74 protein-coding genes and 4 tRNA genes are annotated in these 84,651 nt (G+C 63.0%); 40 read left to right on the top strand and 38 right to left on the bottom strand.

Annotated elements, in window-relative coordinates; genetic code table 11:
• Positions 1 to 6: 6 nt before the first annotated feature.
• The 4 genes from AB5Y53_RS06395 to AB5Y53_RS06380 all read left to right on the top strand — a co-directional run bounded on the left by AB5Y53_RS06395 (position 7) and on the right by AB5Y53_RS06380 (position 369).
• Positions 7 to 82, top strand: a tRNA-Lys gene (locus tag AB5Y53_RS06395).
• Positions 83 to 101: 19 nt separating this feature from the next.
• Positions 102 to 177: transfer RNA gene (locus AB5Y53_RS06390), tRNA-Val, on the top strand.
• 21 nt (positions 178 to 198) lie between these two features.
• Positions 199 to 274: transfer RNA gene (locus tag AB5Y53_RS06385), tRNA-Lys, on the top strand.
• A gap of 19 nt (positions 275 to 293) precedes the next feature.
• Positions 294 to 369, top strand: a tRNA-Val gene (locus AB5Y53_RS06380).
• Between the two features lie 47 nt (positions 370 to 416).
• On the opposite strand, the gene AB5Y53_RS06375 is transcribed toward AB5Y53_RS06380, so the two are convergent.
• Positions 417 to 2,522, bottom strand: coding sequence for a methyl-accepting chemotaxis protein (locus tag AB5Y53_RS06375; protein WP_368181369.1), 2,106 nt, complete (start codon positions 2,520 to 2,522; stop codon positions 417 to 419).
• 142 nt (positions 2,523 to 2,664) lie between these two features.
• Between AB5Y53_RS06375 and nadA the strand changes: the two genes are divergently transcribed.
• Complete coding sequence (nadA, locus tag AB5Y53_RS06370) at positions 2,665 to 3,738, top strand: quinolinate synthase NadA (protein ID WP_010672880.1); 1,074 nt, start codon at positions 2,665 to 2,667, stop codon at positions 3,736 to 3,738.
• Between the two features lie 70 nt (positions 3,739 to 3,808).
• On the opposite strand, the gene AB5Y53_RS06365 is transcribed toward nadA, so the two are convergent.
• A complete protein-coding gene (locus AB5Y53_RS06365) occupies positions 3,809 to 4,669 on the bottom strand; it encodes a D-hexose-6-phosphate mutarotase (protein WP_161469972.1) in 861 nt (286 codons plus the stop codon).
• A gap of 105 nt (positions 4,670 to 4,774) precedes the next feature.
• Positions 4,775 to 5,770, bottom strand: a complete 996-nt coding sequence (gene gap / locus AB5Y53_RS06360; protein ID WP_010672882.1) for a type I glyceraldehyde-3-phosphate dehydrogenase — start codon at positions 5,768 to 5,770, stop codon at positions 4,775 to 4,777.
• Positions 5,771 to 6,116: 346 nt separating this feature from the next.
• Here gap and malQ point away from each other — a divergent pair, with 346 nt between their 5' ends.
• The 4 genes from malQ (at position 6,117) to msrB (ending at position 13,147) form a co-directional block, all read left to right on the top strand.
• A complete protein-coding gene (malQ, locus tag AB5Y53_RS06355; protein ID WP_268453733.1) occupies positions 6,117 to 8,306 on the top strand; it encodes a 4-alpha-glucanotransferase in 2,190 nt (729 codons plus the stop codon).
• Positions 8,307 to 8,388: 82 nt separating this feature from the next.
• Positions 8,389 to 10,566 (top strand): 1,4-alpha-glucan branching protein GlgB, encoded by a 2,178-nt coding sequence (gene glgB / locus AB5Y53_RS06350; protein WP_069652455.1) that lies wholly within the window; start codon positions 8,389 to 8,391, stop codon positions 10,564 to 10,566.
• The gene (gene glgX / locus AB5Y53_RS06345; protein ID WP_368181368.1) at positions 10,566 to 12,704 is read left to right on the top strand and encodes a glycogen debranching protein GlgX; all 2,139 of its coding nucleotides are present in this window, start codon (positions 10,566 to 10,568) and stop codon (positions 12,702 to 12,704) included. The genes glgB and glgX overlap by 1 nt, the downstream gene beginning before the upstream one ends.
• Positions 12,705 to 12,760: 56 nt before the next feature.
• A complete protein-coding gene (gene msrB, locus AB5Y53_RS06340; RefSeq protein ID WP_041211021.1) occupies positions 12,761 to 13,147 on the top strand; it encodes a peptide-methionine (R)-S-oxide reductase MsrB in 387 nt (128 codons plus the stop codon).
• A 74-nt stretch (positions 13,148 to 13,221) separates the two neighbouring features.
• Here the strand turns inward: msrB and AB5Y53_RS06335 are convergent, their stop codons facing one another.
• The 4 genes from AB5Y53_RS06335 to AB5Y53_RS06320 form a co-directional block, all read right to left on the bottom strand.
• Positions 13,222 to 14,091, bottom strand: a complete 870-nt coding sequence (locus AB5Y53_RS06335) for a GyrI-like domain-containing protein (RefSeq protein WP_368181367.1) — start codon at positions 14,089 to 14,091, stop codon at positions 13,222 to 13,224.
• A 137-nt stretch (positions 14,092 to 14,228) separates the two neighbouring features.
• Positions 14,229 to 15,371: a chromate efflux transporter gene (gene chrA, locus AB5Y53_RS06330; protein WP_368181366.1), complete on the bottom strand. Its 1,143-nt coding sequence runs from the start codon at positions 15,369 to 15,371 to the stop codon at positions 14,229 to 14,231.
• A 173-nt stretch (positions 15,372 to 15,544) separates the two neighbouring features.
• Positions 15,545 to 15,985 (bottom strand): NUDIX hydrolase, encoded by a 441-nt coding sequence (locus AB5Y53_RS06325; RefSeq protein ID WP_368181365.1) that lies wholly within the window; start codon positions 15,983 to 15,985, stop codon positions 15,545 to 15,547.
• Positions 15,986 to 16,163: 178 nt separating this feature from the next.
• A complete protein-coding gene (locus AB5Y53_RS06320) occupies positions 16,164 to 17,168 on the bottom strand; it encodes an NADP-dependent oxidoreductase (protein ID WP_368181364.1) in 1,005 nt (334 codons plus the stop codon).
• Between the two features lie 176 nt (positions 17,169 to 17,344).
• Here AB5Y53_RS06320 and AB5Y53_RS06315 point away from each other — a divergent pair, with 176 nt between their 5' ends.
• The 3 genes from AB5Y53_RS06315 to AB5Y53_RS06305 all read left to right on the top strand — a co-directional run bounded on the left by AB5Y53_RS06315 (position 17,345) and on the right by AB5Y53_RS06305 (position 18,502).
• Positions 17,345 to 17,770 (top strand): MarR family transcriptional regulator, encoded by a 426-nt coding sequence (locus AB5Y53_RS06315; protein WP_323955576.1) that lies wholly within the window; start codon positions 17,345 to 17,347, stop codon positions 17,768 to 17,770.
• 35 nt (positions 17,771 to 17,805) lie between these two features.
• Positions 17,806 to 18,036, top strand: coding sequence for a hypothetical protein (locus AB5Y53_RS06310; RefSeq protein ID WP_029313696.1), 231 nt, complete (start codon positions 17,806 to 17,808; stop codon positions 18,034 to 18,036).
• A 148-nt stretch (positions 18,037 to 18,184) separates the two neighbouring features.
• Positions 18,185 to 18,502 (top strand): hypothetical protein, encoded by a 318-nt coding sequence (locus AB5Y53_RS06305; protein WP_010672893.1) that lies wholly within the window; start codon positions 18,185 to 18,187, stop codon positions 18,500 to 18,502.
• A gap of 131 nt (positions 18,503 to 18,633) precedes the next feature.
• On the opposite strand, the gene AB5Y53_RS06300 is transcribed toward AB5Y53_RS06305, so the two are convergent.
• Positions 18,634 to 19,110 carry an Lrp/AsnC family transcriptional regulator gene (locus tag AB5Y53_RS06300; protein ID WP_010672894.1) on the bottom strand — a complete coding sequence of 159 codons (477 nt, stop codon included), beginning with the start codon at positions 19,108 to 19,110 and terminating at the stop codon, positions 18,634 to 18,636.
• Positions 19,111 to 19,419: 309 nt separating this feature from the next.
• Positions 19,420 to 20,043, bottom strand: a complete 624-nt coding sequence (locus AB5Y53_RS06295) for a metalloregulator ArsR/SmtB family transcription factor (protein WP_010672895.1) — start codon at positions 20,041 to 20,043, stop codon at positions 19,420 to 19,422.
• A gap of 148 nt (positions 20,044 to 20,191) precedes the next feature.
• Here AB5Y53_RS06295 and AB5Y53_RS06290 point away from each other — a divergent pair, with 148 nt between their 5' ends.
• On the top strand, positions 20,192 to 21,430 hold the full coding sequence (locus AB5Y53_RS06290) for an MFS transporter (protein ID WP_139736427.1): 1,239 nt from the start codon (positions 20,192 to 20,194) through the stop codon (positions 21,428 to 21,430).
• Positions 21,431 to 21,658: 228 nt separating this feature from the next.
• Complete coding sequence (locus AB5Y53_RS06285; protein WP_368181362.1) at positions 21,659 to 22,480, top strand: Cof-type HAD-IIB family hydrolase; 822 nt, start codon at positions 21,659 to 21,661, stop codon at positions 22,478 to 22,480.
• A gap of 54 nt (positions 22,481 to 22,534) precedes the next feature.
• On the opposite strand, the gene AB5Y53_RS06280 is transcribed toward AB5Y53_RS06285, so the two are convergent.
• Entirely contained in the window at positions 22,535 to 23,098 is a 564-nt protein-coding gene (locus AB5Y53_RS06280; RefSeq protein ID WP_010672898.1) for a DUF2799 domain-containing protein, read from the bottom strand.
• A gap of 200 nt (positions 23,099 to 23,298) precedes the next feature.
• On the opposite strand from AB5Y53_RS06280, the gene AB5Y53_RS06275 reads away from it, so the two are divergent.
• From AB5Y53_RS06275 to AB5Y53_RS06265, 3 genes are all read left to right on the top strand, one after another.
• Positions 23,299 to 24,138, top strand: a complete 840-nt coding sequence (locus tag AB5Y53_RS06275) for an isopenicillin N synthase family oxygenase (RefSeq protein WP_010672899.1) — start codon at positions 23,299 to 23,301, stop codon at positions 24,136 to 24,138.
• Positions 24,139 to 24,347: 209 nt separating this feature from the next.
• Complete coding sequence (locus AB5Y53_RS06270; RefSeq protein ID WP_151028213.1) at positions 24,348 to 25,661, top strand: sodium-dependent transporter; 1,314 nt, start codon at positions 24,348 to 24,350, stop codon at positions 25,659 to 25,661.
• Between the two features lie 412 nt (positions 25,662 to 26,073).
• A complete protein-coding gene (locus AB5Y53_RS06265) occupies positions 26,074 to 27,387 on the top strand; it encodes a sodium-dependent transporter (protein WP_041211033.1) in 1,314 nt (437 codons plus the stop codon).
• A 36-nt stretch (positions 27,388 to 27,423) separates the two neighbouring features.
• Here the strand turns inward: AB5Y53_RS06265 and AB5Y53_RS06260 are convergent, their stop codons facing one another.
• The 3 genes from AB5Y53_RS06260 to AB5Y53_RS06250 form a co-directional block, all read right to left on the bottom strand.
• Positions 27,424 to 29,061: a hypothetical protein gene (locus AB5Y53_RS06260; protein ID WP_368181360.1), complete on the bottom strand. Its 1,638-nt coding sequence runs from the start codon at positions 29,059 to 29,061 to the stop codon at positions 27,424 to 27,426.
• Positions 29,062 to 29,203: 142 nt separating this feature from the next.
• The gene (locus tag AB5Y53_RS06255; protein ID WP_113069655.1) at positions 29,204 to 29,668 is read right to left on the bottom strand and encodes a hypothetical protein; all 465 of its coding nucleotides are present in this window, start codon (positions 29,666 to 29,668) and stop codon (positions 29,204 to 29,206) included.
• Between the two features lie 29 nt (positions 29,669 to 29,697).
• A complete protein-coding gene (locus tag AB5Y53_RS06250) occupies positions 29,698 to 31,071 on the bottom strand; it encodes a PLP-dependent aminotransferase family protein (protein ID WP_368181359.1) in 1,374 nt (457 codons plus the stop codon).
• Between the two features lie 116 nt (positions 31,072 to 31,187).
• On the opposite strand from AB5Y53_RS06250, the gene AB5Y53_RS06245 reads away from it, so the two are divergent.
• The 5 genes from AB5Y53_RS06245 (at position 31,188) to AB5Y53_RS06225 (ending at position 36,265) form a co-directional block, all read left to right on the top strand.
• The gene (locus AB5Y53_RS06245; RefSeq protein ID WP_039039402.1) at positions 31,188 to 31,784 is read left to right on the top strand and encodes a LysE family translocator; all 597 of its coding nucleotides are present in this window, start codon (positions 31,188 to 31,190) and stop codon (positions 31,782 to 31,784) included.
• Between the two features lie 102 nt (positions 31,785 to 31,886).
• Positions 31,887 to 32,477, top strand: a complete 591-nt coding sequence (locus AB5Y53_RS06240) for a LysE family translocator (RefSeq protein WP_010672906.1) — start codon at positions 31,887 to 31,889, stop codon at positions 32,475 to 32,477.
• A 135-nt stretch (positions 32,478 to 32,612) separates the two neighbouring features.
• Positions 32,613 to 33,305, top strand: coding sequence for an aspartate/glutamate racemase family protein (locus tag AB5Y53_RS06235; protein ID WP_039039403.1), 693 nt, complete (start codon positions 32,613 to 32,615; stop codon positions 33,303 to 33,305).
• A gap of 227 nt (positions 33,306 to 33,532) precedes the next feature.
• Entirely contained in the window at positions 33,533 to 34,747 is a 1,215-nt protein-coding gene (locus AB5Y53_RS06230) for an aldose 1-epimerase family protein (protein WP_010672908.1), read from the top strand.
• A 642-nt stretch (positions 34,748 to 35,389) separates the two neighbouring features.
• Positions 35,390 to 36,265, top strand: coding sequence for a hypothetical protein (locus AB5Y53_RS06225; RefSeq protein WP_368181358.1), 876 nt, complete (start codon positions 35,390 to 35,392; stop codon positions 36,263 to 36,265).
• A 59-nt stretch (positions 36,266 to 36,324) separates the two neighbouring features.
• On the opposite strand, the gene AB5Y53_RS06220 is transcribed toward AB5Y53_RS06225, so the two are convergent.
• Positions 36,325 to 38,115 (bottom strand): long-chain fatty acid--CoA ligase, encoded by a 1,791-nt coding sequence (locus tag AB5Y53_RS06220; RefSeq protein WP_368181357.1) that lies wholly within the window; start codon positions 38,113 to 38,115, stop codon positions 36,325 to 36,327.
• 181 nt (positions 38,116 to 38,296) lie between these two features.
• Here AB5Y53_RS06220 and AB5Y53_RS06215 point away from each other — a divergent pair, with 181 nt between their 5' ends.
• Positions 38,297 to 38,839: a hypothetical protein gene (locus AB5Y53_RS06215; protein WP_010672910.1), complete on the top strand. Its 543-nt coding sequence runs from the start codon at positions 38,297 to 38,299 to the stop codon at positions 38,837 to 38,839.
• A gap of 72 nt (positions 38,840 to 38,911) precedes the next feature.
• Here the strand turns inward: AB5Y53_RS06215 and rimI are convergent, their stop codons facing one another.
• Positions 38,912 to 39,361 (bottom strand): ribosomal protein S18-alanine N-acetyltransferase, encoded by a 450-nt coding sequence (gene rimI, locus AB5Y53_RS06210; RefSeq protein ID WP_103255305.1) that lies wholly within the window; start codon positions 39,359 to 39,361, stop codon positions 38,912 to 38,914.
• 74 nt (positions 39,362 to 39,435) lie between these two features.
• Positions 39,436 to 39,873 carry a hypothetical protein gene (locus tag AB5Y53_RS06205; RefSeq protein ID WP_368181356.1) on the bottom strand — a complete coding sequence of 146 codons (438 nt, stop codon included), beginning with the start codon at positions 39,871 to 39,873 and terminating at the stop codon, positions 39,436 to 39,438.
• A 216-nt stretch (positions 39,874 to 40,089) separates the two neighbouring features.
• Between AB5Y53_RS06205 and AB5Y53_RS06200 the strand changes: the two genes are divergently transcribed.
• Both AB5Y53_RS06200 and viaA read left to right on the top strand, forming a co-directional pair.
• On the top strand, positions 40,090 to 41,703 hold the full coding sequence (locus AB5Y53_RS06200; RefSeq protein WP_319899835.1) for an ATPase RavA domain-containing protein: 1,614 nt from the start codon (positions 40,090 to 40,092) through the stop codon (positions 41,701 to 41,703).
• Positions 41,704 to 41,798: 95 nt separating this feature from the next.
• Positions 41,799 to 43,253 carry an ATPase RavA stimulator ViaA gene (gene viaA / locus AB5Y53_RS06195; RefSeq protein ID WP_041214545.1) on the top strand — a complete coding sequence of 485 codons (1,455 nt, stop codon included), beginning with the start codon at positions 41,799 to 41,801 and terminating at the stop codon, positions 43,251 to 43,253.
• Between the two features lie 12 nt (positions 43,254 to 43,265).
• Here the strand turns inward: viaA and AB5Y53_RS06190 are convergent, their stop codons facing one another.
• Entirely contained in the window at positions 43,266 to 44,270 is a 1,005-nt protein-coding gene (locus tag AB5Y53_RS06190; protein ID WP_368181355.1) for a diguanylate cyclase, read from the bottom strand.
• 195 nt (positions 44,271 to 44,465) lie between these two features.
• Between AB5Y53_RS06190 and AB5Y53_RS06185 the strand changes: the two genes are divergently transcribed.
• The 4 genes from AB5Y53_RS06185 to AB5Y53_RS06170 all read left to right on the top strand — a co-directional run bounded on the left by AB5Y53_RS06185 (position 44,466) and on the right by AB5Y53_RS06170 (position 49,718).
• Positions 44,466 to 46,328: a diguanylate cyclase gene (locus tag AB5Y53_RS06185; RefSeq protein ID WP_368181353.1), complete on the top strand. Its 1,863-nt coding sequence runs from the start codon at positions 44,466 to 44,468 to the stop codon at positions 46,326 to 46,328.
• A 245-nt stretch (positions 46,329 to 46,573) separates the two neighbouring features.
• Positions 46,574 to 48,163 carry a peptide chain release factor 3 gene (gene prfC / locus AB5Y53_RS06180; protein ID WP_103255304.1) on the top strand — a complete coding sequence of 530 codons (1,590 nt, stop codon included), beginning with the start codon at positions 46,574 to 46,576 and terminating at the stop codon, positions 48,161 to 48,163.
• A 168-nt stretch (positions 48,164 to 48,331) separates the two neighbouring features.
• Positions 48,332 to 48,670, top strand: coding sequence for a nuclear transport factor 2 family protein (locus AB5Y53_RS06175; protein WP_316274449.1), 339 nt, complete (start codon positions 48,332 to 48,334; stop codon positions 48,668 to 48,670).
• A gap of 103 nt (positions 48,671 to 48,773) precedes the next feature.
• Entirely contained in the window at positions 48,774 to 49,718 is a 945-nt protein-coding gene (locus AB5Y53_RS06170) for a bile acid:sodium symporter family protein (protein WP_041214550.1), read from the top strand.
• A gap of 56 nt (positions 49,719 to 49,774) precedes the next feature.
• Here AB5Y53_RS06170 and AB5Y53_RS06165 read toward each other — a convergent pair whose 3' ends face one another.
• Positions 49,775 to 50,686 (bottom strand): GNAT family N-acetyltransferase, encoded by a 912-nt coding sequence (locus AB5Y53_RS06165; RefSeq protein WP_368181352.1) that lies wholly within the window; start codon positions 50,684 to 50,686, stop codon positions 49,775 to 49,777.
• Between the two features lie 192 nt (positions 50,687 to 50,878).
• Entirely contained in the window at positions 50,879 to 51,916 is a 1,038-nt protein-coding gene (locus tag AB5Y53_RS06160) for an alkene reductase (protein ID WP_171865565.1), read from the bottom strand.
• 167 nt (positions 51,917 to 52,083) lie between these two features.
• On the opposite strand from AB5Y53_RS06160, the gene AB5Y53_RS06155 reads away from it, so the two are divergent.
• On the top strand, positions 52,084 to 52,650 hold the full coding sequence (locus tag AB5Y53_RS06155) for a TetR/AcrR family transcriptional regulator (RefSeq protein WP_368181351.1): 567 nt from the start codon (positions 52,084 to 52,086) through the stop codon (positions 52,648 to 52,650).
• Positions 52,651 to 52,794: 144 nt separating this feature from the next.
• On the opposite strand, the gene AB5Y53_RS06150 is transcribed toward AB5Y53_RS06155, so the two are convergent.
• Positions 52,795 to 53,130, bottom strand: a complete 336-nt coding sequence (locus AB5Y53_RS06150; RefSeq protein ID WP_368181350.1) for an endonuclease domain-containing protein — start codon at positions 53,128 to 53,130, stop codon at positions 52,795 to 52,797.
• 481 nt (positions 53,131 to 53,611) lie between these two features.
• Positions 53,612 to 54,523: a LysR family transcriptional regulator gene (locus tag AB5Y53_RS06145; RefSeq protein ID WP_128345618.1), complete on the bottom strand. Its 912-nt coding sequence runs from the start codon at positions 54,521 to 54,523 to the stop codon at positions 53,612 to 53,614.
• 145 nt (positions 54,524 to 54,668) lie between these two features.
• Here AB5Y53_RS06145 and aguA point away from each other — a divergent pair, with 145 nt between their 5' ends.
• Both aguA and AB5Y53_RS06135 read left to right on the top strand, forming a co-directional pair.
• Entirely contained in the window at positions 54,669 to 55,766 is a 1,098-nt protein-coding gene (gene aguA, locus AB5Y53_RS06140) for an agmatine deiminase (RefSeq protein WP_368181348.1), read from the top strand.
• A gap of 270 nt (positions 55,767 to 56,036) precedes the next feature.
• On the top strand, positions 56,037 to 57,740 hold the full coding sequence (locus AB5Y53_RS06135) for an amidase (protein WP_368181347.1): 1,704 nt from the start codon (positions 56,037 to 56,039) through the stop codon (positions 57,738 to 57,740).
• A 136-nt stretch (positions 57,741 to 57,876) separates the two neighbouring features.
• Here AB5Y53_RS06135 and AB5Y53_RS06130 read toward each other — a convergent pair whose 3' ends face one another.
• Positions 57,877 to 59,430 (bottom strand): SIR2 family protein, encoded by a 1,554-nt coding sequence (locus AB5Y53_RS06130; RefSeq protein ID WP_368181346.1) that lies wholly within the window; start codon positions 59,428 to 59,430, stop codon positions 57,877 to 57,879.
• A gap of 611 nt (positions 59,431 to 60,041) precedes the next feature.
• Between AB5Y53_RS06130 and AB5Y53_RS06125 the strand changes: the two genes are divergently transcribed.
• Entirely contained in the window at positions 60,042 to 60,221 is a 180-nt protein-coding gene (locus AB5Y53_RS06125; RefSeq protein ID WP_275873071.1) for a hypothetical protein, read from the top strand.
• A 109-nt stretch (positions 60,222 to 60,330) separates the two neighbouring features.
• Here the strand turns inward: AB5Y53_RS06125 and AB5Y53_RS06120 are convergent, their stop codons facing one another.
• The 10 genes from AB5Y53_RS06120 to AB5Y53_RS06075 all read right to left on the bottom strand — a co-directional run bounded on the left by AB5Y53_RS06120 (position 60,331) and on the right by AB5Y53_RS06075 (position 69,924).
• On the bottom strand, positions 60,331 to 60,726 hold the full coding sequence (locus AB5Y53_RS06120; protein ID WP_368181345.1) for a hypothetical protein: 396 nt from the start codon (positions 60,724 to 60,726) through the stop codon (positions 60,331 to 60,333).
• A gap of 314 nt (positions 60,727 to 61,040) precedes the next feature.
• Positions 61,041 to 61,646, bottom strand: a complete 606-nt coding sequence (locus tag AB5Y53_RS06115; RefSeq protein ID WP_323956514.1) for a LysE family transporter — start codon at positions 61,644 to 61,646, stop codon at positions 61,041 to 61,043.
• A gap of 17 nt (positions 61,647 to 61,663) precedes the next feature.
• Complete coding sequence (locus AB5Y53_RS06110) at positions 61,664 to 62,491, bottom strand: helix-turn-helix domain-containing protein (RefSeq protein ID WP_368181344.1); 828 nt, start codon at positions 62,489 to 62,491, stop codon at positions 61,664 to 61,666.
• A 144-nt stretch (positions 62,492 to 62,635) separates the two neighbouring features.
• Positions 62,636 to 63,961, bottom strand: a complete 1,326-nt coding sequence (locus tag AB5Y53_RS06105) for a ferric reductase-like transmembrane domain-containing protein (protein WP_368181342.1) — start codon at positions 63,959 to 63,961, stop codon at positions 62,636 to 62,638.
• Between the two features lie 221 nt (positions 63,962 to 64,182).
• The gene (locus tag AB5Y53_RS06100; protein ID WP_368181341.1) at positions 64,183 to 65,436 is read right to left on the bottom strand and encodes a DEAD/DEAH box helicase; all 1,254 of its coding nucleotides are present in this window, start codon (positions 65,434 to 65,436) and stop codon (positions 64,183 to 64,185) included.
• A 102-nt stretch (positions 65,437 to 65,538) separates the two neighbouring features.
• Entirely contained in the window at positions 65,539 to 67,014 is a 1,476-nt protein-coding gene (locus tag AB5Y53_RS06095) for a GGDEF domain-containing protein (RefSeq protein WP_368181340.1), read from the bottom strand.
• Between the two features lie 219 nt (positions 67,015 to 67,233).
• Positions 67,234 to 67,887, bottom strand: a complete 654-nt coding sequence (locus AB5Y53_RS06090; RefSeq protein WP_128297302.1) for a DUF799 domain-containing protein — start codon at positions 67,885 to 67,887, stop codon at positions 67,234 to 67,236.
• Positions 67,884 to 68,243 carry a DUF4810 domain-containing protein gene (locus AB5Y53_RS06085; RefSeq protein ID WP_151028381.1) on the bottom strand — a complete coding sequence of 120 codons (360 nt, stop codon included), beginning with the start codon at positions 68,241 to 68,243 and terminating at the stop codon, positions 67,884 to 67,886. Before AB5Y53_RS06085 ends, AB5Y53_RS06090 begins: the two co-directional genes overlap by 4 nt.
• Before the next feature lie 11 nt (positions 68,244 to 68,254).
• Positions 68,255 to 68,926, bottom strand: a complete 672-nt coding sequence (locus AB5Y53_RS06080) for a CsgG/HfaB family protein (RefSeq protein ID WP_368181338.1) — start codon at positions 68,924 to 68,926, stop codon at positions 68,255 to 68,257.
• Positions 68,927 to 69,015: 89 nt separating this feature from the next.
• The gene (locus tag AB5Y53_RS06075) at positions 69,016 to 69,924 is read right to left on the bottom strand and encodes a LysR family transcriptional regulator (protein WP_368181337.1); all 909 of its coding nucleotides are present in this window, start codon (positions 69,922 to 69,924) and stop codon (positions 69,016 to 69,018) included.
• A 246-nt stretch (positions 69,925 to 70,170) separates the two neighbouring features.
• Here AB5Y53_RS06075 and AB5Y53_RS06070 point away from each other — a divergent pair, with 246 nt between their 5' ends.
• Positions 70,171 to 71,397 carry a sugar MFS transporter gene (locus AB5Y53_RS06070; RefSeq protein ID WP_368181336.1) on the top strand — a complete coding sequence of 409 codons (1,227 nt, stop codon included), beginning with the start codon at positions 70,171 to 70,173 and terminating at the stop codon, positions 71,395 to 71,397.
• Positions 71,398 to 71,404: 7 nt separating this feature from the next.
• On the opposite strand, the gene AB5Y53_RS06065 is transcribed toward AB5Y53_RS06070, so the two are convergent.
• Complete coding sequence (locus tag AB5Y53_RS06065) at positions 71,405 to 71,866, bottom strand: hypothetical protein (RefSeq protein ID WP_202044837.1); 462 nt, start codon at positions 71,864 to 71,866, stop codon at positions 71,405 to 71,407.
• A gap of 150 nt (positions 71,867 to 72,016) precedes the next feature.
• On the opposite strand from AB5Y53_RS06065, the gene AB5Y53_RS06060 reads away from it, so the two are divergent.
• Positions 72,017 to 72,925, top strand: a complete 909-nt coding sequence (locus tag AB5Y53_RS06060; RefSeq protein WP_042015034.1) for an S-adenosyl-l-methionine hydroxide adenosyltransferase family protein — start codon at positions 72,017 to 72,019, stop codon at positions 72,923 to 72,925.
• A 324-nt stretch (positions 72,926 to 73,249) separates the two neighbouring features.
• Positions 73,250 to 75,145 (top strand): PhoX family phosphatase, encoded by a 1,896-nt coding sequence (locus AB5Y53_RS06055; protein WP_368181335.1) that lies wholly within the window; start codon positions 73,250 to 73,252, stop codon positions 75,143 to 75,145.
• A gap of 223 nt (positions 75,146 to 75,368) precedes the next feature.
• On the opposite strand, the gene AB5Y53_RS06050 is transcribed toward AB5Y53_RS06055, so the two are convergent.
• Positions 75,369 to 77,318 carry a MacB family efflux pump subunit gene (locus AB5Y53_RS06050; RefSeq protein WP_368181334.1) on the bottom strand — a complete coding sequence of 650 codons (1,950 nt, stop codon included), beginning with the start codon at positions 77,316 to 77,318 and terminating at the stop codon, positions 75,369 to 75,371.
• A 2-nt stretch (positions 77,319 to 77,320) separates the two neighbouring features.
• Positions 77,321 to 78,478 (bottom strand): efflux RND transporter periplasmic adaptor subunit, encoded by a 1,158-nt coding sequence (locus tag AB5Y53_RS06045; protein ID WP_368181333.1) that lies wholly within the window; start codon positions 78,476 to 78,478, stop codon positions 77,321 to 77,323.
• A 148-nt stretch (positions 78,479 to 78,626) separates the two neighbouring features.
• On the opposite strand from AB5Y53_RS06045, the gene AB5Y53_RS06040 reads away from it, so the two are divergent.
• Together AB5Y53_RS06040 and AB5Y53_RS06035 are read left to right on the top strand one after the other, a co-directional pair.
• Entirely contained in the window at positions 78,627 to 79,307 is a 681-nt protein-coding gene (locus AB5Y53_RS06040; RefSeq protein WP_010672948.1) for a response regulator transcription factor, read from the top strand.
• A gap of 14 nt (positions 79,308 to 79,321) precedes the next feature.
• The gene (locus tag AB5Y53_RS06035; RefSeq protein ID WP_368181332.1) at positions 79,322 to 80,641 is read left to right on the top strand and encodes an ATP-binding protein; all 1,320 of its coding nucleotides are present in this window, start codon (positions 79,322 to 79,324) and stop codon (positions 80,639 to 80,641) included.
• 90 nt (positions 80,642 to 80,731) lie between these two features.
• On the opposite strand, the gene AB5Y53_RS06030 is transcribed toward AB5Y53_RS06035, so the two are convergent.
• From AB5Y53_RS06030 to AB5Y53_RS06020, 3 genes are all read right to left on the bottom strand, one after another.
• Complete coding sequence (locus AB5Y53_RS06030; RefSeq protein ID WP_368181331.1) at positions 80,732 to 81,142, bottom strand: DUF6515 family protein; 411 nt, start codon at positions 81,140 to 81,142, stop codon at positions 80,732 to 80,734.
• A 1-nt stretch (position 81,143) separates the two neighbouring features.
• Positions 81,144 to 81,437 carry a hypothetical protein gene (locus AB5Y53_RS06025; protein ID WP_041214573.1) on the bottom strand — a complete coding sequence of 98 codons (294 nt, stop codon included), beginning with the start codon at positions 81,435 to 81,437 and terminating at the stop codon, positions 81,144 to 81,146.
• Positions 81,438 to 81,583: 146 nt separating this feature from the next.
• Positions 81,584 to 82,144 (bottom strand): carbonate dehydratase, encoded by a 561-nt coding sequence (locus tag AB5Y53_RS06020; protein WP_010672952.1) that lies wholly within the window; start codon positions 82,142 to 82,144, stop codon positions 81,584 to 81,586.
• Positions 82,145 to 82,365: 221 nt separating this feature from the next.
• Between AB5Y53_RS06020 and AB5Y53_RS06015 the strand changes: the two genes are divergently transcribed.
• Positions 82,366 to 83,007 (top strand): ribonuclease, encoded by a 642-nt coding sequence (locus AB5Y53_RS06015; protein ID WP_104455314.1) that lies wholly within the window; start codon positions 82,366 to 82,368, stop codon positions 83,005 to 83,007.
• Between the two features lie 203 nt (positions 83,008 to 83,210).
• Positions 83,211 to 84,257: an NAD(P)H-dependent flavin oxidoreductase gene (locus AB5Y53_RS06010; RefSeq protein ID WP_368181330.1), complete on the top strand. Its 1,047-nt coding sequence runs from the start codon at positions 83,211 to 83,213 to the stop codon at positions 84,255 to 84,257.
• Positions 84,258 to 84,651: the final 394 nt, after the last annotated feature.

The following is an 84,651-nucleotide window of genomic DNA, read 5'->3' as shown; positions in this document are numbered from 1 at the left end:
TTCGATGGGTCGTTAGCTCAGTCGGTAGAGCAGTTGACTTTTAATCAATTGGTCGCTGGTTCGAATCCAGCACGACCCACCATCATTTCAGTCTTATCCCAGGTCGTTTAGCTCAGCTGGGAGAGCACCTCCCTTACAAGGAGGGGGTCACTGGTTCGAGCCCAGTAACGACCACCATGCTTTAAAAATGATTTCGATGGGTCGTTAGCTCAGTCGGTAGAGCAGTTGACTTTTAATCAATTGGTCGCTGGTTCGAATCCAGCACGACCCACCATCATTTCAGTCTTGTCCCAGGTCGTTTAGCTCAGCTGGGAGAGCACCTCCCTTACAAGGAGGGGGTCACTGGTTCGAGCCCAGTAACGACCACCATATTGAAAAGCCCGCAGCGATGCGGGCTTTTTCGTTTCCGTCTCCCATCAGGTTCGCAGTCGATCCAGCTCGCTTGCCAGGGTGGTGGCCGCCTGTTCCAGTGCCTCGCTCAGGCGCTGGCTGGCATTGGCCTCTTGTCCCAGGGTGGTGGCGGCGTCGCCGATGCGCATCAGGTTCTGGTTGATGGTGTCGCTCACGGCACTCTGCTGCTCGGCGGCGGTCGCCACCTGGCTGATGTGATCATGGATCTGCTGGATCTGGGTGACCACCTGATTGAGTGCCTCGAAGGCCTGCTCCGTGCCTTCAACCGTGCTCACCGAGCGGGCGATCCCCGTGCTCATCAACTGCTGGCTACTGGTGACCTCGGTTTGCAGGCTGCCGATGAGCTGCCCTATCTCGTCGGTGGATGAGCGGGTCTTGTTGGCCAGCGCCCTCACCTCGTCCGCCACGACGGCAAAACCCCTGCCCATGTCGCCGGCCCGCGCCGCCTCGATGGCTGCGTTGAGGGCCAGCAGGTTGGTCTGTTCGGCAATGGCCCGGATCACATCGAGAATGTGGCTGATATTGGTGCTGCGCTGGGCGACCTGGGCGACCGCCTTGTCGGCCTGATGCATGTCCTCGACCAGGGTATGGATCTCGTTGCGGGCCCTGCTCAAGGTCTGCTGGGCCGTGCTGACATGGTGGGTCGCCGCTTCAGACTCCTGCGCCGCCTGTTCCGCATAGCCCGCCACACTGACTGCCGTGGTGCTCATCTCGTGCATGGCGCTGACCACGCTCTCCAGCTCCAGGCTCTGATCGTCCAGGCTGCTGCGCATGGCATCGGCCGTCTGTTTCATGCCCCTGGCCTGCTGATGCACCTGTTGCCCAATCTGCTTGCTGCCCTGCACCATGGCCCTCAGCTTGCCGAGGAAGGCATTGAGATGCCTGCCAAGCTCAATGAGCTCCTGGTGGGTGTCGATACGCATCTGCTGGGTCAGGTCGCCTTCATTGCTGGCGAGGTGGGAGACGTGGCGGCTGATGAGGGAGAGGGGCGCCGTGATGGTCTGGATGAACCAGACAAGCAGGCCCAGGGCCACCAGGGTGATGACAACGATGGCAACCAGCTGCTGCTGCTGGGTCGCCTGCAACAGGCTGCCGAGCTGCTGGCTGATGGTGTTGGCCTGGCTGAGGGCGAGGGCCTTGGGCACCTTGATCATCAGCCACCACTGGTTGTCGGCGGCATCGATCCGTATGGGCTGCTGCAGGATGAAATCGCTGTCGGTATCGGCGGGGCGTCCATTCGGGGCAACCAGTCCGGCCTCTGTCAGGGGACGCCCCAGTTTGTCCGAATGGCGGTTGCTGCCGACGATGAAGCCCGCCTTGCTGACCAGGGTGACCTCGGCCTGGTTGTCATAGAGGCTCTTGCCAAGGTGCTCGGCCAGTTGCTGGAAGATGGGCAGGTTCATGTCGACCCCGGTGATTCCGGCAAACTTGCCATCCTTGAGGACAGGCACCGTCAGGCTGGTCATCAGCATCTTCTGGCCAGGGCTTATCTCGTAGAGGTAGGGTTCCATCAGGCAGGGGCGACGAGTCTCGCGACCGCAGAGATACCACTCGCTGTTGCGAATGCCGAATTCATTGCGCGAGGTGTCGAACTTGGCGTCACTGGTGGCGGCATCTATGGTCTGCTGCGCGATGTTTCCGTTCTGTTCCCGGGTGAAGTAGACCTCGAGACTGCCCTTGCCGGCAACCGAATGGCTGGCGCCCGTCTGCCAGTCGGCGTCCTGTCCGTCGTAACCGTTGGGTTCGAACTGGGCGTAGATGGAACTGATCCCGTTTGCCTGGCGCAGGCGGCTGCCAAGCAGCAGCTCCACTTGCGGGCGACTCAGCCGCTGGTCCGGCTGGGCCATGCTTCCTTCAAGCTGCGCCGCCATGCCGAGCGGTATCTGATAGGCCTGCTGCAACTGGTCTTCGATCTGCACGGCATACCGCTCTGCCTGGAATTGCAGGGAACGGGAAACCTCCTGCTCCAGGGCGCCACGGGTCTGCGCCATGATGTCATCGCGCAGGCCGTTCAGCGAGGAGGACTGTATCCATGTCATGGCGACGCCACTGGCGAGAAAAAGTCCCAGCGTGAGCAACAACAACTTGGTCTTGAGCGAACGTTGTTTCATTCGACAACTCCTTTTGGCAAGAATGACAACGATATGGTCGGAGCGGGTCCTGACAGTTGTACTGTACTGGATTTGTTGATGGGTTTGTGCACGGCTTCTGGTTATAATTTTGGCCTTCCCGAGCGTTGATGGAACAGTCGCAATGAGCAATGCACTGAGCAGTATTCCGCCGGTAGTCGAGATGGACTACCCCTTCCCGGCCAAACCACAGCCCCTGACTCCCGAGCAGAAGGCGACCCTGATCGCCGAGATCAAGGTGCTGCTGCAGGCGCGCCAGGCCGTGCTGGTTGCCCATTACTACACGGATCCCGAGATCCAGGCCCTGGCAGAAGCCACCGGTGGCTTCGTGGGTGACTCCCTGGAGATGGCCCGCTTCGGTCGCGACCATGCGGCCCAGACCCTGATCGTGGCCGGTGTGCGCTTCATGGGAGAGACCTCCAAGATCCTGAGCCCCCACAAGCGTGTGCTGATGCCGACGCTGGAGGCCGAGTGCTCTCTTGATCTGGGTTGTCCCATCGACCAGTTCTCCGCCTTCTGCGATGCCCACCCCGATCACATCGTGGTGGTCTATGCCAATACCTCGGCAGCGGTGAAAGCACGGGCCGACTGGGTGGTCACCTCCAGCATTGCGCTGGAGATCGTCGAACATCTGGACAGTCAGGGTCACAAGATCATCTGGGGCCCGGACAGACACCTCGGCGCCTACATCGAGAAGAAGACCGGCGCCGAGATGCTGCGCTGGCAGGGGCACTGCATCGTGCACGACGAGTTCAAGGCCAAGGCGCTGCGCGAGCTCAAGGCCCAGAACCCGGATGCCGCCGTGCTGGTGCACCCGGAGTCTCCGGCCTCCGTCATCGAGCTGGCGGATGCAGTGGGTTCCACCAGCCAGCTCATCAAGGCCGCCAAAGAGCTGCCCCAGCAGAAACTGATCGTGGCGACCGATCGCGGCATCTTCTACAAGATGCAGCAGGCCTGCCCGGAGAAAGAGATGGTGGAAGCGCCCACTGGTGGTGATGGTGCCACCTGCCGCAGCTGCGCCCACTGTCCCTGGATGGCGATGAACGGCCTGGTGGCCATTAAGGAGGCCCTGACCGACGGCGCCGAGCGTCACGAGATCCATGTGGATGAGGCACTGCGTCTCAAAGCGCTTGTCCCGCTCGACCGCATGCTGGATTTCGCCGCCGAGCTCAAGCTCAAGACCCAGGGCAACGCCTGACTGACGCTGATGGCAAGATGCAAAGAGGGCTCCCGCGGGAGCCCTCTTTATTTATCCGTCATCTGTATCGTCAGATGATGACGGTGGAGAAGCTGTGCTCCTCGTCGGGCGGGACGGTGATCCCGTCCTCGGCGGTGATGGCCGCCTCGACACAGAGCATGGTGCGATAACCGTCGTCACTCATGTCGGCCATGGCGCTGGCCCCTTCCTGCCAGGGGGTCCAGACCACCACGCTGTCGTGGTTGCCGTTGACCACCCGGGTGGTGCGCTCACCATCCTGCACGCTGACCATGGCATCGGGCTGGCGGTAGATGCGATCCATGGCTGCGGTGACGGTCAGCGCTCCCTGTTGCAGTTCGTTTCGGCCGGTCAGCTTGTCCAGATAGGGTTTGCCGAGGCCGGTCACGGTCACCGCTTCCGGCGCACTGATCTGCAGGTAGGTGTGCAGGGCGGCATTGTAGGTGAGCGCTGACTTGCCGGTGTTGCGGGTGGTCAGCACCAGGGAAAGCTCCTTGCCGACCAGTACGTCCAGCTCCAGCTCGAAGGCATGGGGCCAGAGTGTCCTGCTGGCATCGTTGTCACGCAGGGAGAGGTGGACGAGTGTGCCATCCCCGTGATCGGAGACCCCATCCAGCGTCCACAGGCAGTTGCGTGCGAAGCCATGAGCCGGCTTGCCGCTGCCAACGCGAGCGGGGGAGGGGCCGAACCAGGGCCAGCAGAGGGGAATGCCGCCGCGAATGGGCTTGCTGCCATCCAGTATCGCCTTGTCGCTGAGCCAGAGAGAGGCCGGCTCACCATGGCGTTGGTAACGCAGCACGTGGGCGCCAAACAGGCTTATCTCGGCCCTGGCGTGCTCATTGTCTATGGTCAGCAGGGGCAGGCCATCCTGGCTCAGGGTGCAGTGGGCAGTCAGCGTACGTGTCGGTGTCATAAAGGCTCCAGTGCTCGGGGACATTCAGAAAGGGTCCGTGATTCAGAATACAAAAAGGCGGCCATTGGCCGCCTTTTTTCAAGCTACGCGATTGCGCATCCCAAATTACTTGGAGATGTGAGCGATCAGGTCCAGAACCTTGCTGGAGTAGCCCATTTCGTTGTCGTACCAGGAGACGACTTTCACGAAGGTCTTGTTCAGCTGGATACCAGCCTTGGCATCGAACACGGAAGTCTGACGCTCACCCAGGAAGTCGGTGGAAACCACTTCGTCTTCGGTGTAGCCCAGCACGCCCTTCATGGCGCCTTCGGAGGCAGCCTTCATGGCCTGGCAGATTTCAGCGTAGGACGCTTCTTTCTTCAGGTTGACGGTCAGGTCAACAACGGACACGTCCGGAGTCGGAACGCGGAAGGCCATGCCGGTCAGCTTGCCGTTCAGTTCCGGGATGACCACGCCAACAGCCTTGGCAGCACCGGTAGAGGACGGGATGATGTTCTGAGCCGCACCGCGGCCACCGCGCCAGTCTTTGGCAGACGGACCATCAACGGTCTTCTGGGTAGCAGTGGTAGCGTGAACGGTGGTCATCAGGCCGGATTCGATACCGAAGGTATCGTTCAGAACCTTGGCGATGGGGGCCAGGCAGTTGGTGGTGCAGGAAGCGTTGGAAACGATGTCCTGGCCAGCGTAGGAATCCTGGTTGACGCCCATGACGAACATCGGGGTGGCGTCTTTGGACGGACCGGTCAGTACGACTTTCTTGGCACCGGCAGCGATGTGCTTGCGAGCGGTTTCGTCGGTCAGGAACAGACCGGTTGCTTCGGCAACAACGTCAACACCGATTTCGCCCCATTTCAGGTTGGCCGGGTCACGTTCAGCGGTAACACGTACGGTTTTGCCGTTGACGATCAGGTTGCCGTCTTTGACTTCAACAGTGCCCTTGAAGCGACCGTGAGTGGAGTCGTACTTCAGCATGTAAGCCATGTAGTCAACGTCGATCAGGTCGTTGATACCAACCACTTCGATGTCAGCACGCTCAGCAGCCAGACGGAAAACGAAACGACCGATACGGCCAAAACCGTTAATACCTACTTTGATAGTCATAATTGGTTACCTAACTGTTCAGTAGTCAAAGAAAATTCCGTTTGTAAATTTACTAGAACTCCCTCGCGAGTCAACCAACAATCTGCGCGAAATTGCGCTATATCATGAAAAACTGTGAAATTTATTTTCGGTTTATGTAACTGGCTACCAACTTTTGTTGAATGCATCATCAGCAAAGTCGGTGGCAGAGAACAACAATAGTGCCTGCCCGGTCACACATCCAGCCGGGGAGATATGTAAAAATGTGCGCGGTTTAGCATGGCCAAAGAGCCACTGTTCAAGTACCAACCATAAAAATTAATCACAAAATAGCGTAGACAGAATCCACAGCGGGAATTCTCAAACTATGACCACCCTGATTGAACAGCTGGCTGCCGCCAAAGGCATTGCCAGTGAGTATGTTGATGCCTGGGGCCAGCCGGCCCTGGTATCGGAAGAGAGCAAGGCCGCCATGCTGGGCGCCATGGGCTACCGCGTCGACGACGAGGCCGCCCTGTCCGAACAGCTTGAGCAGGAGCACCGCCAGCACTGGCTGCGCGCGCTGGATCCCGTGATGGTGGTACGCAGCGGCGACGCCGTTACTCTTGAGGTTCGCCTCCCCATCGAATTCGTCAACGATGCCCTCACCTGGCAGCTCCAGCAGGAGCAGGGTGCAGTGCTGTCCGGTCAACTCACCCCCATCGAGGGTGAGCTGGTCGGGGTGGCCGAGTTCGAGGAGATGGAGTGTCAGGCCTATCGCGTCACCCTGGATGTGCAGCCTGCGCTGGGTTATCACCAGCTCATCCTGCTGGAAGAGGGCAATGACGAGCCGCTGGCCACCATGCGTCTCATCGTCGCCCCCAAGTCCTGCTACAAGCAGGCGCCCATCGCCAATGGTCGCAAGGTGTGGGGCCCGAGCGTCCAGCTCTACTGCCTGCGCAGCCGCCACAACTGGGGCATCGGCGATTTCAGCGATCTCGGCCAGCTGGTTGAGAATGCCGCCGCCTGGGGAGCCCACTTCGTCGGTCTCAACCCCATTCATGCCCTCTATCCGGCGAACCCGGAGAGTGCCAGCCCCTACAGCCCCTCTTCCCGTCGCTGGCTCAACGTCGCCTATATCGATGTGGAAGCGGTACCCGAATTCCTGGGCAACGATCGCCTGAAAGCGGAAGTGGCGAGCCCGGCCTTCCAGCAGCACCTCACCTCCCTGCGGGTCAAGGACAATGTGGATTACACCGGTGTCATCCAGACCAAGATCGGGATGCTGCGTCAGGTGTTCGACCAGGCCAGCTTCAGCGCCGAGCGTCAGGCTGCGTTCGATGCCTTCGTGGCTGCCGGCGGTGACAGCCTGCAACAGCAGGCAGCGTTTGACGCCCTGCAGGCCCACTTCTATGCCAAGGGCGAGAATGCCTGGGGCTGGCCGGTCTGGCCCGAGGCGCTGCGCGATTACCACAACCCCGAAGTGGCGGCCTGGATGGCCGAGCACCAGCAGGATGTGGCCTTCTATCTCTATCTGCAGTTCCTGGCTGACGAGCAGCTGGCCCGGGCCGATGCCCGCGCCAAGGCCGCCGGCATGGTGATGGGGATCTACCGGGATCTGGCGGTCGGCGTCTCCGAAGGTTCCACCGAGATTTGGGCAAACCGGGATCTCTACTGCCCGAAAGCCTCGGTCGGTGCACCGCCCGACATCCTCGGCCCCCTCGGCCAGAACTGGGGCCTGCCCCCCATGAACCCGAACCAGCTGTTCGAGGCCGCCTACCAGCCCATGGTGGATCTGTTCCGTGCCAACATGCGCTCCTGCGGCGCCCTGCGCATCGACCACGTGATGGCCTTGCTGCGCCTGTGGTGGGTGCCGCCCGGAGAGTCCGCCGCCAAGGGGGCCTACATCTATTATCCGGTGAACGATCTGCTGGGGATCCTGGCCCTCGAGTCTCATCGCAACCAGTGCTTGCTGATCGGCGAGGATCTGGGGACCGTGCCGGAGGGGATCGACGTGACCCTCAAGGAGAACGGCGTCCACTCCTACAAGGTGTTCTTCTTCGAGCGTTCCAAGGACGATGGCGGCTTCATCTCCCCGACGCACTACGCCGAGCAGGCGATGTCCGCCCTGACCACCCACGACATGCCGACCCTCAAGGGCTTCTGGCACTGCGACGATCTGGCGCTGGGACGCGAACTGGGCCTGTACCCGGATGAAGACGTACTCAAGACCCTGTATGCTGATCGCCACCAGGCCAAGCAGCGGATCCTTGACAGCCTGCATGCTCATGGGGTCATCTCTGGCAATATCAGTCACGACGTGAACTGGGTCGGCATGAACACCGAGCTCAACCACGGTCTGCAACTGCACATGTCCCGCGGCAGCTGTGCCCTGTTCAGCACCCAGCTCGAAGACTGGCTGGAGATGGACAAGCCGGTCAACGTGCCGGGTACCAGCTACGAGTACCCCAACTGGCGTCGCAAGCTCTCCCGGGATCTGGAGGATATCTTCGCCGACGAGGCGCTCAAGAATCTGGCGGGCAAGATGAGCCGGGCCCGTGACGAGGCCAGCCGTTGAGCCTTGAACGCCAACATGTGACTCACTTTCATCCGCTTCGGCTTCGGCCGAAGCGGATGTTCAGCCATCAAAGGAAATGTCGATGCCCGTTGAACGTTTGGTTGCCGCCCGCTGTGCCGATCCCTTCTCCCATCTAGGCCTGCTGGCCAATCCGGATGGGCCAGGCCTGAAACTCACCGCCTGGTTGCCCGATGCACTCGAGGTCCGGGTCAGGGATCTCAAGTCAGGCAAGATAGTTGCCACCCTGACCGCCGCTGACGAAGCGGGCCTCTTTGAAACTGTTTTCACCCGCCGCAAGAATCCCTTCCCCTACCAGCTCATCGCGACCTACGCCGACGCCAGTGCCGACATCATCGATCCCTATCAGTTCCAGGCTGCCGCCTGGGAAGGGTTGGCCGAACTCACCTGGCAACCGGAAAACCTCTACCACACCCTCGGCGCCCAGTTGCGCACCGTGACGCACCTCGGCCAGCAGGTGGAAGGGGTACGCTTTGCCGTCTACGCGCCGAGCGCCACGGCGGTGAGCCTCATCGGGGATTTCAACTTCTGGGATGGCCGCCGTCACCCCATGCAGCGCAGCCAGTGCGGCCACTGGGTGCTGTTCGTGCCGGGGCTCAAGGCCGGGGATCGCTACAAGTTCGAACTCAAGGACCCGGCGGGCAATCGCCTGCCCCACAAGAGCGACCCGGTGGGCTTCTACTGCGAGCAGTACCCCTCGTTCGCTTCCGTGGTCTATGACCACGGCCAGTACCAGTGGCAGGACGCCGACTGGCGCGAGAGTCAGCTCAATGACAAGCGCGAGCAGCCCCTTTCCATCTACGAGCTGCACGTGGGTTCCTGGAAGCGTCACTCCAACGGCGACAGCCTGAGCTGGCGCGAGCTGGCGGTGGAACTGGTGGATTACATCAAGGAGATGGAGTACACCCACATCGAGCTGCTGCCAGTCTCCGAGCATCCCTTCAGCGGCTCCTGGGGCTACCAGCCGGTGGGCATGTTCTCCCCCACCAGCCGCTACGGCACGGCCGACGATTTCAAATACTTCGTGGATCAGTGCCACCAGGCGGGGATCGGCGTGATTCTGGATTGGGTGCCCGCCCACTTCCCGTCCGATGCCCACGGCCTGGCCCGCTTCGACGGCACGCCGCTCTACGAGTACGAAGATCCGCGCCGTGGCTGGCACCCGGACTGGAACTCCTACATCTATGACTTCGGTCGCGACACCGTGCGCCAGTTCCTGGTGGCCAGCGCCCTGTTCTGGCTCGACAAGTTCCACATCGACGGCCTGCGGGTGGATGCGGTCGCCTCCATGCTCTATCTGGATTATTCCCGCAACGCCGGTGAGTGGGTGCCCAACGTCGATGGCGGCAACCACAACTACGAGGCGATCAGCCTCTTGAAGTGGACCAACGAGGAGGTGTACGGCAAGTACCCCCACGCCATGACCATCGCCGAGGAGTCCACCGCCTTTGCCGGGGTCTCCCGTCCCACCTTCCTCGGTGGCCTGGGGTTTGGCTTCAAGTGGAATATGGGCTGGATGCACGACACCCTCAGCTACATGCAAAAAGAGCCCATTCACCGTCGCTACCACCACAACGACATGACCTTCTCCATGGTGTACCACTATGACGAGAACTTCATTCTGTCCCTCTCCCACGATGAGGTGGTCCACGGCAAGCACTCCCTGCTCTACAAGATGCCGGGGGACGAGTGGCAGCAGGCCGCCAACCTGCGCGCCTACATGGGCTTCATGTATGCCCACCCCGGCAAGAAGCTCAACTTCATGGGCACCGAGATCGCCCAGAGCAACGAGTGGAATCATGATGCCCAGCTGCCCTGGCACCTGTTGCAGTACCCCAGGCACGGCGGCCAGCAGCGGCTGATCCGGGATCTCAACCACCTCTATCGTCATGAACCTGCCTTGTATCAGGCGGATTATGAACAGGCCGGTTTCCGCTGGCTGGATCACCAGGATGCGGACAACAGCATCTTCGCCTGGCTGCGGGCCGACAAGCTGGGGGCCCATCCGCTGGTGGTGGCCTGCAACTTCACCCCGGTGCCGCGCATCGGTTACCGTCTCGGGGTGCCGGCTGCCGGTCGCTATCGGGTGGTGCTCAACACCGACAGCGAGCATTACTGGGGCAGCAACTATGATGTGGGTCTGGTCTTCGTCGCCGAGGCGACCCCCTGGCAGGGGATGGCACACAGCCTGGTGCTGGACTTGCCGCCGCTCGCGACCTTGTTCATCAAACAGGAGTCCTGATGTTTGAAATGGAAAACGGGGTAGATCACCCGCTTGGCGCTCGTCTGGACGAGACGGGCTGCCACTTCTGTGTCTGGGCTCCCCAATCGGACAAGGTGGAGCTCTGCCTGTTCGACGAAGAGGAGCAGGAGCTGGCGCGTCTCCCCTTGCCCGGTCGGCGCGGCCAGTACTGGTTCGGCCACGTGCGCGGGGTCAAGGCTGGTCAGCGCTATGGCTACCGGGTGCATGGCTCTCCCCAGGATGGGTTGCTGTTCGACCCGGACAAGCTGCTGATAGACCCCTATGCCAGGGCGCTCAGCCGTGCCACCCACTGGGACGACGCCCTCTACGAGGGGGACAGCGCGGCCATGGTGGGCAAGTCGGTGGTGATGGACGATGCCTTCGACTGGCAGGGGGTCGGCAAGCCCGACATCCCGCCGGAGCGGGTCGTGCTCTACGAGACCCACGTCAAGGGGTTCACCCGCCAGCACCCCGGCATCCCCAAGGCGCTGCAGGGCACCTATCTTGGCATCAGCCACCCGCTGATGATCGAGCATCTGCAGGGGCTGGGGGTGACCTCGGTCCAGCTGATGCCGGTGGCGGCCTTCATGTCCGAGCCCAGGCTCGAGCAGCTGGGGCTCACCAACTACTGGGGCTACAACCCCATCGCCTTCTTCGCGCCCGAACCGCGCTACGGGGCGAAGGATGCGGTGACCGAGTTCAAGACCATGGTGCGCGAGCTGCACCGGGCGGGACTCGAGGTGATCCTGGATGTGGTCTACAATCACACCGCCGAGTCGGGCTTCGACGGCCCCATGCTCTCCCTCAAGGGGTTTGACAACGCGGGCTACTACGCCTTCGAGTCGGGGGCCCACGGTCCGGATTACCATCGCCACGCCAACGTCACCGGCTGCGGCAACAGCGTCAATCTGGATCACCCCAATACCCTGCGACTGGTGCTCGATGCCCTGCGCTACTGGGTCACCGAGATGCAGGTGGACGGTTTTCGCTTCGATCTGGCGGTCACCCTGGCGCGGGAGGCGGGGGAGTTCGATCCCATGAGCGCCTTCTTCAAGGCCATGATGGCGGATCCCGTGCTGGCGCGGGTCAGGCTCATCGCCGAACCCTGGGACATCGGCCCCTTCGGCTATCGTCTCGGCCAGTTTCCGAGCCAATGGCTGGAGATCAACGATCGTTACCGCGACACGGTGCGCGCCTTCTGGCGCGGGGATGCGGGCAAGATGGGGGATTTTGCCACCCGTCTGGTGGGCTCGCGGGATCTCTTCCCGAAGAACTGGCGCTCCCCCCACACCAGCGTCAACTACCTCTGCTATCACGACGGCTTCACCCTCGAGGATCTGGTCTCCTACAACCAGCGCCACAACCAGGCCAACGGCGAAGACAACCGGGACGGCCACGGCAACAACCTCTCCAGCAACCACGGGGTGGAGGGGCCGACCCTGGACCCGCGCATCAACAACCTGCGCCAGCAGCAGAAGCGCAACCTCATCGCCACCCTGCTGCTGTCACAGGGGACGCCCCACTTCCTCGCCGGGGACGAGATGGGCCGCAGCCAGCTCGGCAACAACAACGCCTACTGTCAGGACAACCAGATAAGCTGGGTGAACTGGCAACTGCGCCCGGAGGACGAGCGGCTGCTTGCCTTCACCCGCCAGATGATGGCGCTGCGGGCGGAGTCCGGGGTCTTCTCCAACCTGCAACTGAGCGACGACGGCTGGAACGGCAAGGCGACCAGCTGCCACCAGGTGAACTGGTATCACCCGGACGGCCATCAGCTCACCGATCAGGACTGGCACGCCCCCATGGGGCAGGCGTTTGCCATGGACATCGGCATGATCGGCTGCACCGGGGAGCGCTGGTACGTGCTGTTCAACGCCAGCGACTATGACATCCAGTTCCGCCTGCCGCCGCCGGGGGAGGGCATGGAGTGGATCCAGACCATCGACACCGCCACCAACGACGGCCTGCCCTTCCTGCCGGACGACATCAAGCGGCAGGTGGCGGTGGGGCGTGCCCACTCCCTCAAGCTGCTGGAGCGGGTCGCCCTGCCGGCGGCGGTGCTGGCGAGTGAAGGGGTGGTGGCAGCGGATGTTGTCGCCGTGTTGCCAACGGGATCACAGTTCCCGCTGGCGGGGTAGAGCCAGGCGCCCTGACTGGGTATGCTGGGCACCGTTATCAGTGGTGAGGAGCCGGAATGAGCAGTAACAACCCTGAACAGTGGCGCGACAAGCTGAGTGCAGAGCAGTTCCACGTCTGCTGGGAGAAAGGGACCGAGCGTCCCTACAGCGGTGCCCTGCTGCACAACCGCAAGAGCGGCGATTACCACTGCGTCTGCTGCAAGCAGGTGCTGTTCCACTCAGCAGCCAAGTTTGACGCGGGCTGTGGCTGGCCCTCGTTCGACCGGGCCATCGAGGGGACGGTGACCTACACCGAGGACAACAGCCACGGCATGAAGCGGGTGGAGATCACCTGCAGTCAGTGCGGCTCCCACCTCGGCCACGTCTTCCCCGACGGGCCGACCGAGACCGGCCAGCGCTACTGCGTCAACAGCCTGAGCCTGGATTTCGAGCCCGACGCCTGATCCCCGACACGACCAGCGGCGCCTCCCTTCGGAGGCNGGCGCCGCTTTTTTATCTCCCCCTGTCAGGTGCCGGGCTATGCCAGCGGCAGGTAGATGTCGGTGACCAGCTCATGGGTGGGCACCTCGTGTACAAAGTTGTGGTAGTGGAAGAAGAGCGGAAAATCCCGCAGCTCTTCGCCGCTGGCGGGCAGCCAGTCGCGGTAGAGCGCCCGGGCACAGTCGGCCAGGAGGTCGTGGGAGCCGTGGTGGCGCACCACGGCGCAGCGCCCGGCCGGGATGAAGGCATTCTTCACGCCCCACTCATTGTCCTCGGCGACGGGGGCCTCTACGCTGCCACAGAGGGTAAAGCGAAACGCCACACCCTCCGTCGTGGCGGGGTCGTCCGGCGCCAGGCCATAGGTCCGGCTGGTGGCGACCGGGGAGCCGCCCGTGGCCCTGCGCCACTGGATGAAGCGCGCCGCGGTGTCGTTGATGTGCTCGGGCAGGCCCTGATGGGTCAGGGCGGCGACGGCGGTCTGCGGGAACTGGATGATGTCGACTCGCATGGGGTCAATCCTCTTTGTGAGGGGCCGTGGCAGGCAGCGATGCCAGTTGGCCCAGTCCGGGTGATGTCTGAACTGGCTGGGCGTCAGGCCGAACGTCTGCTTGAAGGCGCGACTGAAAGATTCGCCATGCTGGAAGCCAGCATCGAGGGCGATATCAGTCACCTTGTCCAGAGGCGCGAATGCCAACCGGTAAGAGGCCCGCTTCAGCCGCAGCAGCTGGATGTAACGCCCCAGCGGCACGCCGCAGTAAGCGGCAAATTGCCGATGAAAGTGAAAGGGCGAAAAGTGCGCCACGGCGCTGAGCCGCTCCAGCGACAGGTCGTCGTCGAGATGGCGCTCGATGTGCTCGGTCACCGTTTGAAAGCGTCGGCGGTAGGCCTCTGTCTGGTTGTGATCCATGGTCTCTCCTCTGTGCTGCCCACTATCGGCCAACGGGCCCGAGCTGTCCTGACGGATCTTGCTCTCTTTGCCTCCCCTCGGGGAGAAGAGCCATGACCGACAGCCCGGCGGGCGCTGCCTGACTTGTCGCGGGTTCGTCAGGCCAGCAGCAGGGCTGCCCCCGTCAGCAGGGCGGCGAGGGGAAGAACGGGGAGCCGTGGCACCCGCAGCAGGTAGAAGCCGACGGCGGCCAGCGCCAGATCGGTGGGGGAGAGCACGGCGCTCTGCCACACCGGCTGATAGAGGGCCGCCAGCAGCAGCCCCACCACGGCGGCGTTGATACCGGCCACGGCCCCCGCCAGACGGGGGCGGGCCAGCCAGTGCTGCCAGCAGGGGCCCAGCGCCCAGAGCAGCAAGAAACCCGGCAGGAAGAGCGCCAGGGTCGCCAGCAGCGCTCCGATGAGGGGAGTGGCGGGCAGCAGCACGGCGCCCAGGTAGGTGGCCAGGGTGAACATGGGGCCGGGTACCAGCTGGGCCAGGCCGTAGCCGGTCAGGAACTGCTGCTCGCTCAGGTGGTGACCCAGGCTCTCCTGCAACAGGGGCAGCACCACGTGACCACCGCCAAACACCAGGCTGCCTACCCGGTAAAAGTCGGCCAGCAACTGGCTGACGGGGCCGCTCGCCACCAGGGGCAGGCCGACGAACAGCAGGGCGAACAGCAGCAGGGTCGGCCAGTGAGGCTGGCGAGCCGGAGTGGACGCGAGGCCCTGACTCCCCGGGGGCGGCTCGCGCAAGGCACAGAGCAGGGCCGCGCCGAGCAGCATGGCGACCTGGGTCAGAAGACCGGGGGCGCACCAGAGGGCGGCGGCTGTGGCCACCATGACCCCCTGTTGCAGCGCCGTCTTGCAGAACTGGCGGCTCATGGTGAGCACGGCATCCGCCACCACGACGAGCGCCAGCAGCTTGAGGCCGTGCAGGGCGGCGTCCAGCCAGAGGTTGCCCGCAAGCTGACCCAGACCGACGGCGGCCGCCAGCAACAGCAGGAAGGAGGGGAGGGTAAAGCCGACGAAGGCGGCCAGGGCGCCGCCGATGCCGGCACGGTGGCGGCCGATGGCAAAGCCGAGCTGGCTGGAGGCCGGACCCGGCAGCAGTTGGCACAGGGCCAGCAACTGGGCGAACTCCCCCTGGTTCAGCCAGCCCAGCCGCTGGACAAAGGTGCGCTGAAAATAGCCGATATGGGCGGCCGGCCCGCCAAAACTGATGCATCCCAGCCACAAGAACTGCATGAACACCTGTCCCATCTTCCCCTCCTCGTCATCATCCTGGCCCGGATAATATGACAAAAAAGTGACGGTTTGGTGACGGTACGCCCTCCCGCGCTGCCTGCCATCAACAGGGGCTGGCGGGGTGGCGGGTCGCCTCCGCCAGCAGACGAGAGGTGCCGGGGTGACGCGCGGCAGCCTGCCGGTGAGGGTCAGGGGGCAGGTTGTGGCTGGGGCAGGTAGCATTGTCCCGCCAGCCAGCAGGCGATGGACTGGCGACTGGCATCGAAGTGAGGCTCGGGCAGAGTGTGCGGGTCGCACCAGATCCAGCCCTCGCACTTTTCCGGCTCCAGCAGTTGCGGCTCCCCGTTCACCTCTGCCAGCAGGGTGACCGAGATGTAGTGCAGGCCGCTCTCTCGCCAGGTCTCCAGGTTGTTGGTGACGGCGATGACGCGAGGCTGGCAGATGACGAAGCCGGTCTCCTCCGCCACCTCCCGGATGGCTGCCGACTCGAAGGTCTCCCCCAATTCCAGATGGCCACCTGCGATGGACCAGTAGGGGGCATGGCTGCCCTTGCGCTTGCCAAGCAGTACCTGGCCCTGGCCATTGGTGAGAATGACGCCGACACCGACGCGGGGATAGGGGGTAGACATAGGGGAGGCTCCTTGCTGAGACGGCGGGGTGCACCAGGGAAAACGGGCCCACCTTAGGGGGGATGGGCCCGTTGTGCAAGCCGCCTGTTCAAGGGCGATCGGATGCCGATTTTCCATCGCTTAAACGGATGGGTCTGGCGACATTCTATCTGTTAAATAGATGGGGAATGCCCCCGGATCAGGGCAGTTTGACCAGCATCTTGCCGGTATTGCGGCCCTGGAACAGTCCGATAAAGGCTTGCGGCATGCTGGCCAGCCCCTCGCTGACGGTCTCCTCGGCCTGGAGGGTGCCCGCCTCGAAGGCCGGCATGGCCTCGGCCAGGAACGCCCCGTAGTGCTGCCAGTGATCGGAGACCAGCAACCCCTGCATGAGGATGCGCTTGCGGATCACCTGGGAGAGGTTGCGCGGGCCGCTGGCCTGGCCGTTGCTGTTGTACTGCTCGATGAGGCCGCACAGCACGATGCGCCCGTGCACCACCAGGTGGTTGAGGGCGGCATCCAGCATGGCGCCCCCCACGTTCTCGAAGTAGACGTGGATGCCTTCGGGGGCGAGGCGGGCCAGTTCGGCGTCGAGATCCGGGGTCTCCCGGTAATTGATCACCGCATCGGCTCCCAGGGTCTTGAGGTAGGCGACCTTGTCGGCCGAGCCGGTGGAGCCGATGACCCTGGCCCCCGCCTGCTTGGCGAGCTGGACCGCCATGGTGCCGACCGCCCCGGAGGCCGCCGAGACCAGCAGGGTTTCACCGGCCTTCAGGTGTGCCACCTTGTGCAGGCCCGCCCAGGCGGTCATGCCCGGCATGCCGAGGGCGCCGAGGAAGCGCTGGGGCGGCAGGGTGGTGTCGGGCAGGCGGGTGAGCTGGGCGGCGTTTGCCACGAAGGCATCCCGCCAGCCCAGCATGCTGCTCACCTTGTCCCCCACCTTGAAATCGGGATGGCGCGATGCCTGTACCGTGCCGATGGCGCCGCCGTCGAGGGGACCGTTGAGGGGGAAGGGGGGAACGTAGCTTTTTGCCTCGCTCATGCGGCCGCGCATGTAGGGGTCCACCGACAGCCACTGGTTGGCGACCTGCACCTCTCCCTCCTGCAGGGCGGGCAGGGGCACGTCCCGGAGGGTGAAGTCCTCCAGGGTGGGGAGACCGGTGGGGCGACGCAGCAGTTGGATTTGATGGCTGATGGCATTCATGGGCATTCTCCGGCAGTGGGGCCGCGCGTCGGGCGGCGGCCTGGTATTTTTGTTTGTGTGCAAACTAAAATCAGGGTAGTCCTGAACGCGGGGGCTGGCAACTGTTTTGTGTGCAAACTATTCAGCCCCGAAGTTGATGGGGTATACTGCCCCCCTTGTTGTCAGCGAGGTCCTCCATGAGCGAATTGAAAAAGCAGGTCTGTTTTGCCCTCTACAGCGCCTCCAATGCGGTGATGCGTGCCTATCGGCCGCTGCTGGACAAGCTGGATCTCACCTATACCCAGTACCTGGTGATGCTCTCGCTCTGGGCCCGGGACGAGGTCAGCCTCAAGGAGATAGGGCAGGAGACCGGGCTGGATGCGGGCACCCTGACCCCCATCGTCAAGCGGCTGGAGAGCAAGGGGTGGCTGACCCGCACCGTCTCCCACGAGGATGAGCGGCAAAAGTGCATCAGCCTGACCGAGGCGGGACGCCAGTTGCAGAAGGAGGTCAGGGAGTGCTGTCTGGCGGACAGCTTGCGCAATCAGGTGGATCTGGCCGATGCTGAGTTGGCCCAGCTCAAGCAGCTTTGCGATCGCGTGGCGGCGCAGCTGGGACGCTGATCCCTTTCCCCGTCAGGAGTGACCCGATGAAACCCATGCAATCCCTGCTGCCTCTGTTTGCCATCCTGCTGTGCGCCTGCGCCGATACCTCCTATCCCCGTTCCGAGCTGCAGATCGACGATGCCGATGCCTGGCAAGCCATCTGCAAGGACGGGGTCCGGGTGAGGGCGGTCACCGACGAGGGGATCTGTGCGGATCACCGCGGGGTGGCCATGTGGACAAATAAACCAAGGGCTGCACGGATGGCAGAAGAAGCGGCCAAGTAGTGTGACCTGTACGACATAAAATGACATGACCGGCCATGGGGCCGGTTTTTTTCGCGATCTTGCCAGCACTTTGGCACCTTGTTCATGGTGCACTCATTTTTCTCTTCCCATACTGGTCCTCAAGGTAGCGAACCAACAGGAGAGAGAGATGCAATCATCCATCGTCGGGCTCTCCATTCTGTGGGGGCTGGCCAGTTTTGGTGTTCAGGGGGATTTCATCGAGAGCCGTGATACCGCCTCCCCCTCCTGGCAGGCCGAGTCCAGAGTGGAGATGGAAGGGTACTTGATGGAGTCGTTGGGCGCCGATCGCTGGGTGTTCGACAACGGCAGCGAGAGCCTGGAAATATCTCTGCCCAAAGGGCAGTGGGTGTCGACCGGTGAGCGGCTGCGGCTGCGCGGCGAACCCTTGCAGGAGCAGAACGGCTGGTTGCTGCAGGTGCAGGACGTCAGCCAGGTCGAGGCATGACGAGGCGTTCGCCACCTGGCGGCGCGATGGCGCCCGGGGGCGGTGTTGACCGCGAATGCCCTTGATAGCAGAGACAAGAAGAGGAGGCCCTGGCCTCCTCTTGCTTTTGGTGCTCCCCGGATGCGGAGGGGTCAGCCCAGGTGGTTGAGGGGCAGGGCGGTCTTGTGCTTGATGCGGCGCAGCACGAAGCTCGAACGCACCCCGGTCACGCCGGAGATGTGGGTCAGCTTGTCCAGCAGGAAGTGCTGGTAGTGCTCCATGTCCCGCACCACCACCTTGAGCTGGTAATCCGCATCGTTGCCGGTGATGAGGTCGCACTCCAGCACTTCGGGCAGATCCTTGACGGCGCGATCGAAGTTCTCGAACCGCTCCGGAGTGTGTCTATCCATGGAGATGTGAATGTAGGCGGTGAGGGTCAGCCCCAGCTGGCGGGCATTGAGCAGGGTGACATGGGTATCGATGAGACCGGCATCCTCCAGCGCCTTGACCCGGCGCGAGCAGGGGGAGGGGGAGAGCCCGACCAGCTCGGCCAGCTCCAGGTTGCTGATGCGGCCATTTTCCTGCATCAGCTCCAGAATATGCCTGTCTATACGATCAAGTTTCAGCATTCTCCGTACCTCTTCGCAATTACTAATCCACTTTTCCTAGATTAAGGGTGAACTATTGCAAAAACAACTGAAAATACCTGCTACTTCACAACCACTCACCGCATCGCGGGGAGTACCATGATTACATCTTCCGGTGGCAAGACAGGCGCCCGACCAGGCACCTGTGGTGAAGGACCTTACCGGGTCAAGAGCCCCATCAGCCGTTCGACCTTATCGGGAAACAACGGGCTGGAACGAGAGCACCCCCTCCCCGAAGGCAACAAAGCAGGCATCCCGGCGCCTGCTTTGTTGTTTTTGCGTTCCGCCCGCTCAGGGGCGGGGCGGCCGGATGCGATAGAGGCAGCGGCTGTCCCCCTCTAGCAGATACTGCTCCCGCTCCACCTCGGCCGGCGCCAGCAACCGGCGAAACAGCGCCAGCTCGCTGCGGCAAAAGCCCCGACAGGCCCTGGCTGCACTGCAGATGGGGCAGTGACTCTCCCACCACAGCCAGCTGCCGTCCTCCTCCTGCGACATGTCCGCCATATACCCCTCCTGGGTGCGCAGCGCCTTGAGCGTCATCAGCCTGTCTGCCAGCGCCGGCTGGGTCAGCCTGGATTCATAGCGTGCCTGCATCTGCTGCTCCCGCCGCGCGATGAGCTGCTCCATGCCCGCGTCGCCAAACACCTGCCGGATGTCGTCGATCAGCTGCAGGGTCAGATCGCCATGGGTGTCGGGGAAGCGTTGCCAGGCCTGGTCGGTGAGGTGCCACAGGCGCACCGGGCGACCGCGGCCGCGGGCCTCGTCGCTAAACCCCACCCAGCCCTCGGACTCCAGGGCCATCAGGTGCTGGCGCGCCCCCATGGACGTCATCTGCAACTGGTCGCCGAGTTCGGCGGCGCTCTGGGGGCCGCGGGTTTTCAGCAGATAGAGGATCTTGTCGGTACTGGCGTTCATGGGGGCTCCGGTGGTGGGTATCGGTGCGGTGACCGCCTGGATGAGGTCATTATGGGTAGCAGGGAGATTTAAATCAACAATCTGCTTTACTTAATGGACGGCCCCTCACAATATAAATAAACCGATGACTTTATTTAATGAGGCGAAGATGGAAGGGATCAAGGGACAGGCGACCCTCTGGGTATTGGTGATGACGGTGACGCTGGCGGTGGCGGGGTTCAGCCTGCCTTCCCCCGTCCTGGCGCCGCTGCTGCTGGATCCGGCCCAGGGCATGCTGACGCCACAGGCGTCGGACTGGAGCCGCAAGGTGTGGCTTGGCGTCATCATGGGGCTCTATCCACTATTTCAACTGCTGGGGGCCCCCTTGCTTGGCCGTCTCTCCGATCGCCATGGGCGCAAGCCGGTGCTGACACTCTGTCTGGTGGGGGTGCTGGCGGGGTATGTGCTGATGGCCCTCGGCATCGCCTGGCGTTCCCTGCCGCTCTTGCTGCTGAGCCGTGTGGTGGAGGGCTTCTTCAACGGCGACATCGCGATCGTGCAGGCGATGGCGGCGGACATGAGCACGGCCAGGACCAAGGCACGCAACTTCGCCCGCATCAACATCGGCATGAACCTGGGCTGGGTGGTGGGCCCCATGATCGGAGGCTATGCGGCCGTGGTCTCGGGGGATTACAGCCTGGCGGCCTGGCTGGCGGTGGGGATGACGGTGATCAACCTGCTGCTGGTGCTCTGGCTGCTGCCCAATCGTCCCCCGGTGCCGGCGACCCGGGATGAGGTTCCTCTCTCGACCCGCCAACTGCTGCTGCAACCTCGTCTCCTGCCCTACTTTGCCCTGACCCTGGCAAGCTATGGGGCGGTACAGCTCTACTTCACCTACTTCAATGTCTGGCTGGTGGAGCGGCTGGCATGGGATCCGGTGCAACTGGCCCAGGCCGCCGTGCTGGTGAGCGTGCCCATGATGCTGGGCTCCTGGATCGGTGAGCAGTTGGCACGGCACTGGCGCGGCAGCTCCCTTGGCATCGTCGGCCACCTGGTGATGGCGGCGGGCATGCTGATGTTCATCCTGCCGACCCAGTGGTGGGGGCTCGCGCTCACCTTCATCCCGGCCGGCATCGGCATGAGTCTGGGGGAGCTGGCCACCTCGGTGGCGGTCTCCAACCGCAGCCATGCCAGCCAGCAGGGGCAGGCGATGGGGCTCTACCGCGGTCTGGCGGTGGGCAGCGAGATCCTGGCGGTGGTGCTGGGCAGCCTGGTGCTGCTGGCGGGGACCGAGTGGCCCTTCTACCTGGCCGGCCTCTGCGGCGTGATCTGTGCCTTCGGTTTCTACGGATTGCGCAGACGGGCGGACAGGCGAAACGCCGTGGCCGGGTGCGCCGAGGCGGGCTGACGAAGGGCGCGGGGATCACAGTTCGGCGACGGGGTGGCGGGCCGGACTTGCATCGCGGCGCCGAGTCTGGGACGGTATGGCTCTTTGCACCGCTTTTCCCGATCCCCCGGTGAGCGCGTCTCCCATCATGGACCTTGCCATGCCCAGTCCGCATTCCTGGCGGTGAGATGAGTCGTGGCACTGGCAACGGGATGGCGCCGCACCCGTCTCGACATTCCTGGAGGTGATATGAGTCGTTATCAGGCCATTGCATTGGACATGGACGGTACCCTGCTGAACCGGGATCACAAGATCTCGTCCGCTACCCGGGCGGCCCTGGCCCAGGCCCGGGCCCACGACATCAAGGTGCTGCTGGTGACGGGTCGCCACTTCATGACGGCCCGTCCCTTCCACCACGAGCTGGCCCTCGACACCCCCATCATCTGCAGCAACGGTGCCTACCTCTATGATCCGGTACAGGAGAGGATCCTCGCCGGGGATCCCCTGGCCGTGGCGCCCCTCACTGCCCTGCTGGAGGAGGTGCAAGCCCAGCAGATGGGGGCGCTGTTCCACCTGGGGGACGGCATCGGCTACCTGGGCTGCGAGGAGCACGTGGGCCGGATGCGGCGCTGGTCGGCAACCCAGCCGGATCACCTCAAGGTCTCCCTGCTGCCCGCCGAGGATATCAAATCCTGGTTGCAGTCCCCCATCTGGAAGCTGGAGTTGTTCAACCAGGACCCCGGCCGGTTGCACCGTTTCGTCGGGGAGGTGGTGGAGAGACTGCCCTTCACCCGTGACTGGGCGGCCCCCTATGCGGTGGAGCTGGTGCAGCCCGGTTGCAGCAAGGGCAACCGGCTGGCCCAATGGGCGGCGAGCGAGGGGATCGCCATGGAGAACCTGGTGGCCTTTGGCGACAACAACAACGACATCAGCATGTTCGAGCAGGTGGGGCTGGCGGTGGCCATGGGCAATGCGGCGCCCCAGATCCAGGCCCATGCAGACCGGGTCACCGCGGATCACAACGAGGATGGCATCGCCCTGGCGTTGCAGCGCTGGGTCCTGCCCGCCTGAGGGGAAAAACAGTCTGCGGCATAAACAGAAAGGGGCCATGTCGGCCCCTTTTTGTCAGCTCCCGAAGGAGAACTGGATCACCCGATCCGGGAAGCGCAGCCGGTTGTAGTCCCGGTACACCCCTTCGTAGTGACGGATGGCGCGCTCGCGCTGGGCACGATAGTAGTCGCGCTGGCGGCTGTCGCTCTCGCCCCGGATCTGCTGATCCAGCTGGTGGATGCTCCGCTCGGTGCGCTCCAGCTCCTGCTGCAATTCGCCGAGGCGCTGCTCCAGCAGGTACTCCTTGCGGCCGCGCTCGAACTGGGTGAGGAAGCTGGTGTCGTTGGGGCAGACCCCCAGGTATTCGCTCCCCTCTCGTCCCTTGCTGTAGGCAAGCTCGGGGATGCAATAGAGCTCCAGCCCCTTGGCGTAGCCGCGCTGCCACTCCGCCTCATCCACCTTGAGGCCGTACTCCCCACAGGTCTTCTGATAGTCGCGGGTGGCGCTCCGGGTCTTGCCCTGCTCCCCGTCCTGATAGCCCTGGTTGTACCAGCTCATGGCACGGCACTCCTCCTCCGAGAGGGAACTGCACCCGGCGAGCAGGAAGGGAAGGGTCAACAACAGGATCTTGGGGGACATGAGGGGGCTCCGACAGCAAAGGGGGTGGGGCATTCTAGAAGAGGAGGCCCGTCCGGGACAAGCACCGGGCGAGGGGGCCGTATCATGATGTTTTTATCAGTATTTTCAAGCCGTTGTAGACGGGCTTCCGGCAGCCTTTTCTTGCCGGGGGAGGCAGGGTAAACTGCGCCTACTTTTAACTGGCATGTAACATAAAAACAATGAAAGTCCTGACCGTCGATTATCGCTCCCCCGATGCGGCCGAGCGCTTCACCGAATCCCTGCGCACCACCGGCTTCGGAGTGCTGACTCACCACCCCATCCCGAAGGAGCTGGTGCAGTCCATCTATGACAACTGGTATCGCTTCTTCATGAGCGAACAGAAGCAGGATTTCCTGTTCAATCGCGAGACCCAGGACGGCTACTTCCCGCCCTCGGTGTCCGAGGTGGCCAAGGGCCACAGCCAGAAGGACATCAAGGAGTACTTCCACATCTATCCCTGGGGCCAGATGCCGGCAGAGCTGAAAGAGCAGGCGATGGAGTACTACCGCCTCGCCAACGATCTGGCCGCCGAGCTGCTGGGCTGGGTGGAGCAACACACCCCGGGGGACATCGCCGCCCACTACAGCTGCCCGCTCTCCTCCATGATCGAAGAGAGCCACAAGACCCTGCTGCGGGTGCTGCACTACCCGCCCTTCGACGGCACCGAGGAGCCGGGCGCCATCCGCGCCGCCGCCCATGAAGACATCAACCTGCTGACCATTCTGCCCGCCTCCAACGAGCCGGGCCTGCAGGTGAAAGGTTCAGACGGGGAGTGGATGGATGTGCCCTGCGATTTCGGCACCCTCATCATCAACATCGGTGACATGCTGCAGGAGGCCTCCCGCGGCTACTACCCCTCCACCACCCACAGGGTCATCAACCCGACCGGGGGCAGTGCCGCCAAGTCCCGCATCTCCTTGCCGCTCTTCCTGCACCCCCGTCCGGATGTGGTGCTCTCGGAGCGTCACACCGCCCACAGCTATCTGATGGAGCGGTTGCGGGAGCTGGGGGTGATCTAATCCCGCCAGACCCGGGCAGACAACAAACCGGAGCATCCCCGCTCCGGTTTTTACTTTGTGGCACGATTGGTGGGTTATCCGAATTTTATTGGTTAATGATGCTAAAAACTGAGTTTTATATCGGATATACGCCGAGTGATTGCGCGCCCGCGGGCGTACTCTGAGCGCCATTTCGGGCCTCGCTGGCAGGCCCTTCCCGTGGAGTTCTTATGAAGCAGTCCCAATGGTCATCCCGGCTCGGTTACATCCTGGCCGCCGCAGGTTCCGCGGTCGGTCTCGGCGCCATCTGGAAGTTCCCCTATGTCACCGCCGCCAACGGTGGCGGCGCCTTCCTGCTGGTCTTTCTGCTGTTCAGCTTCACCCTGGGGGTGGCGGTGCTGATGGGGGAGACCCTGATCGGCAGCCTGACCCGGCGCGGGGTGGTGGGCGCCTTTGGTGAACTGATGGGCAGGCGCTGGCGCTGGGTCGGTGCCATGGGCTTGCTGTGCAGCCTGCTCATCTTCTGCTTCTACAGCGTGGTGGGCGGCTGGACCCTGGGGTACACGGGCATGGCCCTGGCGGGGGAGCTGCAACAGGGGGACGGCGCGGCACTGACCGCCCGTTTCAACGACTACGTCGGTGATCCGCTCTGGCCGGTGCTGACCCACCTGCTGTTTGCCGGCTTGACCTGGTGGTTCGTGCGGGGCGGTGTGCAACAAGGGGTGGAGCGCACCCTGCGCTGGATGATGCCGGCCCTCTTCATCATGATCCTGCTGCTGGTGGCCTTCGGCCTCACCCTGCCGGGCGCCATGGCCGGGGTGCGCCACTTCCTGATGCCCGATTTCAGCAAGCTCGGCATGTCGGGTGTGCTGGACGCCATGGGGCTGGCCTTTTTCTCCCTCTCCATCGGCCTTGGCATCCACACCACCTATGGCGCCTACCTGCCTTCCAGCGAAGGGGTCGGTCGCTCCAGCCTCTGGGTGGTGCTGCTGGCGAGCGTCATCGCCGTGCTGGCGGGCCTGATGATCTTCCCGGTACTGGCGGCGACCGGCATTGACCCGGCCTCGGGCCCGGGCCTCACCTTCATGACCATGCCGGCGGTGTTCCAGCAACTGCCCTTCGGCCAGGGGCTGGCGGTGGTGTTCTTCTCCCTGCTGGTGGTGGCGGCGCTCTCCTCCTCCATCTCCCTGCTGGAGCACCTGCAGTGCTTCCTGTGCGAGAGCCTGGGCTGGTCCCGCCGCGCGGCGTGCAACCTGGTCATTGCCCTGGTGATGGCGGGTGGCATCCCGGTGAGTCTGTCGTTCGGTCCCTGGGCCACCCTGACCCTGTTCGGCAAGAACATCTTCGAGTTGCTGGACTTCATCACCTCCAACCTGATGATGCCCCTGTTCGGGCTGGCCCTGACGCTGCTGCTGGGCTGGCGGCTCGGTCGCCAGGCGCTGCCCGAAGGGCTGGCTCCCCATTGGCGGGCCCTGCTGATGGGCTGCTGGCGCTGGCTGGCTCCCCTGCTCATTGGTGGCATTCTGGTGCGCGGCCTGATGTAGGGAGGGTTGGTCATCTATGACACTCCCCGGCCGGGCTGGCTGGGGAGTGGCGTGGCAGGATTGACTCTTTATAAAAATCTGTAAATTAAAAATAAATAGAGCAACAGTCTGTTGTTTTGACATTTTATTTTTATTAAATCTGTTTTTGGTTCTGTTTTAGACTATTTCCTGTCAACTTCTCTTGCCATGGTTTAGGCTGTGGCTCCTTTTTACCGTGCAGGCGTTGCCCTCCCATGTCACCCCTTATCGCTCTCTGTGGCCGATTTAGCCCCTTTCTGGAGAGGTGACCTTGCAGGTATCGTTTGTCTGACTGTTCATTGCAAAGGTCGCCCTCAGGCGGCCTTTTTTGTTGCGGCGCACACCGCGTCTAGCCATGGAGTATCGAACTGATGTTGTCTTGCCCGGAGGTTGTATGAGCCAGGTTCAGTGGTCTTCCCGTATTGGTCATGTGCTGGCGGCCGCCGGCTCGGCGATCGGCCTTGGCGCCATCTGGAAGTTTCCCTATGTGACAGCCACCAACGGGGGCGGTGCCTTCCTGCTGGTGTTCCTGCTCTTCAGCTTCACCCTGGGGGTCGCGGTGCTGGTGGGGGAGACCCTGCTCGGCAGCCGCAGCCAGCGCGGCGTGCTCGGCGCCTTCCACAAGCTGGTGGGGCCGAACTGGCGCTGGATGGGTTACATGGGGATCCTGTGTGGCTTCTTCATCTACAGCTTCTACAGCGTGGTGGGGGGCTGGACCGTGGGCTATGCGGCCCTGGCCGTGGGCGGCGAGCTCAACCTGAGTGAGGCGAGCACCCTCACCGCACTCTTCACCGGTTATGTGAGCGATCCCCTCTGGCCGGCCCTCACCCATCTCGTTTTCGCCGGGCTCACCTGGTGGTTCGTGCAGGGAGGTCTGCAACAGGGGGTGGAGCGGGCGCTGCGCTGGATGATGCCGGCCCTGTTCGTGATGATGCTGCTCCTGGTGGTGACCGGGCTCTCCATGCCGGGGGCTATGGCCGGGGTACGCCAGTTCCTGATGCCCGACTTTTCCCACCTGACGGGGCAGGGGGTGCTCGACGCCCTGGGGCTGGCGTTCTTCTCCCTCTCCATTGGTCTCGGGGTACACACCACCTATGGCGCCTACCTGCCGAGCAGTGACGGGGCGCTGCGCTCCGGGGTCTGGGTGGTCACCCTGGCGAGCTGCATCTCGGTGCTGGCGGGGCTGATGATCTTCCCGGTGCTGGCCTCCACCGGCATCGATCCTGCCGCCGGCCCCGGCCTCACCTTCATGACCATGCCGGCGGTGTTCAACCACCTGCCGTTCGGTCAGGGGCTGGCGGTGATCTTCTTCCTGCTGCTGCTGGTGGCGGCGCTCTCCTCCTCCATCTCCATGCTGGAGCACCTGGTGCGCTTCACCACCGAGGAGTGGGGCTGGTCGCGCCGCAATGCCTGCCGGGTACTGACCCTGCTCATCATGGCCTGTGGCATTCCGGTCAGTCTGTCGTTCGGGCCCTGGGCGGACTACACCCTGTTTGGCAAGACCCTGTTCGATCTGCTGGATTACCTCACCTCCAACCTGATGATGCCCCTGTTCGGTCTGGTGCTGACCCTGCTGCTTGGCTGGAAGCTGGGGGACAGTATTGTGCCTGCGGATCTCTCGCCGCTGATGCGTGGTGCGCTGCTCTGGTGCTGGCGGCTGGTCGCCCCCCTGCTGATCGCGGGGATCCTGGTGCGGGGCTTGTTGTAACGCACCTGCCAGGGCGGCATGCACCGCCCTGGATGGCTATAGGCCCTGGTGGGGACCGAGGGGCGGCAGTTTGGGGGCCAGGTGGGATCTCACCTGTTGCAGGGTCTCCCGATAGGCGTTCCCATGGTGCTCCAGGAAGGCGGCACTGTGGTTGAGACGCTGCTCCAGCCTGTCCACCAGGCGGGCCACCGCCGGGGCCGCCATGCCGGCGGGCCAGCACTGGGTCAGCAATACCAGCAGTTGCCAGGCATCCCCCGCCTGGGCCGGGAATCGCTCCTGCAGGGTCAGTGCGCTCTGCACGGCGAGCTGGAACTGACCCGTGGTCATGGCCCGTTGCCGCTCCTCGCGCAGCTGGGTCAGCTGCTGCTCCCGCTGCGCCAGTTGCCGCGCCAGATCGTCGACCACCTGCAAAATGAGCCCCTGCAGCAGCGGGGTCTGTGCCACCGGCCCCTGATATTGGCCGAGCTGGGCCAGATAACGCTGGGCATGGTGGGGAAGCCCGCAGAACTGGCTGACGGCCACCCCGAGCAACTGATTGAGGTGATTGTCCCGCGCCGCCTCCGGCGGGTGCTTGGCCAGCAGCATCAAGGCGTCATCGAATCGATAATCCAGACCCAGCATCAGGGCGCTCAGCAGCCCCTCCTCGTGGGCTCGCAGGGTCACGGCCTGCTGGCCGAGCTCCTCCAGAGCCTGCTGCAGCCCATGAACTCTGGCCTCTCCCGGTGGATGCCAGAGCACCGCCAGGGTCGCATCCAGCAGGCAGCGTTCGACGGAGTGGCGAAACGTCTGTTTGGGGAAGTAGCGCAGGATGAAATCGCTGGCCTGCGCCAGCACCTGACCTTCATCCCTTCGCAGCAAGGCCAGCAAAATGGCCACCTGGCGCCACTGCGGCTGCCAGGGGCAGCGTTGCAGCAAGCCTGACAAGGTTTCCCAGGCCGGATCCCACTGCGCCTCGTGCAGTTGGCAGGCGAGAACCAGCGCCTGATGGATGACGGGGGGCAGTCGCTCCCGGTTGCGGGCCAGATCCTTGTGGGCGCTCTCCACCCGGTTCAGCCCGAGCAGAGCCTGGTTCAGTCCCTGGCGTGGCCACCAGGCATCGTGCTCCGTGGTGCAGATGGCGTAGTGCTGGGCGGCCTGCACCCGTTCCCCGGCTTGCAGCAGCATGTAGCCCTTTACCCTGTCCATCTGTGCTTCCAGCCCCTTGTGGCTGGCGTGCCGGTAAAGCAGATCCTCGCACTGGGCGCAGGCGCTGCGCCACTCCCTGAGCGCCATGGGGGTGGCCAGGGGGCGGGTCACTGTGGTCAGTGCCAGCAGCGCTTGCAGGCTGTGCGCCAGCTGCTCCGTGGTGAAGGGCACGGCCAGACGCAGGGCGAAATAGAGGTCGGAGGGGGGGAACTGGCCGGTGTCCTCGTCCTGCTCCAGCAGCAGGAGCACGCAGCCGGGCGCGAGCAGGCCCAGGTGGTGTGCTTCATGCAGCAGCCTGACTCCCTCGTGGGCCTGGTGGTGATACTGGCGGCAAAGAATGGCATCAAAGGCGTGCTGGCGCAGCAGGGCGGGCAGGCTTGCAATCTCTTTGCAGTGGAACAGCTCGGTGGGGGGCAGCCCCAGATCACTCAGTCCCTGGGTGAGGGTCGAGCCCATCATGGCATCGTCTTCGATGAGGAGGATCTGCATCTTTGACGCTCCTTCGCCGGTCGGGGGTGGCGAGGTTGGATTCAAAGTTAGCCTCCACTCTCCCGCGAGAGCCAGAGGGGGTCAATACCCCACCTGGGTCAGGAATGGCTCAGTGCCATCCTTGGGCAGGGCAAAGAAAGCATCACTGAAGGCCGGGCCCCCTGGCCGAGAAGGGGCAGTCCCGCTGGGGGACACGCAGCTCCCCGGCTCCCGCCTCTCCCTGCCAGGCGAGCTCGAGCTGGCCCAGGCGCCCGAGGCGGCGCAGCTCGAACTCGTAGCGCAGGCAGGGGTTGTCGGTGGGCAGCTGTGTCATTCCGGCGGGCAGCCGGTAGTCGTAGCGCAGCAGGGGGCCATCTTGCAGCCGGCTTTGCACGGGCACCAGTCCCTCCGCCGTCGGTGCGGGGGCCTTGAGATAGCGGCGCAGCGCCACCGGGGCGTCGATGGCTTTTTGATAGTGAAGGCCGTTCATGGCTGCCAACTCCTCCTCCAGCCGCGTCAGCTCCCCCTCCAGCCCGCTCAGGGCGGCGCCAAGCTGTTGATGGGCCGGGGAGGCGCAGCCTCCCAGCAGCAGGGTCGCGATCAGCAGGGCGGGACGGACGGCAGACATGAAGGTTCCTCGGGTGCCAGGGTCAATGACTATAGCAGGGGATTGGTGGGCGGCGTGCCCCTCAGCAGCCCGGCGAGGCGCTCCAGCCCTTCGGCGACGCGGGCGTCGGTGGCGGGCTGGCTCAGGCTGAGGCGTACTCCCTGCGGGGCGGCAAACTGGCCGGCGGCGAAGTGTTCTCCGCTGGCGACCCCCACGTCAAGGGCGTTGGCGGCCTCCGCAAACTCCTGGCTGCGCCAGGGCTCGGGCAGCGGCAGCCAGGCGTGCATGGACCCCGGCTGCCAGCGCGCTCCCGGCAACAGGTGGTGCAGGAGCTCACCCCGGCGCGCCAGGATTTTTCGCTGGTGTTCGATGAGCGGCATGATCTGGCGCTGGCTCACCAGCTTGCAGGCCAGCTCGATGAGCAGCGGACTCACCATCCAGCTCGACAGCCGCATCGCCTGGGCGAAGCCGTTGCGAAGGGCGGGAGGGGACAACACGAAGCCGACCCGCAGGCCGCCGCAGGCGATCTTGGCGAGACTGCCGAGGTAGATGACCCGCTCCGGTGCCAGGTTGACCAGGGGAGGGAGCGCACTTTCGGGCAGCAGGCCGTTGACGTCATCCTCGACGATCAGCAGATCGTGGCGACGGGCGATGGCGACGATGGCGTCGCGCCGCGCCAGGCTCATGGTGGCCGTGGTGGGGTTTTGCAGGGTGGGGGTGAGGTAGAGCAGCTTGGCCCGGCGGGTACGGCACGCGGCATCCAGCGCCTCTGGCAGCAGTCCCTCCTCATCCATCGCCAGTCCCACCACCTGATTCTTGAGCTGGCGTGCATTGCCCAGCATGCCGGGGTAGCTCAGGCCCTCGCAAAACAGGGTCTCTCCCACGCAGCCGGTGGCCAGCAGGGCCAGCATGATGCCGTGCTGGGCCCCATGGCTGAATAGCAGGCGATCTTCGCTCGCCGTGATGCCCTGCTCGGCGAGCCAGTCGACGAACAGCTGGCGTTGTGCGGGGCGTCCGGCCTCCTTGTCATAACCGAGCAGGCCGTTGAGATCCCCCTGCGCCAGCTCGGTGAGCAGGGGCCTGATGATGGCGCCCCTGTCCAGCTGGACCGGGAGGTTCTGCCACAGCTCGATGCGCTGGCTGTCTTCATTGCGGATCACCCATTCGTTGGCGGGATCCGCCGCTCCCCTGACCCAGGTGCCGTGCCCGACCCGGGCCGCCAGCAGGCCCCGTCGCTCCGCCTCGGTGTAGGCGCGGGTGACGGTGCCCACGGTGACCCCCAGCTTGTCTGCCAGAGCCCTGTGGGTCGGCAGCCGGGTCTCGGGTGAGAGGGTGCCGGTGGCGATGGCCTGCTCGATGGCTTTGACCAGTTTGAGGTAGAGGGGCCCCTCGAAAGGGGTGAGGTCGGGCGTCCAGATTGTCATGGTGACAATAAATCCATTGATCCAAGATTGTCCGCAATATAGCGTGATTATCAACCTATGTACAACCAACAAGCACACATTGTATCGGTACAATGTGGCGAGAAAGGAGTCTCCCCATGACCATCGAATGGTATGCCACCCTGTTTGGCTTCGCCCTGCTCACCTGCGGCACGCCCGGGCCGAACAACCTGATGTTGACGGCGTCCGGCGCCAACTTCGGCGTGCGGCGCACCCTGCCCCATCTCATCGGGGTGGCGGTGGGCCAGCCTGTGCTGCAACTGGTGCTGGCGCTCGGCTTCTATCCGCTGTTCGAGCGCTGGCCCCTGCTCAAGCTGAGCCTGCAGGTGCTGGGCAGCCTCTACCTGCTGTGGCTGGCGTGGCGCATCGCGGTGGCAGGCGCCCCCGGAGATCCCGCCAGCCGTGCCCGCCCCTTGACCCTGCTTGAAGGATTGGGCTTCCAGTTCCTCAATCCCAAGGCGTGGATGATGGGGATCTCGGCCATCAGTCTGTTCAGCCTGCCGGGGAGCGACTACTGGCCGAGCATGTGGGGCATCATGAGTGTCTTCCCCATGGCGGGGTTCCCGGTCTGCTTCGCCTGGGTGATGTTTGGCCATCAGCTCAGTCGCTGGATCAACTCGGACAAGGGGTGGCGTCGTCTCAACGGCAGCCTGGGTGCCTTGACCGCCCTGTGCGTGGTGATGCTCTGGTATTAACAGCGTCTTGATTATTCATGCAAAGAAAATGCATTGCTGACCTTGTCGTCAGGGCGTCGGCTCTGCATATTAGGAGGCTTGCCGTATCTGAACGAGGTTGAGATGGATCTGAACTGGTTGCTCCCCCTGGCGGGCTTTGCCCTTATCACCTGTGGCACGCCGGGCCCCAACAACATGCTGCTCACCAGTGCTGGGGCCGCCCAGGGGTTTCGCCGCTCCGTGCCTCTGCTGGTGGGGGTGGTGGGGGGCATCAACCTGATGATCCTGGCCACGGCCCTGGGGCTTGGGGTGGTGTTCGAGCGTCTGCCCCTGCTGCACGACGGCCTCAAGCTGGTGGGGTCGGCCTACCTGCTCTGGCTGGCCTGGAAGGTGGCCAACGCCAGTGGCCCGGCGGAGGGGAACCGGCCGCTCATCCCGGCCCATCAGGGGGCCATGCTGCAACTGCTCAATCCCAAAGCCTGGATGATGGCGCTCTCCGCCATCAGCGGCTTCACCCTGGCGGGGGAGGCTTACTGGCCGTCCGCGGGCTGGGTGCTCGGCATTTTCTTCGTGACCGGCCTCTATACTGGTGCCTTCTGGGTGCTGTTCGGTGCCCAGGTGCGCCGCCTCATCCGCACCGCCACCGGCTGGCGTCGTTTCAATCTGGGCATGGGGCTCGCCACGGCGGCCTGCGTGCTGATGATCTGGGTTTAGGCCTCGGCCTGAGCCTTTACCGGCTGTCTTGTTGGCCCTTCGGGGCCTTTTTTATTGCCGGGGCGGTGCGATCAAACGCGCCCCCTGAGGGATTGCAGCATTGGTTTGCACCATCGGGTTACATAAGGAGATCCCATGAAATGTATCGGTCTGCTGGGTGGCATGAGCTGGGAGTCCACCGTCAGCTATTACCAGGCCCTCAACCGGGGGGTACGCGAGCGGCTCGGCGGTCTGCACTCGGCGCGGGTGCTGCTGAGCAGCGTGGATTTTGCCGGGATAGAGCGGTTGCAGCACGCCGGTGACTGGCCCGCCACCGCCCGTCTGCTGGCGGCCGAGGCCAGGGCCATCCAGGCCGGTGGCGCCGATTTTCTGCTGATCGGGACCAACACCATGCACAAGGTGGCGCCGGAGATCGAGGCCGCCATCGACATTCCCCTGCTCCACATCGCCGATGCCACGGCCCATCGCCTCCAGGCCGACGGGGTGACCCGGGTAGGCTTGCTCGGCACCCGCTTCACCATGGAGCAGGATTTCTACAAGGGGCGGCTCCAGGAGCGCTTCGGGCTGGAGGTGCTGGTGCCTGATGACGTTGCACGGGAGCGGGTGCACCGCATCATCTATGACGAGCTCTGCCTCGGCGATATTCGCGAGTCGTCTCAGGCCGAGTATCTGGCCATCATCGCCGATCTGGCACAGGCCGGTGCCCAGGCGGTGATCCTGGGTTGCACCGAAATCGCCCTGCTGGTGGGGGCGTGCCAGGCCGCCGTGCCTCTCTATGACACCACCGCCATCCACGCCGAAGCCGCGGTGACGCTGGCCCTTGCCTGATGTGGTGCGGGCGGGGTGAGGGGGGCGCCCCTCTCGGCGCCCGCCTGTTTTTTCCTCCTTTCATAACTGTGAGTCAGCCTTCATTTCAGCAGGGCTGAAGCCGTTTTTATTGTCAATCGGCTCACATTTCCTCTTTTTGTCTCTTGAGTCCGGGGCGTCAGGCGCCTAGTTTTCGATAACTGAAACGATTCAGCTTTCACAAAAACAAGAGACACGAGGATAAATCCATGTTGAAGAAACTCTCCATTGCCGTGCTGCTCGCCCTGGGCGCCACCGCGGGTCACGCCGCCGAATTTCTGCTGACCGACTCCCAGCAAGGGCTGGATGTGGGCGACTGGAAGATCACCAGCGAGAAGCTCGGCATCAAGAGCCCGGTTCCCTTCACCATCGAGAAGAAACGCCTGCACGGCGGCCGCCAGGAAGGGGTGGATCTGCTCATCGTCGACAACGGCGTCATGAAAATCACCCTGGTGCCGACCCGCGGCATGGGGATCAAGGAGGTCAAGGCGGCGGATCTGCGCCTCGGCTGGGATTCACCGGTCAAGGAGGTGGTCAATCCCGCCTTCATCGATCTCGAGAGCCGTGGCGGCCTCGGCTGGCTCGACGGCTTCAACGAGATGCTGGTGCGCTGCGGCTACGAGTGGACGGGGCATCCCGGGGTGGATGACGACGGCCGCCTCAAGAGCCTGCATGGTCGGGTGCAGAACATCCCCGCCTCCGTGGTCAGCGTGACCGTGGACGACGAGCCGCCCTATGCCATCCACGTGCTGGGCCGGGTGGACGAACGCACCTTCAAGATGAGCGAATTGGTCACCTGGACCCAGCTGAGCGTGGTGCCCGGTCAGGCGGAGTTTGCCCTGCAGGACAAGCTGACCAACCACGCGGACTACGAGAACGAGTACCAGATCATCTATCACGGCAACTTCGGGGCCCCCATTCTGGAGGAGGGAGCCAGGGTGAGCACGCCGGTGAAGCAGATCTCCCCGTTCAATGACTACGCGAAGGCCGGACTCAAGGGCTGGCAAACCTATCTGGGGCCCACCAAGGGCTTCGACGAGATGGTGTTCAACCTGGTGCCCTACAGCGACGCCGACGGCAATACCCTGGCAGTGCTGAACAACCGGGCCGGCAACGCCGGAGTGGCGGTGGGCTACAACACCCGACAGCTGCCGGTGCTGACCCTGTGGAAGAACACCGACACCCGGGCCCAGGGCTATGTGACCGGCATCGAACCCGGTACCAGCTATGCCTACAGCACCAAGTACCAGCGCCCGCTCGGGCTGGTCCCCAAGATCCAGCCGGGGGAGACCAAGACCTTCGATCTGACCTATCGCCTGCTGCAAAATGCCGACGAGGTGAAGCAGGCCCTGGCCCAGGTGGAGAAGATCCAGGGCGGTCGGGCCACCGAGCTGCGCGAGCAACCCCTGGTCAAGCTGCCATAAGGGAGAGACGCCCAGCAAAAAGCCGCTCCATGAGCGGCTTTTCTATTCCCAGCGACATATCCTTATTATCGGATAGATCCTTTATTTTATAGTTCTAATGTTAACTGTAATAAATAAATTGGGTACAGTTACTTGCTGGCTACTATATTTCCATAGCTTACTGTATTACGGGCTTGTAAATGGGTTTGGCGTGTTAAAGTATAATTATATATAAATAATACTCTCGATGGCGGACTGAGATAACTGTGACTAGAACGCACCAGCAGAGCAGGTCAGTGGATTCTTTTGAGCTGGTGTTGTTATGAAAGTCCCTGAGAGGTCTGATTAAACTGTATGTAATGGTGGACGAGTAGATTGATATCAGCAACATTTATATTTAGAACTATACATTGAAAGGCACGATAGATACTTTATGTGACGAAATGAGCTACAAGGAGTTATCTGAAAATACTTAAGGTATGATATTGACGGATTATTATTGAAATCATTAGTAATAAAATCCAGTTTTTTGTAATTCAAGAATAGTTTTTCCTAAGTTCTGAAAATGCTTTACCTGTCAAAATCAAGTGTCCATATGGGTCTTTTTTTTGTGCATTGATAACATATACTTCCCATTTCACAATGAAATGGAAGATATGTTGTATGAAATTGTTCATGTTAGCTTTGTTAGTTCCGATAGGGGTTTCCGCTATTGAACAAGATTACCGAATGACAAAAGATGCTTGGGTTGATGGAAATATAGACAAGGAGACTGCATCATCAACAACGGTAATTGTGAATGTAAATGGTGACATCATCACTCCCGGAAGTAGTGGCGATAGTATAACTGGTAGTTTCGTTGAGAATAGAAAAATAATACAACTGAAGCAAGACATAAATCAAAACAAAACTTATTATCTTGGCAAGGTAATATCAGACCGGCAGTATCAAGGTACTTGGTATGATATTAATGGTAATGGTGGTGACTTCCGCATCGAGTGGGGTGATGAAGAAAGACCTGATTGCCGTTTGGCAACAGAAACCGGCTGGTATCACGGTTTATACTGTAATGTAGATATTGATGGTGGGGGCTGGAGATTAGTTGCAGTTAGGTATAATAAAGAGACTCATGTTCCTGTTGAACAATTGACTGAGTTAAATAGCAACCAGTATCTGAATCCAGGTGCATGGGGGCAATTGAAGGATGAATCAACGGAGATACTATTTTTACAACCCGACACAGAGATATGGGGGGTTATGAATATATCACAAGCGAGTAATCCAAAATTATGCTCACCATTGAATGAGAATTTAAGTAAAAAGGTTTTAGTCCATGCTGAAAAAGAGGGGTGTTCACTCGAAAACTTAGACTATACCGTAGTCGGCCATCCTGGTAGTTTGGATTATCAAGGTAACTTCTATCGGTATAAAAAAGGTGTTTGGACTGCTAATTATCCAGACTTATGGATTAGAACAAATTGGCCACAGCAGCAAGATGTCTCATATGGTAGTAGCCAACTAATGGTCTTTGTAAGATAAATAAAGGCCACCTCAGGGTGGCCATTATTTATCTGGTGCATGTCAAGCAATACAATTTCTTAAACATGGCTGTACATGGCTTCTATCTCGCGCTGGTACTTGGCCTCGATGATCTTGCGGCGCAGCTTCATGGTGGGGGTGATCTCCCCGAGCTCCATGGAGAAGGCGCTCGGCAGCAGGGTGAACTTCTTCACCTGCTCGAACTTGGCCAGCTCCTTTTGCAGATCCTGAATGCGGGCCTCGAAGAACTCCATCACTCGGGAGTGGCGCAGCAGCTCGGTCTTGCACTGGTACTGCAGGTTGATGGAGCGGGCGTACTCCTCCAGGGACTCGAAGCAGGGCACGATGAGCGCCGACACGAAGTGGCGGGCATCGGCGACGATGGCAATCTGCTCGATGAAGCGATCCTTGCCGAGGGTCCCCTCGACCAGTTGCGGCGCCACGTACTTGCCGTTGGAGGTCTTCATCAGCTCCTTCAAGCGCTCGGTGAAGTAGATGTTGCCCTCGTCATCCAGCTCGCCTGCATCGCCGGTGCGCAGGAAGCCATCCTCGGTCATCACCTCGGCGGTGGCCTCCGGCTTGTTGTAGTAGCCACGCATCACGGTGGGGGCGCGCACCAGCAGTTCATTGTTCTCGCCGAGTTTCACCTCGATGCCGTTTAGCGCCGTGCCGATGGAGCCCAGCCTGAACTGGGTGTCTTCATAGCAGCAGACGGTGGCGGTGGTCTCGGTCATGCCGTAGCCGTACTTGAGGTTGAGCCCCATGGCCTGGAAGAAGAGATTCACCTCGTCCGCGAGACGGGCGCCCGCCACCGGCAGGAAGCGGGTGCGACCGCCGAAACGGGCGCGCAGCTTGCGAAACACCAGGCGCTCGGCAAGCCAGAGCTGGCCATAGAGCAGGGGAGAGGCGGACTTGCCCGCCTGACGGGTGGCGACCATCTGCTTGCCCACCCGGGTGGCCCAGCCGAACAGGGCGCGGCGCAGGCGCGGCGCCTGGGCGACCTTGGCCTGGATCATGGCGTAGGCCTTCTCGTAGAGGCGGGGCACGGCGCACATCACGGTGGGCTTCACCTCGCCGATGACATCCATCACCTTCTGCGGGTCGCGAATGTAGACGTTCTCGGCGCCGCAATAGAGCACGTAGTAGCTCCAGGCACGCTCGAACACATGACTCAGCGGCAGCATGCAGAGGGAGACATCCTGCTCGCTGAGGTCGAGGCGAGCGTCATGCATCTCGAAGCAGGCGGCCATGTTGGCGAAATCGAGCATGACCCCCTTGGGTTCGCCCGTGGTGCCCGAGGTGTAGATGAGGGTCAGCAGGTCGTCCATGCGGTAGTGGCGCTCGCGCTCGCGCAGCACCAGCTCGCTGGGTTGGTGGTTGCCGGAGACGAGGAAGGTCTGGAAGTGGCTGGCCGAGGCGCAGCCGCGCAGATCGACGGTGCCGTCCAGGGCGACGATGTGGCTTATCTCGCCGCTGTCGATGAGGTGCAGCGCCTGATCGAACTGGGGCTGCTCCCCCACGAACAGCATCCTGATGCCGGCATCCCTGACGATGTAGCGCAGCTGATCGAGGGTGCTGGTGGGGTAGATGGGCACGCTGACGCCGCGGGCGGCCAGGATGCCGAGGTCGGCCTGGGTCCACTCGGGCATGTTGCGGGCATAGATGCCGACCATCTCGCCGGACTGGTGGCCCGCCCGGATCAGGCCCTGGGCGCAATAATCCATGGCCTGACCCAGGGTTCGCCAGCCGATGGCGCGCCACTGGCCATCCTGCTGGACGCGCAGGGCGGCCTTGTTGCCAAGGCGGGCAATACGCTCACGCATCACTCTAACCAGATGAAACTGCGACATCTCACGCATCCTCAAGTAACAGTTGTGCGCCCGCAGGGGCACCAAAATCGGGGCTGGAGTTTAAACTCTAACATTACAGCTTACAAGTGTGCGCCATTTGTCCTGGATCACAAAGTCGTCAACCAGATGAGAGTGAGGCATGATAGGGGGCAGGGATCGGATTCATTCAGGGAGTTGCACCATGAATATCGGGATCAAGAGCCTGTTCACCGGCGTGTTGCTGCTGTTGGCGGGGGCAGGCGCCCTCTGGTATCTGCTGGGGGGCGCGGGGGAGCAGGAGAATCCCTGGCTGAGCGGCGCCGAGGGCTATGAGCAGGCGCAGCGGCTGGCGCTGAGGGAAGGATACCCCTTGCTCTACGTGATCGAGCGCGCCAAGTGCCGACGCTGCAAGGCGCTGAATACCAGGCTGTGGCGTGCCCCCGAGATGCAATCCGCCCTGGCGGGGCTGGTGAAGGTGCGACTCAACCCGGATGCGGGGGATGGCAGCGAGCACATTCTGCGCCGCTTCCCCCAGGTTGCGACGGCCCCTGGCATCTATGTCCAGCGACCGGGTGAGCCGCTTCGCCCCATCAAGATCGCGGTGGATATCGAACAGATCTGGATGCCCGGCGTCACCTATGGTCGCGGCTTCTTCATGCCCCTCTCGGGAGCCGCCTTCGAGGCCGTGCTGAGGGTGACCCTGAGCCTGGAAGACCCCTCCATCGACAATGCGCCCCTGCCTTGAGGGGGGAAGCGAAGCGGGGGAGTCAGGGAGGTCAGAGGGGGGCGCCCGCTGACGGCGGTCTGCTGCGGGTTGTCAGCCGAAGTCGAACAGACGGGACATCAGCACGGCATCCTCCCTCTCCTGCCCGGTGCCATAGTAGTCGGCGCGGCGGCAATACTCGGCAAACCCCTCGCTCTCGTAGAGGTTGATGGCGGTGCGGTTGCCGGCCCTGACCTCCAGGAACCAGGCCTCGGCCTTGCCGGCCTTGCTGCGGGCCAGGTACTCCCTGAGCAGCGCTCGCCCCAGCCCCTTGCCCTGAAAATCGGGGTGCACGCAGAGATTCATCAGGGAGCTGTCTCCCGCCACCAGATCCGAGATGTAGAAACCGGCCGGTCGTCCGTCCACCAGCATCAGGCCGTTGAGATAGCGCGGCCCGAAGCAGGAGAGCAGGTTGGCCTGGCTCCAGGGCTCCTGGTGGGCGGCCTGCTCGATGGGGTAGATGGCTTCGAAGTCCGATTCGAGCAGGGGGCGAAAGTGGGGCAAGAGGTCAGACATGGTCACTCCGGACGGGATTCAGGCTTGCGATGGACACCATGGCCGTGCCATGGTCGTGAGCATCAAGGGGTGTGGCGCTGCCGGCACTGCTGCCAGAGGGCGCGCTTGTGCGCCCCATCGGGCTTGAGCGGGCAGACCAGTGCATCGGGCCAGCGAGGGTCCGGCGCCGTCAGCCAGAGCAGGGGCGAAGTGGCCCCCGCGGGCAGGGAAGGTATCTCGGACAGCAGGGAGACCTCGTCCGTGCCAAGGCCGAGCCAGCGGCAGATGTCCCCGAGCAGGGAGGGCGCGGGCAGCGTCTCTGCCAGCAGCCAGAGCTTGCCGGTCGGCAGAGGGGCAGTCTCCTGCGGGGCCAGCACCTCGTCGGCGGGCGTGTTTGCCGGCTGCGCGGCGCCGTCGAGGCTGGTGCCTCCCGCCAGGAGTCGGCCTCTTTGTTGCCAGAGGGGGATGCCCATGCGGGCCAGGATGCGCTGGCGCAGCGGGTCCAGCAGGGGATCTTGCATGGCGAAGGCTCACTCTTGATCTGCGTTGGGGTAAATAATGATGCGCAGAGTACACTCTCGCGGGATTTGCTGCACCCCGGACGTGCGCTTTTCGCCCTGTGGCGATGGCAAACGAGCGCCTCCCCGGGGGCAGAGATGACAGACAATGAGAGTGGGGCGGGGCCAGAGGCCGGACCCCGTCACCACGGATGACCTATCAGCTTCGGAACTGTGCCTATGCCGCCTTTAGCCCAGAATACTGTTCGTGCCACCCCCATTCATGAGCGCCTGCCACGGCTCCTTTCCGCCCTTGGCGAGGGACTGTATGAGCGCCAGGATGCCCTGCGGCTCGGCCTGCTGGCGGCCCTGAGTGGCGAGAGCGTCTTTCTGCTGGGCCCCCCGGGCATCGCCAAGAGCCTGATCGCGCGGCGCCTCAAGCTGGCGTTTCAGGATGCCCGCCATTTCGAATACCTGATGACCCGTTTCAGTACGCCGGAGGAGGTGTTCGGCCCCCTCTCCATCCAGGCGCTCAAGGAGGATGGCAAGTACCTGCGGTTGACCAGCGGCTACCTGCCGGAGGCCGAGGTGGTCTTCCTCGACGAGATCTGGAAGGCGGGCCCTGCCATCCTCAACACCTTGCTCACCGCCATCAACGAGCGCCAGTTTCGCAACGGCGACAGCCAGCACCCCATTCCCATGCGGCTGCTGGTCACCGCCTCGAACGAGCTGCCGGCCCCGGACAGCGGGCTGGAGGCGCTCTACGACCGCATGCTGGTGCGGGTCTGGATGGACAGGGTGCAGGAGAAATCCAACTTCCAGGCCATGCTGGCGAGCGATGGCCAGTCCCATCAGAACCTGACCCCCTCGGTGCAGATTCGGGGGGAAGAGTACGACGCCTGGCAGGATGCCATCGAGCAGGTGCGCCTGCCGGACGCCTGTTTCGAACTCATCTACCAGCTGCGCCAGCAGCTCGACAGTCAGCTCGGGCACGGCTGCTATGTCTCGGATCGGCGCTGGAAGAAGGCGGTGCGGCTCATCAAGGCGAGCGCCTTCTTCAATGGCCGCGACGAGGTGGCGCCCCTGGATCTGCTGCTGTTCAAGGATTGCCTCTGGCACGACGAGGCTTCCCGCACCGCGCTGCTGGAGATGATCGGCGAATTTTCCCGCCTCTACGGCTACCAGCAACTGGCGCTGACCCGGGAGCTGCTCTCCCTGCGCGAGCAGTTCAAGCAGTTGCAGGGGGCGGTCGCCCTGCGCATCGGCTGCAAGGCGGTCAAGCGCAAGCAGTGGTTCGGCCGCCGCGCCCGAGGCACCGAACTGCCGCTGGCCAACGCCAGGGCGTTCGGCAAGCTGGTGCATTTCCAGCTGCTCACTCCGGCGCCCCTGGATGGCAGCGATCCCGAGCGCCTCACCGGCACCCTCACCTTCGATCGCACCTTGCTCTCTCACTGGCACCCCACCGGGGAGGCGCTGGTGGGCTGGCCTCTCGGCAACCCCAAGGAGGGGCACTACGAGCTGGTGCTGGACGAGCAGTTGCGGCTGCACGTGCTGGATATCCAGCGCCAGCCCGTGCCCCTGATGCTGGTGGAGCGCACCCCCATCCCCGAGGTGGTGATGGCCCCCTGGCTGTCGGCCCTGGACGACCTGACGGGCCAGGTGAACCGGGTGCTGCAAAACCTCAAGGGCCAGCGCAACCTGTTCGACCGTCACCAGCCTCACCTGTTCGTGGGGGACAACTGGTTGCGTCAGGTGGAGGACAGCTTCTTCGTGCTGAGCCGGGACCTGGAGCGGCTGGGGGCCGAGCTGCAGCAGTGGCGGGATCGTCTGCCTCTTCTCGATGCACAGGGGTGACGTCGCGCCTGACGTGGGATTGGTGAAATAAACAGAATGAAAAACATGTTTAGTCAGCATGATATTCCATCACATCTCAACGCCCGGGGTGGCCCATGCTAGAGATCGGCATGATGGACCTGGGGCTGCTCATGGGGGAGGGGGAGCTGGCGGGGGAGATGGCGCTGCTGCTTGCCTCCACCCCCAAGATCTCCGAGTTCCTCAAGCGCTCGCCCCTGCAGGGGAAGCTGCTCAGAAAGCGCATCCAGACCTGGAGCGAACAGCTTGGGGAGGAGATGCGCCACAAGCCGGTGCCGGTGGCCCTCGAGCGGGAATACCTGCTCTATCAGGCCCACCGGCAACTGCCCCTGCCGGAGCTGGTGGGGCGACTGCCCGCCCTGCTGGAAGCCCTGGAGCAGCACAGCCCCTTCGCGGGGGATGCCCGCAGCCTGGTGCGCCAGATAGTGGCCCAGCCCACCGAGGGGCTGCGCCAGCTCTTCATCGAGAAGTGGCGCGCCAGCCTGGTGGGCAGCCTGTTGCAGTTGCAGCAGCAGATAGCGGAGGCGGAGCGGGAGAAGCAGCGCCAGGAGATAGAGGATCAACTGCTGGCCAACCGCACCCTGGCCGATGCCCTGGATCCGCACCAGATCTCCGCCGGTGGGCTCTGGGATCTGGCCCAGGGGAGCTGGCACAAGCGCAGCCTGGCGCTGGTGAAGCAGTACGCCCGCATGTTGCAGCAGGAGCCTCTGCTCGCGGAGATCGCCGCCCTGCTTGGACGCAGCGAGCGGGAGCGGCGCAGCGAGGACAGGACGCTGCCGCCGGTGCCTGTGCACGAGCTGGAGGAGGTGCAAAGTGACGATGTGCCCGACGATCTGGTGGGGGTGCACCCGGCCAGCGATCTGATGCGCCTCCTGCCGAGCGAGGCGGTGATGCTGGCGCTGCCGGAGCTGGAGCTGGAGTTCTATCGCCGTTATCTGGAGCGGCGCCTGCTGAGCTACCAGTCGCGGGGCACCCTGCCGCGCCAGCGTCTGATGCTGCGCTCCCCCGAGCAGGGAGGGCAGGAGGTGCAGCCGCGGGGCCCCTTCATCGTCTGCGTCGATACGTCAGGTTCCATGGGGGGCTATCCGGAGGAGTGTGCCAAGGCGCTGTTTCTCGCCCTGCTCAAGGGGGCGATGGAGGAGAAGCGGGGCTGCTATCTGATGCTCTTCTCCACCGAGGTGGCGACCCTGGAGATCACCGCCGACACCGGGCTTGAGAAGGCGGAGCGCTTTCTCTCCATGAGTTTTCACGGGGGGACCGATCTGGTGCCCTGCCTGGAGCAGGCCCTGACCCAGCTCGAACAACCTGCCTTTGCCAAGGCCGATGTGCTGGTGATCTCCGACTTCATCGCCCAGAACCTGCCCCACGCCCTGCTCGAGCGGATGAACCGGCGACGGGCGCAGCAGACACGCTTCCATGCGGTCGCCATGTCCCGCCACGCCAAGGCGGCCATTTTGCGGGTGTTCGACAACAGCTGGCTGCTCGATTGCGGCCTGCGTGGACGCCTGCTGCGGCGCTGGCAGCGCCATTGAGGGCACTCAGGCTCAGAGAGTGGGCCTGTGGTAGAGGCCCCGTTCGTTGACCTGCTCCTGATCCAGCAGCGGCTGACCGCTTGGCTGGGCAATATAAAAACCCCGCTTGCCGCTGCGCTTGACCCTGTACATGGCCTGATCCGCCCGGGCCAGCGCCGCGCCGAAATCATCCTGGGGCCGGATGGCCGCAATTCCCATGCTCAGCCCCACCGAGGCGTCCCCGTTGGGCAGCTCGAAGGGGGTGGCGATGGCATCGATGCACTGGCGGGCGAGGTGGCTGGTGCGGGGATCGTCGCACGCCCAGGGCAGCAGCAGCACGAACTCGTCCCCGCCGATGCGCCCCAGCCGTACCTCCTCGCCGCAGCAGTGGCGAAGGCGCTGGGCAAGGGAGACCAGCAGTTCGTCACCTGCCCGGTGGCCCAGGTTGTCGTTCACCAGCTTGAAGTCATCGAGATCGATGAAACAGATGGCCTGGTACTCCCCGGGAAAGTGGCGGTGCAGTGCGGTGCGGTTGAACAGGCCGGTGAGGGGATCCCGGTGGGCAAGCTGGGCGAGCTGCTGCTCGTACTCCTTCTCGTGGGTGATGTCGATGTGGGTGCCCATCACCCGGACGGGGTTGCCCTGATCATCCCGCTCCACCACCCGGCCCCGGTCCAGCACCCAGGTGGTCTTGCCATCCTTGGCGATCATGCGGTGCATCGCCTGATAAAACGGGCTCTTGCCCTCCAGATGATCGAAGAAGGCCTGCAGCACCTGCTCCCTGTCCTCCGGGTGCAGGTGGGCGCGCCAGACGTCGAAGTGGGCGGACAGCTCCTTGGGCTGGTAACCGAGCATGGAGCCCCAGCGCCGGTTGAAGATGATGAGTTTGCCGGTGGGCACATGGTTCTGCCAGATGCACAGGCCGGTGCCGTCCATGGCTGCGTCCAGCTTCTCCCGCGCGTCATCCGCGATGCGTTTGAGACGATCGTTCTCCAGCAACAACCTGTCGTAAGCCTCCCTCAGCTCCTCGTAGGTCATTCCTCATCCCTTCCCCTGTTCGAAAGCATATATAGTCGATGCACTCTCTCCTTCTGTAAAGAAGGGGATAGGGGAGGCTCTCGTCCAACATGAGGAGTTTTCTCACCCTCTGGCGGCTGTGCGCCCAGAGTCTGTGGGGATATGATGACAGCGGTGAGCGCGGCGTCCGGCCAGTGAAGAGGAGAAAATGTCCGCATGAAGATCCTGATGGGAGGTGGTCTGTTGCTGGGGGTTGCCCTGGCCCAGGCGACGCCACTGGCTGGGTACGAGTTGCAACTGGCGTTGCAGCGACTGGAAGAGTCGACGATGCCGGTGCAGGTGTTTCGCGAGCGCGTCGCCGCCCTGACTGCCGAACAGGCACACTATCCGCTCGAGGTGCAGGGCCGCCTTGCCCGGCTGCAGTGCTGGGCCCAGCCGAGTGAACGGGACGAGGAGTTTCGCCGCGCGGTGGCGTTTGCCGAGCAGGGGCTGGCGCAGGCCCGTGCCCGCAAGGACAGGGTCACCGAGGTGGGGTTGCTCGCCTGCCGCGGGTATCACCGGCAACTGCTCGGCAACATGGCCGGGGCCGGGGAGGATTACGACGCCGCCCTGACCCTGGCTCGCCGGCTGGGGGATGAGCGTCAGCGTGCCGACATCCTGAGCCTGCGGGGGGAGATGTACTCCTACCAGGGGGAGCTGGCGGAGGGGCTGATGGATCTCATCGATGCCCACCAGCGCTACGAGGCGCTCGGGCTGGAGGCCAAGGGGCGCGAGGTGCTCGCCAATATTGCCAATGCCTATCGCAGGATGGGGCTCTATGAGCGGGCCGAGAGCTATTTCAAGGAGCTGGAGCACGACTACCGGCAGCTCGGGGTCGAGGAGTACCTGGTGGACATTCACAGCCAGCAGGGGCTCCTCTACATCGACACCGAAGAGTACGACAAGGCGCAGCCCCTGATGGCCGAAGCGGAGCGTTACTATCTGGGGTCAAAGCAGGAAGGAGTCCTGGCCTGGAGCCGGATCGAGCTGGCCACCATCCTGCAGAAACAGGGCAAGCCGGACCAGGCCATGATCAAGCTCGATCAGGCGGCAGCCTCCCTTCATCAGGCGGAGGGGGCGGACAGCGTCACCCTGGGCCACTGGCACCTCGTCATGGCCGAGGTCCTCGAGGCCCTGAACCAACCCGGCGAGGCGCTGCGGCACCTGGACGAGGCCGAGCCCATCTTTACCCGGGAGCAGAACCTGCGCTTCCTCGCCCGGGTGCATGAGACGCGGGCCCGGGTGCTGGAGCGTCAGGGGCATATCCATTTGGCCCTAACCAGCCTCAAGACCTATGTCGAGACCCGCCAGGCCCTCGAGCTCAGATTGCGGGAACAGCGCTCCTTGCAGATGCGTTTCGAGTTCGATCTCGCCCGCAAGGAGCTGGAAAACCAGACCCTCAGGTCCCAGCAGCAGTTGCAGGCGGAGAAACTCAAGCAGTTGCAGGAGCGGCGCTACTGGCAATACCTGGTGGTGGCCCTGCTGCTGGTGGTGATGGGCACCCTGGTGGTGCACCAGCGCGGGCGCACCCGCAAGATGCAGCGTCTCGCCATGACGGACGAACTGACCGGCATCCACAACCGGCGCCAGATCCAGGCCAAGGGGCGCAAATGGTTCATCCAGGCGCGGGAGGAGGGCAACCCCCTGTGCGTGCTGCTGCTGGATGTGGATCACTTCAAGAAGGTGAACGACCAGCTGGGCCACCACGTGGGGGACAGGGTGCTCACCGCCGTGGCCCAGTGCATCGAGGAGCAGTTGCGCAGCCTCGACAGGGTGGGGCGCAACGGCGGCGAGGAGTTTCTGGTGCTGCTGCCGGATACCCTCCTGGGCGAGGCCGTCGAGGTGGCGGAGCGGATCCGCCTCGCCGTCGCCCGTCTCGAGATTGAGGGGGTGCCTGCGGATCACCCCATCCGCATCAGCATCGGCTGTGCCCAGTACAAACCCGAGGATGACAACCTGGGCGAGCTGGTACGCCGGGCCGACGAGGCCATGTACCAGGCCAAGCTGGCGGGGCGCAACCGGGTGATGACGGCCCGGTGAGGCCGACCCCGGGCCCCCGTGATAGCGGGCTGGGTATTTTTCACTCGCGCGGGTATAATGCCGCGCAATTTTGCTTTGATCCGGGGCCAGACCCATGTAATGCAACGCGCTTCTCCTGTCTCCACCGGCGGTCACTGACCCGCCCGCGTGGTGTCGTTGTCTGCATGGGCGCCCTGATTCCAAGGTGCTGTCCCGCATTTATTCCCACGGTGGCTCCAGGCCGCCGCTCAATAGAAGAACGTCGAATTATGTCAGCTGAATTTCTGAGTGAAGTCTCCAAGAGACGCACTTTTGCGATCATCTCGCACCCGGATGCGGGTAAAACCACCATCACCGAAAAGGTCCTGCTGTTCGGACAGGCCATTCAGCGCGCCGGTACCGTCAAGGGCCGTGGCTCGGGCCAGCACGCCAAATCCGACTGGATGGAGATGGAGAAGCAGCGCGGTATCTCCATCACCACTTCCGTGATGCAGTTCCCCTATGCCGACTGCCTGGTCAACCTGCTCGATACCCCGGGTCACGAGGACTTCTCCGAAGATACCTACCGTACCCTCACGGCGGTCGACTGCTGCCTGATGGTCATCGACGCCGCCAAGGGTGTTGAAGACCGGACCCGCAAGCTGATGGAAGTGACCCGGCTGCGCGACACCCCCATCCTCACCTTCATGAACAAGCTGGACCGCGAAGTGCGCGATCCGATGGAGGTCATGGACGAGGTGGAGCGCGAGCTCAACATCATGTGCGCCCCCATCACCTGGCCCATCGGCTGTGGCAAATCCTTCAAGGGTGTCTACCACCTCTACAAGGACGAGACCTACCTGTATCAGAGCGGTCAGGGCCACACCATCCAGGAGAAGCGGGTGGTCAAGGGGTTGAACAACCCCGAGCTGGATGCCGCCATCGGTGAAGATCTGGCTGCCCAACTGCGTGGCGAGCTGGAGCTGGTGCAGGGCGCCTCTCCCGAGTTCGACCACGATGCCTTCATCGCCGGCGAGATGACCCCGGTCTTCTTCGGGACCGCCCTTGGCAACTTCGGCGTTGACCACATGCTGGACGGCCTGACCGACTGGGCGCCAGCCCCCATGCCGCGCAAGGCCGAGAGCCGCGAAGTGGTGGCGACCGAGGAGAAGTTCTCCGGTTTCGTGTTCAAGATCCAGGCGAACATGGACCCGAAACACCGCGACCGTATCGCCTTTATGCGTATCGTGTCAGGTACTTACAGCAAGGGCATGAAGATGCGCCACGTGCGCATCGGCAAGGACGTGAACATCTCCGACGCCGTCACCTTCATGGCCGGTGACCGTGAACAGGCGGTCGAGGCCTGTGCCGGCGACATCATCGGTCTGCACAACCACGGCACCATCCAGATCGGCGACACCTTCACCCAGGGTGAAGATCTCAAGTTCACCGGCATCCCGAACTTCGCGCCGGAACTGTTCCGCCGCATCCGCCTGCGTGACCCCCTCAAGCAGAAGCAACTGCTAAAGGGGCTGGTGCAGCTCTCCGAAGAGGGCGCGGTGCAGGTGTTCCGTCCGCTCATCAGCAACGACCTCATCGTCGGTGCGGTCGGTGTGCTGCAGTTCGACGTGGTGGTTTCTCGTCTGAAGAGCGAGTACAACGTCGAGGCCATCTACGAGGCGGTCAACGTCGCCACCGCCCGCTGGGTGGAAGGGACCGACGTCAAGAAGTTCGAGGAGTTCAAGCGCAAGAACGAGGTCAACCTGGCCCTCGATGGGGGTGACAACCTCACCTACATCGCGCCGACCATGGTCAACCTGCGCCTGGCCCAGGAGCGTCACCCGGACGTTCACTTCCGCCAGACCCGCGAACACTGATCATCCCGCCCGCGCACAGCGGGTGGCTGATGACCAGAGAGACCCCGCTTCGGCGGGGTTTTTTGTTATGGGGCGTTTCATTGGAAGGGGCGTAGATCCCCATCCGGGGCTTGATGGTTGAATAAAAATACAGGATAAGTGATTTGAATTTCACCCATGGAGAGAGACATGTCCGTCACCCAACCCGTAGAGGCGCAGTTTGCCGCCTACAATGCCCACGACCTCGACGCCTTCGTGGCCTGCTTTGCCCCGGATTTCAAAGGTTATCGCATGCCGACCGAGACGCCGAGCACAGTCGGCAAGGGGGCGCTGCGGGCCTTCTATGCACAGCACAGATTCAACAACCCGCTGCTCAAGGCCGAGCTGTTGTCACGCACCATCTTAGGCAACAAGGTGTTTGATCACGAGCTGATCCACGGCCTCTCCCCCGAGCCCATCGAGAGCGTGGCGGTGTTCGAGGTGAAGGAGGGTCTTATCCAGACCGCCTGGTTCTATTTCCCTTCCTGAGCGCCGCTACACGGGCCTGCCGGCGACAAAGCTGGTATAAGAGAAAGTTCCCTGCGGGCATCCTCCGGTCAGCCCGCGTCTGGACAATAACAAGGAGTACATCATGCTTGGACGCATCACCCACCTCTTCCCGCTTTGGGCCCTGCTGTTTTCCCTGCTGGCCTACTGGCAGCCCGAGCCCTTCGTCGGCCTCAAGGGCCAGATAGTGCCGCTGCTGACCATCATCATGCTGGCCATGGGGCTGACCCTCAAACCCCAGAACTTCCTCGACGTGGTGCGCAACAAGAAGGCCATCGGCCTCGGGCTGGTATTGCAGTTCAGCGTGATGCCGCTGGCCGCTCTGCTGGTCAGCCTGTTGCTGGGCTTTGATGCCGAGTTGACCGTGGGCATGGTGCTGGTGGGCAGCGTCGCCGGTGGCACCTCTTCCAACGTGATGTGCTATCTGGCCAAGGGCGATGTGGCTCTCTCCATCACCATGACAGCTCTCTCCACCCTGCTCGGGGTGCTCGTCACCCCCCTGCTGGTGCAGCTGCTGGCTGGCAAGAGCGTCGACGTGCCGGTGCTGGACATGCTGCTGAGCCTGGTGAAGATAGTGCTGATCCCCGTGGTGTTCGGGGTGGTTGCCAATGTTTTCCTCCACTCCCTGACGGCACGTATCGAGCCCGTGCTGCCGCTCGTCTCCATGGCCGCCATCGTCATGATCATCGCCATCGTGGTCGCCCTCAACGCAGGGCAGTTCGCCAGCATCGGCCCCATCGTGGCGCTGGCGGTGATCCTGCACAACGGCATCGGCATTGCGGCGGGCTACTGGGTCAGTCGCTGGCTGGGCTTTGAGGAGCGGATCTGCCGCACCGTGGCCTTCGAAGTGGGGTTGCAGAATTCTGGCCTCGCCACGGCGCTGGCCATGAAATTCTTCACTCCCGCCTCGGCCATGGCTGGCACCCTCTTCTCGGTCTGGCACAACCTGTCCGGCTCTCTGCTGGCCGGGGTCTGGGCCAAGCGACCGCTTTCCCGGCCTGCTGGGACCCTGGAGCAGAGCGCTGGCTGATCAGGGGGCGAAAGATGAAACAACAAGGGGCCATGGGCCCCTTGTTGTTGTTTGAGCTAGTCGAGCGCCAGCACCATGCAGATCTCGCAGGCATCGTGGCCCGTGCAGCCAAGGGGCCCCGGCAGGTGTTCGAAGCCCAGGGATTCATAGAGGGCGGTGGCTTCCCGCAGCACGGCGGTGGTCTCCAGATAGCAGCGCTGGTAACCGAGGGCGCGAGCCTCGGCCAGCGCCTGCAACACCAGCCGCCGTCCTAGCCCCAGCCCCCGCAGGGCGGGCAGGAAGTACATCTTCTGCAGCTCGCACACATCCGCTGCCCCCGCCAGCGGCGCTATGCCACCCCCGCCAAGAATGGCGCCGTCCGGTCCCTCAATCACCCAGTAGCGGCAGCGCTCCCCCTGATAGGTCTCGTGGAGAAAATCGAGGTTGGGATCCGCCACCCCGTACCCCTTGTCGGCAGTGAGGCCGTATTCGGCGGAGACGGCGCGCACCACGGCGGCGATCCGGGGATTGTCAGCCGGGGTGATGGGGCGGATGACGAACCCCTGTTGGCGGCGGGCGCGGGAGAGGGCGCTGCGATAGAGCCGCATGCCCTCCCAGATCTGCTCGCACTCGGCGGGGGAGAGCTGGGCCAGGGCCCCCGCCATGGTCTCGTCCATCTGCCGGTGCAGCTCCTCAAGCTGTGCCTTGCCCAGCTCGGTGAGGCTCGCCTCCTTGCTGCGCCCGTCCGAGGGGTGGGGTTGCCAGGCGATCAGCTCCCGCTCGGCGAGGCGGGCCAGGGGGCGGCTGGCGTTGGACTTGTCGATGCGAAGGCGCTCGGCAAGCTGCTGGTTGGTGGCGGGACCGTTCTCCAGCTCGATGAGCAGGTGGGCCTCCAGGGGGCTCAGGGCCAGCGAGCCGCACTGCTGGGAGAGCATGCCGAGTTCGCGTACCAGTTCCCTCGACAGGGCGCGCAGGGGGCGGGGATCCATGGGGTTGTCTCCTAGTGATGGTATTTGGTTGTTGTACGCAACCAATAGCATCATTTGGTTGTTAGTGACAACCATTTACGTGAAAAAGGGCGAAAGACAGGCAGAAAAAAGGGCCCGGGAGAGGGCCCAAACATTGGAAACCCGCGCGGGGGCGCGGATCCCATCCTTGGTCTGGCAAGGCGCCGGCGAGGGTTAGACCAGTTCCGCCAGCATGGTGTCGGCATAGGGGGTCAGCGCCTCTCCCTGCTTCACCTTGGCGAGGTAGTCCGGGTTGGCGATGAGGGGGCGACCGATGGCGACGAGGTCGAAGCGGTCAGCCTCGATGGCCTCGAGCGCGGTCTCTGCGCTGTAGTTGCCCACCCCTACCAGGTGGCCGTCGTAGCGGGCACGCAGGTAGTCGGAGGCGCGGCCGTCCAGGTAGTCGAAGGTGAGGCTGTCATCGAAGATGCCCAGGTGCAGATAGGCCAGATTGCGTTGGTTCAGCTCGGCCAGCAGGTGGTCGAACACGGCGCGATCCCGGGCATCCCCTTCCAGGTGCACATAGGCGCCGGGGGAGAGACGAAGGCCGGTGCGATCCCCGCCAATGCGGGCGGCGATGGCATCCACTACCTCGAGGGCGAAGCGGCTCATGTTCTCGGGGCTGCCGCCGTAGTTGTCGGTGCGCAGGTTGCTGGCGTGGTGCAGGAACTGATCGATGAGGTAGCCGTTGGCACCGTGGATCTCCACCCCGTCAAAGCCCGCCTCGATGGCGTTGGCGGCGGCCTGGGCGTAATCCTCGACCAACTGGGCGATTTCGCGCTCGGTCAGGGCGCGCGGCACCTGATAGACCAGCTCGCGCATGCGCGGCACCGTGCCCTCATGGGCGACGGCGGAGGGGGCCAGCACTTCGGCGTGGTGGAAGAAGGGGTGGGAGAGACGGCCCACGTGCCACAGCTGGGCGAAGATCTTGCCACCGTTGGCATGCACGGCGCTGGTCACTTTCTTCCAGCCGGCGATCTGTTCGGCGCTGTAGAGCCCCGGGGTATTGGGGTAGCCCTGCCCGTCCGGACGGATAATGGTGGCTTCGGAGATGATGAGGCCGATGTCGGCGCGGCGGCCGTAGTAGGCGGCCATCTGTTCGGTGGGCACCAGACCCGGGCCCGCCATGCAGCGGGTGAGGGGGGCCATCATGAAACGGTTCGCGAGGGTGAGGGTGTCGTTGAGGCGATAGGGCTGAAACAGGGTATTCATGATCGTCTGTCCTGAGGGAGTGATTCTTGAACGGGCATTCAAGACGTTTTTTGGTTTGCGTGCAAGTATTTTTTGAGCAAGCATTCAACATGGATTGACGGGGGAGGCTGGGGTAAACTTGCCGCCCTGTTTTTTCCGTCCCGCGGGACCTTGCCACCGGAGACCCCATGCGCAGCGCCGAATACGATCGGGATGCCGTCTTGCGAAACGCCATGGAAGCCTTTCGCGCCAAAGGCTATGCCAAGACCACCATGCAGGAGCTGGTGGCCGCAACCGGCCTGCACCCGGGCAGCCTCTATGCCGCCTTTGGCAACAAGCGCGGTCTGCTGCTGGCGGCGGTCGATCACTATGTGGCAGAGAAGGGGGCCCTGCGCCGCCGCTGCCTGGCACAGCCCAGCCCGCTGGCGGGGCTGCACGCCTACCTCGAGCAGGTGGTGGACGATGCCCTGCAGGGCTCCTGCCTGCTGACCCGCACCCTGATGGAGCTGGCGGAGCAGGACGAGGAGCTGCACCTTCGCTTCAAGGCCATCTACGGCGAGCTGGAACAGGATCTGGCCGGGCAGCTGACCCTGGCAAAGGCGCAGGGAGAACTGGCAAAAGAGGGGGACATCCCCACCCTGACCGCCTTCTTGCAGGTCCATATCCAGGGACTGGTCACCTTCGCCCAGTGCCACCCCGACCGCCCTCTGCTGGTTGGTGTCGTCGCCCGGATGATGAGCGCCCTGCGGGCGTGATGGCGAGGATGGAAATAACAAAGGCTCCCGCGGGAGCCTTTGTTGTTGCTGGGAATGCCCCTCGCAGCAGGGGTTTTGCCCCCTTCTCCCACTTATTTACAAAAGAATGGGAGAAGGGCTGGGGATGAGGGGGAGGGCTCGTGCTCAGCGCAATGAGAGCCAAATATGGGCCAGTACGGCCTCCATCCGACTCAACACATCGTTATTCCACACCCTGATCACCCGAAAGCCTTGCTGATTGAGGTAGGCCGTTCTTGCTCCATCATATTGCCGCCCTGCCGGTTCGTTGTGCTGCGATCCATCGACCTCGATGATCAGCCTCTGCTCAAGAGAGATGAAATCGACAATGTAGGGCCCGATGGGCATCTGGCGACGGAATTTCACCCCGGCCAGACGGCGGTCGCGCAATTGCAGCCACAGTTTCTGTTCGGCAAGGGTGGCTTCTCGCCTCATGCGCCTGGCAAATGGATGGGTTCTCATGGTGCCTATCCAGAGCTGTTTGACCCTATTAGATATAGCCATTCCCCGGTCTGGTGACTGAGTGGGTGGCGTCCCCTCACCCTGGCCCTCTCCCAGAGGGAGAGGGGACAGATCGAGTGACAGTTGTCATTTGTTGGTCATCTCGGGGCCATCGTGGTGTGGTGTGACATTGAACTGATGAACTGATGAACTGATGAACTGATGAACTGATGAACTGATGAACTGATGAACTGATGAACTGATGAATCGATAGGTCGATGTGCTGGTGGGATGTATTCCGCCCTAGCAGACAGGTTGTTTGCGATGCTGCCAGTGGCGCAGATCCGCTCCCTTCTCCCCTTGCGGGAGAAGGGTTGGGGATGAGGGGGGGAGTCACACGCCGTCGGGTTATTCAGGAGTCACCAGCTCTTTCATCAGATGCTTGAGCCACACCTGGGCCGGCTGCTGCGCATGCTGCTTTGGTATGCCAGACGCTGCGGGTTTACGCGGGGCTGACCAGATCCTTCATCAACGCCTTCAACCAGATCAACGCCGGTTGCTGGGCGTGGACCGGGTGCCAGACGCAGTTGAGGTGATAGTCCGGCACGTCGTCGGGCAGGGGCAGGCTTTTCAGCGGCCAGTGGCTGGCGAGCAGCTCGGCCACCATGCTGGGCAGCACCAGCAGGTGATCGCTCTGGCTCACGATGGCGGCGGCGGACATATAGCTCTGGCTGTTGACCGAGATGGTGCGGCTATGGCCCAGGCTCTGCAAATAGCGGTCGAGGCTCGCCTCCGAGGTGCCGAGCGGCGAGTGGAACACATGGGGCATCTCGATTAGCTGGTCGAGGGTGATGCGCTCCTCCTCCAGCTCCAGGGTGGCACGCACCAGCCCGGCCAGGGGTTCGGTGAGCCAGGTCTCCTTGCCCAGATACCCCGGCACCTGCATGTACTCGTCAAACCCCAGCACGAGATCTATCTCGCCGCTCGCCAGCTCGGCTTCGGGCAGGGTATCGCGCAGGATGCGGATTTCGATGGTGACGCCCGGCGCCAGCTTCCTGAGGCGCTGGATAAGGGGCGGGATCAGCACGCACTCTACGTAATCCGTGGTGCAGAGCACGAAGCGGCGCTTCGACTGGCGCGGCGCGAACTCGTCCTCCTCCCAGAGTTGCTGCTCCAGCAGCCGTAGCGCCTGCTGCACCCCCAGATGCAGGCGCTGGGCCCGGGGAGTCGGCAACATCCCCTGGGGCGTGCGCACCAGCAGCGGGTCGCCGAGAAAGGCCCGCAACCGGCCGAGGGAGTGGCTCATGGCGGGCTGGCTGATAAAGAGCGATTCGGCGGCGCGGGTCACGCTCCCTTGCGTCATCAGGGCGTCAAAGGCGAGCAGCAGATTGAGGTCGAGCTGGTGCAGTTTCATGGGGGGATTATTCGCCGTGTTTATGGGACAATTAATCCTATTCATTTGATGGATGGGCGCGCAACTTCTTACACTGCGACCCACTCTTATTTTTTCAGGGTTCCCAGGCAAATCGGGGGCCTCAATCCATGCAAGGAGCCTTGCGATGAGCATCAAGACCATGAATTCCACGCCGGCCGCCGACGGCTTCACCATGCCCGCCGAGTGGGCTCACCAGCAGGCCGTCTGGATGATTTGGCCGTTCCGCCCGGACAACTGGCGGGAAGCCGGTCGCTTCGCCCAGGCCACCTTCGCCAAGGTGGCCGATGCCATCGGTGGCGCGACGCCGGTCTTTATGGGGGTGCCGGCCCAGTTTATGGAGCAGGCCCGTGGCATCATGCCCGCCCACGTTACCCTGGTGGAAATGGCCAGCGATGACTGCTGGGCCCGCGACACAGGCCCCACCATCGTCACCAACGCCGCAGGCGAGTGCCGTGGGGTGGACTGGGGCTTCAACGCCTGGGGCGGCCACAAGGGGGGTCTCTACTACCCGTGGAACCAGGATGAAGAGGTCGCAGCCCGGATGCTGGAACAGCACGGCATGGATCGTTACGATGCACCGCTCATTCTGGAAGGGGGCTCCATCCATGTGGATGGCGAAGGCACCTGCCTGACCACCGCCGAGTGCCTGCTCAACGAAAACCGCAACCCGCACCTGACCAAAGAGCAGATCGAAGCTCACCTGCGCGACTATCTGGGCGTCACCAGCTTTATCTGGCTGGACGAAGGCGTCTATATGGACGAAACCGACGGCCACATCGACAATATGTGCTGCTTCGTGCGCCCGGGTGAAGTGGCCCTGCACTGGACCGATGACGAGAACGATCCCCAGTACGCCCGCTCCCTGGCCGCCCTCAAGGTGCTGGAAGCGGCGGTCGACGCCAAGGGTCGCAAGCTGAAAGTGTGGAAGCTGCCCCAGCCGGGCCCGCTCTACTGCACCCAGGAAGAGTCCGCCGGCGTCGAGAGCGGCAGCGGTGTGCCGCGCGAGGCAGAGGGCCGTCTGGCCGGTTCCTACGTGAACTTCCTCATCACCAACGATCGCATCGTCTACCCGCTGCTGGATGCCGCCACCGACGGCGAAGCCCAGCGCATTCTGGAAGAGATCTTCCCGGAGCATAAGGTCGTCGGCGTACCGGCCCGGGAGATCCTGCTGGGGGGTGGCAATATCCACTGCATTACCCAGCAGATCCCTTCTGGGAAATAAGAACCGGATGACGATCCTGCTGCGAGGCCGTGATCAAGGCTCATGTGCTGCTCGCTTATGTGAAACCGAGGGCTCACGTATGTTTATACGCTCCGGTTCCTGTGCTGCTCTTCACTGAGCTTCCGGCCTCTCGCGACGGGTCGTAAACCGGTTCCGGTGAGTATTCAAAACCCCACGCCGTGGGGTTTTCTCTCTTGATGGTGTGATGGTCGCATGCGCTGATGCGGCGATCATCATGACAAACAGTCACCCTTTTACAGGAGATCCTAAATGATCGAAGTGACCGAGGTTTCCATTGCCGAGCTGCGTGCCGCGCTCGAATCAGGCCGCACCACCGCGGTCGAACTGGTCAAGGCCTATCTGGCCCGGATCGCCGCCTATGACGGCCCCGAGACAGCAACCCGCCTCAACGCCGTCGTGGTGCCCAATCCCGATGCCCTGAAAGAGGCCGAGGCTTCCGATGCCCGTCGCGCCCGTGGGGAAACCCTGGGGCCGCTCGACGGCATCCCCTACACCGCCAAGGACAGCTATCTGGTCAAGGGGCTGACCGCCGCCTCCGGCAGCCCGGCCTTCAAGGATCTGGTGGCCCAGCGCGATGCCTTTACCGTGGAGCGCCTGCGCGCCGCCGGTGCCATCTGCCTTGGCAAGACCAATATGCCGCCGATGGCCAATGGCGGCATGCAGCGCGGCGTCTATGGCCGTGCCGAGAGCCCATACAACGCCGACTACCTGACCGCGCCCTTTGCCTCCGGCTCCTCCAACGGTGCCGGTACCGCCACCGCCGCCAGTTTCGCTGCCTTTGGTCTGGCGGAAGAGACCTGGTCGAGCGGCCGGGGTCCTGCGTCCAACAACGGCCTGTGTGCCTACACCCCGTCCCGTGGCGTGATTTCGGTGCGCGGCAACTGGCCCCTGACCCCGACCATGGATGTCGTCGTGCCCTATGCCCGCACCATGGCCGATCTGCTGGAAGTGCTGGATGTGGTGGTCGCCGACGATGCCGACACTCGCGGTGATCTCTGGCGCATGCAGCCCTGGGTGCCGCTGCCCAAAGCCTCCGAAGTGCGTCCGGCTTCCTATCTGGAGCTGGCTGCCAAGGCCGATGCCCTCAAGGGCAAGCGCCTCGGCGTGCCGCGCATGTTTATCAACAAGGATGAACTGGCCGGCACCAGCGAAAACCCCGGTATCGGCGGCCCGACCGGTCAGCGCATCCATACCCGTCCGTCCGTGATTGCCCTCTGGGAAGATGCGCGCAAGGCGCTGGAGGCCGCTGGCGCAGAAGTCATCGAAGTGGACTTCCCGCTGGTCTCCAACTGCGAAGGGGACAGACCCGGTGCGCCGACCGTGTTCAATCGCGGCATCGTGAGCCCGGAGTTTCTCAACGACGAGCTGTGGGAGCTCTCCGGCTGGGCGTTCGACGACTTCCTGCGCGCCAACGGCGATCCCAAGCTCAATAAGCTGGCCGATGTCGATGGCCCCAAGATCTTCCCCCACGATCCGGGCACCCTGCCGAACCGCGAGGGCGATCTGGCGGCGGGCATGGACGAGTACGTCAATATGGCCAAGCGCGGCATCAAGCGCTTTGACGAGATCCCCACAGTGCCGGATGGCCTGCGCGGTCTGGAGAAGACTCGCAAGCTGGATCTCGAGGACTGGATGGACGGGCTCAAGCTCGACGCCGTGCTGTTCCCCACCGTCGCCGACGTCGCCCCGGCTGATGCGGATGTGAATCCGGCCTCCGCCGATATCGCCTGGAGCAACGGCATCTGGGTTGCCAACGGTAACCTCGCCATTCGCCACCTCGGTGTGCCGACCGTCACCGTCTCCATGGGCGTCATGGCCGATATCGGTATGCCGGTGGGCCTGACCTTCGCCGGTCGCGCCTATGACGACAACAACCTGCTGCGCTTTGCCTCGGCCTTCGAGTCCACCGGCAGCAAGCGCCAAGTGCCGCCGCGGACGCCGCCGTTGGGGTGAGTGGTATTGTGAGTTAAATATCTCGGATTAGTCTGGTGATAATAGAAGTAAGCCCACCCGTTATACGGATGGGCTTACTTAAAGATCAAGCATACAACAACAGGTTATTATTTAATGACTGTTGATAAATTATTATCTACCATCCCCATTTCAATCTGTCATAGAAGGCAGCTAATTTCCTAAAACTACTAGCGTAGTTTGATACGTCATTATTGAATTTTTCTTGATTCTCAACCAAGAATGCATGTAACACATCAAGGCTAATTTTATCCTTGCTTAGAAATGGAATATATGCACAAGCATTTTGTGGAGTGCAATTATCTATTATTTCTTGCATGGTCATATGACGATAATGCCTAAAAAAAGGTTTGCTATAAGTTTTCATTCTGTAGTTTTTAATATCTTTCAATACAATCTTATCTAATTTGTATTTACTGGCTTTGTATTCTTCTAGACTGTTAATGTTAAGCTCTCGCAAATATTTAAAAACAGGCACGTAAGGAGTATGCTTGCATGTCCTAGGTGCAACTAAGCCCAGTATTTGATCGCAGTCAAAGCTCTTGTTTTCATGCAGTATATCTTCTAGAAGTTCAGATATTCCTATGCTTGCGTAACCAACCGGTGAAGGACCAATAATTTCTTGTTGAGCAACACCAACACCTACCAAGAACTCCACATCATCTTTGGTATCAATTTCATCAATGTCTACAACACATATTTTCTTTTCAGGTTCAGCTGATTTTACCAGCTCATATAGTTGCTCTTTGCAATATCGTAATACGCGAGCTGGGATTTTTCTTTTTGTAGCGTGAATAGCTTTATAAACAGGTATGAAATCATCAGTCTTAACCAATACAAGAGGTATCTGAATACCTTCTATTGTAATGTAAGTATCAGATATATTGGGTTCTTCATTTTCAGAAAGTCGTTGGATAAATATAAGGTTTTTTCTTAATTGTTCTATGTTACCTCGACCAATACAGGCGGAAATCGCTCTTAGTAAACTACTAATGTTTTCATCCGATATAGAATATCCAATGAATACGATTGGATGCTCAACAAATAGGGTTATTAGTTTTGCTGCTAGATAAGTGTTTTTTTCATTGAATTTATTGTAGTCAGAATCTGTCAATACAATGGACTGAGAATTTGTTGAGCATCCGTGAATTTTATATATTTCACCAATCTCCTGTGGATTGGAAAATAGTAGTTCTTCTTGACCTATGTAAGGCTTGTAGTCTGGGAATAGCTGTTCAATAAAGACATCCCAGTTTGTTGTTATAATACCATCCACATTTAGATTAGCTAGCAACTTAACTTCATCTACGAATGGAGAATCTTTTGCTTTAGACTGATCAAGAGTGGAAAGATAGTTACAAATTTCAATTCTAAGGGCAGATGTCTCATCAACAATTTTAGATTTATACCTATTTACATGTTCTTGGTATTCTGGTGCCGACCACCAATATTCATTAAAATCTTTGGCGAGTAATGATGCAATTTTAGGATAGCTTCCATTAGCTGAAGATAAGTAATATTCAAAAGGCTTGCCTGTCACACAGAATTTACTTAAAAGTCCTCTCCAATCCTCTAGCCCTATATATCGCCGCGAAAAACCTGAACCTAAGAACAAAAAAGGCCCAGCGGCTCTGCTTTTAAAAATTTCGACTAGCTTTGATTCAATTTCCATTGGCTATTCTCTTATTCTTAGGAGGTTTAATATTAATAATATGTACAATATGCGGATTCGCTTGTGTTTTCAACAGGGTAGTAGGTTCGAATAGCGAAGCGTATTCGGACAATCGCGAACAGGTCGTGGCCTAGAAGCCGCTGATATCCAGAGTTTCCTGTTGGTCTTGCCATTACTCGATGCGTGGCGATAAGCGGACGATTACGCTGCGCTAATCGACCCTACATGATGGGACTTATTGTTACCTACCCCTCATCCCCGGCCCTTCTCCCGCAAGGGGAGAAGGGGGCGAAATGGATTCCGCTGGCTGTGTTTTGGCTCTGTGGTGCGGGTGAATATGTGTGGCTTGGAATTGGCACGAACCATCCTCTCTCCCTTGGGAGAGGGTTAGTGTAAGGGGTCGCTATCTGTGTTGTAGGTTCGATTAGCGAAGCGTACTCGGACGTTCGCGATTAGGAGGTCGCTGCTGATTTCTCACGGCTTTCCCCCGACTTCACCTTGGCTTCACACAACCTCATTTTCCCCTCACAAATCCCCCGTATTTTCTGCCCACTGATAAATGGGCCTGCTTGCCGCAAGGTGGCGAGGGCCAACGAGAGGGGAGCAAGACGATGAAATCCTGGATCAAATACGGGTTGGCCGGGGCATTGATACTGGTGGCGAGCTTCTGGGGCGGCAGCGTGCGGGCGGCGCAGATGCCCCTTGGCCGGGATGCTGCCCTGCCGGTACAGATAACCGGGCAAGATGCGGCGGTTCTGACGGTGGCCTCTTTCCTGTCGCTCGGGGAATAGCCATCGGTTGCTGCCGGGCTCAGCACCTCAGGGCAGGGATTGGGGCTTGTTTATCCGGACCTGGGCGGTGAGGGCGCGGCATATGGCGTATCAACACAGGCCGGGTGGCCTACCGCGTCTGGTATTGGGCATCCAGCCAGGCGATGGCCTCTTGGGGGTCGTTGAATGCCTGGATATGGCCCGGGTGGGTGAGGGAGAGGCAGGAGAGGGCGATATGATGGAGCACCTTGGCCGAATAGAGGGAGGCGATGGCCACCAGATTCTTCTGTGTCAGCCACTGATAGGTCTCCTGCAGATGGGGCAGGGCGGATAGCACCACCCCCTGATGCTGGCGATGGTCCACCAGGGCGCAGAAACGCTTACCGTCCAGGCTGTTCACCACGGACTTTATCTGTGCAATCCACGCCAGCATACCCTCTTCATTGAAAGGGCCGATCAGCTCGCAGGTGACCAGGTGTTCCTGCACATTGAAGATGAACTCACCGTGTTTTTTATCAAAGGACATACAACATTCTTATCCATGACCAGGGGCGGCAAGATGATGCTTATTCATTCCGTATGCATCAATACCCGAATGAGGGTTTTGGTCATGGCGTCGTATTGCTGCGTTGACGCCGATGAGGGAAGGGGTCTGCCTCTGGTACCGAAGCGAACCATGGGGAGCGTCACTTCGGGCACAAGACCCTGTTGAGGATAGTCAGCCCATGGCGAAAATGACCCGAAAAGGCCGGTGAAGCAGTGCCCGGCCTGTGTCTTCTCAGTTGCAGTGCCATTTCATCGGTGGCGTTTCACCGTTTTTGGCGTGGGCAATTGACCTGCTCAGGCGGCCAACGGCAGGTAGACATGCTGGTAGGCCAGGGCGATGGCGCTGTAGAGCAGCAGGGCGGCCATCAGCAGGTTGAAGTACCTGAACCAGCGAGGATGTTGAAGATGACGTCCGATGAGGCTGCCAGCCATCGAGTAGCTGCCGGGGGCACCGGCGGCCAGCAGGCCGAGCAGCAGGGACCAGGGCAGCAGGCTCCAGCCGTGGATCTGGGCTGCCGGGAACTGGATGCTGGTGATGGGCAGGGTGGCGATCATCGCCTTGGGGTTGAGCAGCTGGATGACGAAGCCGCTGCGCACCCCCAGAGGGCGGGCAGGCGCCTCGTTGGCACCGAGGTTGCCGCTGTCGCTGGCGATCTTGATGGCGAGATAGGCGATATAGAGGCACCCCACCAGGCTGACATAGATCAGGGTATCTTCCCGTACCAGGCGGGTGCCCGCCCAGCCAAACAGCAGCAGGAGCACGAACATCGCGATGCCAACCCCGAGGAAGAAGCCAAGGGAGGCGCGGGTGCGGCCGCCCAGACCTGCATTGAGGCCGATGAGGTTGACGGGGCCAGGGGTATACATGATGCCGATGGCATAGGCGAGGAGCTCAATCATGGGGGCGTTCCTTGGGCTCAGCGGATCAGGCTGGCGCTGTATTGGGTGGGGGTCATGCCATAGATGCGCTTGAAGCGACGGTTGAGGTGACTGAGATCGGTGAAACCGAAGCGGTACACCAGATCCTGCGCCGACTCTCCGGCGGCCAGGGCGCGCCGGGCGGCATTGATGCGGCAGTTGATCACGTATTGATGGGGAGTGATGCCAAGCTGCTGGCGAAACAGCCGCAGGAAGTGGTACTTGGAGATGTTGGCCGCCGCGCTGATGTCGGCCAGGGAGATATCCTGCTGGAAGTGGGCGTGGATAAAGTCCCTGGCCTGCAACAGAAGGCGATCGATGCGGCTCACCCGGCCATTGGGCTCAAAACGTCCCGCCTGCTGCATCACCCGGGTAGCGAGGCGATAGAGGGCAAACTCCTGCTCTATGCTGTCGGCCTGGCCGCGCACCGCCTGGGCCAGCTCGAGGATGCAGGCGCTCAGCGCCTCATCGCGCACCAGGGGCTGCAACAACCGGTAGGTCCCCATTGCCCGCTCGCCCGCAGCATCGGCAAACAGCGGGTTGAGTTCGTGGGGCGGAATGTAGAGCATGGTGTAGTCGAGGCTGGCGTTGTCACCGGCATGACCGTCGTGGACATCCCCGGGATTGAACTGGATGACGCTGCCTGCCGGGCTGGAGTGGGCTCCACCGTGGCAGAAGAAGTTCTGCCGCCCGGCCAGAGTGACCCCGAAGGAGTACTCCTCGTGGGCGTGACGGTCGTAGCGAAATTCCGTCATGTTGACCCGCAGCGCAGTCAGGCTCGCCAGGTGCTGACTGTGTGCGAATATGAACTGGTTGTCCTGCGCCATCTTTCCCTCCTGTACCAGACTGCCCCCCTAATCTAGCCCCAAGGGTGTGCCTCTCGCTTGGACAATCTTGCTGTTTGCCGGCCCGCCTGCGCCCCGCACCGAGAAAAACGGCGCTGCCGATGGCTGGCTGCGCCGGCTGGCCCGTCAGCGAAAGCGGAACAGCTCCCGGTGCAGCGGGGTGGCCAGATGGGCATCCAGGGTGTGGGCCATGGGCTCGGGGCCGCAGAACCACACCGGGGTGTGCTGGCACTCGCCCAGGGCGGCAAGATCCAGTCGGCCGCGCTCGGATTCCAGGTGCAGCCGGTAGTCGATCCCGACCCGGCGGCACAGCTCGGCCAGCCGACTGTGATAGGGGGCGGCCTCGGCGGTGGGGGCGCATTGCAGCAAGGTGGTGCCGGGGCGTTGTTCACCACGGCGTACCAGGGCCTCCAGCCAGGCGACGAAGGGGGTGATGCCGATACCGGCGCCCACCCAGAGCGCGGGGGCCGAGTCTGGCAGGGCGAAGGCGCCATAGGGGCCGGTCACGGTGACGACATCCCCCACCTTGAGGTGGCGGTGCAGCCAGCGGGTGTGATCCCCGAGGGCGCGTACCGCCAGGGTCAGGGTGCGGCCATCCGCCGAGACATCGACCAGGGTGTAGGGGTGGGGCTCGCCGCGCCCGGCAAAATCGAAGAAGGCGAACTGCCCCGGGCGATAGCCGTGCAGGGGCGCGGTGAGGCCAATCCGGATCTCCAGGGTGCGCTCGTCCAGAGGGGTGAGGGCGCTGACCGTCCCCTGGCGGCGTGCGTCCCGCCCCACCCGGCCAAACAGGGAGTAGAGCGCCCCCAGAGCACCCAGCCCGCCGCCGATAAGCAGGGTCAGGCCGACCGGGGTCAGGACGCCGATGCGCGGCAGCAGGCAGAGCCCGTGCAGCCAGCCCATCAGATAGATGACCGGGGCCAGCCGGTGAACCACCTTGAAGCGCTCGTAGCGCACCACCGCCAGCAGGCTTACCACCACCAGCGCCACCAGCAGATAGAAACTCCATTCCCCCAGGGTATTGCCGAGGCTGTGCCAGAGGGCATCGTTGCCAGCACCAGCACCAGCACCAGCACCAGCACCAGCACCAGCACCAGCACCGCGGCGCGCCGGCCGGGTCAGCCAGTCGGCGGCGACGGCCCACTTGGGGGCTTCCACCAGCAGCCAGTGGGCCACCAGGGTGCCGGTGGCCCAGAGGGCGTTGCTGCGGTGCAGGTGCAACATACGATCCAGCCCGCCGCACCAGGCTTCGAGCCTGGGCAGGCGCAGGGCCAGCAGCAAAGAGAGGGTCATGGCGCCAAGGCCAATCAGACCGGTCAGGATCAGCAGTTCGTGGCGCCAGGGCCAGACGCTGGCGGGCCACTGGGTGAGGCCAGCGAGCCAGAGCAGGGTGAGGGTCAGGGGCAGGGCCCAGACGAGGGATGCGGGTTTCATGATGTCCTCCTTGTCCATGCCTCCATTGCACGCCTGCTTTGTGGCGAAAGTGTGCCCCCTGACTACCTCTTTTGTAGCAGAGTGTGGCAAAGGGTTGCCGGGTCAGGGCAAGCGGACTGAGGAGGAGGGCGCGGAGTAGAACAGGGGGGCAGGAAAGCGGTTGGCGTCACCCCACAGGCCTGGGTCTGGAGAGGGGTGATGCTGGGGCAGGCGCATGGCTGTCCCAGCAAACAGTCGTGTCAGGATTTTCGTCCCTTGCCGCCCTTGTTACCCGCGAGGGCCTGCTTTCTGGCCTTCTGCTTCTGGGCGCCCTTGCTGGCGCGGCGCGGCTCGGGGTCGAAGCGGGTGAGATCCGGCTCAAAGCCCGGGAACCACTGCTGGGGCAGACGGGTGTCGAGCACTGCCTCCACCTTCTCTAGAAGCGGCGCATCTTCCGGGCTGAACAGGGTGATGGCGAGCCCCTTGTTGCCGGCGCGACCGGTGCGCCCGATGCGGTGGACGTAATCCTCGGGCTGATGGGGGAACTCCAGATTGATCACATGGTTGAGATCGCTGATATCGAGGCCGCGGGCCGCCACGTCGGTGGCCACCAGCGCCTGCAAGGTGCCGGCGCGAAACGCCAGCAGCACGTTTTCCCGCGCGCTCTGTGACAGATCCCCGTGGAAGGCCAGCGCATTGATGCCCCCCTTGCCAAGCTGCTGGGCCAGCTTGTCGGCCCCCTGGCGAGTGCGGCTGAAGATCAGCGCCGGTGCCCAGCCCTTCACGGTCAGCATGTGCTCGACCAGCGCCACCTTGCGATCGCTGTCCACCGCATAGACCCGCTGCTCCACCTCGGCCGCCGTGGTGTTGCGCGGTGCCACTTCCACCAGCGCCGGGTCGCGCAGCAGTACCTTGCAGAGCGCAAACAGGTTGTCGTCGCAGGTGGCCGAGAACAGCAGGGTCTGGCGATCCGCCGGGATTTGCTTCAACAGCGCCTGGATCTCGTCCATAAAGCCCATGTCGAGCATCCTGTCCGCCTCGTCAAACACCAGATGGCGCAGGGCTGCGAGCGTGAGCGCCCCCTGCCGCAGATGGTCGAGCAGCCGTCCCGGCGTGGCGATGAGGATATCCACCCCGGCGTTCAGCGCCTCCACCTGCGCGGCAATGCTCACCCCGCCGTAGACCAGCGTGCTGGTGAGAGTGGTGCCCCTGGCGTAGCGTGTGACGCTCTCGGCAACTTGCACCGCCAGCTCGCGGGTCGGCACCAGCACCAGGGCGCGGATGGGGCGAGGGCCATCGCTCGTCGGGTGTTGCAGCAACTGCTCCAGCAGGGGCAGCACGAAGGCGGCGGTCTTGCCGGTGCCGGTCTGGGCGCCCGCCATCAGATCCCGCCCCGCGAGGATCAGGGGGATGGCGCTGGCCTGCACCGGGGTGGGGGCGGCGTAGCCAAGCTCGGTCAGGGTTTGCTGCAAGCGGGGGGAGAGGGCCAGTTCGGCGAAAGAGGCAATGGACATAGGGCACCAGTATGGGGTTATCCCGCCCCATGGCCGGGACGGAAACAATCAGCGTGGCCGGGATGGTAACAGATAGCAGGGGAGCGGCAGAAGCCGGGCCGCTCAGGGGGCTGAATTGGCACCCGGATCGCGGACAAGGCGGATGGTCTGCCCCTGGTAATAGGCGATATTGCGCTTGCCGTGCTGCTTGACGTGATAGAGCAGGTCGTCGGCCAGTTGCACCGCCTCGGCCACCGTCAGGTAATCGCGAATGCGGGTCACTCCGGCAGAGAAGGTGATGGGGGCGGGCAGCTCGGGGATGCGCAATGGCCGCTCCAGCAGGCGGGCGGCGGAGTGATGCATCATGTTGTCATCGTCCATCCCCTTGAACAGCACGATGAACTCTTCCCCGCCCCAGCGAATGGCGACATCTCCCTTGCGGGTATTGGTCTTGAGGTGATTGGCGAAGGCGACGAGCGCCAGGTCACCCACCCCGTGCCCATGGGTGTCGTTGACGGACTTGAAGTTGTCGATGTCGAGGATCATCAGGTAGTCGTGCTCCCGCAGCAGCGCCTGATTGAGGATGTCACGGCGTGGCAGCCGGGTCAGCGCGTCGGTCTGTGCCTGAGTGCGTACACGAGTGATGATGCTTCGCCCCGTCAGCATCAGCAGCAGCAGGGCGATGAGATAAATCTTGAAGGCCGGTCCGAAGAGGACGGCCCGGGCAAAATCGCCGTAGCTGTATGACCACTTGAGGTAGAGGTCGCTGTCCGCCTTGGTGCGCATCAGCGGCGTGCTCAGGCAGAGGTGGAACGGACGGCAGGGCTCGACCTCTTCGAAGGAGAGGACGGTCCGGGTCGGATTGAGGCTCTCGAAGGGGCGCAGCACCTCCTTGAACGCCCGGTCGACGGCGATGTCGATACCCTTGAGTCCATAGCGGTAGTCCTTGATGGCTGGCTCGTAATAGACGAAGGGGAAGTAGAGGGTGATGGCCTGCAACCCGGTGAATGTGTCGACATAGAGACCGGAGACCCAGGCTTCATCCGTGCTGCAGGGGACATGGGTGGAGGCGAAGAAGGCGCAACCGAAATAGTGGGTCCAGGGCTCGATGTCATTGAGGTCGGTGTTGACCGGGAGCAGCTGGCTCGGCAGCATCCCCTTGTTGGCGACCATGCCAAGCATGCGGCGATCATCATAGAAGGCGTAGAGGTTGAGGACCTCGGGGTTGGAGATGACGTACTGGTAGGCGAGGAGCATCTGGTTGGCCGGGGGCAACACGGGAATGACCGCCAGACGCTTCAGGGTGGGGAGATCATAGCCGTAGGCATAGGCCGTCGCATCCCCGTTGTCGCTGAAGATGGGCATCTTGATGCTGCTGTTGTCGATGAAATCAGCCAGTTTCTCTGGCGCCAGGATGCGGGCCCGCTGATAGAACACCTCGAACAGGTTGGGTTGCTTGGCGGTAATGAGCGCCATGTCGTGCCTGATACGGAGGTAGGTGTAGTTGGATACCAGCCCCAGTCCCGCTATCGCCAGGCAAAGCAGTCCCAATCGATTCAGCCACGAGCGGGGGACGATATGCCTCAGTGAACCAGCCATGCAGTGAACGCTCCCGTGGTGACAGAGGCCATTCTTGTAACTGATTTCGCCGGGCATCACCAGATGAAGTTGGTGGGGCGTCACCCGGCATGCGCAAGAATGAGCCAACAATATCAAAAAGATAGACGATGAGGCGTCATGCGATGTCAGGCAGGGAAAAGGGATGGCGACTGAAACAAGAGGGCATGGCGCCCTCTTGTGTGGACTGTGACGGGCGCCTTAGCGAGCCTGGTATTTCGGCGAGCGGGGGCCATGGAGGATGCCGTTGGGCATGTCGGCACTGAGCAGCCTGACGCTGGTGATGCCGGCGATTTCATGACCTTTGTCGGTCAGGGTGTTGGCAATCTGATTGACCACCGCCACCACCAGCATGCCGATGAGGCCGCCCCCCGAATTGCCCTGCTGCTCGGCACTGCTGGCGCTGGCACTGCCTTCCCACAGCAGCTTGCCGGTGCGCAGATCCACCAGGCGGGCACTGGCGGTGACCACTGTCTCGCTGGAGATGACCAGATAGCTGGTGCCGTACTCCTTGATGTCGAGGTAGAGGGCGGTATCGGCTCCGTAGATCTCGTGGAGCTTCTTGATGGGCAGCGCCTGGATGTCGGCGGGCTCGGTCACGCCGTTCTGCCGGAACGTCTCGTTGGTGACCGCCACCGGCAGCACGTAATAGCCTGATTCGGCGAGCGGATAGGTGATCTGGGATTGCAGGCTGGCGCCCGCCTTGATGTCCGGCGAGTGATTCACCGGCGGCAGCACCAGAATGGAGGTCGGTCTGCTCTCCTTGAAGTTGCTGTAGTCGTAACCGGGGCCCTGTGCACAGCCGCCCAGGAGGAGGGCGCCCAGCGTGAGGGCAAGGAGGGTGCGCAGGGTCATTGGGTCTCTCCCTTCTTGTTGGACATCAGGAAGTTCATGAAGGGGGCCGATTCGGGGAAGAGGCGCTTCTCGGTTTCGAACTGCTCGCGAGTCTGGGCATCCTTGCCGAGCTGGGCGTACAGCATGCCGAGGTGAGCGTGAAAGCCCGGTGGCACAGCCTGCCCCTTGGCACTCGCTTCTTGCTGGTTTTTCTCCAGCGCATCGATCTGCGCTTCGACCCCGGTGTCGTCACCCTGCATGTGCTGGTAAACCACTCCCTGATATTGATCCCAGTTGTAGAGCGTCTGCGGCCCCTGGGCGCAGGCGCTCAGCAGCAGGCCGCTGGCCAGCAGCAGGGAAGGACGGAACCGCGTCATCTCGTCTCTCCTCATTGGGCCGGGCGCCAGGCACCGGTCTCGATGCCGTTCACCAGATTGTTGACGGCCTCGCGGATGGCGAGATCCAGCACCTTGCTGTTCAGGGTGGAGTCGTAGCTGGCGGTGCCGCCGAAGCCGACGATCTCGCGGTTGGAGAGTTCGTACTCCCCGGCACCCTGGGAAGAGAAGACCACTTCCGAGGTGGTGACGTTGACGATGTTCAGGTTGACCTTGGCATAGGCGATCTGTGATTTGCCGCGACCCAGGATGCCAAACAGCTGATGATCACCGACTTCCTTGCGACCAAACTCGGTGACGTCGCCGGTGACCACGTAGTCGGCGCCCTTGAGTTGCTGAGCCTGTTGCTTGATCCCGGCTTCGGCCTGGATCTCCGCCATGTTGTCGCGATCCAGCACGCTGAAGCGGCCGGTCTGCTGCAGGTGGGTGATCAGCACGGTTTTCGCCTGGTTGCCCAGCCGGTCCACGCCGTCGGAGAAGATGCCACGCATGTAGCTGGAACGGTTGTCGAACTTGCCGACGGCGATGGGGCTGCGTGCGCCCTGATAGTGGCTCTGATAGGAGGCAACCTTGGGTACCTCCAGGGTGCGCGACGACTCACTCGCACAGGCTGTCAGCAAGCCCGCCATCAGGATGACACTGGATGAAACAACAAACTTCTTCATGTAAGGCCCCGTTATCAAAGGAAAAAACAGCGGCGGACTCTAACATGGTTCGTTGCGAAGAAAGTGCCCCGTATGGGGGGCATACCCGCTCAATCCCTGTGCGTTTGACAGGGGAGAGCGGAGGGCCGGGTCTGTTGCAGGGGCTGGAACACCTCCTCCAGGGCTGCCACCAGTGCGCGCATTCGGCCCGTCTTCTGCACATCCGGGTGCAGCACCATCCAGATATCGATGGGATCGTGCTGGTCAGGCAGCAGGCGCACCAGGGCGGGATCCTCCTCGGCGAGGAAGGTGGAGAGCAGGGCGATGCCGAGCCCCTGCCGGGCGGCCGCCATCAGCACCAGCTGGGCATTGCTCTGCAGGACCACGTTGGGTTCGTGGAGCGGTTCGCCGCACAGACTCAGCCAGTGACGGGCCACCAGCTCTCTGGGAAAGAGCAGCAGGTCGTGCTCTTGCAGTGCCTGACCCGAGCGGGGCGTGCCCCGCCTGGCCAGGTAGTCGGGAGAGGCGTAGAGCCCCATCTTGATGGTGGCGAGCCGTTTGACCACGAGATCTCCCTGCTCGGGGCGCACGCTGCGAATGGCGAGATCCGCCTCCTGATTGGGGATGTCGCTCACGCTGACGGCGGTCAGCAACTTGAGGCGGATGCCGGGGTAGCGCTGGCGCAGCAGGCTGAACGCGGGCAGCACGAAGCCCTGGGCCAGGGTATCCGTGGTGGCGATGCAAAGCTCCCCTTCCAGCTCCCCCAGGCTCGCGGTGCGCATCATGGCCAGGGCCGCCTGCGCCATGGCCTCGGCCTGGGGCAGCAGCGCTTCCCCCAGGGGGCTGGGGCGATAGTGTCTGGGGGTGCGGATAAACAGCTTGGCCCCCAGCTGCTGCTCGAGCAGGGTGATCCGCCGCCCGACGGTGGCCTGATCCACCCCGAGCTCGAGTCCGGCCTGCCGCAGGCTGCCCCGCCGTGCCAGGGCCAGGAAGAAGCGGGCATCGTCCCAGTTGATCATGCTTGCTCCTCACTCAAGCAGAACGCCCGATTGGCGCCGCAATATTAGATGCCAGCGGGGATGGCAGCACAAGGGGATAGACCGGGTCCGGTGCGTGCCTGCGGCTCCCCGGCCAAGGGCGCGCGCCACCCCGACGTGATGCAGGATTGAGTCGGCGTGATGCAGAACTGCCGCAGTCCGGGGTGGGCGGGATCGCTATGATGTCGCTCCCGATTGCGGTTTCATTCGTCTGCCACTGGAGTGTCCATGTCTGTCTCAAGCGTCCCGGCTTGCGAGCCAGGTCAGGTTGTCCATCCTCGTCTGCGCTGGTTTCTCTCCCTTGCCCTGATGTCGGCCCTGCTCAACAGCAGCGTGCCTACCCCGCTCTATCCCCATTACCAGGCGGCGCTGGCGCTGAGCGATCTCGGCCTCAGCCTCATCTATGGCGGCTATGCGGGGGGCGTGCTCATCGCTTTATTCGGGGTGGGCCACCTGGCAGGACGCGTGGCGGATCTGCGTACCCTGATCCTGCCTGCCCTGGTGGCGGTCGGGGGCGGGGCCCTGCTCTTCTCCCTGGCCGACAGCTTCTGGGCCCTTTTGCTGGCGCGGCTGCTGGCCGGGATTGGCACGGGCAGCCTGACCGGCGCCGCCAATGTGGCGCTGCTGCGTTTTGGCCCCAGGGATGGGGGCAAGCGGGCGGCCCTGAGCGCCACATTGTCTTTCACCGCCGGGCTGGCCCTTGGCCCCGTGTTCAGCGGGCTGGCGCTGCAGCAGGATCTCTACCCGACCACGCTGCCGTTTTTGCTGATCCTGGGGATGGCGGCCTGCGCCATCGGGGGGCTGGTGTTGAGCTGGCCCAAAGGGGTGAGGGCGACGGAGGCCGCCCCGAGCGGGCAGGGTGGCGGCTCCCTGGGAGAGGGGCTCAGGGCTACGGGGGCCGGGTTCTTCCTTTGCGCCCTGGCGCTCTTCACCGCCTGGGCGGTGGCGGCCAGCTTGCTGGCCATGGGTCCCAAGGTGGTGAGCGAGATGCTGGGCATGACGGATCTGGGGCTGTTCGGTTATCTCGTCGCGGCCTATCTGGTCTTCTCCGGGCTTTGCCAGCTCTGGGCCCGTCGCCTCGATGCCCGCCATACCCTGCAAAGCGGCGTGCTGGCCCTGGCGCTGTGCGTGCTGCTCTTTGCCGGGGCCGTTCACGGCCTGCCCAGCTGGCTGGCGGGACTCGGGCTGCTGGTGGCGGGCTATGCCCAGGGGGCCGTGTTCGTGGGCAGTGCAACCCTGATCAATCGCATCGCGCCCCCGGCCAGCCACGCGCGGCTGCTCTCCCTCTTCTATGTGATCGCCTATGTGGCGAACTGGGTACCCGTGTTGCTGGGCTGGGTGAGCGACGGGGCCGGTCTTGGCGTCGCGCTGGATCTGCTCTTCGTCGGCAGCACCCTGACAAGCCTGGGGTTGGCCTGGGCGGTGTCACGGCGGCGCTTCGAACCCGCTGTGTGACAAGGCATCACCCATCGACCAGGACGACGCTCCCGGCATCCAGGTGGTGCATCCACTCCCGCAGGATCAGCAGGGCGGCGGCGATGCGCCTCTCCCTCGGCAACTGGGCCGATGCCAGGGGATCCCCCTCCACCATGGCGGCAAGCTGGCCGAACAACCGCTCAATGTTTTCCCGGCTCTGCACCCGGTTGCCGAGCACCTCGGTCAGGGGCTCCGGGCTTTGCAGGTGCAGCACGGGGTGGGGCGGGATCCGTGCCGCGAGGGGCATCAGCACATCCTCCACCACCATGATGGCCTGCTCAAGTTCCAGGGGCGTCGGTGGATCCTGGCGAAAGGGTCCCGGGGTCAGGGCATCGAGCCCCAGTGTCAATGCAAATGTCTGGCTGGTGCCATCGGCCGCGGTGAGCGCGACCTGGCTTCGGGTATTGCCCAGGCTCAGCAAAATGGTGTCGTGATGCTCTCTGGTCATCTGGTGTGCTCCCGGCGTTGGATGCCCCATGGATACACCCGCACGGGGCGGATTGGCGAGTCATTTCACCCCCCATTCGGGCATCAGGGGTTGCAAAGATTGCCATGATTGGCAATCTGGACGTCCAAACGTCTTTAAAGGAGCCCTGACATGGATATTCGTATCGTCCCCCGCGCCCTCGTACTCGCTCTCTCTCTGGTGGGGGCGAGTGCCCTTGCCAACGAGGCCCTGGTGTTCCAGACCGACTTCGGTCTCAAGGATGGCGCCGTCTCGGCCATGAAGGGGGTCGCCTTCGGGGTGGACCGCACCCTGCCGCTCCATGACCTGACCCATGAGATCCCGGCCTACAACATCTGGGAAGCCTCCTACCGCCTCTATCAGACCCTGCAATACTGGCCCGCGGGTACCGTCTTCGTCAGCGTGGTGGACCCCGGTGTCGGCACCGAACGCAAGTCGGTGGTACTCAAGACCAGGAGCGGCCACTACATCGTCAGCCCGGACAACGGCACCCTGACCCTGGTGGCGGAGCACTTCGGCATCGAGGCGGTGCGCCAGATCGACGAAAAGACCAACCGCCTCAAGGGCTCCGAGAAGTCCTACACCTTCCACGGCCGCGACGTCTACGCCTACACCGGCGCGCGCCTCGCCTCCGGTGCCATCAGCTTCGAGCAGGTGGGGCCCCTGCTGCCCGCCGAGGTGGTGACCATCCCCTATCAGCCCGCGGTGGCCGAGCAAGACGGTACCCTCAAGGGCACCATTCCGATCCTGGACGTGCAGTACGGCAACGTCTGGACCAATATCGACGACAGCCTGCTGACCAAGGCGGGTATCCACAAGGGGGACAACGCCTGCATCAGGATAAGCGAAGGGGATGCGCTGAAATACGAGGGCAAGGCCCCCTACGTCAGCAGCTTTGGCGATGTGCCGGAGGGCCAGCCCCTGGTCTACCTCAACAGCCTGTTGCAGGTGTCGGTGGCGCTGAACATGGACAGCTTCGCCGCCAAACATCAGGTGCAATCCGGCGCCAACTGGCATATCAGCCTGAAGAAGTGCAACTAGACGCTGCCAGTGGGTGCTATCCGGTACAAACGGGCATAGCAGTCTGAAGAAGTGCAACTAGACGTTGCCAGCGGGTGCTATCCGGCACAAACGGGCATAGCAGTCTGAAGACGTGCGGCTAGATAGAGGGGAGAGCTTCTGTCGGCGATGTGTCTCTTGGGGCGGTGGGACTGGTGTCCACCGCCCCTTGTCGTTGGCGGTGGCGTCTTGCCGGGCCAGCCGGTTATCTCATCATTTGTCATCCTCGCTTAATAAAGCGCTGCCATGCTGTGGCCGGACGCCGTGATGACGCAATGATTGCGCCGAGATAACAAGGAAAAGCCGATGAGCCGTTTTGACGAGAGAGACAGTGCCAACCACCCCCGCGAGCAGGAGCCGGCGTTCAACCGCCTCATCGAGGCGGATCTCAGCCGCCGTGGCTTCCTCAAAGGGGTGGGCGCCGCCAGCATGGTGGCCTTCTTTGCCGCGAGCCCCGTGGCCCAGGCCGTGGCCGCCGCCACCCGGCCGCTGCTTGGCTTCCAGGCCGTGCCCGCCTCGGTGGCCGACACCATAGTGGTGCCGCCCGGCTACAAGGCCGAGGTGCTGATCGCCTGGGGAGATGCCCTCTTCCCCGATGCCCCCGCCTTTGCCCAAAGCAACGACGCCAAGGCCCAGGCCCGCCAGTTTGGCGACAACAACGACGGCATGAGCTTCTTCTCCCTGGGCCCGGATCGCGCCCTGCTCGCCGTCAACAACGAATACACCAACTACGAATACCTGTTTGAAGATGGTGGCAAGACCCTCAATGCAGAGGCTGTCGCCAAGGCCCAGGCGGCCCACGGGGTCTCCCTGGTGGAGCTGGTGCGCATTGATGGCAAGTGGCAGGCCAACCCCAAGGGGGCCCTCAACCGCCGCATCACCGCCACGACCCCCATGACCCTGAGCGGCCCGGCGGCGGGCCATGCTCTGCTCAAGACCCAGGCCGATCCCGAGGGGCGCACCGCCCTTGGCACCTTCAACAACTGCGCCAATGGCCAGACCCCCTGGGGCACCTACCTCACCTGCGAGGAGAACTTCAACGGCTACTTCGGCAGCGAGGGCAAGCCGGCGCTGGACCAGCGCGCCGCCCGCTACGGCCTGGCCGCCGAGGATGCGGGCTTTGGCTGGCACAGGTTCGACGAGCGCTTCGATCTCGCGAAGCATCCCCAGGAGCCGCACCGCTTCGGCTGGGTGGTGGAAATCGATCCCCGCGACCCCGCCTCCACCCCGAAGAAGCGTACCGCCCTTGGCCGCTTCAAGCATGAGAATGCGGCCTTCACCGTCAACCAGGATGGCCGCGCCGTGGTCTACCTCGGCGATGACGAGCGGGGGGAGCACATCTACCGCTTCGTCTCGAAGAACAGGGTGGCGCCGGGCAATGACCCCGCCAACCGGGATCTGCTGGACGAGGGCACCCTCTATGTGGCCCGCTTCGACGCCAGGGAGGGGGAGCTCAAGGGTACTGGCCAGTGGCTGCCCCTGGTGCACGGCGAGCACGGCCTGACCCGGGAGAACGGCTTCGCCGATCAGGGGGAGGTGCTCATCTTCGCCCGGGAGGCGGCGACCCGGCTCGGCGCCACCACCATGGACAGGCCCGAGTGGGTGGCCGTGCATCCCCACAGAGCCGAGGTCTACTGCACCCTGACCAACAACAAGAACCGCGGCCTCAAGGAGAACCAACCTCTCGATGGCGCCAACCCCAGGGCCGAGAACCCCTATGGCCAGATCATCCGCTGGCGCCCGATGGGGGACGATCACGGGAGCGACAGCTTCGAGTGGGATCTCTTCCTGCTGGCGGGCAACCCCGGCGTGCACAAGGAGGGGCTGATGGCGGGCAGTGCCAACATCCATCCGGACAACATGTTCAACAGCCCGGACGGCATCGGCTTCGACGAGGCGGGGCGGCTCTGGATCCAGACCGACGGCGACTACTCCAACGAGAAGCAGTTTGCCGGCATGGGCAACAACCAGATGCTGTGCGCCGATCCCGCGAGCGGCGAGGTGCGCCGCTTCCTGACCGGCCCCGTGGCCTGCGAAATAACGGGCCTCACCTTCAGCCCGGACTGGCGCACCCTGTTCGTCGGGGTGCAGCACCCTGGAGAGGAGGGGGCACCCTCCCATTTCCCGGACGGCGGCACCGCCATTCCCCGCTCCGCTGTGTTGCGGATCACCCGGGACGATGGCGGTATCATCGGCGCCTGATGGCCCGGAATCACCGCCTGGCCCGTGATGACAAGAGCCGCCTTCGGGCGGCTCTGTCGTAGGCGTGGCGGGCGGGAGACAAAAAAAGACCGGGTACGGGACCCGGTCAAAGAACCCGCGCATTCAGGGAAGAAGTGCGGGCGTTCAGGCTTGGTGGCGGGGCCGGGCATCGGCCCCCGATCCGGTGTCGGGGAGAGTGGCGTCACCCCGGCGTCAATGCGGGCTATTCGCGCTCCAGTGCGTGGATGGGATCCAGCCTGGCGGCCCGGCGGGCCGGGGCGAAGCCGAATATTACCCCGATCAGGCTGGCGCAAAGGCAGGCCACCCCCATGGCGGCAAGGGAGTAGCTCATCCGGACGCCGCTGCTGAAGTGGTCGAACAGTTGGCCCAGCACCAGGGAGAGGGCGATGCCGAGCACGCCCCCCAGCAGGCAGATCAGCACGGCTTCAATGAGGAACTGCTGCTGGATGTCCCGGGTCCGGGCGCCGACCGCCATCCGCACCCCTATCTCCCGGGTGCGCTCGGTGACCGAGACCAGCATGATGTTCATCACCCCTATGCCCCCGACGATCAGGGAAATGAGGGCGATGAGGGCGATCAGCGTGGTCAGGGTGGCGCTGGTCTGGCTGATGGTCTGGCGGATGCTGTCGGTGTTGAGCAGGAAGAAGTCCTGGCTGCCGTGGCGCAGGGTGAGCAGGCGGCTGATGCCGTCTTGGGCAGCGTCCAGGCTCACCTCGTCCCGCACCCGCACGCTGATGCTGCGCAGATGGCTCTGCCCCAGCAGGCGGCTCATGGCGGTGGTATGAGGGATCCAGACGTTGAGGGTCTCGTCGCTGCCAAAGCCGCTCTGGTTCTTGATGGCGACCCCGATCACCCGGCAGGGCAGATCCCCCAGCAGGATCACCTGGCCCAGGGGGGACTGGGTCGGGGCGAACAGCTTGTCCCGGGTGTGCTCGTCGATCACCACCTCCTGGGCCAGGCTCTCCTCGCTCTGGCGATCGAAGCCCATGCCCTGGGCCAGGCGATAGCCCCTGACCTGGAAGAACTGGGCGCCGACGCCGTTGATGGTGCCGGAGACGGCGGTGCTGCCAAGGCGCAGGGTGGCGCTGGTGCTGAGGCTGGGGGTGACGCTGTGCACGTAGTCCAGCCGGGCGATGGCCTCGGCGTCCCCGATCCGCAACGTCTGTATGGTAGCGGAGCGCATGTCCCCGAAGCCGCGGCCGGGGAACACCTCCAGGGTGCTGGTGCCCATGGCGTTGATGTTCTCCAGCACTCGCTCCCGGGAGCCCTGCCCGAGGGCCACCACGGTCACCACCGAGGCGATACCTATGATGATGCCGAGCATGGTGAGAAAGGTGCGCAGACGCTGGGCAACCATGGCCTTGAGGGCCATCTGCAGGGCATTCCCGAGCCCCGCCATCAGCGGGGTCTTCCCCCTGGCGGACGTCTTGGTGGCGGCCTGGGTCGCCTGGGGAAGGGCCTGTGGTTCGCGCGTGCGGCGATCGGCGATCACCCGGCCATCTTTCAGTTCGATGATCCGCTCGGCGTGGCGGGCGATGTCCATGTCGTGGGTGACGATCACCAGGGTGTGGCCCTGGCGATGCAGAGCTTGAAGGCTCGCCATCACCTCGGCGCCGCTCTGGCTGTCGAGGGCCCCGGTCGGCTCGTCGGCCAGGATCACCTCGCCGCCGTTGATGAGGGCGCGGGCGATGCTGACCCGCTGCTGCTGGCCGCCGGAGAGCTGGCTTGGCTTGTGTTCGAGCCGGCTGGCGAGGCCGAAGCGGGTCAGCAGGGCCTCGGCCCGCTGGCGTCGCTCGGCCGGATCCAGACCGGCGTAGAGGGCGGGCACTTCCACATTGGTGCGGGCATCGAGATCCGCCAGCAGGTGATAACGCTGGAAAATGAAGCCGAAGTGCTCCCGGCGCAGGGCGGCGAGCTCGTCCCGGCTGAGGGTGGCAGTATCGCGCCCGGCCACCAGATAGGCCCCCTCGCTCGGCTGATCCAGGCAGCCCAGCAGGTTCATCAGGGTGGATTTGCCGGAGCCCGAAGCGCCGACGATGGCCACCATCTCTCCACGGGCGATCGCCAGATCGATGCCATCGAGCACGGTGACGGTGCGCTCACACTCTCCGAAGTGGCGGCGGATGCCCCGCAGTTGCAACAAGGCGCCCATGGTCACATCCCCATGGGGGGCGGCATGCCCCCGGCGGCGTTGCTCTGGCCTGCGTTCACTTCGCTGACGATGACCCGCTCACCGGTGCTCAGGCCCGACAGGATCTGGGCATCCACCTTGTTGTTCAGGCCGACCTTGACCCGGCGCAGGCTGATCCGGCCTCCGTCGTCGATCACCCTGACCTGATCCCCCTGCAGGGCGATGGCCGGGATCACCAGCGCATCTTTGAGCCGGGCGGCCACCAGATAGACCTGGGCCGTCATGCTGATCCTGAGCTGACCATCCTGGTTGGGCACCTCGAACAGGCCGTGATAATAGATGGCGCTGCTGTCGCTGCTGCTGGTGGTATCGTCGTCATTGATGGTGTCGGGGGCGGGCTCGATGGCCCGCAGGGATCCCTCGAAGCGGCGCTGGCTGTTGCCAAGAATGGTGAAATAGACCGGCATGCCGACCCGGACGTTGATGACGTCGGCCTCGGAGATCCTGGCCTCCACCGTCATGGTGTCGAGCTGGGCAATCTTGAGCAGGGTAGGGGTGCTCTGGCTGGCGTTGAGGGTCTGCCCCTCCTCCACCGGCATGGCCACCACGGTACCGGAGAGGGGGGCCAGGATCCGGGTATACCCCAGGTTGACCCGGGCTGTGTCCACCGCGATCTCGGCCTGCACCCGCTGGGCGTTGAGGGCCCGGATATCGGCCAGGGTCTCGTCCAGGGTCGCCTTGGCGCTGTCATGGTCGGCCGTGCTGCCAAGACCTCTTGCGACGATCTGCCGCTGGCGCTGGTATGCCAGGCGGGCATTGCGAAGGGTGGCCTCTTTGGAATCCAGCTGGGCCTGGAGGTTGTCGCGCTGGGCCAGGGCATCCTTGAGGGCGTTCTGCTGGGGCAGATCGTCTATCTCGACCAGCAGCTCCCCCTGTTTGACCTCCTGCCCCAGAGTCACGTGCAGTTTCTTGATCTGGCCCGACACCTGGGCGCCCACGCTCACCTGCTTGCGCGCCTTCAGGGTGCCGTCCGCCATGATGAGCTGCTCCAGATCCCGGGTCTCGGTACTGGCGGTGATGTAGTCGCTGGCGGGTGCCTTGGCTTGGGGGCGCCAGGCCAGCAACAGGGCGAGGGCGCACAGAGGCAGCAGCCAGAAGAGACGAGGGGAGAACGTGGGCATGACAACCTGTATCCTGAATGACGATCACGGCGGCACTCTACCCCAGAGCCGGGTTAAGGCTCTTTGCGCCAAGCGTAAGGGTTTCGTAAAAATGGCTGCCAAGTGCGTGGCAAGCGGCGAAAATGGCCGCCGACAAGGGAGACCGCATATGAAGATCCTGCTGGTGGATGACGATGCCGAACTGGGCGCCATGTTGAGTGAATACCTGGGGGGAGAGGGGTTTGATACCACCCAGGTGCTGACCGGAGGGGAAGGTGTTCACCATGCCCTCTCCGGCCGTTACAGCGCCCTGCTGCTGGATGTGATGCTGCCCGACTTGAGCGGCACCGAGGTGCTGCGCCAGGTGCGCCAGCGCAGCCGCCTGCCGATCATCATGCTGACCGCCAAGGGGGACAACGTGGATCGAGTGGTGGGACTGGAGATGGGGGCCGATGACTATGTGCCCAAACCCTGCTACCCCAGGGAGCTGGTGGCCCGGCTGCGGGCCGTTCTGCGGCGGGTCAACGAGGGGGGGAGCGCAACCCCCTCGCCGGATGCCCTCATCCTGGGGGATCTGACGGTCACCCCGGCCAACCGGGTCTGTCTCTGGCAGGGGGAGCCGCTGGAGCTGACCGCCACCGAGTTCAACATGCTGGTGTTGCTGGTGCGAGCACCGGAGCAGGTGGTCACCAAGGACACCCTCTCCCTGCAAGGGGTAGGGCGCCCGAGGGAGGCCTATGATCGCAGCGTCGATGTGCACATCTGCAACCTGAGGCAGAAACTGCAGCAAAAAGCGGGGGAGGCCGTCACCATAGAGACGGTGCGCAGCATAGGGTACAAGATACGGTGATCCTCAAGGGACGTTTGTTCTGGAAGATTCTGCTGGGGTTCTGGCTGGCCATCGTGCTGGTCAGCCAACTGCTCTGGCTCGGTTTTCGTGCCGAGCGTGACCCCCCGGAAGAGCACCTGGCCCAGCAGTTGGCGAACCAGCATCTGGAGATGGCGGCAGCCGTGCTGGCAAAGGGGGGAATCGAGGCTGCGACGGCATTGAGCCAGGCCATGTCGCCGCCGTTGCTGCAGATAACACTCCTCGATGTCTCCGATGCGCCTCCCCGGCCAGCGCCCAGGGCATCCAGGTTGACAGCCTCCGGGGAACCTGGCCCGGGCAGCGTGCTGACACGCACCGTGATTGCCAGCGACGGGCAGACCTATCTGCTGCAGACCAGAGTGGACCCGCGCGTCCTCCCCGGCGGGCCTGCTCCCGGTCCCCTCTCCTGGCTCAACATTCCCCCGCCCATGCTCTGGATTGGCGGCCTGGGGGGACTCTTGTTCAGCATTCTGTTCGCCTGGCACCTGACCCGGCCCATGAACGCCCTGCGGCGCAGCTTCGATCGGGTAGCCAGGGGGGATTTGGGGGTCAGACTCTGGCCCGCTCTGCGCTGGCGCCGGGACGAGCTGACGGAGGTGGCGAAGGAGTTCGATCTCATGGTGGAGCGGTTGCAGCAACTGGTCGAGGGGCGCGAGCAACTGCTTCACGACGTCTCCCACGAGCTGCGATCCCCCCTGGCCCGCATCCAGATGGCCATCGGCCTGGCGGAGCAGCGCCCGGAGAAGGCGAGCGACGCCCTGGCGCGGATCCGGCTCGAGACGGAGCGGATGGACAGGATGATAGGGGAGCTGCTGACCCTCTCCCGTGCCGAGCAGGGCCACGGGCTTGAGCAGAGCCACTACGACCTGCTGGCGCTGGTGGAGACCGTCGTCCAGGATGCCAGGTTCGAAGCCCAGCAATCCGGGGTCGAGATAGCGCTTGAGGCGGCGCTGGGGGAGGGTTGCCTCCTGCTGGGGCATGCCGAGCTGGTGCGCCGCGCCGTGGAGAACGTGGTGCGCAACGCCCTGCGTTTCTCGCAGTCGGGCCAGATGGTGAATGTTCGCTTGCTGCGCCTGGGCCAGGAGGTGCAGCTCTCCATCGCCGATCGGGGGCCCGGGGTGGAGGAGGGGAAGCTGGCGGGGATCTTCGACCCCTTCGTGCGCATCGGCTCACCCCGCATGGGCAAGGGCTACGGGCTCGGGCTCGCCATCGCCCGCAAGGCGGTGATTCTGCAGGGCGGTACCATCCAGGCGCGCAATCGCGCACAGGGGGGGCTGAGAGTGACCATGACGCTGCCCCTGCATGACCCGTCCTGAGGTACGCGGCTCAGACCCGAGTGGGGTAAACACCCCGGTAATGAAAGAGGGGGCCAAGGCCCCCTGCTCGTATCTGTTCCTCCGTGCGATTCAGTGCAGCGCCGCTGGCGGCTGCACCTCGGTGTAGCGCCCGTCTATTTCTCGCAGGTAGTAGTGACCCTCCCTGACGTAATAGCGGCGGCCATCCAGATCAAGAGGGATGAGCCCTGTCTCTGCCCCCACCAGGACCTGAGGAGGTGGGGAGACCACTACATAGTGGTTCTCCTGCCGGCGGTAGAAGATGCCGTCGAGCACATAGTAGGTGAGCCCGGCCAGCAGCAAGGTTTCCACCCCTCCCGGCAGCCGGTCGACGCGGTGGCCGAAGCCGGGACCAGCCCCATGGCCGTACTGCGGGGCAGGGCTCTCCCATCCGCCCGGTCTGCCCATGTTCCCCGGACCCGCCATGGCGGGCAGGGCGATGGCCATGGCAAGCAGCCAGAGTGAAGGGCGGTGCAGACTCATCTCACTGCCCCTTGAGCGGTGCACCGGCGGGCTGGGGTTTGAGTGGCTGGGGCGGCAGTTCGCGCACGCTGACCGTGACCTCGTAGCGGGTATCCGGCTTGGCGGCATCAATGTTTTTGGACAGCGCCTGGACCAGGACCTGGGGATCCGCACCCTGCTTGCTGGCGTGATAGAGCACTGAGGGGGGCGGTGTCATGGGGCCTCCCTGGCGGGCACCCATCGGGGGCGGCATCTCGCCGGCATGAAGGAGCGTGGTGCCCAGCAGAAGGGCAAGGGCGACAGGATAGCGTGACATTATGATGACTCCATTGATGGGAACGCCCCCATCAAACGCGACGCGTGCACTCGGCTCAACCACCTTTACACCCTCTTTTCGCCCTCTTTACAGTTGTGACAACGGGCGCCGTGGCGCCCGTTGTGTGTCGTGAACCGCTCGCCGGATCAAAACTCGTTGGAGAGCGCCTTGTAACCCCTGACCAGGTCGATGTTGGTGTGAGCCACATCCTCGGAGAACTCGGTGGCGTCCACGGTGACGCGCGGGATCTGCGCCAGATCGCTCTGCTGGTTGATGCGGGTGGTGGAGGGGACATAGAAGCCGGGGGGAATATCGCAGCCATCGACCACGGAGTTGTGGCGAACCACTGACCCTTCGCCGATGTGGCAGTTGAACAGCACGCTGTTGAAGCCGATGAAGACCCGGTTACCCACTTCGCAGGGCCCGTGGACGATGCTGCGGTGGGCGATGGAGCTGAACTCGCCGATGGTGACGGCAGCGCCGGATTTGGAGTGGATGACGACGCCATCCTGAATGTTGGAGTTGGCGCCGATGACGATGGGTTCCATGTCACCGCTCTCGTCCACTTCGTCTGCGCGGATCACGGCATAGGGGCCGACAAACACGTTCTCCTTGATGATCACCTTGCCACAGATGATGGCGGTCTTGTCGATATAGGCGGATTCGTCGATAACGGGCAGGTGACCTGAGGGATTCTTGCGGATCATGTTACGTCCTGTTGCTGATGAAATCGGGGAAACGTGGCGCGTCATGAAGGCCCGCCGGAGAGCCAGCTTACGCCTCTGATCCGGCAGGGGAAACCTTTTACTGGTCTGACCCACAGTGAGTAAGGCCATTTTGAGCGATTGTTCTTTGACTCCCTGTTATGGGAGCATGAGGGCGCAAAATGGGGCGCCACCGGGTGCAAAGAGATGAGGGGGAACGAGAGATGAAGCAGGTCATGGTATGGCTGGTGGGGTCGCTGTTGTGGATCTCCGCCGCCCAGGGCAAAGGCTATGCGGGGGAGTTTGACTATTACGCCATGGCACTCTCCTGGTCGCCCGAGCATTGCGCCATCAAGCCAGGGGATCGGGAGCAGTGCGCCCGCAAGCTGGGGTTCGTGCTGCATGGGCTCTGGCCCCAGTATCAGCGCGGCTACCCCGCCAGCTGTACCCGCGAGCGGCTGGATGCGGATATGGAGCAGCAGTTTGCCGGGCTCTACCCCAGCCGCTTCCTCTATCGCCATGAATGGGAGAAGCACGGCACCTGTTCCGGGCTGAGCCAGGAGGCATTTCACCAATTGGCCAGCGATCTGCGCCAGAAGGTGAAGATCCCGGCCGCCTATCAATCGCCGGAAGAGCCGCTGCGCAAAAACAGCTTCCAGCTCAAGGCCGATCTGGCGAGCGCCAACGAGTGGCTGGCCCCTGATAACATCACGGTGGCCTGCGCCGATGGGGGCCGTTTCCTGCGGGAGATCTACATCTGCATCAACAAGCAGGGGACGGATGCCGTTCCCTGCTCCGACGAGATGCAGAAGCGGGAGCGCCGCTCCTGTGGCCAGCCGGACTTCCTGCTGCGCAGCGTGCGTTGACACTTCACGTTCGGGCCCTTCGCGGGCCCGATGTGCCATGAACCTCAAGGAGCCTGATGGATGAAAGCCAAGACAGGATGTCTGGCCGGGAACTGGACAGGCGATATCGCCAGACGACGTGTCAGCACGTCAAGTGCGCTCTGCCGACTCAACCTTCCTCTGTTGCACAGGCAGACTCACCATCAGAAACAGGAAACCATCATATGACGCTCTTTGCCGAACTAGGGATGCGCTATCCCGTCATTCAGGCCCCCATGGCGGGCGTGCAGGACAGCGCCCTGGCGATGGCGGCGACCAGTGCGGGGGCACTGGGCTCCCTGCCTGCCGCCATGCTGAGTGGTGCCGAGCTGCGCCAGGAGCTGAGCCGCCTCGCCGCCAGCGGGCCGGGCCCATACAACATCAACTTTTTTTGCCATCGGCAGCACGAGCCGGAACCGGCAGCGGAGCAGCGCTGGCGCCAGGTACTGTTACCCTATTACGCCGAGTTCGGGGTGGATGCCGCTGCGCCGTCGCGAGCCCCCTCTCGGGCCCCCTTCAATGACGAGCATGCGGCCCTGCTTGCAGAGTTCAGACCTGCCGTGGTCAGTTTCCACTTCGGCTTGCCCGAGCCCGAATTGCTTGCCCAGGTAAAAGCCACAGGCGCAAAAGTGTTTGCCAGCGCCACCACGGTGGCAGAAGCGCAGTGGCTTGCTGACCACGGAGCCGATGCCGTCATCGCCCAGGGGCTGGAGGCGGGTGGCCATCGCGGTCACTTCCTGAGTGAGGATCTCAGCTTGCAGCAGGGCACCTTTACCCTTCTGCCACAGGTAGTGGCGGCAGTAGCGATCCCGGTCATCGCTGCAGGAGGCATCGTGGATGGAAAGGGCATCAGAGCCGCCCTTGCACTGGGGGCCAGCGCAGTCCAGGTGGGAACGGCGTTCCTCTGCTGCCACGAGGCGACGACCTCGCCCCTGCACCGTGCGGCGCTGCAGGGGAGGCATGGCCAACACACCGCACTGACCAATCTGTTCAGCGGCCGTCCGGCGCGGGGGATAGTCAACCGCTTGATGCGGGAACTCGGCCCTATTTCGGTGCTGCCGCCAGACTTCCCGTATGCCAGCGGCGCATTGGCTCCGTTGCGTGCCGCAGCCGAAAAGGCGGGTGACTGCGGTTTCTCGCCACTCTGGGCCGGGCAGAATATATCGGGCTGCCGCTCCATGGCGGCAGCCGAGCTGATCGCTGCCTGGGTTGCTGAGGCAGGACTGGTCTGAGCGTCACTTTGCGATTCTCTTCCTTTAAATACGGATTGATATGGTCAGCAACCCTTCGAACAGGAGACGGGCAGAGAGGAACGGGAGGTAATAGGGTGCAGAATGAGCCCTTTCCGGGTTTGCCCTGTGGGTAAGTCTGTATAAAAACTGTGTTTTGATATGAATAACTAAGAATTGGCATTTTTTTGCAATTTTATTGCGATGAGAGCTTGCCAATGTGATCTATGTCTCTATAATGCGCCTCCATCGACAGGGCAAGCGGCAACGCAAACAAGCCGGTCGGTAGCCTCGAAAAGCCGTTGAAAATAAGGCTTGACTCGAGAAGGCGGTTGAGTAGAATGCCACTCCCGCAGCAGCCAAAAGCTGCGTCGCTCTTTAACAATTTGAATCAAGC

This window comes from Aeromonas sp. R7-5, assembly GCF_040908015.1.
Taxonomy (GTDB): domain Bacteria; phylum Pseudomonadota; class Gammaproteobacteria; order Enterobacterales; family Aeromonadaceae; genus Aeromonas; species Aeromonas caviae.
This window is presented reverse-complemented; position numbering and strand designations above follow the sequence as displayed.

What these genes read in the sequence shown, in the direction of transcription:
- AB5Y53_RS06190 (WP_368181355.1), bottom strand. Translation starts at nt 44,270, where the DNA reads ATGACCTACGAGGAGCTGAGGGAGGCTTACGACAGGTTGTTGCTGGAG.
- AB5Y53_RS06070 (WP_368181336.1), top strand. Translation starts at nt 70,171, where the DNA reads ATGTCTGTCTCAAGCGTCCCGGCTTGCGAGCCAGGTCAGGTTGTCCAT.
- AB5Y53_RS06260 (WP_368181360.1), bottom strand. Translation starts at nt 29,061, where the DNA reads ATGCAGATCCTCCTCATCGAAGACGATGCCATGATGGGCTCGACCCTC.
- AB5Y53_RS06185 (WP_368181353.1), top strand. Translation starts at nt 44,466, where the DNA reads ATGAAGATCCTGATGGGAGGTGGTCTGTTGCTGGGGGTTGCCCTGGCC.
- AB5Y53_RS06145 (WP_128345618.1), bottom strand. Translation starts at nt 54,523, where the DNA reads ATGAAACTGCACCAGCTCGACCTCAATCTGCTGCTCGCCTTTGACGCC.
- AB5Y53_RS06100 (WP_368181341.1), bottom strand. Translation starts at nt 65,436, where the DNA reads ATGTCCATTGCCTCTTTCGCCGAACTGGCCCTCTCCCCCCGCTTGCAG.
- AB5Y53_RS06065 (WP_202044837.1), bottom strand. Translation starts at nt 71,866, where the DNA reads ATGACCAGAGAGCATCACGACACCATTTTGCTGAGCCTGGGCAATACC.
- viaA (WP_041214545.1), top strand. Translation starts at nt 41,799, where the DNA reads ATGCTAGAGATCGGCATGATGGACCTGGGGCTGCTCATGGGGGAGGGG.
- AB5Y53_RS06315 (WP_323955576.1), top strand. Translation starts at nt 17,345, where the DNA reads ATGAGCGAATTGAAAAAGCAGGTCTGTTTTGCCCTCTACAGCGCCTCC.
- AB5Y53_RS06020 (WP_010672952.1), bottom strand. Translation starts at nt 82,144, where the DNA reads ATGATCCGCAAGAATCCCTCAGGTCACCTGCCCGTTATCGACGAATCC.
- AB5Y53_RS06120 (WP_368181345.1), bottom strand. Translation starts at nt 60,726, where the DNA reads ATGTCCTTTGATAAAAAACACGGTGAGTTCATCTTCAATGTGCAGGAA.
- glgX (WP_368181368.1), top strand. Translation starts at nt 10,566, where the DNA reads ATGTTTGAAATGGAAAACGGGGTAGATCACCCGCTTGGCGCTCGTCTG.
- AB5Y53_RS06030 (WP_368181331.1), bottom strand. Translation starts at nt 81,142, where the DNA reads ATGAGTCTGCACCGCCCTTCACTCTGGCTGCTTGCCATGGCCATCGCC.
- AB5Y53_RS06045 (WP_368181333.1), bottom strand. Translation starts at nt 78,478, where the DNA reads ATGCCCACGTTCTCCCCTCGTCTCTTCTGGCTGCTGCCTCTGTGCGCC.
- AB5Y53_RS06175 (WP_316274449.1), top strand. Translation starts at nt 48,332, where the DNA reads ATGTCCGTCACCCAACCCGTAGAGGCGCAGTTTGCCGCCTACAATGCC.
- AB5Y53_RS06205 (WP_368181356.1), bottom strand. Translation starts at nt 39,873, where the DNA reads ATGCAAGATCCCCTGCTGGACCCGCTGCGCCAGCGCATCCTGGCCCGC.
- AB5Y53_RS06295 (WP_010672895.1), bottom strand. Translation starts at nt 20,043, where the DNA reads ATGAACGCCAGTACCGACAAGATCCTCTATCTGCTGAAAACCCGCGGC.
- AB5Y53_RS06115 (WP_323956514.1), bottom strand. Translation starts at nt 61,646, where the DNA reads ATGATTGAGCTCCTCGCCTATGCCATCGGCATCATGTATACCCCTGGC.
- AB5Y53_RS06335 (WP_368181367.1), bottom strand. Translation starts at nt 14,091, where the DNA reads ATGGATCACAACCAGACAGAGGCCTACCGCCGACGCTTTCAAACGGTG.
- AB5Y53_RS06155 (WP_368181351.1), top strand. Translation starts at nt 52,084, where the DNA reads ATGCGCAGCGCCGAATACGATCGGGATGCCGTCTTGCGAAACGCCATG.
- AB5Y53_RS06010 (WP_368181330.1), top strand. Translation starts at nt 83,211, where the DNA reads ATGACGCTCTTTGCCGAACTAGGGATGCGCTATCCCGTCATTCAGGCC.
- AB5Y53_RS06095 (WP_368181340.1), bottom strand. Translation starts at nt 67,014, where the DNA reads ATGGCTGGTTCACTGAGGCATATCGTCCCCCGCTCGTGGCTGAATCGA.
- AB5Y53_RS06105 (WP_368181342.1), bottom strand. Translation starts at nt 63,961, where the DNA reads ATGGACAAGGAGGACATCATGAAACCCGCATCCCTCGTCTGGGCCCTG.
- AB5Y53_RS06230 (WP_010672908.1), top strand. Translation starts at nt 33,533, where the DNA reads ATGTTGAAGAAACTCTCCATTGCCGTGCTGCTCGCCCTGGGCGCCACC.
- glgB (WP_069652455.1), top strand. Translation starts at nt 8,389, where the DNA reads ATGCCCGTTGAACGTTTGGTTGCCGCCCGCTGTGCCGATCCCTTCTCC.
- AB5Y53_RS06060 (WP_042015034.1), top strand. Translation starts at nt 72,017, where the DNA reads ATGGATATTCGTATCGTCCCCCGCGCCCTCGTACTCGCTCTCTCTCTG.
- AB5Y53_RS06265 (WP_041211033.1), top strand. Translation starts at nt 26,074, where the DNA reads ATGAGCCAGGTTCAGTGGTCTTCCCGTATTGGTCATGTGCTGGCGGCC.
- gap (WP_010672882.1), bottom strand. Translation starts at nt 5,770, where the DNA reads ATGACTATCAAAGTAGGTATTAACGGTTTTGGCCGTATCGGTCGTTTC.
- AB5Y53_RS06125 (WP_275873071.1), top strand. Translation starts at nt 60,042, where the DNA reads ATGAAATCCTGGATCAAATACGGGTTGGCCGGGGCATTGATACTGGTG.
- AB5Y53_RS06235 (WP_039039403.1), top strand. Translation starts at nt 32,613, where the DNA reads ATGAAATGTATCGGTCTGCTGGGTGGCATGAGCTGGGAGTCCACCGTC.
- AB5Y53_RS06225 (WP_368181358.1), top strand. Translation starts at nt 35,390, where the DNA reads ATGAAATTGTTCATGTTAGCTTTGTTAGTTCCGATAGGGGTTTCCGCT.
- AB5Y53_RS06025 (WP_041214573.1), bottom strand. Translation starts at nt 81,437, where the DNA reads ATGTCACGCTATCCTGTCGCCCTTGCCCTTCTGCTGGGCACCACGCTC.
- aguA (WP_368181348.1), top strand. Translation starts at nt 54,669, where the DNA reads ATGAGCATCAAGACCATGAATTCCACGCCGGCCGCCGACGGCTTCACC.
- AB5Y53_RS06135 (WP_368181347.1), top strand. Translation starts at nt 56,037, where the DNA reads ATGATCGAAGTGACCGAGGTTTCCATTGCCGAGCTGCGTGCCGCGCTC.
- AB5Y53_RS06130 (WP_368181346.1), bottom strand. Translation starts at nt 59,430, where the DNA reads ATGGAAATTGAATCAAAGCTAGTCGAAATTTTTAAAAGCAGAGCCGCT.
- AB5Y53_RS06055 (WP_368181335.1), top strand. Translation starts at nt 73,250, where the DNA reads ATGAGCCGTTTTGACGAGAGAGACAGTGCCAACCACCCCCGCGAGCAG.
- AB5Y53_RS06290 (WP_139736427.1), top strand. Translation starts at nt 20,192, where the DNA reads ATGGAAGGGATCAAGGGACAGGCGACCCTCTGGGTATTGGTGATGACG.
- AB5Y53_RS06150 (WP_368181350.1), bottom strand. Translation starts at nt 53,130, where the DNA reads ATGAGAACCCATCCATTTGCCAGGCGCATGAGGCGAGAAGCCACCCTT.
- AB5Y53_RS06050 (WP_368181334.1), bottom strand. Translation starts at nt 77,318, where the DNA reads ATGGGCGCCTTGTTGCAACTGCGGGGCATCCGCCGCCACTTCGGAGAG.
- AB5Y53_RS06165 (WP_368181352.1), bottom strand. Translation starts at nt 50,686, where the DNA reads ATGGATCCCCGCCCCCTGCGCGCCCTGTCGAGGGAACTGGTACGCGAA.
- AB5Y53_RS06040 (WP_010672948.1), top strand. Translation starts at nt 78,627, where the DNA reads ATGAAGATCCTGCTGGTGGATGACGATGCCGAACTGGGCGCCATGTTG.
- AB5Y53_RS06075 (WP_368181337.1), bottom strand. Translation starts at nt 69,924, where the DNA reads ATGATCAACTGGGACGATGCCCGCTTCTTCCTGGCCCTGGCACGGCGG.
- AB5Y53_RS06285 (WP_368181362.1), top strand. Translation starts at nt 21,659, where the DNA reads ATGAGTCGTTATCAGGCCATTGCATTGGACATGGACGGTACCCTGCTG.
- malQ (WP_268453733.1), top strand. Translation starts at nt 6,117, where the DNA reads ATGACCACCCTGATTGAACAGCTGGCTGCCGCCAAAGGCATTGCCAGT.
- AB5Y53_RS06215 (WP_010672910.1), top strand. Translation starts at nt 38,297, where the DNA reads ATGAATATCGGGATCAAGAGCCTGTTCACCGGCGTGTTGCTGCTGTTG.
- AB5Y53_RS06080 (WP_368181338.1), bottom strand. Translation starts at nt 68,926, where the DNA reads ATGAAGAAGTTTGTTGTTTCATCCAGTGTCATCCTGATGGCGGGCTTG.
- AB5Y53_RS06110 (WP_368181344.1), bottom strand. Translation starts at nt 62,491, where the DNA reads ATGGCGCAGGACAACCAGTTCATATTCGCACACAGTCAGCACCTGGCG.
- AB5Y53_RS06240 (WP_010672906.1), top strand. Translation starts at nt 31,887, where the DNA reads ATGGATCTGAACTGGTTGCTCCCCCTGGCGGGCTTTGCCCTTATCACC.
- AB5Y53_RS06310 (WP_029313696.1), top strand. Translation starts at nt 17,806, where the DNA reads ATGCAATCCCTGCTGCCTCTGTTTGCCATCCTGCTGTGCGCCTGCGCC.
- AB5Y53_RS06280 (WP_010672898.1), bottom strand. Translation starts at nt 23,098, where the DNA reads ATGTCCCCCAAGATCCTGTTGTTGACCCTTCCCTTCCTGCTCGCCGGG.
- AB5Y53_RS06170 (WP_041214550.1), top strand. Translation starts at nt 48,774, where the DNA reads ATGCTTGGACGCATCACCCACCTCTTCCCGCTTTGGGCCCTGCTGTTT.
- AB5Y53_RS06325 (WP_368181365.1), bottom strand. Translation starts at nt 15,985, where the DNA reads ATGTCTACCCCCTATCCCCGCGTCGGTGTCGGCGTCATTCTCACCAAT.
- AB5Y53_RS06365 (WP_161469972.1), bottom strand. Translation starts at nt 4,669, where the DNA reads ATGACACCGACACGTACGCTGACTGCCCACTGCACCCTGAGCCAGGAT.
- AB5Y53_RS06255 (WP_113069655.1), bottom strand. Translation starts at nt 29,668, where the DNA reads ATGTCTGCCGTCCGTCCCGCCCTGCTGATCGCGACCCTGCTGCTGGGA.
- AB5Y53_RS06375 (WP_368181369.1), bottom strand. Translation starts at nt 2,522, where the DNA reads ATGAAACAACGTTCGCTCAAGACCAAGTTGTTGTTGCTCACGCTGGGA.
- AB5Y53_RS06200 (WP_319899835.1), top strand. Translation starts at nt 40,090, where the DNA reads ATGCCGCCTTTAGCCCAGAATACTGTTCGTGCCACCCCCATTCATGAG.
- AB5Y53_RS06160 (WP_171865565.1), bottom strand. Translation starts at nt 51,916, where the DNA reads ATGAATACCCTGTTTCAGCCCTATCGCCTCAACGACACCCTCACCCTC.
- AB5Y53_RS06305 (WP_010672893.1), top strand. Translation starts at nt 18,185, where the DNA reads ATGCAATCATCCATCGTCGGGCTCTCCATTCTGTGGGGGCTGGCCAGT.
- nadA (WP_010672880.1), top strand. Translation starts at nt 2,665, where the DNA reads ATGAGCAATGCACTGAGCAGTATTCCGCCGGTAGTCGAGATGGACTAC.
- chrA (WP_368181366.1), bottom strand. Translation starts at nt 15,371, where the DNA reads ATGGGACAGGTGTTCATGCAGTTCTTGTGGCTGGGATGCATCAGTTTT.
- AB5Y53_RS06270 (WP_151028213.1), top strand. Translation starts at nt 24,348, where the DNA reads ATGAAGCAGTCCCAATGGTCATCCCGGCTCGGTTACATCCTGGCCGCC.
- msrB (WP_041211021.1), top strand. Translation starts at nt 12,761, where the DNA reads ATGAGCAGTAACAACCCTGAACAGTGGCGCGACAAGCTGAGTGCAGAG.
- AB5Y53_RS06300 (WP_010672894.1), bottom strand. Translation starts at nt 19,110, where the DNA reads ATGCTGAAACTTGATCGTATAGACAGGCATATTCTGGAGCTGATGCAG.
- AB5Y53_RS06275 (WP_010672899.1), top strand. Translation starts at nt 23,299, where the DNA reads ATGAAAGTCCTGACCGTCGATTATCGCTCCCCCGATGCGGCCGAGCGC.
- AB5Y53_RS06220 (WP_368181357.1), bottom strand. Translation starts at nt 38,115, where the DNA reads ATGTCGCAGTTTCATCTGGTTAGAGTGATGCGTGAGCGTATTGCCCGC.
- AB5Y53_RS06085 (WP_151028381.1), bottom strand. Translation starts at nt 68,243, where the DNA reads ATGACGCGGTTCCGTCCTTCCCTGCTGCTGGCCAGCGGCCTGCTGCTG.
- AB5Y53_RS06090 (WP_128297302.1), bottom strand. Translation starts at nt 67,887, where the DNA reads ATGACCCTGCGCACCCTCCTTGCCCTCACGCTGGGCGCCCTCCTCCTG.
- AB5Y53_RS06320 (WP_368181364.1), bottom strand. Translation starts at nt 17,168, where the DNA reads ATGAATGCCATCAGCCATCAAATCCAACTGCTGCGTCGCCCCACCGGT.
- AB5Y53_RS06250 (WP_368181359.1), bottom strand. Translation starts at nt 31,071, where the DNA reads ATGACAATCTGGACGCCCGACCTCACCCCTTTCGAGGGGCCCCTCTAC.
- AB5Y53_RS06245 (WP_039039402.1), top strand. Translation starts at nt 31,188, where the DNA reads ATGACCATCGAATGGTATGCCACCCTGTTTGGCTTCGCCCTGCTCACC.
- AB5Y53_RS06015 (WP_104455314.1), top strand. Translation starts at nt 82,366, where the DNA reads ATGAAGCAGGTCATGGTATGGCTGGTGGGGTCGCTGTTGTGGATCTCC.